The sequence below is a fragment of the Anabaena sp. CCY 9402-a genome, from assembly GCF_963920945.1.
In the GTDB taxonomy this organism is placed as follows: domain Bacteria; phylum Cyanobacteriota; class Cyanobacteriia; order Cyanobacteriales; family Nostocaceae; genus Trichormus; species Trichormus minutissimus.
Genome location: NZ_CAWUDL010000014.1, coordinates 1 through 89,286 on the forward strand (window position 1 = coordinate 1; position 89,286 = coordinate 89,286).

General features: G+C 40.7%; 71 protein-coding genes and 1 pseudogene. 37 read left to right on the forward strand and 35 right to left on the reverse strand.

The window, feature by feature from the left end; genetic code table 11:
- Nucleotides 1-462: 462 nt before the first annotated feature.
- On the reverse strand, nucleotides 463-1,125 hold the full coding sequence (locus ACM0OR_RS07085) for a PEP-CTERM sorting domain-containing protein (protein ID WP_414575621.1): 663 nt from the start codon (nucleotides 1,123-1,125) through the stop codon (nucleotides 463-465).
- A gap of 199 nt (nucleotides 1,126-1,324) precedes the next feature.
- On the opposite strand from ACM0OR_RS07085, the gene ACM0OR_RS07090 reads away from it, so the two are divergent.
- Nucleotides 1,325-1,660: a hypothetical protein gene (locus ACM0OR_RS07090; RefSeq protein ID WP_414575622.1), complete on the forward strand. Its 336-nt coding sequence runs from the start codon at nucleotides 1,325-1,327 to the stop codon at nucleotides 1,658-1,660.
- Between the two features lie 191 nt (nucleotides 1,661-1,851).
- Nucleotides 1,852-2,574, forward strand: coding sequence for a TerC family protein (locus ACM0OR_RS07095; RefSeq protein WP_414575624.1), 723 nt, complete (start codon nucleotides 1,852-1,854; stop codon nucleotides 2,572-2,574).
- Nucleotides 2,575-2,770: 196 nt separating this feature from the next.
- Here the strand turns inward: ACM0OR_RS07095 and ndk are convergent, their stop codons facing one another.
- On the reverse strand, nucleotides 2,771-3,220 hold the full coding sequence (ndk, locus tag ACM0OR_RS07100; protein ID WP_323267250.1) for a nucleoside-diphosphate kinase: 450 nt from the start codon (nucleotides 3,218-3,220) through the stop codon (nucleotides 2,771-2,773).
- Nucleotides 3,221-3,424: 204 nt separating this feature from the next.
- On the opposite strand from ndk, the gene speA reads away from it, so the two are divergent.
- Nucleotides 3,425-5,437 carry a biosynthetic arginine decarboxylase gene (gene speA / locus ACM0OR_RS07105; RefSeq protein ID WP_414575625.1) on the forward strand — a complete coding sequence of 671 codons (2,013 nt, stop codon included), beginning with the start codon at nucleotides 3,425-3,427 and terminating at the stop codon, nucleotides 5,435-5,437.
- Nucleotides 5,438-5,531: 94 nt separating this feature from the next.
- Here speA and ACM0OR_RS07110 read toward each other — a convergent pair whose 3' ends face one another.
- Together ACM0OR_RS07110 and ACM0OR_RS07115 are read right to left on the reverse strand one after the other, a co-directional pair.
- Nucleotides 5,532-6,701, reverse strand: a complete 1,170-nt coding sequence (locus ACM0OR_RS07110) for a sugar phosphate nucleotidyltransferase (protein WP_414575626.1) — start codon at nucleotides 6,699-6,701, stop codon at nucleotides 5,532-5,534.
- Nucleotides 6,702-7,094: 393 nt separating this feature from the next.
- A complete protein-coding gene (locus ACM0OR_RS07115) occupies nucleotides 7,095-7,892 on the reverse strand; it encodes a segregation/condensation protein A (RefSeq protein WP_414575627.1) in 798 nt (265 codons plus the stop codon).
- 272 nt (nucleotides 7,893-8,164) lie between these two features.
- On the opposite strand from ACM0OR_RS07115, the gene ACM0OR_RS07120 reads away from it, so the two are divergent.
- On the forward strand, nucleotides 8,165-9,337 hold the full coding sequence (locus ACM0OR_RS07120) for a hypothetical protein (RefSeq protein ID WP_414575628.1): 1,173 nt from the start codon (nucleotides 8,165-8,167) through the stop codon (nucleotides 9,335-9,337).
- Between the two features lie 8 nt (nucleotides 9,338-9,345).
- Here ACM0OR_RS07120 and ACM0OR_RS07125 read toward each other — a convergent pair whose 3' ends face one another.
- Entirely contained in the window at nucleotides 9,346-11,682 is a 2,337-nt protein-coding gene (locus ACM0OR_RS07125; RefSeq protein ID WP_414575629.1) for a putative PEP-binding protein, read from the reverse strand.
- Between the two features lie 432 nt (nucleotides 11,683-12,114).
- On the opposite strand from ACM0OR_RS07125, the gene ACM0OR_RS07130 reads away from it, so the two are divergent.
- Nucleotides 12,115-12,573, forward strand: a complete 459-nt coding sequence (locus tag ACM0OR_RS07130) for an MgtC/SapB family protein (RefSeq protein ID WP_414575630.1) — start codon at nucleotides 12,115-12,117, stop codon at nucleotides 12,571-12,573.
- Nucleotides 12,574-12,751: 178 nt separating this feature from the next.
- Here the strand turns inward: ACM0OR_RS07130 and ACM0OR_RS07135 are convergent, their stop codons facing one another.
- The 3 genes from ACM0OR_RS07135 to ACM0OR_RS07145 all read right to left on the reverse strand — a co-directional run bounded on the left by ACM0OR_RS07135 (nucleotide 12,752) and on the right by ACM0OR_RS07145 (nucleotide 17,406).
- Complete coding sequence (locus ACM0OR_RS07135) at nucleotides 12,752-13,165, reverse strand: hypothetical protein (RefSeq protein WP_414575631.1); 414 nt, start codon at nucleotides 13,163-13,165, stop codon at nucleotides 12,752-12,754.
- 94 nt (nucleotides 13,166-13,259) lie between these two features.
- Nucleotides 13,260-14,381, reverse strand: a complete 1,122-nt coding sequence (gene recF, locus ACM0OR_RS07140) for a DNA replication/repair protein RecF (RefSeq protein WP_414575632.1) — start codon at nucleotides 14,379-14,381, stop codon at nucleotides 13,260-13,262.
- Between the two features lie 130 nt (nucleotides 14,382-14,511).
- The gene (locus tag ACM0OR_RS07145; protein ID WP_414575685.1) at nucleotides 14,512-17,406 is read right to left on the reverse strand and encodes a cation-translocating P-type ATPase; all 2,895 of its coding nucleotides are present in this window, start codon (nucleotides 17,404-17,406) and stop codon (nucleotides 14,512-14,514) included.
- A 357-nt stretch (nucleotides 17,407-17,763) separates the two neighbouring features.
- Here ACM0OR_RS07145 and ACM0OR_RS07150 point away from each other — a divergent pair, with 357 nt between their 5' ends.
- Entirely contained in the window at nucleotides 17,764-19,434 is a 1,671-nt protein-coding gene (locus ACM0OR_RS07150; protein ID WP_414575633.1) for a transglutaminase domain-containing protein, read from the forward strand.
- Between the two features lie 120 nt (nucleotides 19,435-19,554).
- Here the strand turns inward: ACM0OR_RS07150 and ACM0OR_RS07155 are convergent, their stop codons facing one another.
- Nucleotides 19,555-20,262, reverse strand: coding sequence for a choice-of-anchor E domain-containing protein (locus ACM0OR_RS07155; protein ID WP_414575634.1), 708 nt, complete (start codon nucleotides 20,260-20,262; stop codon nucleotides 19,555-19,557).
- 362 nt (nucleotides 20,263-20,624) lie between these two features.
- Between ACM0OR_RS07155 and polA the strand changes: the two genes are divergently transcribed.
- Both polA and ACM0OR_RS07165 read left to right on the forward strand, forming a co-directional pair.
- Nucleotides 20,625-23,537, forward strand: a complete 2,913-nt coding sequence (gene polA, locus ACM0OR_RS07160; protein WP_414575635.1) for a DNA polymerase I — start codon at nucleotides 20,625-20,627, stop codon at nucleotides 23,535-23,537.
- 152 nt (nucleotides 23,538-23,689) lie between these two features.
- Entirely contained in the window at nucleotides 23,690-25,618 is a 1,929-nt protein-coding gene (locus ACM0OR_RS07165; protein ID WP_414575636.1) for an SUMF1/EgtB/PvdO family nonheme iron enzyme, read from the forward strand.
- Nucleotides 25,619-25,782: 164 nt separating this feature from the next.
- Here ACM0OR_RS07165 and ACM0OR_RS07170 read toward each other — a convergent pair whose 3' ends face one another.
- From ACM0OR_RS07170 to cofH, 5 genes and pseudogenes are all read right to left on the reverse strand, one after another.
- Nucleotides 25,783-26,412, reverse strand: coding sequence for a Uma2 family endonuclease (locus ACM0OR_RS07170; RefSeq protein ID WP_414575637.1), 630 nt, complete (start codon nucleotides 26,410-26,412; stop codon nucleotides 25,783-25,785).
- 368 nt (nucleotides 26,413-26,780) lie between these two features.
- Nucleotides 26,781-27,008, reverse strand: a pseudogene (locus ACM0OR_RS07175) (addiction module protein).
- A 43-nt stretch (nucleotides 27,009-27,051) separates the two neighbouring features.
- The gene (locus tag ACM0OR_RS07180; protein WP_414575638.1) at nucleotides 27,052-28,545 is read right to left on the reverse strand and encodes a family 10 glycosylhydrolase; all 1,494 of its coding nucleotides are present in this window, start codon (nucleotides 28,543-28,545) and stop codon (nucleotides 27,052-27,054) included.
- Nucleotides 28,546-28,842: 297 nt separating this feature from the next.
- Nucleotides 28,843-29,244, reverse strand: a complete 402-nt coding sequence (gene psb27, locus ACM0OR_RS07185; protein ID WP_414575639.1) for a photosystem II protein Psb27 — start codon at nucleotides 29,242-29,244, stop codon at nucleotides 28,843-28,845.
- A gap of 174 nt (nucleotides 29,245-29,418) precedes the next feature.
- Entirely contained in the window at nucleotides 29,419-30,588 is a 1,170-nt protein-coding gene (cofH, locus tag ACM0OR_RS07190; RefSeq protein WP_414575640.1) for a 7,8-didemethyl-8-hydroxy-5-deazariboflavin synthase subunit CofH, read from the reverse strand.
- A gap of 413 nt (nucleotides 30,589-31,001) precedes the next feature.
- Here cofH and ACM0OR_RS07195 point away from each other — a divergent pair, with 413 nt between their 5' ends.
- From ACM0OR_RS07195 to ACM0OR_RS07205, 3 genes are all read left to right on the forward strand, one after another.
- Nucleotides 31,002-32,249 (forward strand): glycosyltransferase, encoded by a 1,248-nt coding sequence (locus tag ACM0OR_RS07195; protein WP_414575641.1) that lies wholly within the window; start codon nucleotides 31,002-31,004, stop codon nucleotides 32,247-32,249.
- A gap of 73 nt (nucleotides 32,250-32,322) precedes the next feature.
- On the forward strand, nucleotides 32,323-34,023 hold the full coding sequence (locus tag ACM0OR_RS07200) for a glycosyltransferase (protein WP_414575642.1): 1,701 nt from the start codon (nucleotides 32,323-32,325) through the stop codon (nucleotides 34,021-34,023).
- A gap of 110 nt (nucleotides 34,024-34,133) precedes the next feature.
- Nucleotides 34,134-35,792, forward strand: a complete 1,659-nt coding sequence (locus ACM0OR_RS07205; RefSeq protein ID WP_414575644.1) for a N,N-dimethylformamidase beta subunit family domain-containing protein — start codon at nucleotides 34,134-34,136, stop codon at nucleotides 35,790-35,792.
- 19 nt (nucleotides 35,793-35,811) lie between these two features.
- Here ACM0OR_RS07205 and ACM0OR_RS07210 read toward each other — a convergent pair whose 3' ends face one another.
- Nucleotides 35,812-36,420, reverse strand: a complete 609-nt coding sequence (locus ACM0OR_RS07210) for a DUF3318 domain-containing protein (protein ID WP_414575645.1) — start codon at nucleotides 36,418-36,420, stop codon at nucleotides 35,812-35,814.
- A gap of 235 nt (nucleotides 36,421-36,655) precedes the next feature.
- Here ACM0OR_RS07210 and ACM0OR_RS07215 point away from each other — a divergent pair, with 235 nt between their 5' ends.
- A complete protein-coding gene (locus tag ACM0OR_RS07215) occupies nucleotides 36,656-36,916 on the forward strand; it encodes a hypothetical protein (protein WP_323268106.1) in 261 nt (86 codons plus the stop codon).
- 86 nt (nucleotides 36,917-37,002) lie between these two features.
- Here the strand turns inward: ACM0OR_RS07215 and ACM0OR_RS07220 are convergent, their stop codons facing one another.
- From ACM0OR_RS07220 to ACM0OR_RS07240, 5 genes are all read right to left on the reverse strand, one after another.
- A complete protein-coding gene (locus ACM0OR_RS07220) occupies nucleotides 37,003-38,613 on the reverse strand; it encodes an iron uptake porin (protein WP_414575647.1) in 1,611 nt (536 codons plus the stop codon).
- A 147-nt stretch (nucleotides 38,614-38,760) separates the two neighbouring features.
- Nucleotides 38,761-39,372 carry a Crp/Fnr family transcriptional regulator gene (locus tag ACM0OR_RS07225; RefSeq protein ID WP_414575648.1) on the reverse strand — a complete coding sequence of 204 codons (612 nt, stop codon included), beginning with the start codon at nucleotides 39,370-39,372 and terminating at the stop codon, nucleotides 38,761-38,763.
- 687 nt (nucleotides 39,373-40,059) lie between these two features.
- Entirely contained in the window at nucleotides 40,060-40,728 is a 669-nt protein-coding gene (phoU, locus tag ACM0OR_RS07230) for a phosphate signaling complex protein PhoU (protein ID WP_323268103.1), read from the reverse strand.
- A gap of 28 nt (nucleotides 40,729-40,756) precedes the next feature.
- Entirely contained in the window at nucleotides 40,757-42,088 is a 1,332-nt protein-coding gene (locus tag ACM0OR_RS07235; RefSeq protein ID WP_414575649.1) for an ATP-binding protein, read from the reverse strand.
- Nucleotides 42,089-42,146: 58 nt separating this feature from the next.
- Nucleotides 42,147-42,899: a winged helix-turn-helix domain-containing protein gene (locus ACM0OR_RS07240; protein ID WP_190698334.1), complete on the reverse strand. Its 753-nt coding sequence runs from the start codon at nucleotides 42,897-42,899 to the stop codon at nucleotides 42,147-42,149.
- Between the two features lie 578 nt (nucleotides 42,900-43,477).
- Here ACM0OR_RS07240 and ACM0OR_RS07245 point away from each other — a divergent pair.
- Both ACM0OR_RS07245 and ACM0OR_RS07250 read left to right on the forward strand, forming a co-directional pair.
- Nucleotides 43,478-44,461 carry a hypothetical protein gene (locus ACM0OR_RS07245; RefSeq protein ID WP_414575650.1) on the forward strand — a complete coding sequence of 328 codons (984 nt, stop codon included), beginning with the start codon at nucleotides 43,478-43,480 and terminating at the stop codon, nucleotides 44,459-44,461.
- A 53-nt stretch (nucleotides 44,462-44,514) separates the two neighbouring features.
- Complete coding sequence (locus tag ACM0OR_RS07250) at nucleotides 44,515-45,594, forward strand: hypothetical protein (protein WP_414575651.1); 1,080 nt, start codon at nucleotides 44,515-44,517, stop codon at nucleotides 45,592-45,594.
- A gap of 65 nt (nucleotides 45,595-45,659) precedes the next feature.
- On the opposite strand, the gene ACM0OR_RS07255 is transcribed toward ACM0OR_RS07250, so the two are convergent.
- The 4 genes from ACM0OR_RS07255 to ACM0OR_RS07270 all read right to left on the reverse strand — a co-directional run bounded on the left by ACM0OR_RS07255 (nucleotide 45,660) and on the right by ACM0OR_RS07270 (nucleotide 53,083).
- Nucleotides 45,660-47,075 carry a cation:proton antiporter gene (locus ACM0OR_RS07255; protein WP_414575652.1) on the reverse strand — a complete coding sequence of 472 codons (1,416 nt, stop codon included), beginning with the start codon at nucleotides 47,073-47,075 and terminating at the stop codon, nucleotides 45,660-45,662.
- Between the two features lie 198 nt (nucleotides 47,076-47,273).
- Nucleotides 47,274-48,950 carry a SulP family inorganic anion transporter gene (locus ACM0OR_RS07260; protein WP_414575653.1) on the reverse strand — a complete coding sequence of 559 codons (1,677 nt, stop codon included), beginning with the start codon at nucleotides 48,948-48,950 and terminating at the stop codon, nucleotides 47,274-47,276.
- Between the two features lie 747 nt (nucleotides 48,951-49,697).
- The gene (locus ACM0OR_RS07265; RefSeq protein WP_414575654.1) at nucleotides 49,698-51,806 is read right to left on the reverse strand and encodes a M3 family metallopeptidase; all 2,109 of its coding nucleotides are present in this window, start codon (nucleotides 51,804-51,806) and stop codon (nucleotides 49,698-49,700) included.
- A 113-nt stretch (nucleotides 51,807-51,919) separates the two neighbouring features.
- Entirely contained in the window at nucleotides 51,920-53,083 is a 1,164-nt protein-coding gene (locus tag ACM0OR_RS07270) for a Na/Pi cotransporter family protein (RefSeq protein ID WP_414575655.1), read from the reverse strand.
- 280 nt (nucleotides 53,084-53,363) lie between these two features.
- Here ACM0OR_RS07270 and ACM0OR_RS07275 point away from each other — a divergent pair, with 280 nt between their 5' ends.
- Together ACM0OR_RS07275 and ACM0OR_RS07280 are read left to right on the forward strand one after the other, a co-directional pair.
- Nucleotides 53,364-54,152 carry a dienelactone hydrolase family protein gene (locus ACM0OR_RS07275; RefSeq protein ID WP_414575656.1) on the forward strand — a complete coding sequence of 263 codons (789 nt, stop codon included), beginning with the start codon at nucleotides 53,364-53,366 and terminating at the stop codon, nucleotides 54,150-54,152.
- Between the two features lie 125 nt (nucleotides 54,153-54,277).
- Entirely contained in the window at nucleotides 54,278-55,264 is a 987-nt protein-coding gene (locus ACM0OR_RS07280) for a zinc-dependent alcohol dehydrogenase family protein (RefSeq protein WP_414575657.1), read from the forward strand.
- A gap of 43 nt (nucleotides 55,265-55,307) precedes the next feature.
- On the opposite strand, the gene ACM0OR_RS07285 is transcribed toward ACM0OR_RS07280, so the two are convergent.
- Nucleotides 55,308-55,610, reverse strand: a complete 303-nt coding sequence (locus tag ACM0OR_RS07285) for an acylphosphatase (protein ID WP_323268096.1) — start codon at nucleotides 55,608-55,610, stop codon at nucleotides 55,308-55,310.
- 105 nt (nucleotides 55,611-55,715) lie between these two features.
- On the opposite strand from ACM0OR_RS07285, the gene ACM0OR_RS07290 reads away from it, so the two are divergent.
- The 3 genes from ACM0OR_RS07290 (at nucleotide 55,716) to ACM0OR_RS07300 (ending at nucleotide 59,497) form a co-directional block, all read left to right on the forward strand.
- Nucleotides 55,716-56,093 carry a DUF1823 family protein gene (locus ACM0OR_RS07290; protein ID WP_323268095.1) on the forward strand — a complete coding sequence of 126 codons (378 nt, stop codon included), beginning with the start codon at nucleotides 55,716-55,718 and terminating at the stop codon, nucleotides 56,091-56,093.
- 425 nt (nucleotides 56,094-56,518) lie between these two features.
- Nucleotides 56,519-58,177, forward strand: coding sequence for an alpha-amylase family glycosyl hydrolase (locus ACM0OR_RS07295; protein ID WP_414575659.1), 1,659 nt, complete (start codon nucleotides 56,519-56,521; stop codon nucleotides 58,175-58,177).
- A 276-nt stretch (nucleotides 58,178-58,453) separates the two neighbouring features.
- A complete protein-coding gene (locus tag ACM0OR_RS07300) occupies nucleotides 58,454-59,497 on the forward strand; it encodes a 3-deoxy-7-phosphoheptulonate synthase (RefSeq protein ID WP_414575660.1) in 1,044 nt (347 codons plus the stop codon).
- A 98-nt stretch (nucleotides 59,498-59,595) separates the two neighbouring features.
- Here the strand turns inward: ACM0OR_RS07300 and ACM0OR_RS07305 are convergent, their stop codons facing one another.
- Nucleotides 59,596-61,506 carry a cyanophycin synthetase gene (locus tag ACM0OR_RS07305; protein ID WP_414575662.1) on the reverse strand — a complete coding sequence of 637 codons (1,911 nt, stop codon included), beginning with the start codon at nucleotides 61,504-61,506 and terminating at the stop codon, nucleotides 59,596-59,598.
- A gap of 304 nt (nucleotides 61,507-61,810) precedes the next feature.
- Between ACM0OR_RS07305 and ACM0OR_RS07310 the strand changes: the two genes are divergently transcribed.
- The 16 genes from ACM0OR_RS07310 (at nucleotide 61,811) to ACM0OR_RS07385 (ending at nucleotide 75,975) form a co-directional block, all read left to right on the forward strand.
- Nucleotides 61,811-62,014, forward strand: a complete 204-nt coding sequence (locus ACM0OR_RS07310; RefSeq protein WP_190698303.1) for a hypothetical protein — start codon at nucleotides 61,811-61,813, stop codon at nucleotides 62,012-62,014.
- Nucleotides 62,015-62,352: 338 nt separating this feature from the next.
- Nucleotides 62,353-63,201, forward strand: a complete 849-nt coding sequence (locus tag ACM0OR_RS07315) for a cyanophycinase (RefSeq protein ID WP_414575664.1) — start codon at nucleotides 62,353-62,355, stop codon at nucleotides 63,199-63,201.
- A gap of 104 nt (nucleotides 63,202-63,305) precedes the next feature.
- Nucleotides 63,306-63,575 carry a 30S ribosomal protein S15 gene (gene rpsO / locus ACM0OR_RS07320; protein WP_414575665.1) on the forward strand — a complete coding sequence of 90 codons (270 nt, stop codon included), beginning with the start codon at nucleotides 63,306-63,308 and terminating at the stop codon, nucleotides 63,573-63,575.
- Nucleotides 63,576-63,587: 12 nt separating this feature from the next.
- Entirely contained in the window at nucleotides 63,588-64,058 is a 471-nt protein-coding gene (locus ACM0OR_RS07325; RefSeq protein WP_414575666.1) for a PAM68 family protein, read from the forward strand.
- A 285-nt stretch (nucleotides 64,059-64,343) separates the two neighbouring features.
- Nucleotides 64,344-64,805, forward strand: a complete 462-nt coding sequence (locus tag ACM0OR_RS07330) for a peroxiredoxin (protein ID WP_414575667.1) — start codon at nucleotides 64,344-64,346, stop codon at nucleotides 64,803-64,805.
- 467 nt (nucleotides 64,806-65,272) lie between these two features.
- Nucleotides 65,273-65,740, forward strand: coding sequence for a translation initiation factor IF-3 (gene infC, locus ACM0OR_RS07335; RefSeq protein ID WP_414575686.1), 468 nt, complete (start codon nucleotides 65,273-65,275; stop codon nucleotides 65,738-65,740).
- Nucleotides 65,741-66,012: 272 nt separating this feature from the next.
- Nucleotides 66,013-66,330 carry an RNA recognition motif domain-containing protein gene (locus tag ACM0OR_RS07340; protein ID WP_190698286.1) on the forward strand — a complete coding sequence of 106 codons (318 nt, stop codon included), beginning with the start codon at nucleotides 66,013-66,015 and terminating at the stop codon, nucleotides 66,328-66,330.
- Nucleotides 66,331-67,114: 784 nt separating this feature from the next.
- Nucleotides 67,115-67,339 (forward strand): hypothetical protein, encoded by a 225-nt coding sequence (locus ACM0OR_RS07345; protein ID WP_414575669.1) that lies wholly within the window; start codon nucleotides 67,115-67,117, stop codon nucleotides 67,337-67,339.
- A 129-nt stretch (nucleotides 67,340-67,468) separates the two neighbouring features.
- Entirely contained in the window at nucleotides 67,469-67,684 is a 216-nt protein-coding gene (locus ACM0OR_RS07350) for a hypothetical protein (RefSeq protein ID WP_414575670.1), read from the forward strand.
- A gap of 199 nt (nucleotides 67,685-67,883) precedes the next feature.
- Nucleotides 67,884-68,141 (forward strand): hypothetical protein, encoded by a 258-nt coding sequence (locus tag ACM0OR_RS07355; RefSeq protein ID WP_414575672.1) that lies wholly within the window; start codon nucleotides 67,884-67,886, stop codon nucleotides 68,139-68,141.
- A gap of 115 nt (nucleotides 68,142-68,256) precedes the next feature.
- Nucleotides 68,257-68,544, forward strand: a complete 288-nt coding sequence (locus ACM0OR_RS07360) for a hypothetical protein (protein WP_414575673.1) — start codon at nucleotides 68,257-68,259, stop codon at nucleotides 68,542-68,544.
- A gap of 13 nt (nucleotides 68,545-68,557) precedes the next feature.
- The gene (locus ACM0OR_RS07365) at nucleotides 68,558-70,708 is read left to right on the forward strand and encodes a peptidase domain-containing ABC transporter (RefSeq protein WP_414575675.1); all 2,151 of its coding nucleotides are present in this window, start codon (nucleotides 68,558-68,560) and stop codon (nucleotides 70,706-70,708) included.
- A 180-nt stretch (nucleotides 70,709-70,888) separates the two neighbouring features.
- Nucleotides 70,889-72,301, forward strand: coding sequence for an HlyD family efflux transporter periplasmic adaptor subunit (locus ACM0OR_RS07370; RefSeq protein ID WP_414575676.1), 1,413 nt, complete (start codon nucleotides 70,889-70,891; stop codon nucleotides 72,299-72,301).
- Between the two features lie 100 nt (nucleotides 72,302-72,401).
- A complete protein-coding gene (locus ACM0OR_RS07375; protein WP_414575677.1) occupies nucleotides 72,402-73,061 on the forward strand; it encodes a hypothetical protein in 660 nt (219 codons plus the stop codon).
- A 250-nt stretch (nucleotides 73,062-73,311) separates the two neighbouring features.
- Nucleotides 73,312-73,989: a response regulator transcription factor gene (locus ACM0OR_RS07380; protein ID WP_323268082.1), complete on the forward strand. Its 678-nt coding sequence runs from the start codon at nucleotides 73,312-73,314 to the stop codon at nucleotides 73,987-73,989.
- 102 nt (nucleotides 73,990-74,091) lie between these two features.
- Nucleotides 74,092-75,975 (forward strand): CHASE2 domain-containing protein, encoded by a 1,884-nt coding sequence (locus tag ACM0OR_RS07385; RefSeq protein WP_414575679.1) that lies wholly within the window; start codon nucleotides 74,092-74,094, stop codon nucleotides 75,973-75,975.
- 73 nt (nucleotides 75,976-76,048) lie between these two features.
- Here the strand turns inward: ACM0OR_RS07385 and ACM0OR_RS07390 are convergent, their stop codons facing one another.
- The 7 genes from ACM0OR_RS07390 to ACM0OR_RS07420 form a co-directional block, all read right to left on the reverse strand.
- Complete coding sequence (locus tag ACM0OR_RS07390) at nucleotides 76,049-77,194, reverse strand: transposase (RefSeq protein ID WP_323268080.1); 1,146 nt, start codon at nucleotides 77,192-77,194, stop codon at nucleotides 76,049-76,051.
- A gap of 248 nt (nucleotides 77,195-77,442) precedes the next feature.
- On the reverse strand, nucleotides 77,443-77,808 hold the full coding sequence (locus ACM0OR_RS07395) for a type II toxin-antitoxin system PemK/MazF family toxin (RefSeq protein ID WP_323268079.1): 366 nt from the start codon (nucleotides 77,806-77,808) through the stop codon (nucleotides 77,443-77,445).
- Nucleotides 77,798-77,974 (reverse strand): hypothetical protein, encoded by a 177-nt coding sequence (locus ACM0OR_RS07400; RefSeq protein WP_190698249.1) that lies wholly within the window; start codon nucleotides 77,972-77,974, stop codon nucleotides 77,798-77,800. The genes ACM0OR_RS07395 and ACM0OR_RS07400 overlap by 11 nt, the downstream gene beginning before the upstream one ends.
- Before the next feature lie 179 nt (nucleotides 77,975-78,153).
- Nucleotides 78,154-80,199 carry a protein kinase domain-containing protein gene (locus tag ACM0OR_RS07405; protein ID WP_414575680.1) on the reverse strand — a complete coding sequence of 682 codons (2,046 nt, stop codon included), beginning with the start codon at nucleotides 80,197-80,199 and terminating at the stop codon, nucleotides 78,154-78,156.
- Nucleotides 80,200-80,555: 356 nt separating this feature from the next.
- Entirely contained in the window at nucleotides 80,556-81,623 is a 1,068-nt protein-coding gene (locus tag ACM0OR_RS07410; RefSeq protein ID WP_414575681.1) for a protein kinase domain-containing protein, read from the reverse strand.
- A 357-nt stretch (nucleotides 81,624-81,980) separates the two neighbouring features.
- Nucleotides 81,981-82,310 carry a hypothetical protein gene (locus tag ACM0OR_RS07415; RefSeq protein WP_323268223.1) on the reverse strand — a complete coding sequence of 110 codons (330 nt, stop codon included), beginning with the start codon at nucleotides 82,308-82,310 and terminating at the stop codon, nucleotides 81,981-81,983.
- 645 nt (nucleotides 82,311-82,955) lie between these two features.
- On the reverse strand, nucleotides 82,956-84,236 hold the full coding sequence (locus ACM0OR_RS07420; RefSeq protein WP_414575682.1) for a dihydrolipoamide acetyltransferase family protein: 1,281 nt from the start codon (nucleotides 84,234-84,236) through the stop codon (nucleotides 82,956-82,958).
- A 409-nt stretch (nucleotides 84,237-84,645) separates the two neighbouring features.
- Between ACM0OR_RS07420 and ACM0OR_RS07425 the strand changes: the two genes are divergently transcribed.
- The gene (locus ACM0OR_RS07425; RefSeq protein WP_414575683.1) at nucleotides 84,646-85,137 is read left to right on the forward strand and encodes a hypothetical protein; all 492 of its coding nucleotides are present in this window, start codon (nucleotides 84,646-84,648) and stop codon (nucleotides 85,135-85,137) included.
- A gap of 262 nt (nucleotides 85,138-85,399) precedes the next feature.
- On the opposite strand, the gene ACM0OR_RS07430 is transcribed toward ACM0OR_RS07425, so the two are convergent.
- Nucleotides 85,400-85,852: a YlqD family protein gene (locus tag ACM0OR_RS07430; RefSeq protein WP_190698205.1), complete on the reverse strand. Its 453-nt coding sequence runs from the start codon at nucleotides 85,850-85,852 to the stop codon at nucleotides 85,400-85,402.
- A 42-nt stretch (nucleotides 85,853-85,894) separates the two neighbouring features.
- Nucleotides 85,895-87,895 (reverse strand): AMP-dependent synthetase/ligase, encoded by a 2,001-nt coding sequence (locus tag ACM0OR_RS07435; RefSeq protein ID WP_414575687.1) that lies wholly within the window; start codon nucleotides 87,893-87,895, stop codon nucleotides 85,895-85,897.
- 1,060 nt (nucleotides 87,896-88,955) lie between these two features.
- Here ACM0OR_RS07435 and ACM0OR_RS07440 point away from each other — a divergent pair.
- Nucleotides 88,956-89,135, forward strand: coding sequence for a hypothetical protein (locus ACM0OR_RS07440; RefSeq protein WP_414575684.1), 180 nt, complete (start codon nucleotides 88,956-88,958; stop codon nucleotides 89,133-89,135).
- Nucleotides 89,136-89,286: the final 151 nt, after the last annotated feature.

The following is an 89,286-nucleotide window of genomic DNA, read 5'->3' on the forward strand; positions in this document are numbered from 1 at the left end:
TAGCCTTCAACTTGAGTGGCTTTTACCTTCATATGTTTAACCCGAACTCAGGTTACTTAAGCACACATAAATCTTTAGTTTGAAAAAATGCAAAAACACACTCATTAGCATCTGTAATATCTAACTTTATTGAATTACTTTATTTTACATTTAGAACTGATTTGCAAAGGAAATCTTAAGGACGCTCAACTCTTTACTAGGCTTTAATTTCAGCGAATAAGTGCTTGATTAACTCAGATTCCTGAAACCTTTACAAGGTGAGGATTTCACTTTAGTTTACAAATTAGTTCTAATTAAAGCTAGTTATAATAATAAAAAATAGAAAACACACTGAATTTGAAGATTAATGTTTCTTTGTCAATGTTAATGCTATTTAGTTTTTCACAAACTTTATTTGACAAACAATACATTCTGAAGAGAATCTAGCCTTACTTTTGACTTAAGCAAACTATTGAGTTGTGATTAAACTGGTGCTTTTCCTTGAGTTTCTTTTTTGCCGTACTTGCGCTTTAATACAGCCATGCCTACACTACCTATACCAAGACCAAGTATAGTAATAGGTTCGGGTACAGGATTTGGAGGAGCAGGATTAAATTGAAGTGTATCAATCGAAATTCCAGAGTTTATATTTAGCTCAATGGTATCAAATAAAATGTCCTTAAATCCTATAAAACCAGAACCAGGATTGAAGGGAATACTTCGGGTAAAAGTCTCAACTAAAGTACCGTTTACGCCACCTAACCATGCCTTAACAGTTAATGCTGCATTTTGATCAACAGCAGCAAAAGCAGCATCTGTAACAGGATTGAGGAAGGAAATAACTCTAGAAGTACCAGGAAAGGGGCTACGTATAGCACCTCCAGAGAAACCGATAGAACCAGACTGCCCGAATGTAGCATTGTCCCATAAAAAGTTATTACTGAATGTTACACCATAGGATGCAAATTGGTTTGTTATTACTTGGTTTTGTAGATTACCAAGCTCATCAAAGTTAATAACATTAGTTGGATTAGTTAGCCCGACTGGTTCTCCTGTAATTGCTATTGCTTCAGCTTTATTTACCCCTATACCCAGGAGAACCAGTACCATTCCAGTAGTAGCTATTGACCTATTTACATTAATCATCGTTTTATCTATTCCTCAAAAATAGGTTTTGACTTTTGATGTTGCGAACAATAGCATGACTCTCTAGTGCTTAGGAACAGTTTTTCTTTTATCTTAAAGAAAATTTATTTTTAGAAAGATTTAATACCTTCGAGGAGGGGTTGTACGGAGAGGTGCTAGCGATCGCACTGAAGTTTGTATTTTTGATTTTGGTGAGTGGTTGGTAGTAGAATTTTTCCGTGGAAGAGGTAGTGAAACGCGCTTGTTGGAGAATAACTTGAGAAATCAGCAAATTCTTTTTGGTGATTCTCCACTATCTGTTAAAAAAATTCGCTGTTTAGGTGGTGATAAGCACGATCACGTTTATCTTTGGCAATTCTTTTGTCGCCAATGGCTAACAACTAGTGGAATTAGACCCAACACTGCTACTGAAACTTACAGAAATCCTAACGCAGATAAATTGAGAGAGAGAGAAGATAAGCTTGAAATGTGGAACAGAGAAGTTGTAAAACTAGAACAGGAAGCCAAATACTACTGTAATAGGATTAGTTTTTGAATCAGGTTTATCCTTGGGTATATTGGATTACACCATAGTGACTTACTTGCTAGCCGATCGCATAGATCATAAATTCCCCAGAATGTAGCACCTACACGTTAAGCTGGATTAGGGTAGCAATTTGTTGCACTTTTTAGATTAAACTGACTATCCCTGCTACTTTTAAATTTTCCCTGCTTGAGAAACCTGGAATGCTAGACCAAATTTTTGATTACCTGCACTTTCATCTCAGCATTGAAGCCTCTATAGTCCTGCTGATACTGATACTTTTAGAAGCAGTGCTATCTGCTGACAATGCGATCGCGCTTGCCGCCATAGCCCAAGGACTAGAAGATAAAAAACTGGAACGTCAGGCACTCAACATTGGTTTAGTCTTTGCCTATGTGCTGCGAATCACCTTACTGTTGACTGCCACTGAGATCCAAAAATTCTGGCAATTTGAACTGTTGGGTGCTGTATACCTCCTATGGTTGGTATTCCAACACTTTTCTTCAGCAGAAACAAAAGACGACCATCACCACGGGCCGCGTTTTAGCTCATTGTGGCGAGCAATACCAGTAATTGCTTTTACTGACTTAGCATTTTCTTTAGATAGCGTCACAACTGCGATCGCAGTATCTCAAGAAAAGTGGCTAGTGCTAACGGGAACAACCATAGGTATTATTACTCTACGCTTCATGGCTGGCTTATTTATCCGTTGGTTAGATGAATTTGAGAACCTAGAAGATGCCGGATATATCACAGTTTCGTTGGTGGGTTTACGCCTGTTATTGAAGGTAGTAAACGATGATTTTGTCCCACCAGAATGGGTAATGATTACTGCGATCGGTTTAATTTTCGCTTGGGGATTCTCTAAACGTACTCTCATTGAAGTACCCCAAGTTGAACCAGAAAAAAGTGAAGTAACGAAGTGAGGGAATTGGAGACCAGGAATTTTAGATTTTAGATTATTCAATCTAAAATCTAAAATCTAAAATTGCAAATCCAAAATTAACAAGCTGGGGACTGGAAGGTAGAAGTTTTTCTCTGTCTCTACTCCCAACTCCCAACTCCCGACTCCCGACTCAGAACTCAGCACTCAAAACTCAGAACTCAGCACTCAGCACTCAATCACTCGTGCAACCAAGGTGTTAAATGAGGTTGCCAATTGACTAATTCTGCATCCGTGAACCACAAGCTAACTTCCCGTACAGCAGTTTCCGGTGCATCAGAACCGTGGATCAGGTTACGACCGATATTAATCCCAAAATCGCCCCGAATTGTTCCTGGTTCTGCGGTTAGGGGATTTGTCGCACCAATCATTTTTCTTGCAGCAGCAATCACACCATCGCCTTCCCAAACCATTGCCACCACTGGGCCAGAAGTGATAAATTCAACTAGACTGGGAAAAAATGGTCTTTCGCGGTGGACATCATAGTGTTTTTGGGCCAATTCCTGACTGACTTTTAAAAACTTCAAACCAACAAGGGTAAAACCTTTGGTTTCAAAGCGACGGATAATTTCGCCTACCAGTCCACGTTGTACGCCATCAGGCTTAATTGCTAAGAATGTGCGTTCCAAAGTTATCTCCCAAAACTTAATAAAATTTTTATTTAGTCAAAAGTCCATAGTCAAAAGTCGATAGTCTACAAGTTTTTGCTATTGACCATTGACCACTGACGTTGACCAATCAGAGTTTATCTCAGAAATTATCTCTGAGTGCATATACGTTACCAAATGAATGCGTTAAATTGTTTATTCGTGGGTGAAACACAGAGGTCAGACATGGGTGTTGAATCAACTGCTACATCAGACGAGGTGGTAAAAGTACCGTCCAACGGCAACAAACTCGAAGGAAAAGGTCACAAACAGAAAAAGCTGTTACCACCAAGTACAGGAGATGTATCTCGCGCTTGGAAAATTGAGGATAGCGAAGATTTATATCGGATTGAAGGTTGGGGAAAACCTTATTTTTCGATTAATGCGGCTGGTCATGTGACTGTTTCTCCCAAAGGTGATCGCGGGGGTTCTCTGGATTTGTTTGAACTCGTCAACGCCTTGAAACAGCGTAATTTGGGGCTTCCCCTACTGATTCGCTTTTCAGATATTTTGGAAGACCGGATTGAACGGTTAAATGCTTGTTTTGCGAAAGCGATCGCCCGTTATAATTACCCTGGTGTATATCGTGGCGTGTTTCCTGTCAAGTGTAATCAGCAACGTCATTTGATCGAAGATTTAGTCAGATTTGGCAAACCCCATCAGTTTGGTTTAGAAGCCGGTTCTAAACCAGAATTGATGATTGCCTTAGCTTTATTGGATACCCCAGGCGCACTGCTCGTTTGCAACGGCTACAAAGACCGGGAATACATCGAAACGGCGATGTTGTCCCAAAGACTAGGACAAACACCTATTATCGTCTTAGAACAGGTGGAAGAGGTCGATTTGGTGATTGCTGCTAGCCACCAATTGGGAATTAAACCAATTTTGGGTGTACGCGCCAAATTAAGCACCCAAGGAATGGGACGCTGGGGTACATCTACAGGCGATCGCGCTAAGTTTGGGCTGACGATTCCCGAAATTATCCAAGCGGTTGACAAGTTGCGCGATGCGGATTTACTCAGTTCTTTGCAGTTATTGCATTTCCATATCGGCTCGCAAATTTCCGCTATTAACGTCATTAAAGATGCCATCCAAGAAGCTAGCCGCATCTATGTGGAACTAGCAGATCAAGGTGCAGATATGAAATATCTTGATGTTGGTGGTGGCTTGGGTGTAGATTATGACGGTTCTCAAACCAACTTCTACGCCTCGAAAAACTACAATATGCAGAACTATGCTAACGACATCGTAGCAGAGTTAAAAGATACCTGTGCAGAACGTCAGATACCTGTACCTACACTGATTAGTGAAAGTGGTCGGGCGATTTCTTCCCATCAGTCGGTACTAATTTTTGATGTTCTTAGTACCAGCGATGTCCCCCTCGATTTACCAGAACCGTTTCAGGAAGGCGAATCCCCAGTGATTAATTATCTGTGGGAAACCTACCAATCAATTAACAAAGAGAACTATCAAGAGTTCTATCACGACGCAACCCAATTTAAAGAAGAAGCTATCAGCCGCTTTAATTTGGGAATTTTGCGCCTCCGGGAACGAGCTAAAGCCGAACGCCTATACTGGGCTTGCTGTCAAAAAATTCTGAACATTATCAGACAGCATGATTACGTACCCGATGAATTGGAAGACCTAGAGAAAATCATGGCTTCCATCTACTATATCAATCTCTCAGTGTTCCAATCAGCACCAGATTGTTGGGCGATCGATCAGCTATTCCCAATTATGCCCATTCATCGTCTAGACGAAGAACCAACACAACGCGGAATTTTAGCAGACCTCACCTGTGATAGCGACGGCAAAATCGACCGTTTTATTGACTTGCGTGATGTCAAATCAGTTTTAGAGTTGCACACTTTCCAACCAGGAGAACCCTACTATCTGGGAATGTTCCTCAATGGAGCTTACCAAGAAATCATGGGCAATTTACACAACCTCTTTGGCGACACCAACGCAGTTCATATTCAATTGACACCCAAAGGCTACCAAATCGAACACGTAGTCAAAGGCGACACGATGAGCGAAGTAGTTGGCTACGTGCAGTATGACTCCGAGGATTTGGTAGAAAATATCCGCCAGCGTTGTGAAAAAGCCTTAGAAGAAAAGCGCATTACTCTAGCTGAATCTCAAAGACTATTGCAAACCTATGAGCAAAGTCTCAGAAGATACACATATCTGAATAGCTAGGATTTGGGGATTGGGGCAGAAAAAAGTCAAAAGTCAAAAGTCAAAAGTCAAAAATTCTTGAATTTTGAATTGGTTTGTCCCCATTCCCCATTTCCTAACTCACATTTGTTCCCAGCAACTCCTCAATCGCTTGGCGTTCTACGGGAGTGTGTTCTGGTGGTGCTTGTCGTGCATCCGTAATCAACCAATCTAGAGAAGCAGCTTGCACATCAATAGCTGATCCGGTTTTATCTACGCAGTAACGCCCAAACACCAACTTATCAACCAATCTCACTCCAGCACCCAAGCGTGACCATTCAAAGATGACGCTGTTATCGACTGTTGCGCCACTGCATATCCAACAGTTGGGGCCAATCATCGCCGGGCCAACGATTTTTGCACCATCTTCTATTCTGGTCATACCACCAATGTAAACAGGGCCTGTGATATCTACCTTGTCCCAATTCACAGCCACATTTAAACCAGTGTAGATACCAGGAGCAACTTCGTGACCAGGGATTTGCACATTTTTGATTTCACCTGATAACACCCCACGAATTGCCCTCCAGTAGTCTGGAACTTTACCGATATCCACCCATTCAAAGTCCATAGGAATGGCATAGAAGGGCGCACCTATTTCTACTAGTTTGGGAAATAATTGACCACCAATGTCATATTCCACACCAGAAGGGATGTATTTAAAGACTTCTGGCTCAAAAATGTAAATACCTGTGTTGATATTAGTGCTAAGTGCCTCCTCTACTGAGGGTTTTTCTTGGAAGGCTTTGACACGGCTATCTTCATCAGTAACTACGACACCGTAACTAGGAACTTCCTCTTTGGGAACAGATTTGGTGATGATAGTCGCAATTGATCCTTTGGATTTATGCCACTTAACAGCTTCAGTCAAATCTAGGTCAATTAAAGCGTCACCGCACAAAACTACAAAGGTGTCATCAAAAAATGGGGAAAAATCTTGGATGCGCCGCATCCCTCCCGCCGAACCAATAGCTTCCCCTACCAGCTTACCGTCATCGTCGATTTTCCCTTCAAAAGAATAGGCAATCTGTACGCCAAACCGTTGACCATCACGGAAATAGTTTTCAATTTCCTCAGCCAAATGGCTGACGTTGACCATAATCTCGTCAAATCCATGTTGGCGGAGAAGTTCCAGTAAAAATTCCATCACTGGCTTTTGCAGGATAGGAATCATCGGTTTGGGAATCGTATAGGTAATCGGACGGACACGAGTACCTTTACCTGCTGCGAGAATCATCGCTTTCATAAAAGTTTATTCCTCAACCACCAGCCAGTTTACTTTCATTGAATGATACTTAATCATCAGTTTTTATGTCTGCTCTAAGTAACAGTTGATTAACCTCTGTCAACAGGGATAACAGGAATCTACTGATTAATGCAAGCAGAGGTACGGACAAATGACAAGCGATCGCTTACCTTTTTAAGATAATCGGATTTTAGCTTTGACTGAAGCCGTCGTCTGTAGATTCCCGGAATTTCAATGGCTACTCCCAATAGTGACAGGTGTTAGTCCAAATCAAAAAATATCCCCTATCTAGGGTGCTTCAGTCAGAGAAAACCTGGAAATACCCAGGAATTATTCGTACTGACGCACCCTAATAACAGCCAGTTTAGGAATAATTTATTTTTTGGTGTTCCCTTAGCTGTGATCTGTAATTAACCTAATTTTAATATCTTGGTAAAACTCTTCCTGAAACAGCTCTACTTTGGATTGAGCCGATAGCAGCAGCAAAGCCCAGAAAACACTAACTAAATTGCTATTTTCTGATTCATGGTGCGAGCTATTTTGAGGTGCTGGCTTGGTCTGAGTCCATAATTGTACTAGTTGTTCTAAATCTAAGTAATTTTGCTCTAAAAGTAACTCTTGTGCGGAAGAGAGCAATACTTGTTCTAATTCACCAGCTACCTCCGTTAAATTTTCTTGGTGCGCTAACTCCAGTGCCTCACGCATACTTTTGACACTGGGTTGGCGTTTAGCTCGGATAGGTTTACTAACTTTCTGCACCAGCTTGAGCTGGTTCGCCATGATTTGCAGTTGCTGGATTAACTCTTGCAGTGTCACGCGGCGTTTTGGTGGCGGCATTGCAGATGGACGACGGCGCAAATGTCGCTCTAACTGTAAACGATGACCTTGATGCAATAGTCCGTTTTCACTATCTAATAAGGTATCATCTATTACAGCTTCTAGTTCAACGGCTGCTGTTGACAATTGCATCAAAGTATTTGCTTTGAACAGAACGAGCATTGATGCCGATAAAAAAGCCTGTCCAGATTGAGACAAGTCAGCTTCGTACCCTCTAGCTGTTGTCTTTGGTGTCATCAGTTCCAAATAACGGTCAATCACCTCAATTACTTGGACATCCCAAGGATCTATGTCTCCTTGTTCTGCTTGCTCAATTAGGAGTGTAATTGTTTCTAATAGCTCGGAAGCATCCATGCTGATTTTTGATGGTGCAAGTTTTTACTTGAAGTATTTTGTTGACAACTATATAAGCACATAGTGTGGTGTAGAGAGAAAAATTATTATAATCTTATATTTTTATCCTCATTTTCACCAATCTAATAGAAATATGAGGAGATTTATCTTACTTAGGAAAGGTGTACATATAGTTCAATTCTTATCAAAAGAAAGATGATTTTTTCTCAATTATGAATTGAAATAAAAGTACACAATTTAATTTTATTTCATGAAGATAGGAATTCAATAATATGACGCTACTATCTATTGATGAATTAAAAACTCTTGTTGATAATTCCCAGACACCTTGCGTCTCTCTGTACATACCGATGCAAAAATTAGGTGCAGAGATCAGACAAAATCCCATTCGATTTAAAAATGTCATCCGTGAAGCTCAAGAACGTTTAGAAGCAATAGGAATGCGTTCTACAGAGGCGATAAACTTTCTGCAACCTGCAATGGAACTGGATCAGAATGATTTTTGGGAACACCAAGACCAGGGATTAGCCATCTTTATTTCCCCAGAAATATTTTGGCATTATTGTTTACCAATTGAATCGCCAGAGTTAGTAGTTGTTGGTAATAAATTTCACCTCAAGCCATTACTGCATTTAATTAATAGCGATCGCCAATTTTATCTCCTGACTTTGAGCCAACAAGATGTCCGCTTCTTTGAGGGCGACTACTATGACATTAGAGAAGTGGAAGTAGAAAATATGCCGAAAAATGTAGAAGAAGTGCTGCTCATGCAGGATAACTCAGAAAAAGGCGTACAGCACCGAATTGCCACATCAAGAGGGGGAACGGCTAATCCTTTTCAGCACCCTGGTCAATTTCACGGGGAGGGAAGTCCAGAGCAGGATAGACCTCAAGCTGGCATTTTACAATTTTGCTACGCCGTTGATCAGGCATTACATGACAAACTAAGAGATAAACAAGCACCTTTAATTGTGGCAGGGGTTGAGTATCTTCACCCACTTTATCAGCAGGCAAATACCTATCCCCATTTGCTGGAAGAGGGGATAACTGGTAATCACGAAGTGACAAACCTGGAAGAATTACACCATCAAGCTTGGCCAATTGTGTCACCGTTAGCGCAACAAAAACAGCAGGAAGAGATCGCACTTTATGAACAACTAGCTGGAGAAAATGTTGCTCAGGCCTCTGGTGACATCAAAGAAATTGTCCCAGCCGCCTATTATCAAAAGGTTGACACTTTGTTTGTATCTCTAGGACAACAAGTTTGGGGTAAGTTTGACCCCGATACCATGACTGTAGACTTACACCCCGAACCCCAGCCAGATGATGAGGATATGTTAGATTTTGCTGCTGTTCACACCTTCTTAAATGGTGGTCATGTTTACACCGTTGAGCCAGAAGAAATGCCAAATAATCAGCTAGTAGCAGCAATTTTCCGATATTGAAGCTCCCACTAATTGTCTTTAATTTTGAATTGTAGAGTTCGCGTAGCGTCCCGTAGGGAAGCGACTTGACGCGCTGTTGCTAATATTAAACGTTGTTCAGCACGAGCGATCGCTTGATATGTCCGCTCTACTGCTTCCGGTTCTACGGAAATAGAAGTAATGCCCAATTTTACCAGTTGATCAATCATTTCTGGATAGGTGGCTGGTGCTTGACCGCAGATGGAGCAAGGTATACCCGCATCTATTGACATTTGGATAAGTTGCGAAATTGCCGCCATCACCGCCGGATGACGTTCATTTAATACCCTTGTTAATTGTGCTTGTTCGCGGTCTACTCCCAACAATAATTGGGTGAGGTCATTTGTACCAATGGAAATACCTGCTACTCCTGCTTTGATATATTCTGGGAGCAAAAACAAGACGCTGGGGACTTCAGCCATGATCCACAATTGAAACTGGGGTATTTGGGTGAGGCCGATTTGCTCAACTTTTTGTTTACAGTAACTAAACTCAGCGACACTGCGAACAAAAGGTAAAATCAGGTGAATATTCCCATAGCCGGCTTTTTGGACATTGGCTATGGCAGTCAATTCTAAATCAAAAACGGCAGAATTTTGAACATAGCTAAATGTCCCGCGATCGCCTAAAACTGATTGCTGTGTAGATGGTAAATTAGTTGATGATAATTCGTGCGATCGCCAATCTAAGGAGCGATAAAAAACTGGTCTGGGGGCAAAAGCACGGGCGAATTGGGTAATTTGTTCAGTCAAATATGCTAATAATTCTGATTGCCTCCCCTCTATTACCCAAAGATGGGGATGTTCACCCTTGAGGAGTGAGATTAGCATGAGTTCTGAGCGTAATAATCCCACGCCATCCACAGGTAACTTTTGTACTTGCTCTATTAAACTAGTTTGGCTGAGATTAACCAACAGTTGGGTAGCAATCATTGGTAAGTGGGAAGTAACAACAGTTTGGGGTGAGGGTGTCAGGGGTTGTAGGGGTGTCTTTAGCTTTTGAGTTTCCCCCTCGCTGACTTCATCATCCCGCAGACGATACACCTCGCCGCGATCGCCATCCACAAGTAGACGTTCTCCATTGTGAATAATCACTGTTGCATCTGCTGCATTGACTACGGCGGGAATGCCCAATTCTCTAGCCAAAATCGCTGCATGACTAGTCATACCTCCCTCTGCTGTCACCAAACCCACGACCTGTTCCATCAGTGGCAACCAATCCGCCGTAATTTTTGGTACTACTAAAATTACTTTTTTGGGTAATTGTGCTGGTTTTAATTGGGGATTGACTACTACATGAGCATTTGCTGTTACCCGTCCCCCAGCTGCACCAACACCTTTAATGAACTGTAAATTGGGAATTGCTGATTTGGGGGTGCTAACTTGGGTGATGTAGAGACGGGGAACTGAGTTTTCTTCGGCAATTGTCCACTCAATCGTAAAGTTTTTGCCTAACTCACTGACAAGCTGATGCCCTAGGGTTATTACTTGTTGAAGTAATTCTTCTTGTAAAGCGTATTCTTGTTGTTGGGCTTCCTCAACTAAATAGACATTGGGGATACTGTGATCGATGGTTAAGACTGGTTGATCATGATTCAGGTGATAAGCCAGGATTTTGTTACCCAAATGCCTTTCTAAAATCACACCTGTTTCTTGTTGAATGTAGTAGGTATCTGGCAAAACTTCACCTTGAGCGATCGCATTTCCTAACCCCCAAGTTGCTTGGATAATCCATCCCGTAGCATTCACCTTCAGCAAACCGCTAGCGATCGCATTTCTGACCGGTTGGATGAGAATTCCTAAATTAACTTGTTGCAGGTTAATTCCCATGCGTCGCCAATATAGTAGGCTTTTGGCGCGAAACAGTTGACTCCAGATATTTTTTAGGGAGGAAGCGATCGCCACTTCATCACAGGGGCAAAAACTTGACTCCAGCAATCCGCCAGTATTCCTCAACTTCGGCGTTGCTAGGGTTGGGCGTAATATTAAATACTCAGCTTGCCATTCTTTTGCTGATGTAAAAATGGTACTCACCCATTCTTGCGGTACATTTGCATTAATAATTTCCTGACGTAAACGACTAGCCACTTGCTGAAGTTGCCGCCAGTTACCTACATCCAAGTGCAAAGAAGAATTGGGTAAGTTAGCGACTAGTGACTCTGATGTGTTGAGAGTTTCTAAAAATAGCCGCAGCAATTCTTCTGGAACTACAAAACCAGGGACAACCGGGTAGCCACGCTGTCTGAGTCTACTCAAGTAAAACGCTTTATCACCTACCTTGGTGCGGTCTTGCAGTTTAATTTGGTCAAGCCAATAGAGTCTATCCACTCAATTTTTTTGATTGTCATTTGTTAGTTTACAGCTACAGCTATCCAACCTACTTAATATCTCCCAGGAAGAAGGACTGATAAATTAAGTGTAGTAATGTTACCAACTTCATATACTAATATACAAAGGACAGAGACAGGAGGTATGAACGCTTATTGCAGAATTGTTTTGCATTTCTCAACAAAGTAGATATTTCTGTCAAACTTTACTAGTGAATTGCCAATTAAATCTAATTCTATATTTATATGTGCTTGTATGGAATTTTTACCCAGATATAACTCTCCAAGAGTCATTCAAAGGAAAACTTTTTTTCTGTGTACAGATTTGATTCATAGATTATGCTAATAGAGTAAAGTTTTTTGGTGATCATAAAGTAGTGTAAGAATTCATCAATTAACCTAGAATACAGTCTCTCTTATTTTAGATATAGAAGTGTTAAACACTTACCACATTGAACCTCATGATTTGGTGAACATCATTTTCAGACTTTGTCTGGCTTTACTAAGTGGAGCAATTATTGGTTTAGAACGAGAAATTCAGCAAAAACCAGCCGGGTTAAGAACTCATATGTTGGTAAGTTTTGGTGCAGCTATATTTACTCTTATACCTCTGCAAATAACTACATCAGAAACTATCTCTGAAGTTCTTAGTCGAGTCATTCAAGGCATTGCAACTGGTGTAGGATTTCTAGGGGCTGGAGAAATTGTCAGCCAATCTTCTCAAGGATCAAACCGCGTAGAAATTCGCGGACTAACATCAGCAGCAGCCATTTGGGTATCAGCTGCATTGGGAATTGTAGCTGGATGTGGTTTGTGGCAGTTGAGTTTGATTGGTGGTATAATCACTTTTGCTATTTTGAACTTTTTCAAAAGATTGGAAAATAGTCATTAGTGACGCTTCTTTCTCCCTTATTTGCCTTTTTCCTCTATTCTTAGTTTAGTAAGCACAGTTTTCCTCTACTTTCTCTCTATTTGCTTCTCTTTAGAGACGCTACCGCGAACGGAACGCTGAGTGCAGCACGCCAACACGTAGCATCCCGTAGGGAAGTATGTCTCTCTATCTCCTTTCACTAATTAAATAATTCTAGTGCTTTAGCGAAAACGACTTCTTCTGTCCTTGTTTCAAGGATTGATTTAACTAAATAGATAAATTCATTATCTGTTTTAATATCATTTTCAATTGTCTTACTAGCTGCATAAAAACTAGCATCATAAATACTTAACTCATTGGTCATTCCTGTTTGTAATTGATAGTTTTTTCGATCCCATGAAAGTGATTTACCACGTAATGTAACTTGAAACCATAATATTTCATCATGTTCAAATTCAAAGAAAACATCAAAATACGGTTCTTCTCCTTGAAACCAAATCTTAGACTTACCTTCTTCGGAATTTTGTTTGAGGATTTTTTGTTCGATTTTTCTTAACGATGCGCCTAGTGATACAATTTCACTCTGATTGATTATAAGATTTGGTTCTTGCATATGCAATCTTTTGTGTAAAAGGAATATTTATTAGCAATAAAAATATTTTATTTGTTAATTGAATAAAATTTCATTTCTGAAGATCAGCAAATATTTACGCTGACTTACTTATTTTCCCTGCTTGTACGCAAATAACTTGAGAAGAATTCAACCACTGAGAGTCAAAAGAACTCAAGTGAGTGGTAGTAATTAAGGTTTGAAAGCGGTCTTGAATCGCATCAAGCAATTGATTTTGGCGGGAAGGATCTAGTTCAGCTAGAACATCATCAAGTAAAAGTAATGGTGGCTCTTTGATAACTTCTTCAATTAGTTGCAATTCTGCTAGTTTTAATGCTAGTACGAGTGTTCGCTGCTGACCCTGAGAACCGTATTGACGAGCCGGAGTTTGATTGATTGTTAATTCTACTTCATCACGATGAGGGCCTACCAGGGTAGTATTTCGGTGTAGTTCAGCAACGGCTCGCTGCTGTATTTTGGTTAAAAAAGCTTGCTGTACTTCTTCGGGATGGGTTTGGATTAAGGGAACATTAGGGGCGTATGTAATTTGTAAAACTTCTGTACTACCACTAATGCTAGAGTGCCAAGCAGCAGCCAGGGGAGCAAGTCTTTGTAGAGCGCGATCGCGTCTTCTAATTACCCTTGTCCCTGTGATGGCTAATTGTGCATCCCAAAGGGCGAGTTCTGAGTTGTGAGTGCTGGGTGCTGAGTCTTGTAACTTTTTTAATAGGGCGTTACGTTGGCGCAACACATGGTTATATTGCTGCAAAATGTGAACATAAACCGGTTCTAGCTGAATTAACAGCGTATCTAACCAATTGCGCCGGACTTCAGGACTACCACGGACTAATTCTAAATCCAAACTGGAAAACTGGACGGCATTGAGTACGCCCAAAAAGTCCATTTGTCGCCGCAAAGTCTCCCCATTTAATGCCACACTCCGGCGACCGTTGCGACGGAGAGTTAAACTTAAGTCACTTACGCCATTTTGTCGTTCGACAGTGGCACTAATTTTAGCTACTGGTTCACCCTCTTGGACGAAATCGCGATCGCGTCCCATGCGATGCGATCGCAATGTTGCCAATAACTCCACTGCTTCCAACAAATTAGACTTTCCCTGGGCGTTATTACCTACCAAAATTGTTTTAGCAGCAGTAAATTCCACTTCTTGGTCTTGGTAGTTGCGAAAATGCCGGAGGTGTAGGGTTTTTAGGTACATAATCAGGAATTAGGAATGGGGCAGAAAAAAGTCCAAAGTCAAAAGTTAAAAAATTATTTCTTGTCTCCTTTACCGTTCTGCTTCTTTCCTGTCCCCTGTCACCTGTCACCTGTTCCCTTGTATTCCTCTTCTACACAGTCTTTTTGCCCATAAAGCGGAAGAAGAGTTTCTCCATTTCAATCCAGACAAACATTAAGGCACTAAAACCAAAACAAATCGCCAACTCTGTGGGGGGTAGCCATTGAGTGCCAAAGAATGCTCGCAGGGGTGGAACATAAACCAGCATTAGTTGCAAAATCGTGGTGACAATTACAGCCCCTAATACAAATAGATTAGAGAAGGGATTCATTTCTATGGTTAGGCGATTATTTGAGCGAATGGCTATAGCATGACCCATCTGAGCTAGACATAAAGTCGTGAATACCATTGTTTTCCAACGCTCAGGGTCAAGTCCTCCCTCTGTGTAGGCTCTGGCATGATGGTATGCCCACTGCATCAAAATAATTGTGATGATGGCGAAAACAATCCCAATCCGAATCATATAAGAACCCAAACCCCTAGAAAAAATACTTTCACGGGGACTGAAGGGGGGACGTTTCATTACATCGGGTTCTGGTGGTTCTACTGCTAAGGCTAAAGCAGGTAAACCGTCTGTCACCAAATTCATCCACAAAATTTGTAAAGGTGTAAGTGGAACACCGCCCAACCCTAAAAGTGGTGCGGCGGCGATGGTGAGAACTTCCCCAATGTTACTGCCGAGGATGTATTTAATAAAACGGCGGATGTTGGTGTAAACTACCCTACCTTCCTCTGTGGCAGCGACGATAGTAGCAAAGTTGTCATCCAGTAGCACCATATCACTGGCTTCTTTACTGACATCAGTACCAGTAATACCCATCGCAATCCCGATATCAGCTTGTTTTAAAGCGGGGGCATCGTTCACACCATCCCCTGTCATGGCAACAAATCTACCCCGGCGTTGCAGTGCTTGCACAATCCGCAGTTTATGTTCTGGGGCTACCCTGGCATAAATGCTTACTAGGTCAACTTGCTCTTCTAGTTCCTGGTCACTCATGCGTTGCAATTCTTGACCAGTGAGAACTCTGTCACCTTCTTGAGCAATACCCAAATCCGTGGCGATCGCTCGTGCAGTTAGTTGATGGTCGCCAGTAATCATCACCGGACGAATCCCAGCTTCCCGGCACTCTTGGACTGCGGCTCTCACCTCTGGACGAGGTGCGTCTAGCATTCCTACTAAGCCCAACCACACCAAGTTCTGCTCTGAGGTTTCATCAGAACCTTCTGGCGGCACTTCTCCCAGGGGTTTGTAGGCAAAACCTAACACCCGTAGACCTTTGCTCGCCATTTGGTCATTTTGAGCCAAAATTTGACTACGTTGCTCTTCACTGAGTGGTGCTGAGTTTGTACTTATATAAATCTCACTGCAACGCGCCAAGATTAATTCTGGTGAACCTTTGGTAAACATGATGTAAGGTTCACCATTGATCAACCCGGCAAGTTTTGGATCAACATCTGTGAAAGACTGTTCCCCTGTTCCTATTTTCTCTACCTGAGTAATCACGCTCATGCGCTTGCGTTCTGAGGTAAAAGGAAATTCACTCACACGGGGTAATTTACTATGCCATTGGTCTTTTTCAATGCCAACTTTCCCCGCCAGGGTGACTAAAGCTCCCTCTGTAGGGTCGCCTAAAATCGCCCATTCCCCTTGTTCTTTTTGCAGCACTGAGTCATTACAAACAGCACAAGCCACTAGTAAAGCCGAGATGGCAGGATACTCATCTGGGACAATGGCATTATCTGGTTCACCATCTAAGTAAAACTCACCTACAGGGGCATAACCTTCTCCTGTGACTCGAAAGTTAGTGAGATTGGTGTAAATTGATTGCACCACCATTTTGTTCTGAGTCAGTGTCCCGGTTTTATCAGAACAAATAGTAGTGACAGATCCTAAAGTTTCCACCGCCGGCAGTTTGCGAATTAAGGCATGGCGGCGGATCATGCGCTGAGTTCCTAGTGCCAAAGTCACGGTAATCACGGCTGGTAGACCTTCCGGCACAACAGCCACCGCCATACTCAAAGAAACTTCTAACAAGTCTTGTAAATTGCTGAAACCTCTAGCTTGAATAATACCGCCGATCACAACGATCGCCACCAGCACTAAAGAACCCGTCACCAGCACATTACCCAGTTGGGTCATGCGTTGCTGTAAGGGGGTAGGTTCACTCTCTACCGACTGCAACATCACAGCAATTTTACCCAATTCGGTAGTCATGCCAGTATTAGTTACTAGCACCTTACCGCGCCCTTGGACGACTTCCGTACCTTGAAAAACTAAATTAATGCGATCGCCTAAAGATGTTTCTTCTGGTAGTTGTATAGTTGCTTGTTTATTCACAGCTTCTGCTTCGCCAGTCAGTGCTGACTCCCGCACCTGTAAATTTGCTTGTTCAATCAAGCGTCCATCGGCGGATATCTGCACCCCAGCTTCAATCAGCATCACATCGCCTGGAACTACATCCTTGGCTGCGACATCCAGCAGTTTGCCATTGCGGATGACTCGCACTAAGGGAGAAGCCATTTTTTTCAATGCGGCGAGGGCTTTTTCCGCACGGCTTTCTTGAACGTAGCCCAAAATACCATTAAGAATCACAATCGCTAAAATAGCGATCGTATCTTTAAATGGCACTTCTCCAGGCTTGAGCTGATTAGTTTGCCAAGCTATAAAATCTAAAAACCCAGAAATGAAAGCCACCGCAATCAGCATCAACAACATAATGTTCTTGAACTGATCGAGCAAAATTTCCCAGGCGTTGCGGCCTCCATGTTCTTCTAGTTCGTTGGGGCCATATTTTTGCAACCTCTGTTCAATTTCTTCGGTTGTTAAGCCACTGTCTGGATGACTATCCAGCAGGTCTAGTGCTTTATCAACTTCCAAACTATGCCAAATGGCGACACCTTCTCCTGACGGAGACACTGGGCGAACAGGCAAAGAATTACCAGACATTGTGTAAGTCACAGGAAATGGTTACAGAATTCGATCATAATTTAGTGATGGCAGGAAAACCATCCACTAAAGTTACATTACAACTATTGCCAAGCTGTATAAGTATGATATTGGATTCTCAGCAAGCATTAATTTTTTTGTGCGCAACATATGTATTATTCCCTAGGTAAGAGTTTTTTAGACAACATTTTAACCCATAATTATGACCGACCTAAACGATGAAGGGAAGGTGACAGGTGACAGGAATTAACTTTCTTTGACCCAATCCCCAATTCTCATTTCCCAATCCCCAATTCCAGTTAAAGATATGCCACAATTAATTCTAGGTGTGCTAAACCGTTGACAAATATGCTTAATATGAGTTTTGCACCCACTAGTTTGACAGCTAGCCAAATGTTTGGGCAAAGAACAATTCGACCATTGACTGCTGCCACATTATGTGGTATTGCGTTTCTCCAAGATAGACTAATTGCGATTGACACGATTAAAGGGCATTTATTAGAAATTGACCCTGTTACCGATAACAGTAGAATTCTCAACCCTCACCAAACGGAAGAATTTAGTGAGGTGACAGGTTTAGCTATCTGGGAAGATACCCTGTGGGTAACTCGTGGTAACAGTGTTTATGTATCCAAACTCCCGTCTTTGGCTTTAGAGCATTTTGCTACATTGCCCTATACTGCCGATGGTGTTGCTGTTTGGGATTCCACAGTCTATATTAGTTGCCAAAAACTCGGCTATATCTTGATTTATGACCGTGATAGTCGCAAAGAAATTACTAGATTCTATACTCCTGGGGTTGGGGTCGAGAATTTAACAGTCAATCGAGAAACCCTGTGGATTTGCGATCGCACTGAACAAACAGTTTACTCTATGGATCGAGCAACTGGGGAAGTCAGATTCAGCGTTTTAACCCCATTTGATTCGCCTACAGGCATAGCAGTACACCTAGACACTCAAACGGGCAAGGAAAGCATTTTTGTCGCCTATGCTTCGGAAGAGCCTTACATTCGGGATAATCCTAATGCTGATCCTAATCATGAATTAACATACCGCGATCGCACTTTTATTCACCCCCTGTATTATTATCAAGACCCAGATAAAAAATACGCCCTCTCTAATGGCTATCTGATTGAAATGTCCTACGCTGAGGAAATTGCCCCGTTAGAAGAGGTATATATACCTGATGTGGAATGGCGTATTGCCCTCCCCTCAGAAACCGAACGCCAAAAGGTGAAACACATCGAACCCATCGGTATCCCCTTCACAGAAGAAATCATTGATGGACAACGGGTAGCTGTATTTAAATTCGATTCCCTCGCCCCTGGCGAACGCCACATATTTGGCTGGAAAGCTCAAGTAGAAGTACGGGGTATCAAGTATCGTATCACACCTAAAGATGTGGAAGATATTCCTGAAGTATCACCAGAACTGCAAACTCGCTATCTGGTCGATAATGATGATTTAGCAATGGATACCCCCATTGTCCGGCGTTCTGCCCGTGATGCTATCGGTTCAGAAACAAATTTGCTGCGGAAAATGTACAGCATCCGCAACTACGTTTACGATGAATTATCCTATGGCATCAAACCCTACATTGATACGCCCGATATCGTTTTAGAAAGGGGTGTAGGTTCTTGTGGTGAGTATGTGGGTGTATTACTAGCACTGTGTCGTTTAAATGGCATTCCTTGCCGCACCGTCGGTAGATATAAATGCCCCCCCCACAGTGAACATCAAGGAGTACCCCTACAACCCGATTTTAATCATGTGTGGTTAGAATTCTATATACCAGGTATTGGCTGGTTGCCAATGGAATCTAATCCTGATGACTTGGGCAATAATGGCCCTTATCCCACACGCTTTTTCATGGGCTTATGTTGGTATCACATTGAAATTGGTAAGGGTATCTCTTTTGAGACATTAAGCAGTCAAGGGAAGAGGCTAACCAAGGAAGATATACCTATAGGTGATTTGGCGATTAATCATATTAGGTTTACAATTCTTCAAGAATTACCACCTTTCTAACAGTTAGCAGTTAGCAGTTATCAGTCACTGGATAACTGCTAACGTGAGTTCAATAGATTATGAATAACCGTTCTCCATAGCTTGCTTTCCTCTGGAGGTGTAAACTTACCTTATGCAACTCTATGAATTTGCTGTTTTGAGCCAGCCTTTTTTGTGTTGAGATAATAGACCAATACCTGCAATTAAACCCAATCCCAACACAGCAGATGCTTCAGGTACAGACTGAGCAGGATCGTACTCATACGTAACCTGGATATTCGCTTTAGCTAATGTATCTACAAAAGAACTGATGTTACCTGAACCTGTAACGGCTGAGTTCGCTAAAGCGGAGAACATAAAGTTCATATTACCACTGCCAACGAAGGACTGTAAAAACTGGCTATCAGTAGAAGCAAAAGTGCCAGATTGCGATGCCATTAGTCCTGGTACGATCTGTCCAGAAGTACCACCAAAATTATTTATGCCATCATATGCCGCAGTTTGGTAGCTAGAAACATTTTGCGGATTTAGTGTAAATAGAGACTGGTTGTTGAGACTTAAGTTGATATTACTGCCAAGTGTAACGGTTATTTGAGCCGGATTTGGGCTTCTGTTTTCAAAGCCAGCATCTCCTTTAATGTCAGCAGTAAAGTCTATGGTTACACTTTGCAGAGTGCCAAAAGACGAGTTAAATTGTTCAACACCAATAGATTGATTAATGATGTCAGTAAGTGCAAAGCTAGTGCTGGCTGTTTTTGTGAGGGAAGCAGCATTAGCAGAACCAGCACTGGCAATAATTCCTGCCAATGTGGTAGCAGCACCAAGTGCTTTAAAAAGTGTTGTTGTCATAAGTGGTAAATTTCTTAAAAAATGGTTTCCAGCAGGATTACTCACCTATTTCTAACTCTGGAACTTTATAAAAAGGCCTGTGAAATATACTTAATTTTTTGTAAAGATTTTACAAAAATTATTGAAGATAGAGGTAGTAGTGAGTGGGGAGCAGAAGAGAAAAATGACTACTGACCAAAGAAAAAAAGGATATACAAACCCCCAAATTTATTTATGGACACAAAAAAGTGCAAAGCAACATTAGTTCAAGCCCCTGGATTTATCCGGGGGGTCTTCAATGTTTAATTTTTAATTTTTAATTCCCCGTAGGGGTTGACCAATTCCTTGGTCTTGTAGGACAAGGTTCTGGCTACAATATTGCTATGTCTCAAACTTCTGCTTCTATAACTACTACCCGTCCCACATTCGTCTTGATAGACGGACACTCCCTAGCCTATCGTTCTTACTTTGCTTTTGCCAAAGGACGAGATGGTGGACTGCGTACTAAAACGGGGATTCCTACTAGTGTATGTTTTGGCTTTCTCAAGTCACTCTTGGAAGTCATGGATACACAACAGCCGCAAGCAATGGCTGTAGCTTTTGATTTGGGTTTACCCACTTTTCGCCACGAAGCTGACGATACCTATAAAGCTGGCCGTGCAGAAACGCCAGAGGATTTTATTTTAGACTTGAAAAATCTGCACGAGTTACTGCAAGGTTTCAATCTGCCAATTTACACCGCGCCTGGTTATGAAGCAGATGATGTGTTGGGAACATTGGCGCAGAAAGCCACAGCTGCTGGGTATAAGGTGAAAATTTTAACAGGCGATCGCGATTTATTTCAACTCATCGACCCCACCAAGGAAATTACTGTCTTAAATTTCAGCCCAGATGCGCTCAAGCGTTCAACAAATAGCATCACTGAATTCAGTACAGAACAAGTTAAAGAAAAACTCGGTATTCTACCTACACAAGTTGTTGATTTTAAAGCCTTATGTGGGGATAAATCAGATAATATTCCCGGTGTCAAGGGTATTGGGGAAAAAACCGCCGTTCAGTTACTAAATTCCTACGAGTCCCTAGATCAGATTTACGCAGCATTAGATAAAATTAAGGAAGCAATCCGGAAAAAACTAGTAGAAGACAAAGATAATGCGGAAAAATCGCGCTATTTAGCTAAAATAGTTGTAGATGTTCCCCTAGAAGTGAATCTGGAAGACTCCAAATTCAAAGGTTTTGATCATAGCCTTTTGACTCCCATCTTAGAAAAGTTAGAATTTCACTTCTATTTAAATAAAATCAACGAACTACAGCAAAAGTTTGGCGGACAAGTTGAGGAAATTACCACAGCATCGCCTACCACAGATGCAGAAGATGAAGATTTGTGGTTTTTCAGTGCTGATGACACAGCAAATGTTTCTCAACCCACTGATTCACCCATTCAACCGCGCATCATTAATACTGAAGCTAAACTAACAGAATTAATTCAGATATTACAGACATTCACTAACCCAGAAAATCCTGTAGCTTGGGACACGGAAACCAGTGATTTAGAACCAAGAGATGCTGAATTAGTAGGTATTGGCTGCTGCTGGGGAACTGCACCTGATGAATTAGCCTATATTCCCATTTCTCACAAAATAGGCGAAAATTTAGATAAGGATTTAGCACTCAAAGCACTACAACCAATTTTAGAAAGTGCTGATTATCCCAAAACTTTCCAAAATGGTAAATTTGACCGCTTAGTTTTTCGCACTCAAGGTATTAACTTAGCGGGCATTGTGTTTGACCCCATGTTGGCTAGTTATGTTTTAAATCCAGACACTAGCCATAATCTCACAGATTTAGGTTTACGTTATTTGGGAGTAATATTAACAAACTATGTTGATTTAGTTCCCAAAGGTAAAACCATTGCAGATATTAATATCTCTGCTGTAGCTCATTATTGTTGTTTGCAAGTTTATGCGACTTTGCAACTTGTGCCGAAAATGCGTGAGGAATTAGATAAAATTCCCGCTTTATCTCAACTATTAACAGATGTAGAACAACCGCTAGAACAAGTTTTAGCAACAGTAGAATATACTGGATTCCGCATTAATTCAGATTATTTAAAGGAACTTTCACAGCAACTAGAAATAGATTTAGCAAGATTACATGAACAAGCGACTGAGATAGCTGGGGAAAAATTTAATTTAGGTTCTCCTAAACAATTGAGTCATATATTATTTGAAAAATTAGGATTAAGTACCAAATATTCACGGAAAATTCAGACTGGTTACTCTACAGATGCAGCCACTCTAGAAAAACTGCAAGAAGTTGATGAAACTGGCTTCGTTAATGCTATTATTGAGTATCGTACTTTATCAAAATTAAAGTCTACTTATGTAGATGCTTTACCTGCATTAGTACGCCCAGATACCCACAGAGTACATACTAATTTTAATCAGACAGCAACATCAACCGGTAGACTATCTTCTTCTAATCCTAATTTACAAAATATCCCCATTCGGACGGCATTTAGTCGGCAAATTCGCAAAGCATTTTTACCCGAATCAGGTTGGTTAATGGTAGCTGCTGATTACTCTCAAATTGAGTTAAGAATTCTGGCACATTTAAGTCAAGAACCAGTTTTAGTAAAAGCCTATCAGCAGAATGAAGATATTCACACTGTAACGGCAAAGTTAGTCTTTGAAAAAGAAGATATTACAGCCGATGAACGCAGAGTAGCTAAAACTATTAATTTTGGTGTAATTTATGGCATGGGTTCGCTGAAATTTTCCCGTTCTACTGGAATTGATAAAAACGTAGCCAATGAATTTATTAAACGGTTTAACGATCGCTACCCGCAAGTTTTTGCTTATCTAGAAGGAGTGAAAAAACAAGCGATATCTCAAGGTTATGTCGAAACTATCCTCGGTCGTCGCCGCTATTTTGAGTTTACCACCAACAGTTTACGCAAACTCAAAGGTAGTAACCCAGCAGACATTGAGTTAAGTAAATTGAAAAATTTAGGTGCTTACGATGCAGGCTTACTACGTTCCGCCGCCAATGCGCCAATTCAAGGTTCGAGTGCAGATATCATCAAAATTGCAATGGTGCAAATCCATGAAGTTTTGCGAAACTATCAAGCACGGTTATTATTACAAGTTCATGATGAATTAGTCTTTGAAGTCCCTCCTGATGAGTGGGAAGAATTACAACCACAAATTAAATCAGTCATGGAAGGCGCAGTAAATTTGAGTGTCCCATTGTTAGTAGAAGTAAGAGCCGGTGAAAACTGGATGGAAACAAAGTAGAAGTAGGGTGTGTCTACTGGACTTGTTATTTTTTAACTACACCCTCACGCAGAGGCGCAGAGGCGCGGAGAGTAAGAGATAAAATTTGTGTTGGCGTTTAAAAACACACTTGCTCAAACCCTCAGAAATTTGGCACAATAAACTCAAAAACCATGCCTCAGCCCGGTGACATCCTCCGCAACCACTATAAAATTACCAAAATCCTCGGTAGTGGTGGATTTGGCGATACATATCTAGCCCAAGATATAGACTTACCCGGACAGCCAAAGTGTGTAGTCAAGCACCTTAAACCCAACTCTGACCCCGCAGTTTTACAAATTGTCAGAAGATTATTTGATAGTGAGGCGCAGGTTTTATATAAGTTAGGCAATGATAGCGACCAAATCCCGCGACTCTTCGCCCACTTTGAAGAAAAGGGCGAATTTTACTTAGTGCAAGAATTTGTAGATGGTCAAGACTTAAGCCATGAAATTATTCCCGGTGAAAAGTTAACAGAAATAGCAGTCACCAAACTATTACAAGAAATATTAGAAATATTAGCAGTAGTTCATAAAAAGAACATTATTCACCGTGACATCAAACCGCAAAACTTAATGCGTCGCCGTCAAGATGGTAAAATAGTCCTGATTGACTTTGGTGCAGTTAAAGAAGTGAACACTATGATGGTGAACACCCAAGGTCAAACGAGTTTTAGCGTTGCCATTGGTAGTCTTGGTTATATGCCCAGTGAACAAGCAGCCGGACAACCAAAGTTAAGCAGTGATGTCTATGCAGTGGGGATGTTAGGGATTCAAGCTTTAACTGGCTTACAACCTAGTGAACTACCAAAAGACCCTACTGACGGTGAAGTAATTTGGCGCAATTGGGCAAATGTCAGCGAGAAGTTGGCAGATGTGTTAAATAAGATGGTGAGTTATTACTTTCGGGATAGATACCCTTCCGCAGTGGAGGCGTTGACAGCACTTAAATCACCACAGCCACAACAGCGACAAGTACCGCCAACTATACCAATACCACAGCCACAACAGCGACAACAGCGACAAGTACAGCCAACTATACCCACACCACCGCCAACACCTACAAAAATCATCATTCCTTGGTCAAGGCGAAAGGTAATACAAACAGTTGGGTTTGCGGGTGCTGGGTTGGGTTTAGCGATTGTAATACCGCGCCTATCTCAGTCTGATTCTGGAGAAATCAGCATACCTGACATAAAAACGACACCAGAACCTACAAATAGTCCGCGTCTCTCGTCTCCTACTTCCTCGAATAGCTTACAAACCTTTCAATTTGAAACGGTGACGGTAGATGCAAGAGGAAACATCACCAACCGCCGCAATGAGCAAGCAAGATATTTTGCAGAAGACTTGGGGAATGGTGTCAGCTTAGAAATGGTGCAGATACCAGGGGGAACATTTACAATGGGTTCACCGGCAAGCGAGGCGGAAAGACTTGATAGAGAAAGTCCTCAGCGTCAGGTGAGAGTTCCCGGCTTCTTCATGGGGAAATATGAAATCACCCAGGAACAATATCAAGCCATTATGGGAACAAATCCTGCTAACTTCAAAGGAGAGAAAAGACCTGTAGAACAAGTCAGTTGGAATGATGCGGTAGAGTTTTGTGAAAAATTGAGCCAGAAGACAGGAAAAACCTACAGACTACCTAGCGAAGCAGAATGGGAATACGCCTGTCGAGCAGGGACAACTACGCCGTTTTATTTTGGGGAAACCATCACCCCAGATTTAGTGAACTACAACGGTAACGTTCCCTACGGTTCTGCACCCAAAGGTGAATATCGTGAACAAACAACAAATGTAGGAATATTTCCGCCAAACTCTTTCGGTTTATATGATATGTGTGGTAACGTATGGGAATGGTGTCAAGATGTATATAATGATAGCTACCAAGGCGCGCCAATAGATGGTAGTGCGTGGTTAACAGGTAGCAGTAATAACATAAAGATACTGCGTGGCAGTGGTTGGATCGGCGATGCCAGGAATTGCCGTTCTGCCGATCGCAATGGTATAGCGGGCGAGACTCCTAACAGCAATGTTGGTTTTCGCGTGGTGACTGTGGCGTGAGGATTCTTTACCCTTCTTTTTCCAACGCCGTTGGGCGGAAAAAATTCTTCTAAATGTAGTTTCTAGATATCAAGACCATTATACACGAAGTTCAAAATTTAATCAAACTGCAACCCAACCTCTAGATCCCCGACTTCTCAAAGAAGTCGGGGATCTGACCTAAGTCAAGACAACTGACTTTTCACCCAATCACGAAATATTTTTACTAATTCCAGATAATCCATTGTTTCGGCTTGTTGCAAAAATCGAGCAATTTCTGGAATGGGTAAGTTAACAAAGAATTGACTAGTTTGGCAGGTAATATAGGTGTCATTTTGTAATTGTTTAATCACCAGAGATTCCCCGTTATAAATCCAAACTTCTGCTACACCCAAATCTGCATAGACTCGTAGACGACTATCAGAACTGCTGGTGACATCAATTTCCACGACTAAATCAGGTGCGGGGTCTTGTGTTAAGTCCAGTCGTTTTTTTCCCCGAACCAGGGCAATATTACGAATATAGAAACATTCATCTGGTTCTGCACCACCCAGTTCAGGACGTTTTAAAGTAGTTGAACCCAAGGGTTCTATACTTATATCCAGTTCTTCAGCGATTGTCTCAACAAAACGCCCTGCAACTTTCTTAAATCTTTCATGTTCTGGGGATGGGGATATAATTTCTAGGTTGCCACGATTGTAAGTCAACCGGAGACGGCGATCGCTTAATTCTTCTAGTAATCTCTCATAAGTCTGCCAGCTAATCCCCGTCAGGTGAATGATTTCATGCGGTGGTGTCAGCAGTGTTGCAGTCATAAGTTCAACCGAAAATCTTATGGCTTTATTTTAGAGGATGGAAACAGGGAAAGCGATCGCAATTCGCAATTCGCAATTCGCAATTCGCAATTCGCAATTCGCAATGGACTAACGTCCCGCTCGTGTCTTGGTCAAAAATGTAGAGAATTGTGTAAGAGGGTGTTTGAAAAGTCCCCTTTTATGTCATGCTGACGAAGGAAGCATCCCAGTGTAACGGTAAAAACGCGGATTCTTTCCTACGGAACGCTTCGCGAACCTTCCGCAAAGCTCCACTCAGAATGACAAAGGATACCTGACAAAACTTTTCAAACAGCCTCTAAGGAAATCGACGGACTAAAGCTCTTCTTACCTGATAATCAGGTTATGGTTCATCTGGAGAAGCCTAAACGTTTTTTCACATCCTCCCAACTAGAACCATTGGCTGGATTATTCTAATAACTTGCTAATCGCCGATCTAATTCTTGTTTCTGCACTTCGCTCAAAGTAACGTCTTCTGCTTGTTCAGAGATACTGTCCCATAAATCTTCAGCTAGTTGAATACGCTCTGCAACGCTGAGTTGAGAAATGTCAACTTTCAATAGTGGATGTGAACTCATTAGTACAGTGTGAGAGTTTAGCTTTTACCTATTTTACAGAACTCTAACGGCAGAATTTGCGATCGCTATCATTTTCTGGATATTGCCAAGAATAGGCAAAATGGCTTACCCCTTTTAGCTTAGGTGCAAATTGTTTTAATGCTTGCATTTGTGCTTCTAATGAGGGACGATTACTCACTGAGCCTCCCCATTTGCCAGCTAAAGCCGGAATTATTTGTGTACCTGGCTTGGATAGACTGATAACTCGTTGTACTTGCTCTACAATACAGCTAACGTTACCACAAGTTCCATAAGACATGGGATGCCACTCTAAGGAACTAGGAAACTGATCCCAAGGTTGCAAGCGAGAATCATATCCTTGTCCCACCATTTGGTTGCCTTCTGGAAAAAATACCACGCCAGAGGGAATACCAAGTTGTTTTGCTGGGTGACTAGCTAAGGTGACAAAATCTATAATACCTTGCATGGCATGGGCTACAGCCAGCAACCATAATTCTGTTTGTAGTAGTGGTTGTCGCTCGCTAGGTGACAGGAGTGATTTTTCTTGTGCTGTAATCACACGTCCTTGCCACATCGGTTGATTTTCTTGGGGATAAAGTTGATCAACTTCACTAATATCTCCTGCTGTGACGTATCCTTTACCTAAGAAACGCCGAATTAACTCTAGTCCTTGGTTATTTTGGGCGCGGCGAAATAAAGCCTCTTGGGTAGCTTTAGTAAATAACCATAAATCTGTAACTTTGGTGGCGATGGAATTACTACCGGCTTGACGGGGATAACGGATATAGTCAAACAATAAACCATCGGGGCGACGGCGTAAGATTTCTTGTACGAGGCGGTAGTAGTCGCGTTTAGCTTGTTCGTTGTAGGGGTCGATAAATACTTGATTGCTATCATTAACAACATATAAACTAGTTTGACCCTTACCATTACGTGCGATCGCAGCTTCTCTATCTCGGCGCAGTGCATAACTATAGCCAAAATTGTTGGTATACAACCAAACATAAACTTTTAACCCGCGTTGCTTTCCCTGTTTAATTGCTGTGGCGAGTAAGTCAACTTTTTCTGCACCAGGATTGCGAATCACTGAAGGCCAAACTGTGGGGTTAGCTGCTGCGGGTAACAATACTCGCCCATCATAGAATGCTTCTACATAAACTTGGTTGTAGCCATCATTGACTATCCGATCCATAATCTGATCTATAGCCCCTGACTTCAAATCACAGGGATATAAACGTATCCAGAGAGCTTGAGTTTTTGGCCAAGTACGGTTGCGACACTGTTGTACTTCTTTGGCGTGTTTTTGGATTAATTGCTGATAGCGTCTCTGGGCATCTTTATTACCTTTGAGGGCTAATAAACGTAAATTTTCTTTTGTTTTAGTAGCGGCTGGTGATATCCGACAATATTCTGTAACTTGCGCTTGTGCTGGTTGAATCGCCAAGTAGGGAATTAACAAACTACTGCTAAAAATAGCAGTAAAGAAATGTTGCCAAAGTAATTTCACTCTCACACACTGGAAGGAATGGTTAAACATACTGGATTAAAACAGAACAAACAAATCATTCACACTATTGCAAACATTAGGGTGAACGTGTATCAGATGTTATATCTTACAATCAAGGGTTTTGAAGCTTGAATCCTAAATCCTATGTTTGCGATATCACAATGTTTTATTCTGTAAAGTTATAAGAGTAGGTTAAACAACAACATCCTACCAACGGGATATTTATCAGCAGAGTGATTGGGGACTGGGAAAAATAATGACTAATGACTATAGTCAAGAGCCTCTATATTTCTGACTCTTGACTATAAAAATATAGCAGGAGGAAAATTAAGCACCTCGCCGGAGTGCTGATTCTATCTGCTGGAATTCTTGTTCTAAACGATTTTTGAGCTTTTCTGGTACGGGTCTGTTAGGGTAAGAACTGTAGTGTCCAGCCAGAGAGTTGAGGGCTGTTCGCATAGTTGTAAAGGAACTCAGACCTACAACAGAGTTAGCCCGTTGGTAGCGAGCCGAAAAATCATTAATTTTTTGCCTAGCTTCTGCTTGAATTGCTGCTCTTTCTGGTGAATCTGGGGATACTTCTAAGGCTTGTTTTAAGGTATTGACTACAGCCAAGGTATCTTGGCGGTAATCTCCTGTTAAACTATCCGGACTACCACAGCCTACTAAGCCAATGGCAACCACCAAGACGAGGGCAAGCAGACGCGACCAATAGCGTTTCATAAGCATTATGTAAAACGATACGTAAATCAACGTCCATCGTATCTTGGATTGGTATCTTGGGGATCAAGTGAGTGCTGAGTAATGAGTGATGAGTGCTGAGTAATGAGTGCTGAGTGCTGAGTGCTGAGTGCTGAGTGGTGAGTGGTGAGTGGTGAGTGGTGAGTGGTGAGTAGTCAAGAATTATTTTCTAATAGCAATGTTGTTCTTTACCTCTAGCTCTATCTTTTGATAGAGAGTATCTCGTTGCTGGTAAGGTCTGCCTACGGAAGCGATCGCTTGTTGTAAGGTTTCCACATCCATACAAGTACCACCTACAGCACCGGCCATAGTTGTAATATGCTCTTCCATTAATGTGCCGCCGATATCGTTGCAACCCCAATCTAAAGCTGCTGTTGCGCCATCTAGTCCCAGTTTGACCCAACTCTGTTGATGGTTAGAAATCCAATTACCTAAGTAAATCCGTGCTACAGCACCTAATAGTAAAGCATCTGCTAATACTGGTTGGTCACGTCCGACACGACGACGTAAGGATTTTGGTGCTTCTTGTCCAACGAAAGGTAGCAGAATAAACTCAGTAATTCGGGCGGGATATCTCTCGTGGACAGCCGTTTGTTGGAGCGATCGCAATTTTTCTAAATGCCCAATTTGTTGGGCTGGGGTTTCAATATGCCCTGATAGCATGGTACTGGTTGTATACACGCCTAATTGGTGTGCTGTGCTGACAATTTCTAGCCAAGTAGCTGTGTCAATTTTTTCTGGACACAGGACACGCCGCACTTCATCATCTAAAACTTCAGCTGCTGTTCCTGGCATCGAAGCAACACCTGCATCTCGCAAAGCTTTAATAACATCAGCATATGTTAAGCCATCAATGCGGGCAATAAATTCTACTTCTTGGGGAGAAAAGGCGTGGAGATGAATCTGGGGAAACTCTTGCTTAATCGTTTCTACTAACTTGAGGTAGTAAGACAAGGATTTACCGTCAATTTGTGCTTGTGGGTTTAATCCTCCCTGCATACAAATTTCTGTTGCACCACGCTGCACAGCATCTTGAGATTTTTCCAGAATTTGCTGCCAATCTAACCAGTAAGCACCAGTGTCTCCATCATCTCGACGAAAAGCACAAAAGCTACAATGTTGCTCACAAATATTAGTAAAGTTAATATTCCGGTTAATTACGTAAGTAACCGTATCCCCGGCTTGCTGCTGGCGGAGTTTGTCAGCCGTGGCACAAATAGCTGCGATCGCTTCAGGGTGAGTTTGTGTTAACAATGCCATCCCCTCAGCCGGAGATAGATCATACCCTAAAAGAGCGCGGTCAATAACAGCATCAATAGGATTTTTATTCACAGTAAATTAATAAAAATTAGCTACAAAAATTTATAGTCTTATTTTTGCATTTAATCTTACTAAAAAGTATACAAATTTCATATTCGTGTGCAACATTACTTAGCCTTGAACTGAAGCTTAATAAAACACGACTTTTAGTATAATTAAGACGGCAATTCTTTATAATTCTAGGGTGAATACTTAACATAATCATCAAAGTATGGTGAGGAGATTACTGGTATTATGACCAAAATTACGTATAAGCAAATATATTGATAAATCCAGGGTTGCCAGAAACTAGCTTCAAGAAACTGGTTTTTGTGGAAGGGAGCATCCATTCTCGGTGAATAGCCTGCCAAAAGTCGATGCTCTCCTGTGGAAGACCAGAACACCATCATTTTGTAAACTCTATCTTGTGATTTGTAATCTAGTTTATGAATGTCAACTCATCCAGCGCATTGTTAGCAGTCCCAAATGGCCCGTTGCAGATTTCTGATTTACCGCCTACTAGTTTAGGAACAATTGACCAAAATATTTACTTGTCCTTGGTGATTCCTACTTACAAAGAACGGGACAATATTCAGAATGTTGTCAAAATTTTGACTCAAACATTAGATGAATATATTCCAGGAGACTATGAACTAATAGTTGTGGATGATGATAGTCCTGATTTGACTTGGGAAGTAGCTCAATCCTTAACTAGTAAATACCAACAGTTGCGGGTGATGAGGCGACAAGGGGAAAGAGGACTATCTTCAGCAGTGATTCGTGGGTGGCAAGTCGCTAGAGGTAGGGTTTTAGGAGTAATTGATGGGGATTTGCAGCATCCACCAGAAGTTTTAACACAATTGCTGTCTCAAATTGTACAGGGAGCAGATATGGCAGTAGCCAGCCGTCATGTAGATGGCGGTGGTGTCAGTAGTTGGAGTGCAGTAAGACGTTTCTTATCTCGTGGGGCGCAATTGTTGGGGTTAATTTTACTACCGGGAGTTTTGGGAAGAGTTTCTGACCCCATGAGTGGCTATTTTATGGTGCAACGTAGGAGCATTGTGGGGGCGACACTTAATCCCGTCGGGTACAAAATTCTCCTAGAGGTGATTGGGCGGGGTAATGTAGAAAATATTGCCGAAGTAGGTTACGTATTCTGCGAGCGCAAAGAGGGTGAAAGTAAAGTTACGTGGAAGCAATATGTGGACTATATTCACCACTTAATTCGGTTGCGGCTGTCTACAGGTGGCTGGAAACGCTTGAGTCAGAGTGTAGAAGGCTTTCCGATGGGTAGATTCTTGCGGTTTGGCTTAGTGGGGCTGAGTGGGGTATTTGTCGATATGGTGATGCTCTATTTACTCAGTGATCCGTCTACCTTGGCTTTGCCTTTGACTCGCAGTAAAATCATTGCTGGGGAAATTGCAATTTTCAATAACTTCTTGTGGAATGATGCTTGGACGTTTGCGGATGTCTCCATGAGACAGCAAGAATGGCATCAACGGCTAAAGCGATTTTTGAAGTTCAACGTGATTTGTTTGGCTGGGTTAGTTTTGAATGTCTTGGTGTTGAATTTAGTATTTAATTTCCTGATTTCTAACCGCTATGTTGCTAACCTAATTGCGATCGCATTTGCTACAGTCTGGAATTTCTGGGTGAACTTAAAACTTAGCTGGCGGGTGACTGATGTGAAATAGTCAGCGAACTGAAATCAACCATGTGAGTCTAATATATACAAATTGACCTGTTCTGGCTCTAGCAAAGACATAGATGCGTTTGTATAATTGGCACTCTACCATCTCATCTCGTTGGTTTCATCCTTTACTGTTGCTGATCTGGTTAATCATCGGACTCGGCTTACGTTTAACCAACTTGACTACCAAGCCTCCTTGGACTGATGAATTTTCTACATTGGTTTTTAGCTTAGGAAATAGTTTTTTAGGAGTACCTTTAGATCAAGCGATCGCACCTGACATTTTATTGCAACCACTGCAACCACAACCAGCTGCGAATCTTCATGATGTCTGGAGACACCTGAGTCATGAAACCAACCATCCCCCGATTTACTTCGGTTTAGCCCACTTGTGGATGCAATTATTTCCCACACAACAGGGTTTAGTTTCTTTGTGGGGGGCGCGATCTCTAGCAGCGATTTTAGGTGCTGTATCTATCCCGGTAATTTATGTCTTTAGCTGGATTGCCTTTCGTTCCCGCTTAGTGGGTCATTTAGCGGCAGCGATGATGGCTGTATCACCATACGCCATCTTTTTGGCACAAGAAGCCCGTCACTACAGTTTGGTGATTTTGTGGGTGATTGCTTCCCTCGCCTGCTTTGTGATAGCCACTCGCCACATTCAAAACCAGACACAAATACCCATTAACATAGCACTAAGCTGGATAATAATTAATGCCTTGGGGATTGCGACTCATTATTTCTTTGTTCTGACGCTGTTGACAGAAGGCCTAGTGTTAATAGTTCTGGCTGGGCAGCAAATCCGAACTAATCCCAAAGTTTTTTTATCTCCCCCTTGGCGGCGGATTTATGCTGTTGCTCTGGGTACTTTTATCGCTGGTATAGTTTGGCTACCAGTATTTTTACAAAATAGCTATGGCGAGCAATTAACAGACTGGATACAGCAACCCCGTCAAGGATTTGCTTGGTTAAGTCCATTTTTTCAGGCTTTTGCGGCCTGGGTAACGATGCTTTACTTGCTACCAGTCGAAGCCCCACAGTTGTTGATTGTGATTGCTTCTGGCTTGGTAATGCTGATATTTATAATTTGGGCAGCACCAATTTTAGTCCGGGGTTTAAAAGCAAACTTACAACAACCCGAAACCCGTTTTGTGACGCAGATATTAATGGGAGTCGTTGCCTACGCGATCGCTTTATTTTTTGTCTTTACCTATTTTCTAGGTATAGACTTAACTAGGGGTGCGCGTTATAACTTCGTTTACTTTCCCTCTGTTATAGCTTTACTAGGAGCTAGTTTAGCTGCAACTTGGCACAGTTCCCAGGGAAAAAAAGCCGTCATAGCGATTTGGCTAATGGGGTTTATCAGCGCGGTTACAGTCATCTGTAATCTTGGTTATCAGAAATATTATCGCCCTGACCTGTTTGTAAAATTAATTCAGCAAACATCGCAAGTTCCTGTTCTCATTGCCACTACACAGGTAACTCATGTGCAGATTGGTGAAATGATGGGCATAGCCAGAGAGTTCAGAATCAGAAATATTGACTTTCCCTCTCCGTTATTTCTTCTAGCTAATCAAGACCATGATCCTCAGATTTCCACTAATACCTTAGAAAAGACTTTAAATAAATTGCCACGACCGTTTGATTTATGGCTAGTGAATTTTCATGCTCCCATAGGCGAATCAGTCAAAGAATGTGCATCTGATACTCAATCTTTGCCAGGCGTAAACGGCTATGAGTACAAAATTTATCACTGCTCATCCAACTCTGGTAGATGAAAAGTGCTAAGTAGGTAAATATTTTGTGTATGTTGAGATATAAGTAAGAGTCAACGTGAAACAATCAAAAGATAGTGCAAATTTGATTGGTTACAATCTCTGAGACTGTAATGTTATCTAGACATCCATTAAATTTTTTTACCAGTGCTGTATTGCCATTCTTGCTCAGTATCGCCACCATCATATTTTTTTACCAACCGTATGCGATCGCCTATGGCGGAGTGCAGCCCATCGAGGCAGAATTACCAAACCTCAATCAGCAAAATAACCCCATCATCATTGAAAATCAAAAAATAGGGACTACAGATTGGCAGTTGACGAAACCTGCAACTAGGCGAGAAATAGAAGGTTATGCTTCTCTGACTAGTGTGAATCGTGGTGACACAATTAAGTTATTTGTCAATACTAAAGAGCCAAACTACACCATAGAAATCTTTCGGATGGGTTGGTATGGTGGTGCTGGTGGTAGGCAAATGGCTGCTGATATTAAACGAGTAGGAGTCAAGCAACCACGGCCAATTATAGATAAAGCCACCGGACTGATTGAATGTAATTGGAAAGATCCATACACTCTGAAAATACCGTACAATCCGAGAGATCCGACACAGTGGGCTAGTGGTTTTTATTTAGCAAAACTGACTGCTAGTAAAAGTGGCAAGCAAAGCTACATCATCTTTGTTGTGCGTGATGATAGTCGCCCTTCTGATATTCTGTTTCAGTCAAGCGTCACTACCCACCAAGCCTACAATAATTGGGGTGGGATGTCCCTGTATCGTTGGAATAGTCAGGCTAAACAAGCACAAAAAGTTTCCTTTAACCGTCCCTATGCTGCTAGCCCCAATTCAGCCGCCGCCTACGGAGTAGGTGCAGGAGAATTTTTAACGAATGTCCAACCACCAAGAAGAACTTCTAACGCTGGTTGGGAATACAACATGGTGAGATGGCTAGAACGTTCTGGCTACAATGTTACTTACATTACAGATATTGATACCCACGAAAATCCTTTGGACATGGATACTACCAAACCCATGTTGTGGTTGCACAAAGCCTTTCTTTCAGTAGGGCATGATGAATATTGGTCGACAAAGATGCGGCAAAATGTAGAAACAGCTAGAGATAACGGTTTAAATCTGGGATTTTTCTCTGCTAACACCTGCTACTGGCAAATTCGCTTTGAGCCTAGTCTTATTACTCAAGATATGAATCGTACCATCGTAGCTTACAAAGAAAGTATGGCTTTAGATCCATTTGCCAGAGATCGAGATCCCACAAATGATTTCTTAGTGACAACCCTTTGGCGTAGCAAACCTGTCAATCGTCCAGAGGAAGCATTGATAGGCGTGATGTATGAAACATTTGAAGTTAACGCTGATATTGTTATTAATAATACAGCACCCAATTGGTTGCTGACTGGAACACAATTATCCCAGGATAATGATACAGCATCAGTACAGAGCAATAGCAAAGCACCACCCAAGGAAATGCGTCTGAAAGGACTTTTAGGCTACGAAGTTGATCGAATGTTTGGCTACACCCCAACTAATACAATACGCCTAGCCCATTCACCTTATCGATATAAAGGCAGAACTAGGTACTCAGATATGACGATGTACACAGCAGATTCTGGCGCAATGGTATTTGCAACTGGTTCGATACAGTGGAGTTGGGGATTAGATGATTACAATGCGCCAAAGTTACGCTCATCGGTATTAAGTCCTGATGCACAGGCTATTACACAGAATATTCTGGACAGGATGATAGGGAAATAGGGGATTGAGAAAATATTTTCTACCTTGTCTCATAATTCTCTGGTACACCAATTGGTGACAAACCGGCGATCGCTCTTAAATTTTGACAACGAATTAAATCAGTAAAATTTAAGCTGGAATTACCTTCAATTTTGCTGACTGTTTCAATAGCACCTAACAAATGTTGTGCAGCTTCTATTTCTGAGTAACCCCGTCTTTGGGCTACTTTAATAGCTGCTAAATCAGCATTTATCAATAATTCTGGAGATTTATTCTTACGCCAAATGCGCGTGAGAGCGATCGCACTTAATCCCCCACCTACAGCTACACCTACAAAATCTGACTGTGTAGATTCCACCAATGCACCTATAAACCCAGCCAAAGCTACACCTTGATAAATATCCGGTTTAAACCATTTCACCCCCGTTAACCAAGCAACTTTCTGCAAAAGTAGTAAATCCCGTTGCGGTTTCGACAGGCGACCCCATAAATCAAAATTAATATATATCGGTCGTTCCTGATTCCAAGGTAAGGGAAAAGCAGCATCTATCACCTTGGTTTGCTCTGGTTTACTAACAATTTTAGATGTCATGCGCCCAGAAGCAGGCATCACATCTAATAAACGGCGAATTTCAATCTTAGACTCCATGAAAATAATTCGTAATTCGTAATTCGTAATTCGTAATTAGAAAACTGATTTTGCAAAAATCCACCCATACTCACTTGGACTACTTGCAACAAACGGCATTCTCCCTCGCGCAAGCTGAATAACACCCAACGCTCAACTCTAACCATGTATTCTATTATGATGATGATGGTGTCAGAAAAAACACCGATTAGCTTTCTTAATTACGAATTACGAATTACGAACTACGAATTAATACATGGACGCTTTTGCTCCCATCCCGCCTGAATGGACAGATAAGGCAATTCACGCTTATAAGTTTTGCTGTCCTAGTTGTCGCGCCAGTAGCTTAGAAGCTGTACAAGTTTGGATTAATCGGCGATCGCCTGTATTCACAGAAAATCATCGCCGTAAATGGCAGGAGTTTTACAACTGTCGGTGTGGTTGTGTATGGTGGGCTTGGAGTAGCGATCGGCCTCCGTCGAATTTAGTAAAGCCTCAAGATTCTAGCTCTGAATAAATTTCCCATCACAACAAAAGCCCACCTTTAGGCGGGCTTTCACGTTTAGTTAGGTTTTTACTATCATTACTCAACCATTACCAAATTTAGAAACTGAAGGTTGTGCGGATAGTACCAACATAGATGGTGTCGTTGTCGTTGTTGTGTTCAGGATTAAAGATTACCAATAAACCAGGAGTAACACTAATGTTGTCGGTCAGCCTCATCTTATAAAGACCTTCTAAGTGATAGGAAGTGTCAGAGTCTCTGGTGATTCCATTACCACCTGTAAGTTTGGGTGGCTGACCAAAAATCACACCCAATGTGTTACCTTCGCGACCAAAATCTCTCAACGCTAAATTAGCAGCCCAGTACCAAACATCTGCATCTCTATCAGCACCTGTTTCCGCCTGAGCATCGGTATAACCTACCCAACCGCCAACCCCAATATTAGCACTGGGACGGAAGTTAGCTTGAATACTGTAGTTATTGGCTGAGGTAGCAGCATTACTAAAAGGATTGTTAGCAGCAGAACTACCCTGACTACCAAATAGATTTATACCATTGGCAGAGTTTTGATAAGTGCGAGAGTAGGTAAAACCTAAATTTAGAGCCTGACTGGGTTTAAAGTCTATTTGACCGAAAATGGCGTTAGCACCATCGAACAAACCATTACCATCGGTAGGGTTGCTAGCTCTGGGTGCAAGATATGCGCCTGTAAAGCTAATAGGACCTCCAGGACTAACCGTTACGGTGAGTCCTGCGCCACCAGGAGATGATGCACGATAAATGGGGCTGAAACGTCCGTAGCGAGAGATAGAACCTGAACCACTACTTCTGAGGTCTGGGTTGAAAACATTAGTGTTATTCCAGAGTTCAGCACCAACAGCATCAACCTTGACTTTGATTGCCTCACTTAAGTTGAACTCATAGTTCACCTTATCAATTTCAACGTTAGTACCAAGACTATTACCAGATGTACCAGTAACACCATCAAAACCCAAACGAGTCATGTTAGTGCCAGTGTTAGCTCCACTGTATTGAGGAACGTTACGAGCTTGCAAACGAATCTGCAACTTGTCTGAACCCATAAAGCTGCTTTCCAAACTCAAACGAGCGCGGTAAGCAAAGACTGGGTTATCTGCAAGATCGCCTCCACCTGCTCTCTCATCACCAAAAGCACTAGCTAAAGCGAAGATAGCTTCACCCTTCAACTTTGTGGTAGTAGAGAACTGATTAGCTTCCAATTCAGCAGTACGAGCTTCTAAAGCATCTACACGACCGCGCAGGGTTGCCAATTCAGCAGAAAATTCTTCTTGCAAACGCTGCAAGGTAGAGAGGTCTTCCTTTGTTACCAAATCAGCTGTAGCTGTAGCAATTAGTTCATTAACTCTGTCTAAACAAGCATTCAAACCAGCAGCAAACTCATACCGAGTCAACGCTCTGTTCCCACGGTATGTGCCGTTGGGATAACCTGCGATACAACCATAACGCTCAACTAAAGATTGCAAAGCTTGGAAAGCCCAGTCAGTAGGCTGAACGTCTGAAAATTGTGATACAGATGTTACTTGACCGATTTCTTGAGATGCTTGAGTCAATTGGGTAACACTTGTCACCTTTTCATTCACTTCCCCAGCCAAAGCACTGTTAGCAGCCAAAAATGTAGCCGCAAAAACGGCTGGACTTACTTTTAAAGCGTTCCAGAATAGTTTTGTCATGATCTTAACTTCCGCTCACACCAACGAGTTCAAAGTCATGGTAAAATCTCAAACTCAATTAATTTTCGTAAGATAATTTACACATGAGATTCAGTAGTTATTATACATATCTTCTTGTAATTAACACAAGAGAATTTATAATTTTTTTTACTTTATTCTTAGTTGTTTATTCGGTAGGCATAGAATAATCCGGCGTTGATAACGTAACAGCATTTCTGCTGTTTCAAACTCTTGCAACAGGCGTGTTATTGTAACTCTGGTTGTGCTTAACACTTCTGCTATTTCCTGATGGGTAATATATAGTTCAATCAGACACCCCTGTTCCACATCGCGTCCAAATTTTTTACTGAGCCATACCAAAAATTCCCATAAACGTAGTGAAATAGGTTTGAGATTTAGTATATTTAAAAGCTCTTCTGAATTTTGAATGTGAGCAACAAAAGCATTTATATATTGATGCCAAAGTGGTGCAGGAATAGTGCTTACCTCTACACTTGTCAAGCATTCAATTTGATAAGGATTTACTTTGGATAAAGGATATCCAATCAAATCACCAGCCCCCCAATATCCTAGAGTGATAAATGTTCCGTCTTCACCCCAAGTTAGTGTACGAACTGCTCCACGATCAATTAGCCAAAGTACGTCATTGACAGGATCAAGGACTTCTCGACGGGTAAATAGCCTTTGTGATAAACGTTCACTAAAGGTAGATTTATTTGCTAAAGTAGCAGAATCGGGCGGAAAAATTATCGATGACATTATGGGGGATGTTCCTAGAATGGAATTACTAGATTTTTTATTTATTAAAAGTTAATTATTCGTTTAGCATTACACACTATAAAATATATAATTTTTCATATTATTTTTTTGATAGATAATTTTTATGGGGTAAAATTAATTTACCATAACATTTGGTATTTCTGAATACAGGTGGGTTTTAAATTTATAACAAAGAGGTTTTCTTGCATTTATGAGCTTTGGTAGAAGCACTTATTCTCAATGTTTTATGGTTCGATAGATAGCATCAATTTGTTATTAATATTTTTTGATTATTGATTATTTGTATTCATTATTTCATCTATTTTTATTGCAGTTTATAAAACTAATTAGTTTAAATATTGGCTGACTTTCTCATAAAATTTTTGAACTGTTTCTAAAATAGGGTGTTATTAAAATATGGCGATATACAGTATTAATTAAATTTTACTTATGTGTCATACAAGTATTGCTTATAGATATATTTTCAGCATGGACATCCATCCACAGAGATATTTATTGATTACCATGCCAAATTTAATTTTATAAGTTTAAGGAAAGGTAATGATTGAGTAAAATGTTACTCATATTTAGTAAGTTTTCATGATTTATAGCAACCAAGACATAAAAAATAGAGGATTGGCTAATTAGGAACTTGCCAATCCTCTGTTACTGATGATGCTGCATAATTTAGGAGCGTTGACCGGTGACGATGTACGCCACCCTTTGACCGATATTAGTTGCATGATCTGCCATTCTTTCCAGACACCGAATCGCCAAAGCTAGTAAGATAATTGGCTCAACAACACCTTGTACATCTCGTTGTTGAGCTAAAGTCTGATACACGCAATTGTAGGCATTGTCTACGGTATCATCTAAATGTTTGATCCCCCGTCCACCGACTGCATCTAAATCAGCTAAAGCAACTAAACTAGTTGCTAACATTGCTTGGGCATGATGAGACATGACGGCAATCTCTGGTAAAGAGGTGTGGGGCGGATAAGGAAAGATTTTTACGGCAATATCAGCTAAATCCTTAGCATAATCGCCAATTCGCTCTAAATCGCGTACTAATTGCATAAAAGCACTTAAACAGCGCAAATCTTGAGCCGTAGGTGCTTGTAATGTCATGATAGATGTACAGTCTGATTCTATTTGTCTATAAAAACGATCAATTTTTTTATCTAATCGAGGAATTTCCTCTGCTGCTTGCAAGTCACGGGAAAATAAGGCTTGGTGGCTCAGGCGACATGATTGTTCCACCAAAGCTCCCATGCGTAATACATCCCGTTCTAATCGCCTAATGGCGCGTGCTAACTGGGGACTTGCAGAGTTGGGACTATAAACAACGACTTTCACACTTGTAGTCTCAAACGTGAAGATATTCTTAACTATAGTCTTCGCTTTGAGAGTTTGCCATCATCACAGGGAATTGAACCTGCATCCATGCGCCATCGGTTTGGGGATGGTTCATGGCTTTAATCGAACCACCATGAGCTAAAACAATTTGTCGCACGATCGCCAAACCCAAGCCATTACCTACAATAGTTTCCACTGGACTATTTGCTGGTAAGGAAGAATGAGTCCGGGATTTATCTCCGCGATAAAATCGCTCAAAAATATGGGGTAAATCTTCTGGTGCAAAACCTACTCCAGAATCAATTAGATTGATTTCTAAAGTTGGGTAAGTAATATCACCCCCCTGATGAGCTTTTGGCTGCAATATTTTGGCTTGAATTTGAATGCTGGCAGCAGGGGGACTATATTTAATACTATTATCTAGCAAGTTGAGAAAAACTTGATAAATACGGGCGGGATCGGCTTTAATCCAGATATTTTCAGGGCCAGAATAGGAAAGAGATAAATTTTGTCGTTGTGCCAATGGCTCTAAAGTTTCCCAAACGGATAAAATGAGCGATCGCAATTCCACTGCTTCAGTTTGTAATTGAAACGCCAGACTAGTTTCCATTTGGGTGAGTTCTAGCCAGCTCTGCACTAAGTTAATCAATCGGTCTACTTCCTGCATTAAACGGTCAACCCAACGATTCAAAGGCGGGTCTAAGCGATTTTGCAGGGTTTCTACTACCAGGCGAATTGAAGTTAATGGGGTTCGCAACTCATGAGCCAAGTCGGAAAATGAGCGTTCCCGCACTTGGTTCATATCCTGTATGGGTTGGCGGTTCTCTAAAAACACGCCGACTTGACCGTGAGGTAAAGGTAAACTAGAAGCTCGCAACGCCAAAGATTTGATTGTGGGCATTTCTGCGGGATTATCACAAGAAGGGTGAAACATCCAATCTTTAATTTTAGCTACTTGCTCATCACGAGTTTGCTCAATCAAGCGGTCAAGTTCATAGGAACGCACTAATTCTAGCAACAGGCGTACCTGTCCTGGTTGCCATCTTTGCAGATACAAAATTTTCTGGGCTTGTTGATTACACCACAGCAGTTGATTTTCTTCATCTACTTGCAAATATCCCACTGGTGCAAAGTCGAGCAGGTCTTGGTAAGTTTGTAGTGACTGCTGCCAGTCTTGTCCTTGCTGCTTGAGCATGACAAGCTCTTGCCTTAGCCGGGGTAGCCAAGGCATGGTCACTTTAGGAGTGCGGGAGTTTAAAGGTTGGAGTACGCGCTCCAGGTAGCGGTTTAATTGAACCTGTTGCCAAATCCAAAACCCAATGCCTACCGCTAAACCCAGAAGAAATCCCAATAAGAGCATTTGAGTTTAAGTTGTTAGTTGCTGGTGATTACTAAAAACTAACAACTATCTGACTAGCTTACCCGAATCGATAGCCAAATCCTCTTACAGTCACAATATATTCTGGATGGCTGGGGTCTTGCTCTAATTTTTCGCGCAACCACCGGATGTGAACATCTACAGTTTTGCTATCGCCAACAAAATCAGGCCCCCACACCTGATCTAGTAACTGCTCCCGTGACCATACTCGGCGAGCATAACTCATGAATAATTCCAATAGGCGGAATTCTTTGGGAGAAAGGTTCACTTCTTGTCCACGTACCAACACCCGGCATTCTTGGGGGTTTAAGGTGACTTCTTTATATTTGAGGACTGGTAGCTGTGGTAGGGTGCTGAGGCGTTGGCGGCGGAGTAAAGCGCGACAACGTGCTACTAACTCCCGCATACTGAAGGGCTTCGTTAAATAGTCATCTGCTCCTACTTCTAAACCCAACACGCGATCGGTTTCGCTACCTTTGGCACTGAGCATTAAAATCGGTACTGGGTTGCCTTGATGACGTAGTAAGCGGCAAATATCTAAGCCATTGATTTGGGGCAACATTAAGTCCAGAATCACTAAGTCGAATGGAAATTCTCCCCCGTTCGACTCAAAATTTTTCAGATATTCCACAGCAGAACGCCCATCAGGGGCAGTTACTACGCCATAACCTTCTTCTTCTAATGCTACAGCTAGCATTTCTTGGATTAGCTCTTCATCTTCTACCACCAGAACACGGCTCGTTTGTCCAATGTCTGCTCTAGCAGAATATTTGATTGATTCACTGGTGTACATTGATATCACAAAAGTCTAACCCTGTGCTTGTATCAATATCATGCTTGATGATGCTTGAGTTAATTGTCTGCTTTCAGTGCATTCATGTTTGCACCATCGTGAATTACTTTGCAAACAAAGTAATGTTTGTAACAGTAATACATATATCATAAATTACTCTGGTTGCAAGCAAGCGATCGCATTTACATTAACTTATAGCAGAAGCCAGGGGAGCAGACCTCCTCTGTGAGACATTCAACAAAACTCCTTCTAGCCTTGTCAGTCGAACGCAAAACAGAGGAGAAATTTTTAACGCAGTCCCTAGCCCCTATTCCTCAACGCTTGACAATAGCAGACGCATCTGAGTATATTTAATAGTACATAAATACTATATCTTAAAGGTCGCAGCACAGCAAAAAGCGTATAAACTTTGGCATGAATAATTCATCCGTACTTCAAGTAAGGGTTATTGCTTGATTTCCGTAATTGTACTGCATCAATAAACTTTATTTCCAGGCTACTCTGAAATGTCTGCAAAGAGTAGTTATTTGGTATGACTTACTACTTACTCAACTATTACACTTCAAGGGAGTTGAAATATGACAACTGTTGCAATTAAAGATAATAAACAGCAACTAATTCAAGCATTTCAACAAATTCTGAATGAAAGGAAGAAACTAGAATCAAAAATAGCCACTAAACAAGAAGAAGCAGATAAAGCTAAAAATCTAGAAATTTTGGCGGTTGCCTCTACGTATACTGTTGATAGTATTGTCAAAGGTTTAGCAGACTTACAGTTAGAATTTGGTAGCATTGTCAATAGTCTTGCTGAAAAATTAGCTCAAGAAAACTCGAAATTAAATGAACTTAATCGAGCTATAGAAATAGAAATTCAAACCCTACAAGACCTGCAAAAAATTAGAATTGTTGCCGATGCTCTAGATATTTTACAACAGGAGCATCAAGAAAAGTTAAAAAATTTAGAGCAAGATACTGTCACAAAGCAAGAATCACTGGAAAAAGAAATCGTAATTAAGCGTAAAGACTGGCAAAAAGAGCAATTAGACTTTGAAGAAGCACTACAAACATATAATGATTTTTTAGCCAAAGAACGCCAGAAAGAGCAAGAGGAATATCAATATAAAATAGAAACTACACATAAACTGAATACTGATACTTATGAGTCTGAAAAACGTAGATTAGAAAGAGATATACAAGAAAAAAATCAACAGAAAGATAAAGATTGGACTGAGAGAGAAAAATTCTTGCATGAACATCAGGCTTTATTTACTCAATCTCAACAAACAGTAGCAACATTTCCTAATGAAGTTGAAGAAGCAATTAAAAAAGCCAGGGAAGAAGCTATTAAAGATACTAGCCAGAAAGCTAAGATAGAGGCTGATCTATTTGAGAAAGAATGGGAATCTAGTAAGCAAAGCTATGAATTGAAAATCAAGTCTCTGGAAGAAACAATTCAGAAACAAACTGAACAGATAGAAAGTATATCAACTCAATTACAGTCTACATTAAAACAAGCCCAAGACTTGGCAATGAGAGCTTTTGATAGTTCTACTTCTAAATAATTAGCAATTTGTTTACTTGTGATTAAATGTACATGAATAATTAAGAGGTGCTTATGACAACAAAAAAACTAACAGATAAAAATACCAAGGCTGAAATTCTCCAAGCTTATGAAGATTTAACCAAAGAGACATCAGCCCTGAAGTTGCAAATCAATCAAGGATTAAAAGAAAAACAATCTGAAAATAAAGAGCCACTTAAAACAGCCACAAATCAACTTATAAATCAGTCTACTACCATCCAACAAAAAATGAATTATACAATTGAAAATTTAGCGAAAATTCAATTGGGATTTAGTAGCGCGGCTAATGAATTATCAGAAAAACTAACCACACAAGCATCTAAGTTAGAAGAAATTATAAAATCTGTAGAGAATGAAACTGAGCAATTAAAACAGTTACATAATTTAGAAGTTACGGATAATACTTTAGATACGCTTATTTCATCATATGAAGATAATTCTAAAGCTTATCAAGATGAGTTTAACCAGCGTTACGATTTACTCTCACAAGAAACATTAGCACAGAAAACAGCTTGGCAAAAAGAACAAGAAGAACACCAAAGAACAATCAAAGAGAGAAATGATAACTTAAATAAAACTCGCCAAAGAGAAACAGCAGAATATAAATATGATTTAGAACTCCAGCGACGATTAAATCTAGATGAATATGAACAAATACAGAAAGCTTTATATCAACAGTTAGAAGAATTAAAAGAGGAAGTAGAAAAACAGTGGGCAGAACGAGAAAAGGCAATTTTTGAACGGGAGCAGCAATTTGAAGAGTATAAAACTAAAGTAGAAACTTTCCCGAAAGAAAAAGAAGCACTCATCAAAAAAGCTACAGAAGAAGGTAAAGGAATTGCTCACTATCAAGCTAAAGTAAAATCTGATTTATACGGGAAAGAAGTAGAAGGTCAAAAGCGTTTTTATGAACAGAGATTACAATCTCTAGAACAAACAATTACTAATCAGGAAAACAGACTACAAAATCTCTCTAAACAACTTGAATCAGCCCTCAAACAAGTACAAGATTTGGCAGTTAAAGCGATTGAAGGGACTGCAAATGTCAACTCATACCAGGCTATGAAAGAAATAGCATTAGAACAGGCGAAAAGCCAGGTTAAAAATAAATAATGAAGTAACACAGAAGCAGTGAACAGTGTTGATGACTGATAACTGTTCACTGTTCTATAGTAGATTTAACCAAGTAAATCTGCTTTTTCTAGAGATTCTGGGGAAGCCGCAGAGTTTTTAAATGCCAAACGCAACAAAGGCGGTGCTAAAAAGGTAGTCAGGATAACCATGATGATAATTGCTGCTTGCAGAGGTTTATCCAAAGTACCACTAGCTGCACCAATACCAGCAAATACTAGACCAACTTCACCACGGGGAATCATACCTACACCAACAGCGAACCGATTGATTCCAGGCTGACCAAAAATTGCCCAACCAGTGACAACTTTACCAATAATTGCCACGAAAATTAAAAAGGCAGCAATAATTAATCCTTCTCTATTCTCAGGCAGTACAGGATTCAGCACACCTAAGTCTACTTTAGCTCCAACTGTCACAAAGAAAATAGGTACGAAAACATCAGCAATGGGTTTAACCTGCTCATCTAACTCCTTGCGTTTGTCGGTTTCATCTAGAACTAAGCCAGCCGCAAACGCACCTAAGATAGCTTCTAGATGGATAGCATTACCCAAGAAAGCCATAAAGAATGCAAAGATAAATGCTGGAATCACTAAATTCCCTCGTGTTTGCAATTTATCTGCAACAGCTATAAAGCTTTGATTGAAAAATTTGCCCAGTAAAATTGAGCCAATGAGAAAAACAGTGGCACTGACAATTAAATAAATGACGTTGAAAATATCTACTTCACCTGTTTTAGCCAGACTAGCAACCACTGCTAACACAATGATGCCCAAGATATCGTCAATGACGGCTGCACCAACAATAATTTGACCCTCTCTAGATTTGAGATAGCCAATTTCTGAGAGAACTTTAGAGGTAATACCAATACTTGTTGCTGTGAGGGCTGCACCAGCAAAAATCGCTGGAATAACTGGGGCATGAAATAATATAATCAGTCCGGCTGTACCCGCAGCAAAGGGAACTGCTACGCCAACGCACGCCACAATGGCGGCTTGATAACCGACTTTTTGCAGTTCTTTTAAATCTGACTCCAAACCAATTTCAAATAACAGAATAATCACACCCAATTCAGCCAAAATGGAAATTGCTTCACTCTGACTGTTAAAAATGGCTGTGGCTGCATCGGGGGTGAGGTTGTTAATGAATTGCAGCACACTCATAATCATGGAGTCATCAGCTACTGCACCGCTTTCGGGAAATACAACTAAATGCAGTGCTGAAGCACCCACCAATACACCACCAACCAATTCACCTAAAACGGGAGGTAAGTCTATAATCCTAGACAACTCACCGCCAATTTTACTAGCCAGATAAATGACTACCAAAGTGAGTAATACACCAGTCAGGACAATAGGAGCATTTTCGGCGTTGGTTTCTGTTGTCAACAATAAAGGTGGCAATGTAGAGATTGATGGTGTCAAAGAAGTCATCGAATTAATGATTGGCTCTGAAAAAATCATTTGGTTTGTCTGTAAATGCTGGGGGTCAATTACTAATTGATGCGTATTCCAAGTAATTGGACAGGTAAAAATCTGTCCAATTATTTATATCTTTTGCTAGAGTTTAACTTGATTTTGTCAGGCGGGGAATGGGGAATGGAGCTTTGGTAATAATAATATTCTCCTTTGCTCCCCCGCCTTTTATCTGTCCTCTGTCACTTAGTAAACGCTAGAAGTATTATCAGTTTTAACTAAAGCAACAGCTTGTTTTAGAGCTTCTACACGGTCTACGAACATATGATGTGGCGGTACAAATCTAGAAACACCAAAGTTTTCTAAGCGGCGTTTAACTTTACCTGTTGCACCGACTATGAGAACGTGACGACCTTGTTCACAAGCGTCTTTAATTGCGTTTTCAATTGCTAAAGAAGCAGTCACCCCTAACATGGGTACATCGCTGAGATCCACAATTAGCACATCAGAGTCAGCCATTGCTGAGTGTTCGCGAGCGATCGCTTTAGAAACTCCAAAGATCATCGGCCCACTCAAGTAAAATAGCAGAATGCGCCCATTGGCTTGATCTAGTAACTTCTTCTCTTCATCATTCAAAACGATGGTATCGTCGGCATCACTAATTGTCTTAACCTCTTGAGATTGTAATTGTGAAAGACGCTCAATAGTTAAGATATTGGCAATAAAGACTCCTATACCTACAGCTACGATCAAGTCTACAAATACGGTGAGGAACAAAACACCGTACATAATCACTGAACCTTTCCAAGAAACTTTGTGAGCGCGTTTCAGGAAACTCCAGTCGAGAATATCAATCCCCACTTTCAAGGCAATACCCGCCAATACTGCCATTGGGATACTTTCTGTGAGATTTGCTGCCCACAAAACTACAACCAACAAAACCAAGGCGCGAGTTAAACCAGATACAGCAGTGCTAGCACCAGTTTGGATATTAACTACCGTTCCCATTGTCGCACCAGCACCTGGTAATCCACCGAACAAACCAGATACTATGTTACCAATACCTTGACCAATCAATTCTTTGTCAGATTTATGTTCAGTGCGAGTCAAACTATCTGCAATCACTGCCGTTAGTAAGGTATCAATACAACCCAACATTCCCAACATCGCACCATCGACGAGCATAATTGTGATTTGGGATGGAGTGAAGACAGGTAGTTGCAAGCTTGGCAATCCCATTGGGATTTCACCAATTCGTCTAATTTCCAGATTGCCAAAAAAGACGAGAGAAACTACAGTCCCAATAATTAACGCTACTAACTGCGGTGGAACAACACGCTTAATTTTAGCTGGCATTAAGAAAATAATTGCCAACGTCAGCACACCCAAAGCTGTTTCGGCCGGATTGATTTTTGTCAATAAATCGGGCAGATTCTGTACTATCCCCAGCACCCCACCTTTAGGGTTAGGTTGACCAACGAAAGGCGCAACTTGCAAAATGATAAGAATCACCCCAATCCCTGACATGAAGCCAGAAATTACACTGTAGGGCATGAGGGTAATGTATTTACCCAGCTTAAATATGCCAAGTAAAATTTGAAACAACCCCGCTAGCATGACTACAGTAAAAGCCATCGCTAAACCGGTTTTTTCATCACCACCAGCCGCCGCAATCATGGAAGTAACAATCGCCGTCATGACTACAGTCATCGGCCCTGTTGGTTCGGAAATTAAAGTTGGCGTACCACCAAATAATGCGGCAAAAAAACCGACACAAACAGCACCATAAAGACCAGAGGCTGGGCCAGCACCAGAGGCAGCAGCAAAAGCCAAAGCTAGGGGTAGAGACACAATTGCGGCAGTGACACCACCGAATATATCCCCTCGCATGTTTCTAAAATTAATAGTATTGGTCAAGGACATTGTAGTTTCCTAAAACAAGCAAAGAAGTTTTGATGGTTGATAAAAAATTGGGGCAGTCTTTAGTAAATTTTTGATTTCATATTCATGAAAAGTTAAGACAAGAAAACAAAATTTTCTTGTCTAGCCAAAGACGGGTACAAAAAAAGCTATATACACCCCTTACATCAAGAGTAAGTTTTGGTTATAGCTAAATTAATTTCTGATGAGAATAGCTTACAGCTTTTAATCCCAATGTTGTCAATTTGCTCTGTTAATTATTAAAACAATATTAAATCACTATCATCAATAAAAACTTATACATCTGAATAAATCGTAGTTTGATGAATGATACTATTGCTTAAGCAAAGGACTTGCACATCAAATAAACAAGTCTGTATCTATAGTTAATTTTTATTTATATTTTTGATTTATTATTATTTGCTTAGGAAAAGTTTTTGGCAATTTGGCAACCTCATGTGTCCTAGAGTAGTTTTAATAGACATATCAACAGGGATAGCGGGTATAGCGAGACATCGATACAAGGTAGGGATCAAACCTAGTCTCCGTATTCCTAGCCCATCGCCAGTTGTTGACCAAGGGTTGGAGAATGGCTCTACATAGTTGAAATGGTCAAGTTACACCCCTTGTTCATCGCTTCACACAACTGGCTATCAATAAAAACAACAGAATATATCTAGAAATGAATTTTTCTTTGTGTCTTTGTGCCTCTGTGGCGAAGAAGCACAAAGAACAAGATATTCTTCTTTACTAAACTGAGGTTACTAATAACCCATTATGTTTGAGTAAAGAACTTGTACTTGGTTGACGACCCCGGAATGCTTGAAACACTTCCATTGGATGTTTGCTACCACCAAGAGCTAACACAGTATCTCTGTAACGTCTACCAGTAGCTTTAATAGCTGCTTCATCTTCTAGTCCCGCTTCTTCAAAAGCAGCGAAAGCGTCAGCACTTAGCACTTCAGCCCACTTGTAACTGTAATATCCTGCCGCATAACCACCTTCAAAAATATGGCCAAAGGCACACAAGAAAGCATCTTCTGGTAACGGAGGTAATACAGTTGTCGTCTTGGCAACACGATGACGCACATCAGCGGCGGTTTCATTGCTACCTGGAAGATAACGAGAGTGTAATTCTAAATCAACAAGGCTAAAGTGGACTTGCCGCAAAATGACGCTACCACTCATGTAATTACGTGCCGCCAGAAGTTTTTGATAATAATGCTCTGGTAGCAGTTCACCAGTTTCATAATGTTGAGCCATGCTAAACAAAGTAGTGCGCTCATAGCACCAGTTTTCCATAAACTGGCTAGGTAGTTCTACCGCATCCCACTCGACGTTATTGATACCTGCTGCGCCGCTATAATCAACCTTAGTTAGCATATGATGCAAACCATGACCAAACTCATGGAACAGGGTTTCTACTTCATAGAAAGTCATCAAACTAGGTTGACCATCCACTGGGGGAGTTTGGTTACATATCAAATAAGCCACAGGTAGGCGAATAGCAGTCACACCATTGTTAGTGATTTTGCTGCGATTAATGCAAACATCCATCCAAGCACCACCACGCTTTTCGGCGGGACGGCTGTAAGGGTCTAAGTAGAAGTAGGCGATGGGAGTGCCTGTTTCATCAGCTATTTGGAAATAACGAACATCTTCATGCCACACTGGGGCTTGACCATCAGCTGGAGTGACGGTGATACCGAAAAGTCGGTTAACTAGTCCAAATAAACCTTCTAAAACTTGGGGTAGGGGGAAGTAAGGACGTAGTTCTTCGGCGGTGAAGGCAAATTTTTCTTCTCGTTGGCGTTCAGCCCAAAAACTGATATCCCAGTGTCGTAAATCTTGGGCTTCTGCTGCTCCTTTGGTAGAAGCAAAGGCTTTGAGTGCTTCTAAATCTTGATTAGCAGAATTGTAACTAGCACTGCGTAATTCTTCTAAGAGTGTCTCGACTGCCTCAACATTAGAGGCCATTTTACTCGTTAAACTTAATTCAGCAAAGTTTTGAAATCCCAGTAAATTAGCTAGTTCTTGGCGCAACGCCAAAATCCTTTCTATAAGGGGTTGATTATCTAACTTCCCTGATGAAGCGCGGGTGATATAGGCTTTGTAAAGCTTTTCACGCAAATCACGACGGGTGCTGTGCTGCATGAAGGGGTTGTAGCTGGGAAAGTCTAAAGTAATACGCCAAGGGCCATTTTCTGGCGTGGCGTTTTCTTCTCCGGCTGCACGGGCTGCTTGTGCGGCTAAACTCAACCAGCTTTGGGGTAAACCGTCAACTTCTTCTTTAGTTGTGAGGGTTAAGCTAAAGGCTTTGGTAGCATCTAAGACGTGGTTAGAGAACTTAGTAGAAAGTTCTGCTAACTCCATTTGAATAGCGTTGAAACGTTCCCGTGCTTCTCCTTGTAAGCCGACACCAGAAAGTTCGGCATCACGAATAGCAGCTTCGACGATTCTTTGTTGAGCTGATGCTAAATTTTTCCAACTATCACTGGTGCGGAGTTCTTTAAAAGCATTATAAATGGGTTGGCTTTGTCCCAGTTTATTCATGAACTGTACTACCTGCGGTTGCACAGTTTCGTGAGCCTCACGTAATTCTGGGCTATTTTTGACACCCATTAAATGACTCACAATACCCCAACTCCAGTAGAGGCGTTCTGTTAGCTTTTCTAGGGGTTCTACTAAACCACTCCAATTAGGTTGGATATTGCCTTCTAAGGTACTCAGTTGTGCTTCAAGTTCTGCCAACAGTTGCTCAAAGGCTGGTATAACTTGTTCTGGTGTAATTTCTGCAAAGGGAGGTAATCCAGAACCTTGGAGTAAAGAATTTTGAGGAATAGTGGTATTTGCACTCATAGTTTTATGTGAGCAGCAGTTGATGGGTAAATAATGATTGTAATTTCTTTATCTTCTAATATAGCGATCGCCTCCAACAATGCGCTCCCCACGGTCAATTGTGGGACTATAGCTTATGGATCTGGGATCAGCCGTTCCAACCCACGGGCAATCCAAGGTAAAAATCCTAGCACTAATAACACTCCCAACAAATTGAATATTAACTGTGCATTAGCAATCTGACGTGCCACATTATCCCCCGCTCCTGTTAAGGTAGAAACCCATTGAGAGAATGCTGCTAATTGACTGGCAAACAAAAGTCCTACAGTTGCAGAAGCCAGATTAAACATTAAATGAAACACTCCCGTTCTAATAGCTGGAGGTTCACGCCCAATGGTAGCAACTAGGGTATCAGCACAAGTGCCAACTTCAGCACCCAACACCAAGGCAATACCTGTGGTTAATGAAATCAAACCTTGGCTAGCCAAGGTGACGACAATGGCAACAGTAGCAGAGGAAGATTGAACCAACACTGTAAATAATCCTCCAACTAAAGCACCCTGTAAGGTGTTCCGCCCTAAGCTCTCCATCCAATTAATAAACTGTGGGTAATCTCTAAATGGTGCTGTGGCATCTTCAATGTAACCAAGACCAAAAAAGAGTAAGCCGAAACCCAGTACAATTAAACCAATGTGTTTGAGACGTTCATTTCTTCCCAGTAAAAATAATAAAAAGCCGATGAATAATGCTATTGGTGCATATTCGTCGATATTAAAAGCAACAACTTGCGCTCCAAATGTTGTACCAATATTAGAACCTAAAACTACACCCAGAGACTCGATAAAGGTTAATAAACCTGCACTTACCATTGCAATGACAATGATGATGGTAACTGAAGATGAATCTAAAACCGTGGTGGCGATTGTGCCTGTCATTACTGCTGCTAAGGAATTGGTAGTAAATCTGCGGAGAATATTTCTGACGCGATCGCCTGCTACTGCTTCCATACCATCAGCCATCTTTGTAACACCATACAAAAACAGCACCAAACCAGCCATTACACCCATAACAATATGGAAAACATTTAACTTTTTCTGTGTTTCTGGTTGATTTTCTAAGTTTAGAGTTTCCTTTATCTGTAACTTTTCTTCTTGAGTAGACTGTTGATTATGTTCATCATTTTTGATATTTATTTGTATGACTGGTTGTGGTTTTACCAAAGTTGCTGTCACATCCATACGTGAATTTTCTGCTGAACTTAACAGCCCAACAACACAAAATAAAGTTAAAATAAACAAAATGATTAGTTTAAAAATTATTTTTTTATAAAGCATAAATTTACTACAAATATTTATAAATGATTCAAATTAAAAAGTAGACAATAAAAATTTTCGTTATTTATCACAATAATTACTTGCACCTTCAGAGAGATTAACTGTTAAACTCTGCAAGCTAATCCAAACTGCTAATCAAACCTAAATATTAGATTAAATACGAAATATTGAGCAAATCTTAGAGTTTTGTCCAGCTTTGCAGGGATAATCATTACTAAATGGCTGTTTTACTGGATACCCTATTATGAAATTATTGCTTTCTGTTTTACTGACACCTGTAGCTATGTTGTTGGCTTCTGGACACGCATTAGCAGCACTGCAAACTAAAACTGTTGAGTATAAACATGGCAATACAGTTTTAGAAGGCTATTTGGCATACGATGACGCTATCAAAGGTAAGCGTCCCGGCGTGTTAGTGGTGCATGAATGGAACGGATTACAATCCTATGCGAAAAAGCGTACTGAACAATTAGCGAAACTGGGTTATGTGGCTTTTGCTGCCGATATTTACGGCAAAGGCATTAGACCGAAAAATGCCCAAGAATCAGGAACACAGGCGACAATTTACCGTAAAGATAGACAATTATTACGGGAAAGAGCCAATGCTGGGTTAAAAGTTTTACAAGCAAATCCCCTTACTGATATTAAACGCATTGCCGCAATTGGTTACTGCTTTGGAGGTGGTACTGTCTTAGAATTAGCACGTAGCGGTGCAAATATCGCCGGAGTAGTCAGTTTTCACGGCAACCTCGACACGCCCAACCCTGAAGATGCTAAAAATATCAAAGCTAAAGTCTTAGTCTTACATGGTGCTGATGACCCCTTTGTACCAGAGGAGCAAATCAAAGGCTTTGAAACAGAAATGCGCCAAGCCAATGTAGACTGGCAACTAGTTTCCTATGGTCGTACAGTACATAGCTTCACTAACCCAGAAGCCAAAGGTGAGATTAAAAGTTCAGAATACAACCCTATTGCTGACCAACGTTCTTGGCAAGCTATGCGGCAATTTTTTGCAGAAATCTTTCGTAAGTAGGGAATAGGGCATTGGGCATAGGAAAATAGTGCTGAGGTTACTTGAATGGTGGTTCACTATTTAATTAGTATGAAAATAATCAGCATTCATTCCCCGTTCCCTATTGCCCATTACCCAATTTGCCTATGCGTGCCATGATTCTAGAGTCACCACGCCAACCATTGCAATTAGTTGACTTGCCCGTCCCAAATTATAGTCCTGAGCAAGTGTTAATTCGCGTTCATGCTTGCGCTGTGTGTCGTACAGATTTGCATATAGTTGATGGCGAACTGACACACCCAAAATTACCTCTGATACTGGGACATCAAATTGTTGGTACTATCGAGGCAATGGGCGCAAAAGTTGAGAACTTGAGGGTTGGGCAACGGGTTGGTGTGCCTTGGTTGGGATATACTTGCAATTCCTGCCCCTATTGTCTTTCTAGACGAGAAAATATCTGCGATTATGCTGAATTTACAGGCTACAATCTAGACGGTGGCTTTGCTGAGTATACCGTAGCAGACCATCGCTTTTGCTTTCCTTTAGACCCCAGTTATCCTGACTTGCAAGCTGCACCCTTGCTATGTGGGGGTTTGATTGGCTATCGCGCTTACAACATGACTGGTGATGCTCAAAAAATAGGTTTTTACGGTTTTGGTTCATCGGCGCATATCCTTATTCAACTAGCGCGTTATCAAAACCGTCAAGTGTTTGCTTTTACACGTCCTGGCGATATTGCTGGACGAGAATTTGCGCGTCAATTGGGTGCAACCTGGGCAGGTGACTCCGATATGTTACCCCCAGAACCATTAGATGCAGCCATTATTTTTGCACCCGTCGGAAAGCTTGTACCAGCAGCTTTACGGGCTGTTGCTAAAGGTGGTGTAGTAGTTTGTGCAGGAATTCATATGAGTGATATTCCCTCTTTTCCCTACAGTATTCTCTGGGAAGAGAGAGTATTACGTTCTGTAGCTAATTTGACCCGCCAAGATGGAGAAGAGTTTTTAGCTTTAGCACCGCAAATTCCTATTCATACTGAAGTCAACGCCTTTCCTTTAACTCAGGCAAATCAAGCTTTAGAAGCACTTCGCAACGGCAAAATTGAAGGTTCGGCTGTATTAGTAGTGGAGTAAAAAGGTAAACTATACCACTGCCTAAATCTCATTCCTCGATTAACTAAGCAACACGCTTCACTTCAAATCCTCGCAACCCTTCGGGGTGTTCGTACTCAACGTTAACGTCCTGGACTACGGCAGCAGGTGGGCCAACATGACACCAGCGTACCATCTCTTCTACAATTTCCCGCGCCCCTTCAAATACAGCTTCTACCTGACCATCAGGTAGATTCCGCACCCAACCAGTTAATCCCAACTGGCTAGCCGTGTCTACAGTAGCATAGCGATAGCCTACCCCTTGCACTCTACCAGAAATCAAGACATGGGCGCGAGTCAGCTTTGATTGTGGTGTAGGATTTGGCATTGACTAGTTTATACTTTATAATCACCAGTCTACATTGTTTGTGAATCCAGAACTAATATTTTAAATTAAAACTGCTAATTTAAAATGTTGAATTCTGCATTGCTTATGTCTGAACTACCGCCACTCAATACAGATACTATCTGGGGTATTCTCAACGATCAAATTGATGACGCTACGGTTATGCAATTGGTATGGTACTATCTGGGTTATCGCTACGACTCCACAACTGGAAAGTGGGATAACAGTGCTGTTGCACCAGAATGGCGAGATGAGTACCCAGAACCACCAAATTTTCTAGATAGCCGTCCAGCTACTATGAAGTTAACTCGTTCTATCCCCAAGGAATACAAACAAATCACTAAAGAAAAGCTGGGCTTTAAAGGTTACAAACTCGGTGAGTTTACTCCTAGAGAAACTCGTAGGGCAACATCTGCCAATTGGTTATTAAGTTATTTGCAACAAAGTATTGATAAACAGGGATAATTTCTTGATAGCAAATATTCAGTATCAAAATATATGGTATTAACTGAATATTTGCTATTGATCTCTCACAAGAAAGATTTAAATGCCGAATTCATTACTAAAAAATAATTTGTTTACATCTAATCAATGAAATTGTTGTGGATAAATATCAATTTTTAGGTCATAGGGATTCGGCGAAGTAATTCCATGATTACCACCAATTCAGAATATTAATGCTTATATATCCAATGAGAGTAGACAACCACGGATAATATGATTAACAAGATTTTGCCGATTTTGGAATCAATAAATAATCTATCAATGTATTAAACATTCTCTCTTCCGATAGAGGAACTCAGCAGCTAATTACCTCCTCTGGCTGATTTGCAAATAACTTAATAATTAGAAAATATGAAGACTCGCATTTTATAAATTTACACAATTCTATGAAGAAGCCAATTGAATTTAAATTATTTGCACCTCATAACAAAGGTGCTGCATTAATTGGTGATTTTTCCAATTGGCAAGAAATTCCCATGGCAAGAGGGGATGATGGTTATTTTCGGACTACTGTTGACTTAGAAGACGGAACTTATCAATATAAATTTCGGGTGCAGACAAAATCATGGTTTTTTGAACCAGACGAGTGGGTTGATGTTACAGACCCATACGCCACTGATATTGATGAATTAAGCGGCAAAGATAATGGCGTAGTCCGTATCAAAGATGGTGAAATTATTGTTGATACTTATGTGTGGCAATATGATGATCAACCCCTACCAGCAGACGAAGAGTTAGTAATTTATGAATTACACGTAAGTGACTTTTCTGGCGGTGAAGATGACCGTCATGCACGGGGTAAATATAAACACGTCATTGAAAAATTAGATTATTTGAGTGAATTAGGTATCAATGCTATTGAGTTAATGCCTGTTAAAGAATATCCAGGTGATTATAGTTGGGGTTACAATCCTCGCTATTTTTTTGCTACAGAATCTAGCTATGGTTCTACAGCAGATTTAAAACATTTAATTGATGAGTGTCATCATCGCGGGATTCGCGTCTTGATGGATGGGATTTTTAACCACTCAGAAGCCTCTAGCCCCTTGACACAAATTGACCACGATTACTGGTATCACCATGAACCGCGTGACCCGGACAATAATTGGGGGCCGGAATTTAATTATGAACTCTATGATGAAGATTTAGATACTTACCCAGCCAGGAAATTCATCGGTGATACAATCCGTTTTTGGATTGAAGAATACCATATAGATGGGATTCGTTACGATGCAGCTAGACAAATAGCTAACTATGATTTTATGCACTGGATTGTTCCGGAAACTAAACAAGCTGCCGGCGCAAAGCCATTTTATAATGTTGCAGAACACATTCCCGAAACTACTAGTATCACTAATGTAGATGGGCCAATGGATGGTTGCTGGCATGATAGTTTTTATCACACAATCACAGCCCATATCTGCGGTGAAACATTTGATTTGGAAAACCTGAAAGATGTGATTGACTGCAAACGTCAAGGCTTTATGGGTGCAACAAATGTGGTCAACTACTTGACTAACCACGACCATAACCATCTCATGGTAGAGTTAGGCGATCGCAATATTTTTGATGAAGAAGCTTTCAAAAGAGCTACACTAGGCGCAGCAATTTTATTAACATCTGTTGGTGTACCTTTAATTTGGATGGGTGAAGAATTTGGTGAATATAAACCCAAACAGCCAGAAGCATCAAAACTAGATTGGCAACTTCTAGGTAATGACCTTAACCGTAGTTTATTTGAATACTACAAAGGGTTGATTCATTTACGTAAAAATAATCATGCCCTCTACACGGAAAACATTGATTTCATTCATGAAAACCCTGAAGCTAAGGTAATAGCTTACAGCCGTTGGAATGCTGAAGGTTCTCGTGTAGTAGTGGTAGCCAATTTCTCCGAAAATTTCCTCGCAGGCTATCACGTTCCTAATTTTCCCTGTGGCGGTACGTGGCACGAGTGGACTGGAGATTATGATGTAGAGGCTGGGGATGATGGGATTATGACTGATATCGGTTCTTACGAAGCCAAAGTGTTTGTTTGGCAGTAAAAAAATACACTTACATCTACGGATGAACAAAACATCTGGCTTTTAGGGAGAGTATGTATTCTCCCTTTTTCATCAATAAAGTTCAGTTAATCACCTATTTAGAACCCCGGTTTCTCCCAGAAACCGGGGTTCTAGCATCGTCAACGCGTATTGCCTTATGTCTGATTTTTCTGACGTAACGAGAAAAAGTAAATGAATCTGTATCATGCGTTTCATTTACAATATATATACTAATTGTACTCAAAATGAAATCTCAGTCATCAAGAGAACTTTTCCATGCACAACAAATTATCTAACACAAATATTGAAAATTACCACGTTCTCTTAACGCCTAATGAAATAAAATCTAAAGTACCTTTAACATCATCGGCTGAAAAAACTGTTTGGAAGTTTAGAAAAGAAATAGAACAAATTTTAGATTTTCAGGATAGACGTAAATTTATAGTAGTTGGGCCTTGTTCAATTCACGATCCACAAGCAGCAATTGAATATGCTAACCGCCTGCAAGATTTAGGCGATCGCGTCCAAGATAAGTTACTGTTGATCATGCGAGTTTATTTTGAGAAACCCAGAACAACAGTAGGGTGGAAAGGATTAATTAATGATCCTAATATGGATGATTCTTTCCTTGTAGAACAGGGATTATTAATTGCCAGAAATTTGTTAGTACAACTGGCAGAATTAGGACTACCCAGTGCCACAGAAGCCTTAGACCCAATTATACCTCAATATATTGGTGAATTAATTACTTGGTCAGCGATTGGCGCACGTACAACTGAGTCTCAAACTCACCGGGAAATGGCTAGCGGATTATCAATGCCTGTAGGTTTTAAAAATGGTACAGATGGTAATATTCAAGTTGCTTTAAATGCTTTACATTCTGCCAGAACTCCCCATAATTTTTTGGGTATTAATCCCGAAGGACAGGTGAGTGTATTTGAAACTAAAGGTAATGCCTATGGTCACGTCATTTTGCGGGGTGGTAGTCAACCTAACTTTGATGTAGAGAGTGTACAACAAGTAGAAACACAATTAAAACAAGCCAATTTACCCCCGCGCATTGTTATTGATTGTAGTCACGGCAATACGAACAAAAACTACAAATTACAACCAACTGTCTTAGAAAATGTTGTGCAACAAATTGTCGATGGTAACACATCAATTGTGGGCATGATGTTGGAATCGCATTTATCTGAAGGTAGTCAACCAATTAACTGTAAAAAAGAAGAACTCAAATATGGGGTTTCTGTTACTGATCCTTGTATCGGTTGGGAGGAAACAGAACAAATTATTTTAGCTGCCCATAAAAAATTGAAGTAAAAGTTAATGGTTATTGGGGCATTGGGCATGAGATTTTTCTCTTATGCACCTCTGCCCACTTCCTGATATCTGCTGCCTTTTTTCTGGGTTAAAAAAAACTACAAAACTGTGCCAATTTCTTTCAAATAAACTTGAGCAAAGGATTCATGTTCTCCTAAAGCGTAGTCTTCAATTAACCCTTTGCGTCGAATTGAAACATCATTGTCTTTCTTAATTACTACAGTCGAACCATCCAATATATCCCGCATCAACATCATTTCTGTTTCACTGGGGTTATCCAAAACTACCAGATTGCTGCCATAGTAAAACATCCCTTCTGCTTCTAAAATTTCTTCTGGATACTCAGCAATGAGCAAATCTAGTTTGGGATGACGTAATAAACTTTGGACATTGTTATTGTATTCTTTGTGCAATACCTTTGGCGATCGCTGGATAAACACACCTCCTCGACACACAGACCCGATTGTCCAGTCGGGATATTGTGACAAAATGTGATCAATCGCCGCTTGCAGTTCCTCTACAGAAATTTTATTGAAGGTAATAATTGGTATTCTGGCATCTAACCCCGACTGAAAAAAAGTTGCCAAAATATGGGCAGGTACATCCACACTGTCACCCATTGCCGGGTTAAAGTGCATAAAAATACCCGGTGCAGCGTTGATTTCCAAGATGGCAAAGTTACCAGACTTCCAGGACTCTGACAGGTTCTCAGCCATCACATCAATACCCAGACAAGTCAGGCGGAAGTATTGGGCTATGTCTTGCGCCAAGATAATATTGTCATCATGGATGATGTGGCTAGCATTAATACTGACACCCCCGGCTGAGAGATTGGCAACTTTCCGCAGGTAAACAGTTTCTCCTTGATTCAGAACGCTTTTTAATGAGAAACCCTGTTCATCTAAATAAAATTCCATCTCATCATCAATGAGAATCTTACTCATCGGTGAAGTGGGTGTGTCTAATCGTGCTTTTTTGCGGTTCTCTTGACGAATTAATTCTCCAATTGTCGAGTAGCCATCACCCACTACTGATGCTGAACAGCGTTCAGTAGCCGCGACAAATTTACCGTTAACACACAACAGACGGAAATCTTTGCCAGAGATACTTTTTTCAACAATAATCCGCGTTGGTTGGTCTTCAGGAATTGCCTCTACAGCCCGATCATAAGCCAATTCTAGTTCATCTATATCTTTGACATCTGGAGTCACACCAATACCTTTATGACCAACAACAGGCTTAACTGCTACTGGGTAGCCAATTTCTTTAGCCACCTGTCTGGCTTCTTTAAAAGAAAACACAATATCACCCCCAGGGACGGGGAAGCCTAAAGTTTGCAAAAACCCTTTGCAGTCATCTTTACGAGTAGTAAATTCTGAGTCTAAATGACTGTCACAGTTAAAGGTTGTGGCTACGCCTCGGATATGTTTTTTTCCCCAGCCATACTGCATTAACCCTTCTTCCCAGAGATAAAATGAGGGTATACCTTTTTCGTGGGCTGTTCGCAATAAGGCGTAAACCGTCGGGCCACCATAAACAGATTGCCGAAATCTATCTTGGAGATTAAAAATTTGTTCATCCAAGAAAAATTCCGCCCCTTGGGTAATGGCTTCAAACCAGTCCCAAACGAGATAAGCCACACCTTTAGTAGTGCGTTCGTGCAGTGATTGCACAGCAATCTTAAACCCTTGATGATTTGGTTTCACACTCCAGCGATGGAGGTATAAATCCATGTCTAGCTTGCCTACTTCTGCGGCTGTAGCGGCAAACAGATGGGCATAGGATTCATAGGTTTGGTTGCCTAATTGGGGATAGCGATCGCTCACCTTGGCAATATAATCTTCCATAGGTAGCGGCTCTTTACCTACCACCAGAGCCAAATCAAATACTAGCGTCCCTACATCTAAATACGGGTTAGGCCCGACATAATGCCGAAAGTTGAAAATATCAAATACATCCGTTTTTCTGGCATTAACACGGACTAGATCGGTACTTTTTTCCTGAACCATTGTGGCTAACTACCTTTAAATATCATCGTTAATTACAGCTAATTAGTCTGACTAAATTTTAAATTAATTTTCTTTATTACTGAGGCTGCAATCACTTTATTTTTAATCTGAACCATTTCTATTTAACCTCATACTTAAGCATTTGCAACTATCACAAGACATAATTAAACTTTATTGATTAGTCAAAAAGTAATATTTGCCTAAGTATACTCATCGGCAATCAAAAATCTAACCCTTGAAAGGTGTCAAATTCCCTCAAAATTTATAAAAATAGAAGAATGCTTCAGGAGTCAACAAAGAAAGTATGAATAGCACACAAGCTAGCCTTAGAGATGAAGTTAGGCAACTCGCAGAAGAAGCCTTCCACCTCAAACTAATTTCTGGGTATGGAGATGGCCCAGATGCCAACGAATATCAAATCGTCTACCAAGGTAAACCCAGACATATCCCGCTAGAACAAGCTCGTTTGTTTTTAATGAACATCATCTATAGAAGCCAGATTCATTAACTGGTTGTCCTGGAAAAACCAACTTTAAACGTTTCATACTTTTTAACACCCTTTAGTAAAGTAAGTTGCTTTTTTTAACAGATGATTCTTGCTAAATCATTTGTTAAAAAAATATTTTCTTCTATAAAAAATAAAAGCTAGATATATCTTGCCCTATATTTTTTCTATAAAATCATCTCTTATTGGGTTATTAATAGCCTATGCTTTTAGATAGATTTTTGGTAACTTATCCAAAAAATATGTATTTTTTTTATCTTTCAAAAGAATGATTTTATATTGATAAATGTCATGCTTTATTGAAATTAGCATGGTATTGACTAAAATCAGGAAAATAAAGTATGACGACAAGTGAAAGCAAACGTCAGCTAGTAATTATTGGCGGTGCTGAAGACAAAGACGGAGATTCTCAGATATTACGGGAGTTTGTGCGGCGTGCTGGGGGTATAAAGGCGTATATTGTCATTATAACGGCAGCAACCGAACTACCTAGAGATGTGGGAGAAAATTACATCAGGGTATTTGAGCGATTGGGAGCAGAGAATGTGCGGATAATCGATACAGAAACCCGTGAAGACGCATCTTCATCCACCGCCTTGGAAGCGATCGCCAACGCAACTGGTATATTTTTTACTGGTGGAGACCAATCCCGCATTATTAGCATCCTCAAAGATACAGAAATTGATGCCGCCATTCATAAACGCTACTCTGAAGGCGCAGTAGTTGCTGGTACAAGTGCAGGCGCGGCTGTCATGCCAGATAAAATGATTGTAGAAGGTGACGCACAAACCCATCCTCGATTAGAAACAGTAGAAATGGGACTGGGGTTGGCTTTTTTACCTGGGGTAGTAATTGACCAGCATTTTTCTGAACGCGGACGCTTAGGACGGTTGATTACAGCGTTGATGCAAGAACCCGCAACATTAGGATTTGGGATAGATGAAAACACAGCTATGGTTATAACTGATAACCAAATTGAAATCGTTGGTGAAGGTTCAGTCACAATAGTAGATGACTCAGAAACCACCTATAGCAATGTGGATGTGATTTTAAAAGATGAGCCATTAGCAATCTGTGGAGCGAAACTACACATATTGCCTCACGGTTACAAATTTGATTTGCAAACCCGCAAGCCCATCTTAGAGCAACCTTCTCAAGTTTCTGTACCAGTTGCGCCAGCTAAAGTCTAAAATTTCTAGTCCCCAATCCCCACCCCAGCTACACACAACTTGATGGCTGTGATATGATTGGAGACTGCTGCATACATTTAGACTAAATATAACTTGAACCAATCATGGCTCTGACGCAACAGCGCAAACAAGAATTAATTTCTAGCTACCAAGTTCATGAGACAGACACCGGCTCTGCTGATGTCCAGATTGCGATGCTGACCGCACGTATTAATCGCCTCAGCGAACATCTCCAAGCAAATAAAAAAGACCATTCTTCCCGGCGGGGATTGTTGAAAATCATTGGTCAACGCAAGCGACTGCTAGCGTATATTCAACAAGATAGCCGGGAAAAATATCAAGCTTTAATTGCTCGCTTAGGTATTCGTGGATAGGGATGAGCATTTATGGCTGCTGAAGAATCTGAACGCACTCGGTTACCATTTGAACCAAAAACAAAACGCCAAAAACCTGCAAAAGCTAAGAGTACCCCACCAGTAAAATCCCCAGAACCGGAACAACTGGAAAAACAGCAGATGACTTTTACTAAAGAAGAGATGGCTATTCCCCAGGTGGTGAGTCAGCGCATGATTCGGCGAGTAGCAGCATTTTGCGGTATTCCCACAGCCTTGGGTATTTCCGCTTTAGTAGTTAGTTATCTGCTAGCTACCTACTCGGATATCAAACTAGCCCCCATAGCTGTATTACTGGTGAATATGGGACTTTTTGGTTTAGGTGTGTTAGGTATTACCTATGGTGTTCTTTCTGCCTCATGGGACGAAGATAGGGTTGGCAGTCTACTAGGTTTTGGTGAATTTAGCACCAATTGGGGACGAATGGTAGACGGTTGGCGCGAAACTCGGCAGAACAAAGCATGACAAAAAGCACTCAGGTATTTAATAACTGCGATTTTGGGTAAATTTTTAGAATCAATGTTGGAGTTTACGTATAATAACTTCAACATTTCTAAGTAAAAATTTATAATTAAAATCTAAACCCAATAGGCAGTCGTTAAGAACTGAGTGCTAATTTTTTAAATATAAATACTTACAATTAATTTCTCATAAATTACCAATCAAATCTGTAGCATGACGAGATCAAAAGCCTGAATAAGGACATTTTGATCAATAATTAATAAATATACACAAACTTTATTTACATCTATGCCTGTTAAAGTTGGAGACACTGCCCCAGATTTCGCTCTACCTGCTCAAAATGGCTCAACAGTTAGTTTGAGTGATTTTCGAGGCAATAAATCTGTTGTGTTGTACTTTTACCCCAAAGATGACACACCCGGATGTACGGCAGAATCTTGCGCTTTTCGTGACCAGTATGAAGTTTTTCAAAATGCTGGTGCTGAGGTCATTGGTGTGAGTGGCGATTCTAGAGAATCTCACCAGAAATTTGCTGCTAAGTATAGTCTGCCTTTTACCCTCTTGAGTGATCAAGGCGACCAAGTACGCAAACTATACGGTGCAACAGCTGCTTTTGGGCTATTTCCTGGACGTGTTACCTACGTCATCGATAAAGAGGGAATTGTGCAGTATGTGTTTGATTCCATGTTGAATTTCAAAGGACACGTTGAGGAAGCATTAAAAACGTTGCAAAATCTGGCAGCAAGCTAAAAAAATCTTGTTTAGATGGGCGACATCTGACAAATGTGAACGCAGAGATACTTAACATCCGTTTGGGTTAAGGAATGAAACCCAGCATTTCCAAGTCTGTGTTGATTTGTGCTTTGCTTAAGAGAACTGAACCGTATTGGTTTATAGAGGAATTTGCCGGATAAGTTCTGGCCTTTGAGCAAATCGCCGTGAATAGAAACAGGAATTACCCCATAAGTCTGTTACATAAGTGCTGAGAAAGAAAGTTGGCTACCCTATTTCTCAAGCTGATGCTCAAATTGCTGCTATTGTTTTGGCGAACCACACCGAGATAACCAGACAAATTTTGATGACTTCCCAGATTGCCAAATTAAGATCATGAAACTAAAACTTCAATCAAGTGTTGTGTTACATTAGCAATACTGGCATTTGCCAAGTATTGCACAATTGAAACAGAGGAAATCATTATCGTAATCCAAAAGCAACTAATTAACTCACAAATCAAGTCAACTCAAGTCTTCTTGATTGACCATGAAAATAATAACCGTGGACTCATGGATACACATGAAGCTCTACAGCTAGCAGAAAGCCTAGAACTTGACCTGGTCGTCGTTTCCGAAGGTAAAGATGCTCCAGTCGCCAAGATAGTCAACTATGGTAAGCTCCAGTATCAAAAGAAAAAGCGTCAGGGACACAGTGCTAAACCTACGGTAAAGGAAGTTCGGCTGCGTCCGAACGTAGGAGTGGCTGATTACAACTTACGCATCGAGCAAGCTGTTGGGTGGTTGAGTAAAGGTGATTCAGTCAAGTTTGTTATTCGTTTACGAGGTCGAGAACACCAATATCGTGAACAGGCTGGAGAACTGTTAGAGCGTATTGTAAATGCCCTGGGTCAAGTTGGTAAAGTCCAGTCGCTTGATAAACGTTCCCTGGTTGCTCAAGTCATTCCCGCTTAAATAATTCTTTGGGAGTATTTTTAGTCAACCTAAGTAGCCACAAAAATGGTATTGGTGAACATACATATCCTGGCTATGTACAAACAATATTCCTGATCCCTGGAGTTTAGACTAGTCTAAACTCCAATATTAACTTTTTACTTAATACATAACGTTTACTTCTATGTCATCCTAAAGATGAGACTTAATTCGGTGACGGTGTTTGTGTTTAATATTTACAAGACATCTCCGAAATTTAAATCTCTACACATTTATGATTTTGGAGAAAATTGATGTCAATTTATGTAGGTAATCTCTCTTATCAAGTTACAGAAGAGGACATAAGAGGTGTTTTTGCTGAATATGGCACTGTAAAGCGGGTTCAAGTACCTACAGACCGGGAAACAGGCCGTCCGAGAGGCTTCGCTTTCGTAGAAATGGAAACGGATGCCGAAGAAACAGCCGCCATTGATGGTCTTGATGGTGCTGAATGGATGGGTCGTGACCTGAAAGTTAACAAAGCCAAGCCCAGAGAAGATAGAGGTTCATCTGGTGGTAATCGCGGAGGATATGGTGGAGGTGGTGGAGGTGGTGGACGTAACCGCTACTAAGCTTTAAAAGCTGAATTTTTTCAAGCTAATTTTCAAATCAGACAAAGAATCTACCTTTGTTTGTCATCTAATCAAATGGGCAGCTTACCATCATGAGCTATTAATTGATACTCCCCGAATTTCTCATTCGGGGATTTTTCCTATCCTGTGGGAAGACTACGCGAACACAGGGATTGCAATGAATTTACCCACCCTTCGGGAAGGCTTCTCTACAAAACGCTACTCGAACATTAACTGCAAGCATCTTGACCGTATGCCCTACGTTGCGACTCCCCGAATGAGACTACTTCTAGGCTTTGCTGACCCTACATTACTTAAAATTTTATAGCATTTCCTCATAACATGAGGTATGTCATATTCCTCTCCTCGCTTGCAGGGTGGGTTTGTTATAACGCATTCAACCTATAGGAATCGTACTTGAATCTTGCTAAGTATACTTACAAACAAACCTTTGTGTGGCAAGCTTCTAGCCAATTTGTTTTTTCAGAAATCAAATATGAGTCCTTATAGTAACGCTATATATCACTTAAGATATCTATAGATTTGTACTGTTCTGAACGAGATTAAACTATAATTTCAGGTTGTATTTTTCGGAAAACACACAAACTTAATTGAGAAATTCAGCCTCATCAACTTGGTAATTAAGTTTGCAGTAATTGTAAATGACTCAGCTATTTAATCACAGGTATTGTAATAAGCAAGCGAAGAGTTGAAGAGCCAAGAACAGGCAATCAACTAGGAGCTTATCTAGTTCAAAACAATCCTGTTAATGGAGTCAAGTTTCATGCTAGTTCTCGAAAATAACCTGTTCACCGAAGTCACCGTTGAAGAATCTGCTACTGTTAGCGGTGGTCAAGTTGATTATTTATTTAACCTCGATCAATACCTTTACGTTTTAGGTGCTAGTGTCACTTTTGGTAATCCTGGATTGACTACAGCAGAAGTACAATTTGCTTTTGAAAGTGCATTTGATGATGATGACAACGGAGTCAACGGCGTAGCTATATAGTTTACTCCCAAATATTTACCTTGAAAAGCGAAATATACTGGCTTTTCAAGGTTAAATCAATCATCAATTAGCTATTAGCTAATTCAACTCAAAATCATCCTGTTTAACCCTTTAATGGAGTCAAATATCATGCTAGTTATCACCAAAAATACTCTGTTTACCGAAGTTTCATTTGAAGAATCTGCTACTGTCAGTGGTGGTCAAGTTACTAATTTATTTAACCTCGATCAATACCTTTACATTCTAGGTGCTGGTATCACTTTTGGTAACGCTGGATTGACAACAGACGAAATCCAGTTCGCTTTTGAAAAATCATTTGATTTCAACAACAACATATCTGCTTAATTTTCAATGAATTGGCATGAAAAAGTTCGGGGAATATATTATCCCCAGCTTTTTACAGATTGCCTAATCATACTTCAGGGATAATTGAGTAATTTTAAATTTACTAAATACTGGGGCATTTTTCAAAGTTCCAGTATTTAGATTAATCCCCTGAACAAGTATGAAAATAGCTACTGTTATTTCAAGGAGAATAAAACTAATGAATGAGAACAGACTTTTTTTCAGATTACTCAGTGCTGCGGAATCTTGTGTTGTTAGTGGCGGTGCTATGCCAACTTTCGCGCTAACTCCTACAGAGCAAAGTACAGAAGGTAGAATCATGAATGCCGATGGTTATGGACAAGACATAACTATTTATGGTTCTCAAAATTCAAACAGAAAAACTCAGCCTAATGAACCTCCTTATCAGAATTTAGCTTTACCCTCTGTGGTAAATGTAACTCCTGCAATGCGGTAAATTAAGGTGAGCCTTGATTGAGTTCAACAGCTAATCTATGCTGATAAGAGTGATGTAATTAAAGTTCCAGGTTTGTCAGGTTTCTAATCGTAATACTGCTTTTAAGAGAAAGACGATGGAGAAAAAAAGCCCACTTTTTACAGAACTATCTTCTGAAGAATCTGCTGCCATCAGTGGAGGAAGAAGGGTTCGTTTTGACTTAGATACTTACTTTTATATTTTGGGCGCGGCTGTATTATTTGGCAACCCTGGACTTACTTCCGCAGAAATTCATTTCGCTTGGATGAATTCATTCGTTTTTACAGACGATCAATTAAATAATGATAACAGCAATACAAGTGCATTTGGCACGAGCTTATCAAGAAGTTCAAGAGTAATATTCTCTAGTTTTGGCTCTGTATAAGCATTTTTGCTTTATGAAATACGATTACGTTTTACAACATAGTCAAGAAGATTGTGGTGCTGCTTGTCTAGCATCAATTGCTAAATATTATGGACGCAATTTTACACTCAGTCGCATTCGTGAAGCTGTAGGTACAGGACAATTTGGCACTACTTTACTAGGACTAAAACGGGGAGCAGAAACACTAGGATTTAATGCTCGTCCAGTGAAAACATCTCCAGAACTTTTGCAATCGATAAATGAAGCACCTTTACCAGCAATTATTCACTGGAAAGGAAATCATTGGGTGGTTTTTTATGGGAAAAAAGGTAAAAAATGTGTAATTGCTGATCCGGCTGTAGGTATTCGTTATCTGTCACCAAAAGATTTAGTAGAGGGTTGGACAGATTGGTTAATGTTGTTGTTAGAACCAGATCCGAGTTTATTTTGGCAAGGAGAAGATGATAAAATTGGCGGTTTTTGGCGTTTTTTCAAGCGTGTCTGGCATTTCCGCGGCATTTTAGCTCAAGCTTTACCTCTAAATCTCCTATTAGGAGTTTTATCTTTAGCATCTCCTTTTTTGTTACAAATTCTTACCGATGATGTTTTAGTTCGCGGTGATACTAAGCTACTAACTACGATGGCGATCGCAGTTGTAGTCATGAATTTCATTGCTAGTAGTCTAGCTTGGGTACAATCTAACCTGATTGCTCATTTTGCTCAACGTTTACAGCTAGGTTTAGTTCTAGAATTTGGACGGCAGATTCTGCGCTTACCTCTGAGCTATTATGAAGCTCGTCGCAGTGGAGAAATTGTGAGCCGTCTGCAAGATATTAACCAAATTAATCAGTTAGTTGCTCAAGTTGTTGTTAGTCTCCCTAGTAAATTTTTCGTTGCGGTAATTTCTTTTAGTTTGATGGCTTTTTATAGCTGGAAACTGACATTAGTAGCTATGTTCGTCGCTGGGATGATGACCACATCTACAATTGTGTTTCAGCCAACTTTACGGCGAAAAACCCGTGAATTATTAGTGCAGGATGCAGAAAATCAAGGTATTTTAGTAGAAACCTTTAAAGGTGCGCTGACTCTTAAAACTACTACTGCTGGTTCGCAATTTTTAGAGGAATTAAACAATCGCTTTAATCGTCTTGCAACCCTAACATTACGCACAATTCAAATTAGTATTATCAATAACACTTTTTCGGGATTTTTCTCGGCAATTGGTAGTGTAATATTACTCTGGTTTGGTGGTAATTTAGTGATTAATCCGGCAGAAAATTTGAGCATTGGACAGCTATTAGCTTTTAATTCGATGAATGGTAATTTTCTTGGCTTGATTGCTACTGTCATCAGCTTTGTTGAGGAATTTACCCGCTCAAAAACTGCCATGCAACGCTTGACAGAAGTTATCGACACTACACCAGAAAATGCTGATGATGGGAAAAAACCATTTGCTAAAATTCTACCTGATGCGGATATTATTTGTACTAACGTTAATTTTCACTATGCAGGTAGAGTTGACCTGTTAGAAGATTTTACTTTAACTATTCCTGGCGGAAAAGTTACGGCTTTAATTGGTAAATCTGGCTGTGGTAAAAGTAGTTTAGCTAAACTGATTACTGGGTTATATCCTCTGCAATCTGGTAATATCCGTATTGGATTATATAATTTAGAAGATTTAGCTTTAGATTGTTTACGTCAACAGGTGGTGCTAGTCCCTCAAGATGCTCACTTTTGGAGTCGTTCGATTGTAGAAAACTTTCGCTTAGGTGCGCCCTATGTGAGTTTTGAGCAAATTGTGAGAGCTTGCCAAATAGCTCATGCTGATGAATTTATTAGTAAACTACCAGATAAATATCAAACTGTTTTAGGTGAATTTGGAGCTAATATTTCTGGTGGTCAACGTCAACGTTTAGCAATAGCTAGAGCTATTATGACAGACCCATCAATTCTGATTTTAGATGAATCTACAGGCGGACTTGATCCAGTTAGTGAAGTGCAGGTTTTGGATCAATTATTACGTCATCGCCAAGGTAAAACCACTATTTTAATTAGTCATCGTCCGAAAGTAATTAATCGGGCTGATTGGATTGTCTTGTTAGACCAAGGTAGGTTAAAGTTGCAAGGTTCTGTAGACGAACTACGAGCTAAAACAGGAGACCATATAGATTTTTTAAATTCGTAATGGACTAACGTCCCGCTACGCTCTAAGCGCAGCTATGCCGCAGGCTTTACGTAATTACTTTAGCCAATAACAAATATCTTTCACATTCCCCAGGTTTTCTTTAATTTTGAATTGATTTATCCCTAATTCCTACCTACGTAAATAATTTCAATAATCAAAGCAGATTACTATAGGTGAAATATGCTGTATATTCAGAATCAAAAAATACTGACAGCACCCCAAGAAGATGATTTTTTACCTCCTGTTAGCATTTGGACATCTTTAGTAGGAATTTTATTGGTAGGAACTGTTGGGACAGCGATCGCACTTTCGGCTTGGATTAAATATGATGTCGTTGTCCGAACTGCTGCTACTGTTAGGCCTGTGGGTGATGTGCGCCTAGTACAACCGGAAATGGAGGGGACGGTTGAGAGTGTGCTGGTGACGGAAAATCAAATTGTTAAGCGGGGTGATGCGATCGCGCGTTTGGATACAGATCAATTACAAATCAAACAAAGTCTATTACAAAGCAATATTCAACAGGGTAAATTACAACTCATCCAAATTGATGCCCAAATCAGCACTCTAGATACTCAAATACTCGCTGAAGCTAGGTTAATTGAACGTACAATTGCATCCGCCCAAGCAGATTTAACGCGTAACCAACGAGATTACCAAGAACGACAAATTACTACTTATAGTGAATCTCTGGCTGCTGAAGCGGGTTTGCAAAAAGCCCAAGCCAACTTGCAAAAAGCCCAAGCTGATTTAGAATTTGCTGAAGTAGATCGCGATCGCTACCAGCAGTTAACGGAAATAGGTGCGATTGGTAGGCGGGAATATGAACAGAAAAAACTTGTTGTAGAACAGACTAAAGCCTTACTAGCAGCCGAAAAACAAAGTGTCGAAATTGCCCAAGCCCAATTGCAATCCGCAAAAGCGGCGGTGAACCCCAGTAACGCAACAATAGCGATCGCCACGGAACGCATCGCCCAGGAACGTGCTAGAGGTGAGGCTAGTATGGCTACGCTAAATAAAGAAAAACAAGCTCTCCAGCAGCGTAGAGTAGAAATGCAAGCCCAATTCAACCAATATCAAAAAGAACTGCAACAAGTAGCAAGACAATTACAAAGCAGTATTATTCGCGCCACTAGCGATGGTGTAATTCTCAAGTTAAATTTACGCAACCCTGGCCAAGTAGTACGCGCGAGTGAACCAATTGCAGAGATTGTTCCCCAAAATACTCCTTTAGTAATCAAAGCCATGATTCCCACCGCAGACATTAAAAAAGTAGACGTAGGGCAGAAAGTACAACTGCGCGTTGATGCTTGTCCCTACCCTGATTATGGAACTCTCCAGGCTGTAGTCAGTGCCATTTCTCCAGATGCGATCGCACCACAGCGCAATGATACCAGTACCAGTGCAAGTAATGCTGTAACCCCGACAGGGGGCTATTTTGAGGCAACAATTCAACCAGAAAATCTCAAATTTGGCAATGGCGATCGGCAATGTTACATCCAATCAGGTATGAATGCCAACGCCAACATCATTTCTCAACAAGAAACAGCATTACAATTCATACTCAGAAAAGCCAGATTAGTTACTGATTTATAAATCGGCATAAGACATTAGTTTTCGTCCCCAGTCCCCAGTCCCCAGTCCCCAGTCCCCTCTCACCTATAACCTGTCCCCAGTCCCCAGTACCCTATAAGCTATGACCCTTGTTAAATTTCTGCCATCTTATCAGAGAATTCAACAAGCATTGCAATGGTGGTCTTCTAGACAGTCAATAAAGCTTTTTCTCGAAGCTGAGAAAATTCGGGATGATTTATTGCAAGAAGCCTTTACAATTCGTCGCAATTTAGATGTGTTAACGACGGATAATTTAAATTTATCCAGCAACAAAACTCAGGAATATCTTAGACAAATTGATAATTTTCACAATTCTTTAGTACAATTAAGCAACCGCTTATTTCCTGAATCTCTACAAGATAGTTTTCCATTGGCTATTGAGTGCTTAATAGAACCCTGGCTAGAAATTAATCCACATCTATATTTTCATCTTGATTTACCAGTTTATTGGCGACATGAACAAGCATCAAATAGTTTGATTGTCTTATCAACTTTAGAGGAATTACTGACAATCACTCTACCCCATATTTTAACTCAAATTACAATTTGTATTAGTTTAAAGCAGCAAAAAAATATGGGGCAGTTAAACGTACAGATTAGCTATCCTGATATCACTACATTTGTTTGCCATACAAGCTTACCAGAATTAGATTATCTTTGTGATACTTTCCAATTTTTAACTTCAGGTAGATGTTTTTATCGTACTAGTCATCACAAAGTAGTTTGGTATTTATTTTGGTAATTATTGTCCTAAAATTTTTTGTATCTCACCTGGAAATGCTCTCTACACAATCATTTCATCGATAGAATAATCTCACTAGGTAATTTTGAAAATCAAAAATCGAAAATTTGATAGTTACATTTCCTTCTTTTTGAGTTAAATCCAAAAAATGTGCTGCGCTGCGTCCGCTACTCTTTCCCTACGGGACGCTCCGCGAACAGAGACGCCATCGTAAATCGTAAATCCAAAATTGGTTAGCAGGGTGTTAATTATGAAACAAACATTAAATGAAAAAGCACTCCTGAAAATTTTAGTCATTGATGATCATGAATCTGTTTTAAGTGGAACAGTAGAATTACTCCGAAAAAATTATTTAGATGCAGAAATTATCACAGCTATAAACGCCTATTATGCACTAGAACAAGTAAGTATTTTACAGCCTGATCTTGTAGTTATGGATCTGTCTATTCCTAAAAATATGGGAGTGACAGCGCGGCCTGATACGGGCGTGCAACTCCTCAGAACATTGATGAAAAATTATCCCGATTTAAATATTGTTGTACAAAGCGCACATATCAGAACATTAGTCAGAATTAAACCGGAAGTTGATACTCATAAAGGAGGTTTTACTGTTGCGGATAAAAGTCTTTCTACTCAAGAAATGATAACTAGAGTTGATTGGGCATTACAAGGATTAACTCACACGAAAGATATCAAAAGTATTCATTCGGGATTAGAAATTAAACCAGAGTGGCTGAAGGTCTTAAGTTTAGCATTTGATGAAGGCTTACAAGATAAAGCGATCGCAGAAAGAATGTCTATTTCTGAAAGAATGGTACGTCATTACTGGAGTAAGCTGCAAGATGCTTTAGATATTTATCCCGATCATGGTAAAAATATTCGCATTCAAACAGAAATGCGGGCTAGGGCAGAAGGGTTAATTGATTAGAGACAAATCAAGTCAAAAGTCAAAAAAATATTTCTTGTCCCTGTCCCCTGTCCCCTGTCCCCTGTCCCCTTTACCTATCACTAAAGACTGGAGAATTAACTTATGCCTCCTGGACTTTGGAATATTATCAAAGCAGAAATTGCTATGTGGCGTGTGGGAATATTACCAGGATGTGTAGTCATTTTTCTAGTAATATTAGCTCGTAACCTGGGTTTAATTCAGTCTTTAGAATGGCTAGCATTTGATAATTTTCTGCGTGTGCGTCCAGAAGAAACTATTGATGAAAGAATTGTTATTGTAGGAATTAATGAAGAAGATATTCGTCGTCATAATGACTATCAAATAGAGTCCTTCATTTCCGATCGCGATTTAGCTGCACTGTTATTAAAATTGCAGACATATCAACCTAGAGTTATTGGTTTAGATATTTATCGAGATTTACCAGTTAAACCTAGTGATGGTCAACTAGCAACCGTTTTGCAACAATATCAAAACATAATTGCTATCGAAAAAGTCTTACCAGAACCAATTCCACCCCCGCCAAACTTACCTCCAGAACAAATTGGTTTTGCCGACCAAATTACTGATATTGACGGTAAATTAAGACGAATTTTATTAGGCACACCAACATCTAGTGGCTACAAATTATCCTTGTCTGTGAGATTAGCATCAGCTTATTTAGCCCATCATAATATTTTCTTAGAAAATGGCATTCGCGATCGCGCTGCTATGCGATTCGACAAAACTGAACTACCCCGCTTTTTACCCAATTCTGGGGGATATATCCGCACAGATGCAGGCGGAGTCCAGGTATTGCTCAATTTTCGTAGTGGTCGCGCCAGATTTCGCACTTTATCGGGGAATGACATCAAAAGTGGTAAAATCAACCCAGAATGGATACGCGATCGCATCGTGATTATTGGCATCACCGCCCCCAGTCGTAAAGATTTTATTACCACTTCGGCCACTCCATCCACACAACCCGCTAAAGGGCGAGTTTATGGAGTAGAAATGCAAGCCCATGCTGTCAGTCAAATTACTAGTTCCGTCCTTGATGGTAGACCGCTATTAAACACCTGGGATGATCATTGGGAATATGTATGGGTTTTCGCCTGGGGTTTTGGCGGAATTGCTATTGCTAGACTAACTAAATCTCCCTTGATCAATTTGATAGTTGTTATTTTAGTTAGTTGTGTTTTGGTATTTATTAGTTATGTCTGCTTAATTTTGGGTTGGTGGCTACCAGTCATTCCCGCAATTTTGGTATTAATTATAAATGGCATGGAACTCACAGCTTTATATCAATATGATCAAGCTTTACGTTCAGGAATAAAAATTCGTCAAGCTATTATAGAAAGCACATTTGAAACAATTCATAATGGCCCTTTGCAAAGTCTTGCCAAAGTTTTGCAACTGCTACGAGGTCAAGATAAATCGACAAAAGAACTACTTCCAGAAATAGAAAAGGAACTAGAAAAATTAAACTACGAATTAAGAGGAATTTATGACTATTTACAGCAGGAATCCTTAGATAAAGATACAAGTCTTTATTTAGGGAATAATCTGGTATTAAATTTACAAGAACCTCTGCACGATATTCTCTATCAAGTTTATAGTTATACTTTAGAACGAAATTTTCCCTGTTTTAAACATATTCGAGTTAAAATTCGCAGCTTTGAACCTTTAGATGAGCGATATTTAAACATCGAACAAAAGCGTGGAATTTGTAGATTTTTAGAAGAAGCTTTGTGTAATGTTGGTAAGCACGCCACAGGTGCAACCCGCCTGCAAGTTACTTGTGCTGCATTGGACGGCTGGTACACTTTGGCTGTGATTGACGATGGCTTAGGAGTCAATTCTGCTAAAGAAGGCCGGGGAACGCAACAGTTTATTAATTTAGCAAAACAACTGCAAGGAAAATTTCAGCGATCGCCCCTTTCTCCTCATGGTACTATTTGTCAATTATCTTGGCGAATGGATAGTTGACACTCGCCGCAATAAATTGACGGCGATTCTAGCGGTTGTCCAAGTGAGGGATAAATCCACTCACTTGGACAGTTCACACTAATAGGGGACTGTCATTGACCCCACCCTCTGCATCGACTGTACCCATTGCAGATACAGCTTCCTGAAGACCCAGAGGGCATGAAAAACCTATCCACTGACCTATATTACTGGCCGCATTAAAATCAGCATTACACCTATACCCGTCATAGCCTCTAAACCAATTCCCATTTCTCACACCCAGCACTCCGTTGCGGTGGTCAGTTTTACTAGTGTATGGGGCAGGTATGGATTCAACGGGTACACCCGCACGAATTGCTTTGTATCGAGTGAACAATTCCAGCTGATAGAACGCCCATGTATCGCGGTTGTTTGCAGCGTCAGATTTAGTTTTCTGTTTCTGCTTCATCGTCTGACGACACCCAGACAAATCTTCAAACCGCAACCCCATTCCAAAGTCACTGGCGAACTGCACCAACTGCTTTGAAATCACATGGTTAATATGGGTCATGATACGTCTTTCACGTTGCTCTAGTCGCTTCACTTCCTTCAGCTGTTTGGCTTGTTGTAACTTGCGGCGAGTGCGTTGAAACTGTCTTCTTAGTGCCTTAACTCGTCCGCCCCGCCAAAACTTACCAAAACCATTAGGCAGTGCCGCAACAGCAATATTTGTTTGTCCTCTGTCTACTCCCATCCAGCCTTTGACTAATTGTGGTACAGCAACTTGCATTGACACACTAATCAGTGCGTACCAAATTCCTTTTTTAGATTTGTATAACTTGAGAGAACCTAATTTAGCCTCTCCCGAAATCACTTTATCTAAAACATCAGTATGCGAACCTTGGTGAATAGATAGAGGTATTCGCCCTTTCCGTCCTCTCAATAAATTGAAAGCAACGGTGTAGAAATTGCCTTGCTTAGATATCTCGAAATTTTGATTATTAGTTTCTAGCCAAACTCGCTTAAATCGCTGGACTTTTGTTTTTGCGTTTGTATTACGAATAGTTTGGTTAATCCAAGCTGAACCTATTTCTACATGGCGAAAGGCAGAACTTGTCAACTTAGCACGTTCTTTTTTATCGATTAAAAGCAAGTCGTTAGCCACTTGAGTATTGATGGTAGTTAGCCTTTCAAGCTCAAGGGCTTTTACTTGATTTAGTCGATAAAAAGGTAGTTTTAATGTTAAGGTTAGTTCTGACATGACTGTATCTTACAATATCTGTAAGATAAGGACAAATGAATTTCTCCTGTTCGCTTATATCCCCCGGTTAAAAACACGGGGGCTTTACGCATCACTCTCGTAATGGGGATTGGATATGGGGTAATGAATCAGTTGTTAGACCTGCCTTGAAAATAGGGAGTGGGGAGTAGGGAAAATAATAGGTTCTGAAATAATAGGATTTCTGGCAATTATTTAGTGCGTTCTCCGCTCTTTTAGTAGTAAAACTTTTAAAAAGTGGTATCCGGATCAACCGCACTATCCTGCTGCACCCCGCCGGCTAAATCTAATACAAAAATCAGAGCTTGCTTGATTTCAAGCATCGTTTCGTCTGACAACTCTCCTAATTTGCGCTCTAGTCTTGCCGCAGAAATTGAGCCTAAACCTTGTAAATTGGCAACAGAACCCTGTCGGAGAAAAGACACATTGGGCAGTTTAACTTCGTAGGTACTCCCTCGATTTTGTGTCGTCACAGGTATGTAGAGAATTAAAGCGCGAGGTGGATTTGGATCATAACGAGACACAATGACAATGGGACGCGTCTTAGCTGCAAGTCCTAAATCTACTAGCCATACTTCACCAGGTTTAGGGTTCATCAATCAGATCCAATACTTCTTGTTCAACTACTCTAGAGCGAAGAATATCTAGAGCATCTTGGTCTGCCAATTCAATGATTTCTACAAGGCACTGGCGTACCTGTTCAACAATATCAGGTTTCCATTGGCGCAGTTTGATGTCAAGTTCTTGAACTAAAGCATCCATATCAAATTCTGACAACGAATATTATCTCTATTTTATCTGAATAGAGCCAGAGAACTCCCGGTACAGCCACAAACTTACCGGGAGACGGCATTTGCTACAAGTCGGCGTAGCCGCCCAATGCGCGGCCTTATGAATAGCGACCAATATAAATTATTGATTTCCAATTCGCCTCTAAGTATTTAATTACCCACACGCCAAACTCTGATAGTGTTATCTTCACTACCACTAATGAGACTTTGACCGTCAGGTGTAAAAACGACGGATGTAACTGTGTTTTCATGCCCAACGAGGGTACGAAGTTCTTCACCGGTTTCTAAGTTCCAGAGTTTGATGGTGCGATCGCGGCTAGCACTGGCGAGGGTGTTACCATCAGGACTAAAGGCAATAGCCGTAACTGTTTCCGTACTACCTTGGAGAGTGCGGAGTCTTGTACCTTCGTCTAAATTCCAGATTTTGATGGTGCGATCGCGGCTAGCACTGGCGAGGGTGTTACCATCAGGACTAAAGGCAATTGATGTCACTGTCTCGCCACTACCTGCAATTGTGCGGATGAGAGATTCAGCTTGTAAATTCCAGATTTTGATGGTTTTATCAAAACTACCACTAGCAATAGTCACATTATCGGTACTAATTGCAACAGAACGTATCCAAAATCTATGACCTCTGAGTGAAGTGATTAATCTGCCGTTAGCTAGATTCCAGACTTTGATAGTTTTGTCATCACTACCACTTACCAAGGTTTTACTATTGGGACTGATAGCTAAAGCGTGAATTGCGTCGCTATGGGCGGCTAAGGTGTGAATTACCTGACGAGTTTTCAGATTCCAGATTTTAACGGTGTTGTCATCACTACCACTCACCAAGGTTTTACCATCGGGACTAATGGCTACTACATTGACTTTGCGGGAGTGTCCTTTTAAAGTAGCGATTTCTTCACTGGTGGCGATATTCCATAATTTAATGGTGCGATCGTCTCCACTGCTAGCAATGATTTTACCATCTCGGCTGACGGCGACAGAGGAAACAGCGTTTTCATGTCCTGGGAGGGTGTTGGCTAAAGCCACCTCTCTCAAGGTTGTTTTTTGTGGCTGTGCTAAAAACGCTTTCCCCGGTGCGGAATTATTGTGACGCTGAATCAGCTTTGGGGATAAACTGCTGTAAATCCGGCGATATTGGTCATACCAAGATTCACTAAACCCAAATAATAGAATTAAAGCCGACACTAACACACCAGTTCGCATTAAGCCGCGTAAGATTCCTAAACGTGGTGTCTGATGTACTTGGGTGGAAGGGATTTTTCCCGATGTTTGTCCGGCAGCTGGTAATGCAAGCTGCTGTTTGGGAGTGATATCTTGCAGGGCTTCATCGGCTGATTGGTAGCGGTCTTTGAGGTCTTTTTGCAACAGTTTATCCAGCACAAAATCCAACTCTGGATGAATAGGACGGTGCAAATATTTCCGCCAATTAGTTACCCAACCATAGCCGTGTTCCATCCACAATTGGAAGGGCGAAACTCCCGTTAACAGGTGAAAGCAGGTAGCCCCCAAGGCAAATAAATCACTAGCTGCATAAGCTTTACCATCCCGGATTTGTTCTAGGGGTGAGTAACCATGTGAACCAATCGATGTCCCAAAATTCTGGGCTTTGGCGGTTAATTGCTTAGAAGAACCAAAATCAATGAGATTTAATCGCCCATCACTGCGACAACGGATAATATTTTCTGGTTTGATGTCACGATGAATTACACCGCGATCGTGAATAAATTTCAGGACAGGTAGTATATCTAAGAGAATGGCTTGAATTTCCCCTGGCCTATAGTTTTTGCGTTGCTGCAACTCCTTTAATAAGTTCTGTCCATTAATAAACTGTTGTACTAAATACAAGCAGTTGTCTTGTTCAAAATAAGCCAACAGTGTGGGAATTTGGGGATGTTCTCCTAGTTCTTGTAATCGTTTAGCTTCTTCAGCAAACAACTCTACGGCTTTTTTTTGTGACCAAGTTCCTTGAAATTTTGGTGCTAATTGTTTAATGACACAATGTTCATTTAATTTATCTTTATCTTCTGATAGATAGGTTCTACCAAATCCTCCCTCATCAGAAAGCACGCGGATGACACGGAAGCGATTTCTTAACAGTGATACTAAAGGAGTACCACAACTTTGACAAGACTTTTTTCCATCTGAATTATGAGGATTTAGGCAATCTGGATTTAAGCAGCAGATCATGTTCTGATAAGTGCGGCTGCATGAAAAATTATGTTAAGTTAACCCCGTAATTTCCCTGAATGTACAGACGTAGCACTGCTATGCCTCTACTCTAATGGTGTTAGGAATTGGGGTTTTATTGATATGGTAAATCTTGGTAAATGCTAGTACAAACAGGCAGTCCCTAAGCAGGATTCTTTCTACCTGATTAATTATTCTCTCGATTATATAATATTCCGCAATAAAATGTCGTGTTCTAGAGGTGTTTAGGCTAGATGCTAGTATTTTGCCAAATTGCAGGTGATGAGTCAGCACGTTCTTAGTCAGGGCTTTAGTCCTGACTAAGAACTAAAGTTCTTACTACAAACTTTTCTGCCTCAATATAATTGACTTTGAGACTGTCTGGTTTTTAGTTTGGCTCTCCATTCCCGAATAGCAATCGCAGTTCTGGCTATAGGTGATAGGTATTCTTGAGCAGGATCTATTTTTGCTGGAAGTGTATTTTTGATGGGTTGGGTAGTCAAACAGTTACTTAAGTTTGGCATATCACTTTCTACCCTCAAAGCTCTAGTAACATCACTAGGTTTCTGGAAGCGTTCATTGAGGGAAAACTTTAACATTTTGTTTAAGATATGAGCAAAACTGTCACTCACATTTACATATTTATACCAACATATTTCACCAGTCTGGCTATGATTTTCCATTTCTAATGGCCCTTTGCCAGTTAACAAGTAAACACAAGTCATCCCTAGGGCATAAATATCACTAGCATATACAGGACGCAGAGAAAATTGTTCTGGTGGTGCAAACCCCATTGTGCCTACAAAGTGAGTATTCATGATGGAATTGAGTGAATCATTCCCAACATCAACCAAGTTTTCTTTGACTGCGCCAAAATCTATCAAGACTATGCGCTGATCATCCGCACAGCGCAGTAGATTTAGGGGTTTAATATCTCGATGAATGACTTGATTTTGATAGAGATATTGCAAAATTGGCAGTAATTCCCGCAAAAACTGTTTTACTTCAGCTTCTGTCTTTGTACCATTACGCCTGACTTCTCGCGCTAAAGTCCAACCCTGGATGTATTCTTGCACTAAATACAGTTCCCCGTCGCCTTCAAAATAGTCTAGCAACATGGGAATTTGCGAATGGCTACCAAGTTTAGCTAAGGTTTTAGCCTCCTGCACAAAACGGTTACACGCATTTTGCCAACTTTTCGTGCTAGTTACCTTCGGACAAAGTTGTTTAATCACACATAGAGGATTACCGGGTAATACCGCATCTTGTGCGAGAAAAGTGATACCAAAACCACCCCTACCTAAAATACGTAATATTTCATAGCGATCGCGGAATAGTTGCTTAGAACCACACATTTGAGCCAGCCGATTTTGTTCTAAGCTGTACTCCCGAAGATTTGTGATGTTCCCAGAAAAACGATTCATAGCTCAAACAATGGCTGGCAGGTAATGTTATTAATCTAACCACAATTTTTTATCTATATTAGTATCATTACTGCTTCTTTGCCAAATCATAATTTCTGCTACACAATAACTACCAATTTACTATCAAAAATTTAATATTTCTTTTATAAATTTATCCTGATCATCTGATGAATGCTTGGAAGGTCGGGAGTTTGGTGATTTTGATCAAGCTAGTTGTTGAGGATTAAATATCCCAGTATTTTTACTCATTCATGAGACCGAAAAACCCCGGCTTTCTCGATAAACCGGGGTTCTAAATTATCTAACCTTTCACGATCGCTTAATTATGGCTTTTTAGGTTAGAAAACAGACTATTAGTTAGTATTCGATAACATATCTGCCATTATGATTAAGGCAAGAAGTTGGTATATTTACATATCCTAGACCTTGCCCTGATCTCCGGAAATCGGCATAAATCCGAGCATAATTTCTGCCATCTCTACCTTTGTAAATTCGGTTGAGTGGGTAGTAACCGCGATTGACTGTTCCAACAACTTTTCCGCTATTGTTATAAGTCACACATGAGGAGTTTTTGACATAAACTCTGGTGTTATTAGCAGAAGCAGGCAAGCTAGTCAAAGACAATGAAGTGCCTGCAATCAGAGTGATAGTGGCAAGTTTGATGGGGTTGGAGAATAAATTAATCATAAAAAAAATCGGTAAGTGGGAAACTCAGTCACTTTAGTGCTGAGAGGAAAACGACTCGCACGGTTTTAACCGCCTTGAATATTCGCCTTGGGGTTACTCTGTTTGGTGTGCTGTTGTACTGCACTTAAGGGCGGGACAATTACCGTTTCAAACTTTTCACCCTGTACGCATAATGTTTTTGCTCAATAGAGCCTTCCCTTGCGGGAGTAAAGTTAGCCTAGTCAATGTTTTAAGAGCTTGTTAGGCTTGCAACACTGTTCCAGTGACCTTAGAACTGTTTAATCACAAGCGACAGAGCAGGGGACTGGCTGCGTATCCCAGGGTGTCGTAACTCAAAAAACGTAGTCAGCTAAGACTTAGACGGGTCAGTACGGCTTGCTTGATTACTCTTACAAGTCCAGTCCCTTTAGGGCTGGGTTACTGACTGTTTCTTCCTTATTCTGTTTTTTACTCCAGTTTTTGCCTCCCACATTCCGGATTCAGTTCTAATAATTTTTGAATTAAGATAATTTGCCGAAACAATAAAACCCGTAGAGACGTTGCATTGCAGCGTCTCTACGGGTTTGGCATAAAGATTGGGCAATGGTAACTCTTTACCATGCCCAATGCCTCAAAAATCTACCCAGAATGGGATGAAGTTTTTTATTAAAGAGTCAAGGATTGAGGGTTAGTCTCAATCAACTTAGCCAAGTCTTGTAAAAACGCCGCCGCATCAGCACCATAAATAATACGGTGATCAGAAGTAATATTGACCTGCATTTGTTGACGCACACCAAACAAACCGTCTGGGGTAGCTACAACTTGGGGACGAGATGCACCGATCGCTAAAATTGAACCTTGTCCGGGGGGTAAAATGGCATCAAATGTATCTACACCATACATTCCCAAGTTAGACAGGGTGAAAGTACCACTGTTATACTCATCGGGTTGCAGTTGTTTGGCTCTGGCGCGTTCTACTAGAGACTTCCAGCTGCGTGAGAGGGAATAAATGTCTACTTGGTCGGCATTTTTTAATACTGGTGTAATTAAACCGCCATCATCCATCGCCACAGCTACGGCAATATTGATGTCGCCATGATAAACTACACCTTGATCAGAATAGCTAGCATTTAAAAGTGGGTGTTTTTGTAATGTCACCGCTACGGCTTTCGCCAGTAACGCTGTCATTGTTACGCCTTTGGATTTAATTTGTTTGTAAAGTTTGTCTAACCCATCAGTGGTGATTGTGTAACTAACACGGAATTCTGGTACTGCTAGGCTAGCTACCATATTCCGAATGACGGCGTTTTGTAGAGCATTGAATGGTGTTATTTGACCAGGAACGGCTGCTACTGGTGCGGGTGTTCGTGGTGCTGGTGGTGCAACTGGGGTGATGCTTGGTGCGGGGGTTGTGGGAGCAGTAGGTGCAGTAGTTCTACCCACGACAGATTCTACATCCTCGGCGACAATCCGACCGTAAGGGCCACTACCTTTGAGAGTAGTCAAATCCACTTTCAATTCTTTGGCTAACTTACGCGCTCTTGGTGAAGCTACGAGTCTACCTTCCTGATGGTTAGACCCATTTTGAGATGCTACAGTTGGTGTTCCCACTGAGGCTGTAGCTGCAACCAGTTGAGGTGTAGCTGTAGGAGTAGCTGCTGCACCGCCGGAATTGCCCATAGATTTGGCAGCTTCGATTTCGGCTTCAGTTTCGGCAACATAAGCGATCGCAGCTCCTACAGGCGCACTGTCACCTGCTTGGACTACGATATGTGCGAGATACCCTTCATAGAAGGTTTCTACATCCATATCTGCCTTATCTGACTCAACAACCACCACTGTTTCGCCTTTTTCCACTTTATCCCCCGGCGATTTTACCCAGGAGACAATTTTGCCTTCGGTCATAGTGGAACTCAGCGCCGGCATGAATACTTCGTGAATGCTCATATGGTGGTTCTAGAATCAATGGGTTTATGGACTTTAACAGCTTTTGCCAGATCGAATTGTATCTTAGCTGGAGAGTTTTATGGTTGAGATTTTCTATTTTAAATCGGGAATTGGGCATTGGGAATTGGCTTCAAATCTTCCCTGTCACCTGTCCCCTCGGAACATCCCAGCGACAATGAGGTCTATTGCTTCCATGTAATAATCGATTGTTGCTGCTGGCTATCAGTCTCTTCTAGCATGAGTTTTTCACAATTTTTATGAAATTTTCATATATTTTTGTATCACTCATCAGCAATTATCAGAAATTAGGAGCTTTCCCAAGGAAGATTATAGGGAGTAATTAGTTGTTAAACATCAATTGAAAATCCCAAATTGACCATTAGTTTTTTTACAATGCGTATTTAGTTTTATGTCAGTAAAACTGAAGTTCTTCTTGATTTTGATACTTAGTATCTTTGCTACTGCTGGTGCTGGTGTTTATATGATTCAGTACCAAACAGCAATACCAATCGTGGATAATATCAATGCTCAACCACAGCCCTTGTCAGACGTACAACATTCTCAAGAGATTGTGGAAGACTCGGAACGCGCTCAATATGAAAATATACCTTTAGAAAGTGTCAATTCTCCCTTACAAGGTAGCGATCCGGCGAAGCTGGCGGTGAATTTATTAGATGATTTTCAACCCACAAAGAGCGATCGCCAGGTAGAAGTTACCTATCCACAACCGAATCAAGCTTTAGTGACAGTGATTCAAACACCGTCTCAGGGTGATTCATCTACGGCGATGAAATATCGAGTGGAGATGAATCGTTTCGGGCGATCGCTCTTATCAAGTTCACCTCCAATTTGGCAAATTGTTTGGGTGGGTTCTAAAAGTCAATGTCAAGCTGAGTGCTGAGTGCTGAGTGCTGAGTGCTGAGTGCTGAGTAATGAGTAATGAGTAGTGAGTAGTGAGTAATGAGTAGTGAGTAATGAGTAGTGAGTAATGAGTAATGAGTAGTGAGTAGTGAGTAATGAGTAGTGAGTAGTGAGTAATGAGTAATGAGTGTGGTGTGTGGAGTGCTATTAGCGGTAGCGGGGCGTGGGCAACGTCCTGAATTAAAAGACCGCCCACGAGGGGCGGGGTATCATACATTTAATTTGAGAATTCGCAACTTTAATTAAAGATCGCCACGAATTTCTTCAACAACTCCATCTCGGAGAACGATTTCAACTTGCATTTTGCTAATTAAGTTATCGCCCCGTTCGACACGGAAAAAGCCTTCCATTTGGAATTGATTCACTTCTTGATCCAACTCCAGCAATTGTACTTGTTGGAGATTTTGCAGCATTTGGTTTTTCTGCTCTAGGAATTCGGTTTTCTTTTGATTGATTTGCTGTTGGATATTATCAATTTGTTGGAGGGTTTGGGGGCCAGGTGGCTGGAGACTTTGCTTTTGAATGGCAGAAATCGCTCTTTGTCCTTCAACGTCCAACTGTTGCAATTGCTGATCAAGTTGGTTGATTTGCGCTTGCAGTTGTTGTTGCACTTCCTCTTTCCAGAGGGGAGTGACAATAACTTTGACGTTAACGACGCGCTTTAAAAGCAGATTAGGATTGGAGACATCAGTCATAAAAATTTCACGTTCACTCTTGTATTTTGCAGTCTGGAATTATTAGGCAAACATGGCGGCAATCATATCGTGGTAGCGTTCCATGACAACGTGTCGCCGGATTTTCAGCGTTTGTGTCATTAAGCCATTTTCCATCGAAAACGGCTCTAGAATCAGTCTAAACGGCCCTACACGGTCATCTGAGCGATAACCCGGACGGTTCTGCACTTCCCGATTTAATTCTTGCCGGAATAAATCCTGGATCATTTTACTCTCCAGGGTGATGGTTTCACTGGATGAAGAGGTTAAATTATCATCCTGCGTAACTAAGGTAAGATTTTGACCCTCAGCCCATTTTTCCAAAGCTTCTAGGTTGGGGACAATCAAAGCACCGATACAGCGTTGGTCTTGTCCAACTAGCATAATCTGGTCAATGTAGGGCGATCGCAAGCAAGCATCCTCGATGGGTTGCGGCTCGATATTTTCCCCATTGGTCAAGACAATCGTATCTTTTGCCCTTCCCGTCAGCACTAGGTCATTATATGGTGTTATCCAGCCTAAGTCACCGCTATCAAACCAACCTTCAGCATCAATGACTTTGGCTGTAGCTTCAGGATTTTGGTAATAGCCTTGCATGATTTGTGGCCCTCGCAACAACACCAAACCTCGTTGTCCATCTGCTAAAGGTCTGCGAGTTTCAGGGTCTACAATCTTAACTTCTGTACCGGGAATTGGTTGTCCGGATGAACCGCGCAAATTGTGCCAAGGACGGCGGGCGTTGGTAACGGGGGAAGTTTCTGTTAAACCGTAACCTTGTAAAATTTCTACACCAACAATTTCAAAAAAGTTATCTATATGTCGGGGTAATGCACCACCACCGCTAATGACGTGTTTGATGCGTCCTCCTGTGGCTTCCCGGACTTTGGCGTAAACTAAACGTTCTCCTAGGGCGTGGAGGGGAAATAAAGCTGATGCTAATATTCTTGCCCCTAAACGTCCCATAGAGGAGACATGAATATGATCTAAACTTAAGCCTTGAGCAATTCTCTTGGCTTTAATATATCTCTCACTCGCACCTAGTAAAGAATAGATGAGGCGTTGTTTTTTTGCTGGTTGTTCGCGAAACTGCTTCTGCACACCTTCATGAATCGATTCCCACAACCGGGGAACGGCAATCATGTAATGGGGTTTGAAGTCTTTTAAATCTTTTTTAACGGAACGTAAATTAGTATAAACCTGCGTACAACCTTGAGAAAGCAAGAAATACTCACCACTACGTTCGTAACTGTGCCAAGTGGGAAGAATGCTTAAAACTATATTCCCTGGTTGGGGTTGTACTACTGTTCCCAGGGTTTTGACTTGGTGCAATAAGTTGCCATGAGAAAGCATCACTCCCTTGGGTTTACCTGTAGTCCCAGAGGTGTAAATCAAGGTGGCGAGATTTTCTGAGGTTTGCTTGACTTTCACTAGGGTATGGTTAGTACCAAGTTCTAGTAATTGGCTATAGTTGAGGATTTTGATAGTTTCCTCGGCTGGTGGCGTTTCATCGGAAAGTAAGATAATGAACTCAATTGGTAAATCGTTAAGGCGATCGCGGAGTTTCTGGAGTGTCTTTAAATCTTCGACTACTAAAGCTTTACTACCACTATTAGCCACGATATACAGCAGTTCTTCCCGTTCAGCCTGGGAACTCCGCACCGCGTTTACTCCCCCGGCTGTGAGTATGCCTTGATCGGCGATGAACCAACGTGGACTATTATCTGCAATTAAGGAAAGGCGATCACCTCCGGTGGGCGGAACGCCATCGCCTACTTGTACTCCCAAGACTTGTAAACCAGTCGCGAATTGCTGAATTTTTTCTGCTAACTGGCTATAAGTGATTTTTACCTCTGGTTTAGCATGGGGATTGTGCAGAGCCACAATGTCACCAAATTTTTGCGCTGCCAATGGCCAAATTTCTGGCAGTGACTCTACGTTGGTATAATCTACCAAACGCTGTATTGATAGACTTTCTTGCTTGCTAATATTGGCTAAAAGAGAAGACCCCGGTTGGATGGTTATCATCACATATCACCTCAAATTCAAAATTGGCTCTGTCTAAATTGATTCTGCTATTACGCTACAATATCGCTTATCTATATCTACATCACTCACGATGTAGTCAGTTTCGCAACCTTAACACTTAGCTAAACCAAAACGAAGCCTGTTGAGATCGGCAATAAAGTAATCAATCGGACATGATTATGATATGACTCTATGCTAAGGTAAATTTATATAAACCAAAATCTATGGTTTTTAGGTAGGAATTCAGAACACAGAAGTCGGAACTTATGATTTATCAGTGTTTGGTATCGTTGATAGATTCATTAAGTAGAGTAATCTCCCGATTTTGGTAATAGGTCTGACTCTTAAATTCTGACTGCTAAATCCACTCTGCAAATATCAATAGCGGCCACCTAATTATTGCATGGGGGTGATTACCTATGGGTTTACTAGACACTTTCTTACTAACTCTGATCAATGTTTTAGCCTGTTTGGCGTTACCCAAGCTTTTATCATTGATTCTCTCACCACCTCAAAGCAAACAGAATCACAGACTACTCAAGGTTGTAAAATGGCGAGAAACAGGTAGGGGTATGACTAGTTTTCCCTACTGTACGACTTACACCTTAACGGGTAGGGAGTTTTGTAAATTCAGCCCACATTTTTGTGCCAAATGTTCTCCGAATTGATTGACTATTTTTGGTTCTCTTCTCTGCACAATTAAGACCGAATTTGTACTTATATCAATTCGATGAATCTTGATTATTAGTTTTTGTTGCAACCTTGCGAAAACTTCAAAATTAGACTGTTATCCTCAGTTCTAATGAAGTGTTTTTCGTAAGGTATTTTTGATTTTAATATACAAATATTTTAAGTTATTCAGTGAGATCAATATATAGATAAAAATAGATTTTGGTGTTATTTCTTCAGAGGAGGTATAAAAATACTTTTGCTTAATAAAAATATACATAGACTAAACTTATGGATAGCAGAAGAAAATCAAAATATGTGATCAATGATGCAATTTGTAATTCACACTAAGATAAGGATGGATCACAAATTTTAAACCAAGGGTAAGTCTATGAGTTTCATTGATGGTATCCTCTTAACTATTGTCAATACCGTTGTTTGTCTTGGGCTACCAAAGTTGCTGTCTGTAATTTCGGCTATGAAAATAAAGAATATTGTGTCAGCACAGCCTACGATGGAATCACAAGATACTAGGGCGAATATTCCTAGTTATGTGGATGTAGTTTCTTAATTAAAGCAGCAAGCTATCGTCTGCGCCCCATCGGGGGCGATCGCATATGCTTGCACATGGAAATTTAAAACCACAAATACTCAAAAAAAGCTACAAAATTAGGACTTACGCATTGACAAAAAACATCATCTATAGAACCTAGGGATGCTAG

Excerpts from the sequence above, each read along its gene's own strand:
- polA (WP_414575635.1), top strand. The coding sequence starts at position 20,625 with ATGTCTCAAACTTCTGCTTCTATAACTACTACCCGTCCCACATTCGTC.
- ACM0OR_RS07085 (WP_414575621.1), bottom strand. The coding sequence starts at position 1,125 with ATGATTAATGTAAATAGGTCAATAGCTACTACTGGAATGGTACTGGTT.
- ACM0OR_RS07285 (WP_323268096.1), bottom strand. The coding sequence starts at position 55,610 with ATGCCAAATCCTACACCACAATCAAAGCTGACTCGCGCCCATGTCTTG.
- ACM0OR_RS07365 (WP_414575675.1), top strand. The coding sequence starts at position 68,558 with ATGAAATACGATTACGTTTTACAACATAGTCAAGAAGATTGTGGTGCT.
- ACM0OR_RS07235 (WP_414575649.1), bottom strand. The coding sequence starts at position 42,088 with ATGCTCTTATTGGGATTTCTTCTGGGTTTAGCGGTAGGCATTGGGTTT.
- ACM0OR_RS07255 (WP_414575652.1), bottom strand. The coding sequence starts at position 47,075 with ATGATTTTTTCAGAGCCAATCATTAATTCGATGACTTCTTTGACACCA.
- ACM0OR_RS07135 (WP_414575631.1), bottom strand. The coding sequence starts at position 13,165 with ATGCAAGAACCAAATCTTATAATCAATCAGAGTGAAATTGTATCACTA.
- ACM0OR_RS07165 (WP_414575636.1), top strand. The coding sequence starts at position 23,690 with ATGCCTCAGCCCGGTGACATCCTCCGCAACCACTATAAAATTACCAAA.
- ACM0OR_RS07280 (WP_414575657.1), top strand. The coding sequence starts at position 54,278 with ATGCGTGCCATGATTCTAGAGTCACCACGCCAACCATTGCAATTAGTT.
- psb27 (WP_414575639.1), bottom strand. The coding sequence starts at position 29,244 with ATGCTTATGAAACGCTATTGGTCGCGTCTGCTTGCCCTCGTCTTGGTG.
- ACM0OR_RS07250 (WP_414575651.1), top strand. The coding sequence starts at position 44,515 with ATGACAACAAAAAAACTAACAGATAAAAATACCAAGGCTGAAATTCTC.
- rpsO (WP_414575665.1), top strand. The coding sequence starts at position 63,306 with ATGGCTCTGACGCAACAGCGCAAACAAGAATTAATTTCTAGCTACCAA.
- ACM0OR_RS07435 (WP_414575687.1), bottom strand. The coding sequence starts at position 87,895 with ATGATAACCATCCAACCGGGGTCTTCTCTTTTAGCCAATATTAGCAAG.
- ACM0OR_RS07360 (WP_414575673.1), top strand. The coding sequence starts at position 68,257 with ATGGAGAAAAAAAGCCCACTTTTTACAGAACTATCTTCTGAAGAATCT.
- recF (WP_414575632.1), bottom strand. The coding sequence starts at position 14,381 with ATGTACCTAAAAACCCTACACCTCCGGCATTTTCGCAACTACCAAGAC.
- ACM0OR_RS07315 (WP_414575664.1), top strand. The coding sequence starts at position 62,353 with ATGACGACAAGTGAAAGCAAACGTCAGCTAGTAATTATTGGCGGTGCT.
- ACM0OR_RS07245 (WP_414575650.1), top strand. The coding sequence starts at position 43,478 with ATGACAACTGTTGCAATTAAAGATAATAAACAGCAACTAATTCAAGCA.
- ACM0OR_RS07295 (WP_414575659.1), top strand. The coding sequence starts at position 56,519 with ATGAAGAAGCCAATTGAATTTAAATTATTTGCACCTCATAACAAAGGT.
- ACM0OR_RS07215 (WP_323268106.1), top strand. The coding sequence starts at position 36,656 with ATGGACGCTTTTGCTCCCATCCCGCCTGAATGGACAGATAAGGCAATT.
- ACM0OR_RS07095 (WP_414575624.1), top strand. The coding sequence starts at position 1,852 with ATGCTAGACCAAATTTTTGATTACCTGCACTTTCATCTCAGCATTGAA.
- ACM0OR_RS07180 (WP_414575638.1), bottom strand. The coding sequence starts at position 28,545 with ATGTTTAACCATTCCTTCCAGTGTGTGAGAGTGAAATTACTTTGGCAA.
- ACM0OR_RS07410 (WP_414575681.1), bottom strand. The coding sequence starts at position 81,623 with ATGAATCGTTTTTCTGGGAACATCACAAATCTTCGGGAGTACAGCTTA.
- ACM0OR_RS07200 (WP_414575642.1), top strand. The coding sequence starts at position 32,323 with ATGCGTTTGTATAATTGGCACTCTACCATCTCATCTCGTTGGTTTCAT.
- ACM0OR_RS07145 (WP_414575685.1), bottom strand. The coding sequence starts at position 17,406 with ATGTCTGGTAATTCTTTGCCTGTTCGCCCAGTGTCTCCGTCAGGAGAA.
- ACM0OR_RS07415 (WP_323268223.1), bottom strand. The coding sequence starts at position 82,310 with ATGATTAATTTATTCTCCAACCCCATCAAACTTGCCACTATCACTCTG.
- ACM0OR_RS07240 (WP_190698334.1), bottom strand. The coding sequence starts at position 42,899 with ATGTACACCAGTGAATCAATCAAATATTCTGCTAGAGCAGACATTGGA.
- ACM0OR_RS07210 (WP_414575645.1), bottom strand. The coding sequence starts at position 36,420 with ATGGAGTCTAAGATTGAAATTCGCCGTTTATTAGATGTGATGCCTGCT.
- ACM0OR_RS07195 (WP_414575641.1), top strand. The coding sequence starts at position 31,002 with ATGAATGTCAACTCATCCAGCGCATTGTTAGCAGTCCCAAATGGCCCG.
- ACM0OR_RS07340 (WP_190698286.1), top strand. The coding sequence starts at position 66,013 with ATGTCAATTTATGTAGGTAATCTCTCTTATCAAGTTACAGAAGAGGAC.
- ACM0OR_RS07420 (WP_414575682.1), bottom strand. The coding sequence starts at position 84,236 with ATGAGCATTCACGAAGTATTCATGCCGGCGCTGAGTTCCACTATGACC.
- ACM0OR_RS07275 (WP_414575656.1), top strand. The coding sequence starts at position 53,364 with ATGAAATTATTGCTTTCTGTTTTACTGACACCTGTAGCTATGTTGTTG.
- ACM0OR_RS07395 (WP_323268079.1), bottom strand. The coding sequence starts at position 77,808 with ATGAACCCTAAACCTGGTGAAGTATGGCTAGTAGATTTAGGACTTGCA.
- ACM0OR_RS07220 (WP_414575647.1), bottom strand. The coding sequence starts at position 38,613 with ATGACAAAACTATTCTGGAACGCTTTAAAAGTAAGTCCAGCCGTTTTT.
- ACM0OR_RS07380 (WP_323268082.1), top strand. The coding sequence starts at position 73,312 with ATGAAACAAACATTAAATGAAAAAGCACTCCTGAAAATTTTAGTCATT.
- ACM0OR_RS07350 (WP_414575670.1), top strand. The coding sequence starts at position 67,469 with ATGCTAGTTATCACCAAAAATACTCTGTTTACCGAAGTTTCATTTGAA.
- ACM0OR_RS07290 (WP_323268095.1), top strand. The coding sequence starts at position 55,716 with ATGTCTGAACTACCGCCACTCAATACAGATACTATCTGGGGTATTCTC.
- ACM0OR_RS07225 (WP_414575648.1), bottom strand. The coding sequence starts at position 39,372 with ATGTCATCGATAATTTTTCCGCCCGATTCTGCTACTTTAGCAAATAAA.
- ACM0OR_RS07325 (WP_414575666.1), top strand. The coding sequence starts at position 63,588 with ATGGCTGCTGAAGAATCTGAACGCACTCGGTTACCATTTGAACCAAAA.
- ACM0OR_RS07440 (WP_414575684.1), top strand. The coding sequence starts at position 88,956 with ATGAGTTTCATTGATGGTATCCTCTTAACTATTGTCAATACCGTTGTT.
- ACM0OR_RS07150 (WP_414575633.1), top strand. The coding sequence starts at position 17,764 with ATGAGTTTTGCACCCACTAGTTTGACAGCTAGCCAAATGTTTGGGCAA.
- ACM0OR_RS07155 (WP_414575634.1), bottom strand. The coding sequence starts at position 20,262 with ATGACAACAACACTTTTTAAAGCACTTGGTGCTGCTACCACATTGGCA.
- ACM0OR_RS07265 (WP_414575654.1), bottom strand. The coding sequence starts at position 51,806 with ATGAGTGCAAATACCACTATTCCTCAAAATTCTTTACTCCAAGGTTCT.
- ACM0OR_RS07300 (WP_414575660.1), top strand. The coding sequence starts at position 58,454 with ATGCACAACAAATTATCTAACACAAATATTGAAAATTACCACGTTCTC.
- ACM0OR_RS07110 (WP_414575626.1), bottom strand. The coding sequence starts at position 6,701 with ATGAAAGCGATGATTCTCGCAGCAGGTAAAGGTACTCGTGTCCGTCCG.
- ACM0OR_RS07170 (WP_414575637.1), bottom strand. The coding sequence starts at position 26,412 with ATGACTGCAACACTGCTGACACCACCGCATGAAATCATTCACCTGACG.
- ACM0OR_RS07375 (WP_414575677.1), top strand. The coding sequence starts at position 72,402 with ATGACCCTTGTTAAATTTCTGCCATCTTATCAGAGAATTCAACAAGCA.
- ACM0OR_RS07345 (WP_414575669.1), top strand. The coding sequence starts at position 67,115 with ATGCTAGTTCTCGAAAATAACCTGTTCACCGAAGTCACCGTTGAAGAA.
- speA (WP_414575625.1), top strand. The coding sequence starts at position 3,425 with ATGGGTGTTGAATCAACTGCTACATCAGACGAGGTGGTAAAAGTACCG.
- ACM0OR_RS07120 (WP_414575628.1), top strand. The coding sequence starts at position 8,165 with ATGACGCTACTATCTATTGATGAATTAAAAACTCTTGTTGATAATTCC.
- ACM0OR_RS07390 (WP_323268080.1), bottom strand. The coding sequence starts at position 77,194 with ATGTCAGAACTAACCTTAACATTAAAACTACCTTTTTATCGACTAAAT.
- ACM0OR_RS07115 (WP_414575627.1), bottom strand. The coding sequence starts at position 7,892 with ATGGATGCTTCCGAGCTATTAGAAACAATTACACTCCTAATTGAGCAA.
- ACM0OR_RS07425 (WP_414575683.1), top strand. The coding sequence starts at position 84,646 with ATGTCAGTAAAACTGAAGTTCTTCTTGATTTTGATACTTAGTATCTTT.
- ACM0OR_RS07405 (WP_414575680.1), bottom strand. The coding sequence starts at position 80,199 with ATGATCTGCTGCTTAAATCCAGATTGCCTAAATCCTCATAATTCAGAT.
- ACM0OR_RS07370 (WP_414575676.1), top strand. The coding sequence starts at position 70,889 with ATGCTGTATATTCAGAATCAAAAAATACTGACAGCACCCCAAGAAGAT.
- ACM0OR_RS07385 (WP_414575679.1), top strand. The coding sequence starts at position 74,092 with ATGCCTCCTGGACTTTGGAATATTATCAAAGCAGAAATTGCTATGTGG.
- ACM0OR_RS07260 (WP_414575653.1), bottom strand. The coding sequence starts at position 48,950 with ATGTCCTTGACCAATACTATTAATTTTAGAAACATGCGAGGGGATATA.
- ACM0OR_RS07400 (WP_190698249.1), bottom strand. The coding sequence starts at position 77,974 with ATGGATGCTTTAGTTCAAGAACTTGACATCAAACTGCGCCAATGGAAA.
- ACM0OR_RS07310 (WP_190698303.1), top strand. The coding sequence starts at position 61,811 with ATGAATAGCACACAAGCTAGCCTTAGAGATGAAGTTAGGCAACTCGCA.
- ACM0OR_RS07355 (WP_414575672.1), top strand. The coding sequence starts at position 67,884 with ATGAATGAGAACAGACTTTTTTTCAGATTACTCAGTGCTGCGGAATCT.
- ACM0OR_RS07205 (WP_414575644.1), top strand. The coding sequence starts at position 34,134 with ATGTTATCTAGACATCCATTAAATTTTTTTACCAGTGCTGTATTGCCA.
- ACM0OR_RS07305 (WP_414575662.1), bottom strand. The coding sequence starts at position 61,506 with ATGGTTCAGGAAAAAAGTACCGATCTAGTCCGTGTTAATGCCAGAAAA.
- ACM0OR_RS07330 (WP_414575667.1), top strand. The coding sequence starts at position 64,344 with ATGCCTGTTAAAGTTGGAGACACTGCCCCAGATTTCGCTCTACCTGCT.
- ACM0OR_RS07430 (WP_190698205.1), bottom strand. The coding sequence starts at position 85,852 with ATGACTGATGTCTCCAATCCTAATCTGCTTTTAAAGCGCGTCGTTAAC.